The organism is Maricaulis sp. B-26 (assembly GCF_056857855.1).
Window position 1 is genome coordinate 56,857 of sequence record NZ_JBSXNX010000021.1, and the last position, 113,594, is coordinate 170,450.

Below are 113,594 nucleotides of genomic sequence, written 5' to 3' on the forward strand. Positions count from 1 at the left end.
GCGGATCAGTGCGCCCGGCGGCGGCCAGGTTCTCATCGCTGGCGAGGATTCGCAGGCCCGTGACGACGCCAAGCGGGCGTTGAAGCGCCTTTATGCCTCGCTCGAGCATGGCCTGACCTGCGATGAAGCGGCCGTGCGCGCGGCCCTGCGCATGAGCGACGAGCCGGATGATGGCGGCCCCGATGACGGCGTCATTCGTGTGCCGCGGGGCTCCAGTCTCATTGCCCGTACGGACGGGCAACGCCACTACGTGCGCGCGCTCAAGAATGATCGCGATTACGACCTCATCTTCGGCGTCGGCCCGGCCGGGACCGGCAAGACGTTGCTCGCGGTCGCCTATGGCGCCTCGCTGCTGGTCCAGCGCAAGGTCGAGAAGCTGATCATCACCCGCCCCGCGGTCGAGGCGGGCGAAAAGCTCGGCTTTCTGCCGGGCGATCTGACCGAGAAGGTCGATCCCTATCTTCTGCCGGTCTGGGATGCGCTTGCCGATACGCTGGGACGCAGCCAGCTCGAAAAGATGCGCGAGGACGGCCGCATCGAGGTCGCACCGATCGCCTTCATGCGCGGCCGGACGCTGAACCGGGCCTTCATCGTGGTCGACGAGGCCCAGAACACCTCGCGCGCCCAGATGCAGATGGTGCTGACCCGACTCGGTGAGGGTTCGCGCATGGCCGTCACCGGCGATCCCAGCCAGTGCGACCTCAATCCGCGCGACCCGTCGGGCCTGCCGCATGCCCTCGATATTCTCGGCCGCACGAAAGGGGTTGCCATAACCCGCTTTACGCGGACGGATGTCGTACGGCACGATCTGGTGGCCCGGATCGTGGAGGCTTACGAGGAGGATGCCCGCCAGCAGGGCGGGCCCGGTCGCGACTGATGAACGCTGTGGACCTGATCGTCGAGGACGAGGCCTGGAACGGGGTCGAGGGAAAATCCGTTCTGGCCGAAAAGGCCATTGCCGCCGCCTTCGACCTGATCGAGGCGCCGAAGCCGGGCGTGGTCGCCATCCTGCTGACCGGGGACGACGAGATCGCCCGCCTCAACAGGACATTCCGCGACAAGGACGGACCGACCAATGTGCTCTCCTTCCCGTCCGGCGAGACGGCGGACAACCAGCTTGGCGACATGGCGCTGGCCTGGGGCGTGATGACACGTGAAGCGGAAGCCCGCGGCATTACTGTTGCCGATCATTTGCGCCATCTGATTATTCATGGATTCCTGCATCTTCAGGGATATGATCACCAGCATGATGACGAAGCGGAGCGCATGGAAGATCTCGAGCGCCGGGCGCTGGTCCGGCTCGGTGTTGCCGATCCCTATGCCGGCTGACCGTCTGGAGTTGATTCCGACCCACCATGGCTGACCATTCTTCCAACGTGCCGCAGACCGAGTCCCGGTCCTGGTTCTCGCGCCTTATCGGTGCATCCGACGATACCGGGACATCCGGCGATTCACCGGCCGCGACCGCTCACCCCTCGATCGAGGCCAATGCGCTGGACGCCTTGCGCGTTGCCGATGTCATGGTGCCGCGCGCCGACATCGTCGGCGTCGAGATCGCAACGCCGCTGGGCGAACTTGCCAAGGTGTTCGCGGAAGCCTCCCATTCGCGCCTGCCGGTCTATCGGGAAACGCTCGACGACCCGGTGGGCGTGGTCCACATCAAGGACGTTGTCGGTCACCTGGCTCCGGACGAGGACGGCAGCCGCCTCGCCGGCTGGGCCGACAAGCAGATTCTGCCCTCGATCCAGCGACAGCTGCTCTTCGCGCCGCCCTCGATGAAGGCGACGGACCTTCTGCGCCGCATGCAGGCGCGTCGCATGCATCTTGCGCTTGTAGTGGACGAATACGGCGGTACCGACGGACTGGTGACGCTGGAAGACCTGATCGAACCGATCGTCGGCGATATCGAGGACGAACATGACGAGGGCGATGCGCCGGCCATCCGGGCGCGTGGTCCCGGTGTCTGGGACGTCGAGGCCCGTGCGGAGATCGACGATTTCGAGGCCGTAGTCGGCGAAGAGATCGCGGCACCGGACGAGGATGAGGATGTCGACAGTCTGGGCGGTCTCGTCTTTACCCTGATCGGGCGCGTGCCCGAGCGCGGCGAAGTGATCCGTCACCCCACCGGGTATGAATTCGAGGTGCTCGAAGCGGATTCCCGGCGGATCAAGCGCATGCGCGTTCGCGCCCCCGGCCGTCGGCAGAAGCCCGTTTTACCGTCTTCCGACGAGACCGATACCAGCCGATGAACTGGCGGCGTCTGCCTGTCTGGTGGCCGCGCGCCTGGCTGACCCGGCAGCGCGGCTGGCGTCACCGCATCGCGGTGACCCTCGCCGGTGCCGTCTCCGCCCTCTCCATGGCGCCCTTGCATATCTGGCCGGCCCTGATGCTCGGCCTTTGCGTTCTGCTCTGGAGTTTCGACGGGGCACGGCGTACGGCACGCCCGATGCGCTCGGCTTTCCTGCGCGGCTTCCTCTTCGGTATGGGATATTTCCTCGCGGGCACTTATTGGGTCGTGTTCGCCTTCCTGACGCGCGGCAATGGTTTCGAGCTGGTCGCGCCGCTGGCCATGCCGCCCTTTGCGGCGCTGCTCGCCGTTTTCTGGGGCGCGGCCGGCGCGCTCTACGTCGCCGTCGCACAGCGGACGGAGTGGCGCGTTCTGGTCTTCGCCGCGGCGATCGCCCTTCTGGAGTGGGTGCGCGGGCATCTTTTCGGCGGGCTTCCCTGGAATCTGCCCGGATATACCTGGGAGGCGGGCGGAGCAATCAGCCAGACGGCAGCCTGGTTCGGCATATACGGTCTCAGCTTCCTGACCCTGCTCGTTCTCGCCGCTCCGGCGGTCGTTCTCGGCGCACGTTTCCGGGTGACGCGCGCCGTCCCGGTCCTTGCTGCGCTCGGCATCATGCTCGTTCTGGTCTTTACTGGCGCGCTGCGCCTGTTCGGGGGCCAGCTCGACTATCATCCGGACGTTCGTCTGCGCATCGTCCAGTCGGCGATCACCCAGCAGGAAAAGTGGGGTCAGGGCGGCGACAGCCTCGCGCGATCGCGCTATCTCGCCCTGACCGAAGAGCCGGGTCTGGAAGACGTGACTCATGTGCTCTGGCCTGAAGGCGCGTTGCCTATTTTCATGCTGCGGGACGGTGCCACGCTGAGCATGATCGGTGAACGGCTCGATGGCGGGCAGGTCCTCATGGCCGGCATCAACCGGCTTGCCGAGAATGATGACGGTCTCAGCGACGTCTACAACTCCATGGCCGTGCTTCATTTTGCGGACGGGACGCCGCGCCTGGACGGGCTTTACGACAAGGCGCGCCTGACCCCGTTCGGCGAAACCGTACCGCTGAGTTGGCTGGTGTCGGCGATCGGTTTCGACGAATTCGCCCGGCGCCAGTTCACGCCCGGCGCCGGGCCCTTCACCCTCGATGTCCCGAACGCGCCGTCTGTCATGCCGCTGATCTGCTACGAGGCGATCTTTCCGGAATTCGTGCAAGGCGCCCGCCCGCGCCCGCAATGGTTGTTCAATCTGTCAAACGACGCCTGGTTCGGCACCAGTACCGGCCCGTATCAGCACTTCAACCAGGCGCGCTACCGATCGATCGAGACCGGCCTGCCGCTGGTCCGTGCCGCTTCGCGCGGCGTGTCCGGCGTGGTGGACCCCTACGGCCGTGCGGACGTTGCAATAGCGCCGGATGCCGAGGGCGCCTTCGACGTCGCTCTGCCGCGAGCGCTCGGCCCGGCGCCCTATGGCTGGTGGGGCGACTGGCCTGCGCTGCTCCTGATTCTGGCTGTGTTGGCGGGAAGCTGGCTGCAGACGCGTCCCGGTTGGCGGCAGCGTTTCCGTCTGCATCCGTGACATGAAGTTTTTGTGATCGCCAGCCATTGGTTGTATCTGAGAACTATACTACAATGCGCATGCGTTCACTGAAACGAGGTGGCGACATGCCCAAAGTGAATCCGCGTGGCCCCAATCCGATCGATATCCATGTCGGCGCGCGCGTGCGTCTGCGACGGCAACTGCTCAAGATGAGCCAGGAGAAGCTGGGCGACGAGCTGGGAGTGACTTTCCAGCAGGTGCAGAAATACGAGCGCGGCGCCAATCGCGTCGGCGCGAGCCGGCTTTACCGTCTGTCGCGCGTGCTGGACGTTCCCGTGCAGTTCTTCTTCGAGGGGCTGGGCGAAAAATCGGCCGAGACCGGCATGGCGGAAGGCGACCAGACGCCGGTGATCTACGATTTCATCCAGAGTTCCGACGGGGTTTCGCTGGCCGAGGCCTTCTCCCGGATCCAGGACGGCAAGGTCCGCCGGCGCATTCTCGAACTGGTGCGCACACTCGCCGATGAGGACAGTGCGCGTCGATAGGACCTCGCTGATGACGGGCTCGCCTCGCGGGCCCTGACGCGCTAAATGCGCGCCCATGACTGATACCCGACCTGAAAATCCCGGTTTTCGCCTTTTCGGACGCGCCCAGGGCAAGCCGCTCTCCGCGCGCCAGCAGGGGCTTGTCGACAATCTCCTGCCACGGATCGACCTGCCGGAAGACGGTGAGATCGACCCCGCGGCGCTGTTGCCCGGGGCGACGACACGCGTGCTCGAGATCGGTTTCGGCGGGGGCGAGCACCTCGCCGCCCAGGCCGAGCGATCGCCGGAGACGGGCTTTATCGGGATCGAGCCCTTTCTCAACGGCGTGGCCAAGGCCCTGACCTATGTCGAGGAGAAGACGCTGGAGAATGTGCGCGTCCATCGCGGCGATGCGCGCGAAGTGCTGCCGCGTTTCAAGGCGCAAAGCCTCGACCGCATCTACCTCCTCTTTCCCGACCCCTGGCACAAGAAGCGTCATGCCAAGCGCCGTTTCGTTCAGCCGGCGACCCGCGACGAATTCGCGCGCATGCTCAAGCCGGGCGGATTGCTGCGCATCGCGACGGACGTCAAATCCTATGCCGATCACTGCATGGTCGAGCTGACAGGCGACGACCGGTTCGACTGGCAGGCCAACGCCGCCGATGACTGGCGCCTACCCCCGTCCGATCACATCACCACGCGCTACGAAACAAAGAATCTCGGCGATTGCGCGCCGGTCTTCATGGATTTCGTGCGGGTCTAGCTTTTCGTTACACGTGACCCGTCTTGCCTTTCCGCGGCATCGCGCGTATACACCGCCCATCACATGTTCGATCGCATCGGATGATGCTATCGAGCGGTCGCCCACGGCGGCCGCTCTTTTTGTTTTTCAAAAGGGGCTCGAGGCCTTGAAGACCAAGACGCCGCAAGACAATCGCATTCTCGCTCTGGCCGAGCCGGTGGCTGCCGATCTCGGTCTGGAAGTGGTGCGCGTGCGCGTCATGTCCGGCAAGAAACCCCGGCTCCAGATCATGGCAGACCGCACCGACGGCACCTTCATCGAAGTCGAGGACTGCGTCCGCCTGTCGCGCGCCCTGTCCGACGTGTTCGAGGTCGAAGATCCGATCGCGGGAGAGTATGATCTGGAAATCTCCTCGCCCGGGATCGACCGGCCGCTGACGGCGCCGGGCCATTTCGCGCGCTGGGAAGGCTATGAGGCCAAGATCGAGCTCGATCGCCTGGCCGAGGGCCGCAAGCGTTTCCGCGGCGTGCTCGCGGGTATCGAAGACGACAATGTCCTGCTCGACATGGAGGGCGAGGACGAGACGACGCTGATTCCGTTCGACTGGATCGCGGACGCCAAACTGGTTTTGACTGACGCCTTGATCGAGGCGGATTTGAAAGCGCGGGGGGATGCCTCCGCGACGACTGAAGGAGACGAATGATGTCGCAGTCCATCGCTACGGGGATCGCCCGATGAGCATTGGTGTTAGCGCCAACCGCCTGGAGCTGTTGCAGATCGCCCGCGCTGTCGCGGCCGAGAAGTCCATCGATGAATCGATCGTGATCGAGGCTATCGAGGAAGCCATCCAGAAGGCCGCGCGCTCCCGCTACGGGGCCGAAAACGACATCCGCGCCAAGATCGACCCGAAGACGGGCGAGCTGTCGCTTACCCGTTGCATGACGGTCGTGGAAGAGGTCGAGAACGAAAGCCAGGAGCTTTCCCTCGCCGATGCCAAGAAGATCGACAAGGACGCCGAGGTCGGCACGGTCTTCTCAGACGAGCTGCCGCCGATCGAGTTTGGCCGCGTCGCCTCGCAGACGGCCAAGCAGGTCATCACGCAGAAAGTCCGCGAAGCCGAGCGCCAGCGCCAGTTCGAGGAATACAAGGATCGCGTCGGCGAGATCGTCAGCGGTATCGTCAAGCGCGTCGAGTACGGCAATGTGATCATCGACCTGGGCCGCGCCGAAGGCATTATCCGCCGCGCCGACGGCATTCCGCGTGAAAACCTGCAGAACAATGAGCGCGTGCGCGCCTATATCTACGATGTACGCGAAGAAGTGCGCGGCCCGCAGATCTTCCTGTCGCGGGCGCATCCGGACTTCATGGCTGCCCTGTTCGCGCAGGAAGTGCCGGAAGTCTACGAAGGTATCATCGAGATCCCCTCCGTGGCCCGCGACCCGGGTTCGCGTGCGAAGATCGCCGTGATTTCCAATGACGGCTCGATCGACCCGGTGGGCGCTTGCGTCGGCATGCGCGGCAGCCGTGTCCAGGCCGTCGTCTCCGAACTCGCCGGCGAGAAGATCGATATCATTCCGTGGTCCGACGACCCGGCTACCTTCATCGTCAACGCCCTGCAGCCGGCGGAAGTCGCCAAGGTCGTGCTCGACGAGGAAGACCAGCGTATCGAGGTTGTGGTGCCGGACGAGCAGCTCTCGCTCGCCATCGGCCGCCGGGGCCAGAATGTCCGTCTCGCTTCGCAGCTGACGGGCTGGTCGATCGACATCCTGACCGAGGAAGAAGAGTCCGAACGCCGGCAGAAGGAATTCGCCGAGCGGACCCAGCTCTTCATCGGTGCCCTTGATGTCGACGAGGTCATTGCCCAACTCTTGGCTACCGAAGGCTTCACCGACGTCGAGGACATCGCCTATGTCGATCTCGGCGAAATCGCCGTCATCGAAGGCTTCGACGAGGATACGGCCGAGGAAATCCAGGCCCGTGCCCGCGATTATCTCGAGCGGCTTGCCGCCGAGCAGGACGCCAAGCGCAAGGAGCTGGGCGTCGAGGATGCGGTGCTCGAGGTCGAAGGCGTGGAACTCGCCATGGCGGTCAAGCTCGGCGAGAACGACGTCAAGACGGTCGAGGACCTGGCCGGTCTCGTCACTGACGATCTTCGCGGCTGGTTCGAGACCAAGAATGGCGAGCGCGTGCGCGAGCCGGGCATTCTCGAAGACTTCAACCTGTCGGCTGAAGATGCGGAGATGATGATCATGCGGGCGCGTGTCGCTGCCGGCTGGATCTCCGAGGAAGACCTGCCGCAGGTCGAGGTCGAGGAAGAGGAAATCGAGACGAGCGAAGCGGACGCCGCTTTCGACGTCGAGAGCATGGATCTGGCCGAGCTGGAAGCCGAAGCCGAGGCCCTGGGTCTCGACCTCGACGAGGCTGTGGCCGAAGAGGAGAAGGAAGGCTGACCAGCCCGGCTGCGACACGGCACCGGGATCGTCGCTGCGTCGCCACCGGCGAGGTTTGCGACGAGACCCGGCTGATCCGGATCGCCCTGGGACCGGACGATGTTTTGGTCCCGGACCTGGCGGCGAAACTGCCCGGGCGGGGTGCCTGGGTGACGGCCGACCGGGAGCTGGTCGGGAAGGCGCTCAAGAAAGGCGCCTTCAACCGGGCCTTCGGAGGCCGCGTTGTCGTCCCGGACGATTTCGCGGACCTCCTCGAGCGGCTTCTGGCCGAGCGCGCGCTGAACCTGATGGGTCTTGCGCGCCGCTCGGGAGATTTCGCGACGGGCTTCGACGCGGTGCGTCTGGCCCTCAAGGCCGCCCGCCCGGCCTGGCGCGTCGAAGCGTCGGACGGGGCGGCGGACGGCCGGTCGAAGCTCGACCGGCTGGCACAGGCAGCCTGGGGCGACGTCCCGGTGGCGGCCTGTTTCACGGCGGAGGAGATCGGGCAGGCCACGGGCCGCGGTCCGGTCGTCCATGCCGCCATGTCGGAAGGGCCGCAGGCGCGGGCCTTCGCGACGGTGATGGACAAGCTGTCCGGCTTTCGTCCGCTTGATCCCCGGCAGGGGTGATCGCGCGAAGCCGGGCGGGACGACCGCCGGACATGCCGCCCATGCGGCCTTGGCGGTTGATATCGGGTCGGAGCTGGCTAGGTTAGCGAGCCTTCGGACCTGACGAGGTTTGAATAGTGCGTCTCACCGGCATTCGGCTACCGGTGAGTTCCGCGAAACGAAAGCCGATTTGGAAGGCTCGTATGAGCGACGCAGACGACAACAAATCCTCCGGCCGCCGGCCGCTCTCTCTGAAACGCTCCGGTGGCGGTACCGTGCAGCAAAGCTTTGCGCGCGGGCGGTCCAAGGCCGTAGTGGTCGAGAAGAAGCGCAAGCGCGTGGCAACGCCGGGCAAGGATGGCTCCACCGGTGGCGCCAAGCCGTCTGCCGGCGGCAGCGGCAAGTCCGGCGAGTCTGCCCTTGCGGCGAAAGCCCGCCAGCTCGGCCTGTCCGAAGAGGAACTGGTCGCCCGCCAGCGCGCCATCGCTCGCGCCCGGGCCGAAGCGGCCGATCGCGAAGAGCAGAAGAAGCGCGAAGCCGAAGAGCGCGCTGCCCGCGCCAAGCAGGAACAGCAGCATCTCGAGGAGCAGCGCGAACGCGAAGCGCGCGAGGCGCGCGAGGCCGAGGAGGCCGAACGCCGCCGCCTTGAGGAAGAAGCACGCCTGAAGGCCGAGGAAGAAGCGGCCAAGGCCGCCAAGGAAGCTGCGCCGCGCAGCAAGGGTAGCGACGAAACGGCCGCTCCGCGCCGTCGTGCGCCTGCCGACAAGGGTCCCAAGCACGGCGCCGCCGATGCCGGCCCGCCGTCGACGCTCGAAGCCATGGGTGGCCGGGTCAAGCGCAAGGGCGGTGCTGGCGCCGGTCCGGGTGCGGCCAAGCAGCCGGCCAAGGCCAAGGGCGATACGCGCCGTCGCGGCAAGCTGACCATCCAGAATATTCTCGAGGGCGATGAAGAGCGGCAGCGTTCGCTGGCCTCCGTGCGCCGGGCGCGCGAGCGCGAAAAGCAGCGCCGCCAGGACGTTGCGGGCGGTCGCGAGAAGATTGCGCGCGAAGTCGTCGTGCCGGAAGCGATCACCATCGCCGACCTCGCCAATCGTATGGCGGAACGCTCGGTCGACGTCGTGAAATTCATGATGAAGCAGGGCGATATGGTTCGCGTGAACGACGTCATCGACGCCGACACGGCTGAACTCATCGTCGAGGAATTCGGCCACATGGTGAAGCGCGTGTCCGAAGCCGACGTCGAAGAGGGCTTCATCTCCGAGGACGATGCCGAAGAGAACTTGCAGGGCCGTGCGCCGGTCGTCGCGGTCATGGGCCATGTCGACCACGGCAAGACCTCGCTGCTCGACGCGCTCCGCACGACGGACGTTGCGGCCGGCGAGGCGGGTGGCATCACCCAGCATATCGGTGCCTACCAGGTCGAGCTGAAGTCCGGCGACAGGATCACCTTCCTCGATACGCCGGGTCACGCGGCCTTCTCGGCCATGCGTTCGCGCGGTGCCCAGGCGACCGACATCGTCATTCTCGTGGTGGCCGCCGACGACTCGGTGATGCCGCAGACGATCGAGGCGATCAATCACGCCAAGGCGGCCGGTACGCCGATCATCGTGGCGGTGAACAAGTGCGACAAGCCGGATGCAAATCCGAACAAGGTTCTCACCGACCTGCTTCAGCACGAAATCGTCGTCGAGGCCATGTCGGGCGATGTGCAGTCGGTCAATGTCTCCGCCAAGGCCGGTACGGGCCTGGAAGAGCTGACCGAGGCTATCTCGCTGCAGGCCGAACTGCTCGATCTCAAGGCCAATCCGGAGCGCAATGCCGAGGGTGTGGTCATCGAGAGCCAGGTCGACAAGGGCCGTGGTCCCGTTGCGACTGTGCTCGTGCGTCGCGGTACGCTGAACCGGGGCGATATCGTCGTCGCCGGCGCCCAGTGGGGCCGTGTGCGAGCCCTGGTCAATGAGCGTGGCCAGCAGCTTCAGGAAGCCGGACCGTCCGTCCCGACCGAAATTCTCGGCCTCGACGGTGCTCCGGAGCCGGGTGAAGTCTTCGCCGTCGTCGAGAACGAGGCGCGGGCCCGCGAGATCGCCGAATATCGCCAGCGCAAGGAGCGCGATGCGATGGGTGCGGCGACCGCTGGCGGCACCTCGCTCGAGCAGATGATGGCACGCCTCAAGCAGGACGAGGCCCAGGAAATGCCGCTGCTGGTCAAGGCAGACGTGCAGGGTTCGGCCGAGGCCATCAAGCAGTCGCTCGAGAAGATCGGCAATGACGAAGTCCGGGCCCGCGTGATCCATGCGGCACCGGGCGGCGTCAATGAAAGCGACGTGCTGCTGGCCAAATCCTCGGGTGCCCCGATCTTTGCCTTCAACGTCCGCGCCAACAAGCAGGCCCGCGAGCTGGCCGAGCGCGAAGGCGTCGAGATCCGCTACTACTCGGTCATCTACGATGTGATCGACGATGTGCGGAACACGATGGAAGGCATGCTGGCGCCGGAGAAGCGCGAGAACTTCATCGGCTACGCCGAAATTCTCGAGGTCTTCAATATTACGAAGGTCGGCAAGGTTGCCGGTTGCCGTGTGACCGAAGGCGTCGTGAAACGCGGCTGCGGCGTGCGTCTCCTGCGCGACGATACCGTGCTGCACGAAGGCAATCTCAAGACGCTCAAGCGCTTCAAGGACGAAGTTCCCGATGTGCGTGCCGGCACCGAATGCGGCATGGCGTTCGAGAATTATGACGACCTTCAGAAGGGCGACCAGATCGAGTGCTTCGAAGTCGTCGAAGTGGCTCGCAAGCTGGAAGAATAGGCGTTTCTCCAGACGCCGAATGGAAGAGGGCGGCCCGTCGGGACCGCCCTTTTTCATGGCCGTGTGGAACGGTAGGCGTCAGTTCAGTACGAGACTGCGATCCGCATCGTCGTAATCGGCATAGTCTACCTGATGGACGATCTTGCCCTCACGCACGGTCAGGACCGTGACCTGGGGCGAGCGCCAGCGGAAGGTCTGACCGTCCGTATCCGCCGGATAGAGCGCATTGACATGGCCCATGAAAATCACCCGGTCATTGCTCTCGAACACGGTGTGCCAGTCGAAACCCAGTTCGATGGGCCGGTTGGCGTCGATAAAGGCCTGAAGCGTTGCCCGGGCCTCGTCCCGGCCGTGCATCTGATGCCCGTCCTCACCGAGTCCTTCGCCAAGAGCCGTCGGGTCAGAAAACATGATATCGTCGGCCCAGAAAGACGCCATGGCGTCCAGGTCCAGTGCGGAATAATGCGCCATATAGGCGCGCGCCACCGCTTCTGCGTCCTGCATATCGGTTGCGGCGTGTTCGTCGGCCAGAACGCTCGCGGCGGGGTGGCAAGCCAGCAGGGCGACAGCCAGGCCGGCGGATTTGAGTATCTGTTTCATCGGAGAATCCATCTGCGGCCTAGTCGTTTGCGGCCTGATTGTTTGCGGGACGCGCCGGCGTGACTTCGGTCATGCCTGCATAGTCGGTATAGTCGCGGTGTTCGGTCACCTGACCGCCCTCGACAGTGATTATGGTGACGATCGGGTATCGCCAGGCTCTTTCGCCGGTATCGAGTGCATAACGGACAGTCACGGCACCCTCGAACACGTTCCGGTCCGAGGCGGCGAAGCGCCGGTCCAGCTCGTAGGTCATGGATGCGACATTCCAGCCGCGAATGCCCGAAATTATGGTTTCAGGCGTCTGCCATTCGATTGGAGGCGTTTGGTCGACGGCGAAGGAGGTCGGGTCGATGAAGACCGCGTCCGGCGCATAGAGCGTCGAGAGCGTCGCGAAGTCCTGCGCTTCATAGGCTGCCAGATAGGTATTGGCTACGGTGACCTCTTCCTGGGCATGACCCGCCGCGCCAAGCATCATCACGGCGCCCGTCGCGAGCATGAAGTATTTCATTTTGCGTCCCCTTGTTTGCCGCCTGCGCGTTCCCGGCGAAGGCGGTCGAGGCCGACAGCATTTACATCCCCGGCATCGGGCGCCACTCACATGCATGAGAGGAATCTGGATTTTTGTTCAGGTGCCGCACACGAGGGCCGTGTTGCGTCGAGAATAGCGACCTTGCATCCGGCACCCAAGACGCGTACACCCGCGCGCCTCGCATCCGGCGGGATCGGCAAGCGGAAGGAGACAGATGATGGGACGACACAAGCAACATGCACCCAAGGCGCCTTCGCAACGCCAGTTGCGCGCCGGCGAGCTGGTGCGTCATGCCCTGGTCTCGATCCTCACCCGCGAGGAGCTGCGCGATCCCGACCTTGAAGGCATTCTGATCTCGGTCACCGAGGTTCGGGCCAGCCCCGATCTTCGCAATGCCAAGGTCTATGTGGCGCCGCTCGGTCAGGGCGATCCGAAGAAGCTCGCTGCGGGCCTCAATCGCTGCGCCGGCTTCCTGCGCGGGCGTCTGGGCCGCGAGATCGACATGAAGTTCACGCCGGAGCTGCACTTCCATCCGGACAACAGCTTCGATACGGCCAGCCATGTCGACGAATTGCTGTCGCGTCCGGAAGTCCGGCAGGATCTCGATTCCGAGTACGACGAGGACTAGTTCTCGCCTTCCGCGCCCGTCCCGGGCAATGGCGTCAGGTCGGTCCTGACCAGGCGAACCGCGCGACGCGCGCCGTCCGGCCCGGAAATATCCCCGGAAAGCGCAGCTACGCGACCTGCGGCGTCCCGCTCGTAGACCAGACGCGCGTCGAGCCGGCGCGACATGACCCGGTCGATTCCGGCCGGGCCCAGAAAGTCGCCATCCTCGCCGCCGCCGGTCCCGAAAAGGTTCAGCCCGCCCTCGGCCGTCTCGATCCGGACCGGTCCGGTCAGGTCCGAGACGTATCGGCCGGCAGCGTCATGATGGGACGGATCAAAGCTCCCGGTGCGCTCGCGGGGCGGGACGGCCTCTACCGGATTGCCGAGCACGAGATCGCGGATGGTGGCGCCCAGCCCGGGGTCGACGCGCGACTCCACCGTATTGAGCCAGGCGATCGTGAGATCGCGGCCTGGCAGGATGGCGAGGCCGACATGGAAGCCCGGCATGCGGCTCTCGACGGTGTAAGTCAGGTCCACGCCGGGATGAGCCACCTGCCAGCCGGCCGCGAGGCTGCCGTCCGGATTGAAGAGGTCGATGCGGCGCCGGGCGACTGCGTCGCCCCAGTCCATCAGGTCGCCCAGGGAGGTCTCCATCCCGGTGTTGCCAGTGAGGGGCGTCTGCGCCCGGACGGGCCGCAGGTCCAGCGGCAGGGGCCCCGGTTCATAGCCGGTGACGTGCAGCGCGCTCCGCGGAGCGACCGAGGACCGGATCTGTGTCGAAGTCATCTCGAGGGGCGAGAAATATCGCGCGGTGGCAAGCGTCTCGAAGCGGGCGAAGGCGGCCCGTTCGACGACGAGTGCCAGCAGGGCATAGGAGAGCGGCGACTCCACACCGGGCTGCGGCGTGTCGCTGAGCGGTGCATTGAGATCGATCCAGGCGAGGCGGGCTTCATCCGTGCCGCCGAGCGGCAGTCCCGGCGGGATAACCGCCGGCAGGCCGGCCTGGTGCGCCATCAACTGTCCGAGCGTGACGCGATCGGCATGGCGAAGCTCAGGCAGGTACCGGTCGAGCGTGTCCTGCGTCGACAGCCTGTCGGTGGCAATGAGATCGCGCGCGAGCGCGATGGTGACGTTGCGTGTGATGCGTCCCGCGGGAAACCGGGTGCGCGTGGAAAACCGCGTCCCGGCCTCCCAGTCGGTATAGCCGAAGGCCTCCCAGGCGATCAGTTCGCCATCCCTGCGCACCGCAACGACGCCGGAGAAGTCGCGCGTTTCCGCAAGGGGCTCGAACCAGGCACGCAGGCGATCGGGCAGCGGGGCGGTGTCCGCGGCCGGTGCAGCGGTTGTTATGTCGTCTTGCGCCCGGGCGGTGAAACCCAGGGTCATGAAACCGGCAAGGATGATGGCGATGAATTGTTTCACGCGTGGGAAGCCTCGGTCTTTCAGGGCGGGCTTGAGGCCCGGTCTATCATTTATGTGCGCTGACAGGCCTTGTCCTGCAAGGCCGTGTCGGCTAGTGACCCGGCCTCCCGTGCCGGGTCCGATCCCCGGCTGGTGATCAAGGAGACGCAAATGGGGCGCAGACGCAAGGGCGAGGATATCCATGGCTGGGTCATCCTCGACAAGCCGCTCGACATGACTTCCACCCAGGCCGTGTCCGCGGTGCGCCGGATATTCAACGCGCGCAAGGCCGGCCATGCCGGCACGCTGGATCCGCTGGCCTCCGGCATTCTGCCGATCGCACTGGGCGAAGCGACCAAGACGGTGCCCTTCGCCATGGAAGGTGACAAGGTCTATCGCTTCACCGTGAAATGGGGCGCACGCACCGATACGCTCGACACCGAGGGCGAGATCGTCGCCACGAGCGATGTACGGCCCTCGCGAGAGGCGATCGAAAACGTGCTTTCCGATTTCATCGGCGAGATTGAGCAAGTGCCGCCCGCTTTTTCCGCGATCAAGATCGATGGCGAGCGCGCCTACGACCTTGCCCGCGACGGCGAGGAGGTCGAGCTGGAGGCCCGGACGGTGCGCATCGACGCGCTCAACCTGCTGGACTGTCCGGACGCCGATATGGCCGTGTTCGAAATGCAGTGCGGCAAGGGCGCCTATGTGCGTTCCCTGGCTCGCGATATTGCCCACGCCCTGGGCACGGAAGGGCATGTTGCGGCGCTGCGCCGGACACGCGTCGGCGCATTTGCCGAGGCAGAGTCCACAAGGCTGGACGTTTTGAAAGAAATGGCCCATAAGGACGCCGCTTCGGAAGCTCTGCTCCCGGTTCAGACCGCGCTGGACGACATCCCGGCGCTGGCCGTGACCGAGGAGGAAGCCTTCCAACTGAAGCAAGGACGGTCGATCGTCCTGCTCCCGCGTCAAGCGCAAGAGCTGAAAGCGCATCGCCGACCCCGTTCAGTGGCCGGCAAGGACTGCACTTTCACCGCTCTGGCGACATGCCGTGGTCAGGCAGTGGCAATCGGCGACGCGCAGGCCGGATCCTTTCAGCCTTCGCGAGTTTTCAATCTGACCCCGTAAACGGGGCGACATATGAGTTTAGGAGAACACGATGTCGATCACGCAAGAGCGCAAATCCGCGCTGATCAATGAACATGCCCGTGGCAAAGCCGATACGGGTTCGCCGGAAGTGCAAGTGGCCATCCTCACCGAGCGGATCGCCAACCTGACCGAGCACTTCAAGACCCACAAGAAGGACAATCACTCGCGTCGCGGCCTTCTTAAGATGGTTTCCCAGCGCCGCCGGCTTCTCGACTACGTCAAGAACAAGGACGAGGCCCGTTACCAGGCCCTCATCGAGAAACTGGGTCTGCGTCGCTAACCCGCGACCACATCCGTACGAAAGACGATATGTTCGATATCCAGAAAGAAACGATCGAGTGGGCGGGACGTCCGCTCACCATCGAAACCGGGCGTGTGGCCCGGCAGGCAGACGGCGCGGTCATGGTGACCTATGGCGAGACCACGGTTCTCGCCACCGCCGTCGGCGTCAAAACCGCCAAGGAGGGGCAGGACTTCTTCCCCCTCACGGTGAATTACCAGGAAAAATACTTCGCGGCGGGCAAGATCCCCGGCGGCTTCTTCAAACGTGAAGGCCGTCCGACCGAGAAAGAGACGCTGACCTCGCGCCTCATCGACCGCCCGATCCGTCCGCTGTTCGTCAAGGGCTTCAAGAACGAAGTCCAGGTGATGATCACGGTCCTGTCCCACGACATGGAAAACGATCCCGACGTGGTCGGCATGGTCGGCGCCTCTGCGGCGCTGGTTCTGTCCGGTCTACCCTTCATGGGCCCGATCGGTGCCGCGCGCGTGGGTTATATCGACGGCGATTACGTCATCAACCCGGCCTGCGACGAAATGCCGGAAAGCGCCCTCGACCTCGTGGTCGCGGGTACGCAGGACGCCGTGATGATGGTGGAATCGGAAGCCAAGGAGCTCTCCGAAGAGGTGATGCTCGGCGCCGTCATGGCTGGCCATGAGGCCTTCCAGCCGGTGATCGACATGATCATCCGCCTGGCCGAAAAAGCCGCCAAGGAGCCGTGGGATTACGAGCCGGAAGACTATTCCGCCGAGGAAGCCAAGGTTCGCGAACTGGTCGGCGACGACCTCGCCCAAGCCTACACCATCGTCGACAAGACGGAGCGCTATGCGGCCGTCGGCGCGGCGAAGGAGAAGGCGGTCGAGGCTCTGGCCCAGACCGAAGAGCGTCCGGACGGTATCCCGGGCACGGTCCTCAAGGACGTGCTGAAATCGGTCGAGAGCTCCATCGTTCGCGGTGGCATCATCAAGACCGGCAAGCGCATCGACGGCCGTTCCCTCGATCAGGTTCGCCCGATCGTGTCGGAAGCGGGCATCCTGCCGCGTACGCACGGTTCGGCCCTGTTCACCCGCGGCGAAACCCAGGCCATGGTCGTTGCGACCCTCGGCACGGGCGAAGACGAGCAGTTCATTGACGACCTCACGGGGACGTACAAGGAACGCTTCATGCTGCACTATAATTTCCCGCCCTACTCGGTCGGCGAGACGTCTTTCCGTCTGGCTCCGGGGCGCCGGGAAATCGGTCACGGCAAGCTTGCCTGGCGTGCAGTCCGCGCTGTCCTGCCGAACCATGAGGACTTCCCCTACACGATCCGTCTCGTTTCCGAGATCACGGAATCGAACGGTTCCTCCTCCATGGCGACGGTCTGCGGTTCCTCGCTGGCCATGATGGATGCCGGTGTGCCGCTTGCGCGCCCGGTTTCCGGTATCGCGATGGGCCTGATCAAGGATCCGGACGGCGTTGCCGTTCTCTCCGACATCCTTGGCGACGAGGACCATCTCGGCGACATGGACTTCAAGGTGGCCGGTACGGAAGAGGGCGTGACTTCTCTCCAGATGGACATCAAGATCGCCGGCATCACCAAGGACATCATGGAAACGGCCCTGGCCCAGGCAAAGGGCGGTCGCATGCATATCCTCGAGGAGATGGCGAAAGCGCTCGACACCTCGCGTACCGAGCTCGGCGAGTATGCGCCGCGCATCGAGACCATCACCATTCCGACCGACAAGATCCGCGACGTGATCGGTTCGGGCGGCAAGGTGATCCGCGAGATCGTGGAGACCACCGGTGCCAAGGTCGACGTCAATGATGACGGTGTGATCAAGGTCTCGTCCTCGGACGCCGCCTCGATCAAGGCCGCGCTCGACTGGATCCACGGCCTCACGGCCGAGCCTGAAGAAGGCATGATCTACAAGGGCAAGGTCGTGAAGGTCATGGACTTCGGCGCCTTCGTGAACTTCTTCGGCCCGAAGGACGGTCTCGTCCACGTGTCGCAGATGAAGAACGAGCGCGTGAACCATCCCTCCGACGTGGTCAAGGAAGGCGACGAAGTCTTCGTGAAGCTCCTCGGCTTCGACGATCGCGGCAAGGTTCGCCTGTCGATGAAGGTCGTCGACCAGGAGAGCGGAGAAGAGATCAAGAAGGAAGAAGAGCAGGCCGAATAGGTCCCGCCTCTTTCCGATCTTCAGGAACAGGGCCCGCTCGAAAGAGCGGGCCCTTTTTCGTGTCCGATCTGCTGCTCGTCAGGCTGCGTCCAGCCGGTCGCGATAGCGCCGGCTGCCCGGCACGGTATCGCCTGTATTGAGCGTCAGCACGACATCGCCCTCCCCCGTCGGAGCGATCTCGGCAATTTGGGCCCGGTTCACGAGCCAGGAACGGTGTACGCGCACCGCATCGATCCCCGCCTCTGTCAGCAGGCGTTCGAGCTCGGTCAGCGTCATGCGGGCGAGGTGTTCCCGGCCGTCGAAACGGGCTTCCACGTAATTGCCCGCCGCCCGGGCGGTCTGGAAACTTTCGGCCTCGAGCAGGCGAACCGTGCCGCCGCATTTCAGAGTGATGCGCTGCCGGTCCTGCGCTTCGCTGTGGGCGGCGCGGGCTTCGAGGCGGGCCCGTTCCAGCGTCATGTCGGTCGAGAGAACGAACTGGAAACCGGCATAGGCGAGCGCCTGTTTGCGAAACTCGTAGATGAAGGCGTCCAGCGCCGTTCCCGAAATCGAATAGGCCTGATCGAAAATCGCTGGCCAGATGACGTCGCGCAGGCTGAACATGAAGACGATCTGGAAGCCGCTATAGAGGAGCAGTCCGGCGGCATGGACGGCCAGTGAGGCGGTGTAACGCCCTCGCTCGAAGGGAAAGCGCCGGCCCAGCCAGAGAATGACCGGGATGGCCAGCAGCATGGGCAGGATGGCCGTGCCTTCCTGCACCCAGGGCAGATGGGCAGGCCCGCGAGAGCCTTGCCAGCGCATCTCCGTGCCGATCGAGAGCGCATTGATGACGAAGACGGCCAGTACCAGCCCGGCCGAAATCAGGACCGCGCGCCGCCAGGCGCGCCGCTCGGCGTCGTACTCGTCCTTGCGGAGGGTTTCGGTCGGATCGGTGTGCGCGTCGCTCATGACCGGATCATGCCTCCTGCCGGCGGAGCGGGAAAGCGCGATGCGCGTCCGGCATCCTGCCGCCCGTCCCCGCACGCCGCCACTCGCCCCGCGAGCGCAGTCATCCGTCCCGGCAAGCCGTGACCGGTCCCTTCCGGCTCGACACCGAGCCGCGTTTGGATGAGGAGAGTGCCGGTCCAGTCCGGAGGAGTCCCATGCCGCAAACCAGTCCCGAAAGCTTCGAAAGCAATCCCAATGCGGTCTTCACCCGTCGATACGATCTCGATTGGTTGAGGATCATCGCCTTCGGGCTTCTGATTTTCTACCACACGGGCATGTTCTTCGTGACCTGGGACTGGCACGTGAAAAGCGGGTCAGCCAATGAAGGTCCCGAGTTCGCGATGATGCTGCTCAACCCCTGGCGGCTGGCTCTGCTCTTCTTCATTTCCGGTGTTGCGATCCGCTATCTGTCCGACAAGATCGGAGCGGGCGTCTTCGCCGTCGACCGGACGGTGCTCCTGCTCCCTGTGATCGTTTTCGGCATGGCTGTCATCGTCATGCCCCAGACATGGGCCGAGCTGCGCCAGGCCGGTGCGATCGATGAAGGCCTGATCGCTTTCTGGCCGCGCTATCTGTCGGAGGGCATGATCGACGGCATCATCGTGCCCACCTGGAACCATCTCTGGTACGTGGTCTATCTCTTCGTCTACTGCCTGCTTCTGGCGCCCGTCATACCGCTCCTGCGCCGGTTTGCAGACGGTGCGTTCCGGAGCCTGACCGCCTGGTTCGCCAAGCCCTGGATCGGACCCGTACTCCTGATCCTGATTCCAGTCCTGCCCTTCTTCGCCTTCCGGATCTGGCTCGACCCGCATTTTCCCACCACGCACAATCTGGTCTGGGACTGGGCCAACCACGCCCATCGTCTCACCATCCTCCTGCTCGGCTATTGCGTGGCCAAGAGTCCGGATTTCTGGCGCGGCGTCGACCGGGCACTTCCTTTCGTGCTGGCCTTTGCCGTCGGCTATGCGCTGGTCTTCGCCTGGGCTCTCGATCGTCCGGACGGGTATTGGGAGGACAGGGAAGCCCTGCTCTGGACCCTGCGGCTCGCCCGGATCGTCTATGCCTGGTCGGTCATCCTGTCCCTGCTCGGCCTGGCCCGGATCTTCCTGACCGGCGACGGGCCGCTGCGGCGCTATCTCACCGAGGCGATATTCCCCTATTACATCCTGCACCAGACCGTCATCGTGGTCGCCGGCTACTGGATCGCACCGCTTCAGTTGGGCGTCTGGACGGAGTTCGTCATCATCCTGCCTGTAACGATCGTCGCTTGCGCGCTCGGTTATGAAACTGCCCGCCGCGTGAAGATATTGCGGCCTGTCATGGGCCTGAAATGGTCGCGCGGGAACTCGTCTTCGGACGGGGCAGGATCCACGACAACCGCAATATTACAAAAGGTTTAGACGAAACCGGTGCAGCGCCGCCTATCTTCCCCGTTGAAAACGAATTTGGGGAGATCGAGATGCTGAAATCCGTCACTCGTGCCGGGCTGGGCCTGGCCGCGGCCATGTGCGCCGGCCTCGCTGCGCCGGTTCAGGCGCAGGAGGCCTACCGCCTGCCGCCACAGGACATTGTCGACATTGTAGATGCGCCGCCCGCGCCCTGGACCTCGCTATCGCCGGATCGCGACACCCTGCTCCTGCTGCACCGAGAGGCGCTGCCGCCGGTCGCCGAACTGGCGAGGCCGATGGAGCGGCTGGCCGGGATGCGTCTCGATGCGGCGACGAATGGCCGCCATGGGCCCCGATCCATCGTCGGGTTGAGCCTGATCGATCTCGCATCAGGCGAGGAGAGTGATGTTGAGCTGCCGGAGGATGCGGGCATCGGCTCCGTCTCTTGGTCGCATGACGGCGACCGCGTCGCCTTTACCATGACGCGCGAGGACACGATCAGTCTCTGGGTGATCGACGTGGAGCGCGCCCGCGCTCGCCGTGTCGTGGACCGGGGCGTAAATGCGGTCTTCTCGCCCTTCTCCTGGATGCCGGACGGTGAAACCCTTCTGGTGAGCCTCGTCGACCCTCAGCGCGGCCCCCGGCCCGAGCGCCCTCGCGTGCCGGTCGGCCCGGTCACGCAGGAAGCCTCCGGCTACGAGGCGCCAGTGCGGACCTATCAGGATCTGCTGAACGATGCTTCCGATGCCGAGCTCTTCGCTTGGCTGGCAACGAGCCAGCTAGCCATGGTCGGTGCTGACGGCCGCGGTCTGATCGAAATCGGCGAGCCCGGTCTGTATTATATGGCCGACCCGGCGCCGGGTGGCGACTACGTCCTCGTCGGCGAGATGCGCGAACCATTCTCCTACCAAGTCCCCTGGTCGCGCTTTCCCGACCGGACTTTCGTCATCGATCTAGATGGCGCGGAAGTCGCCGAGATCGCGCGCCAGCCGCTGGCGGACAATGTCCCGATCGGAGGCGTGGTCGAGGGGCGCCGCAGCGTGTCCTGGCAGGCTTCGCACCCTGCGCGCCTGACCTGGGCGGAAGCGCTTGACGGCGGCGACCCGCGCGTCGAGACCGATCAGCGCGACAGCGTCTGGGCCTTGGCGGCGCCTTTCGACGGCGAACCGATCGAGATTCTGCGCACCGAGGACCGCTATTACGGTACGCAATTCACCGAGATCGGCCAGACCGGCTTCGCGATGGAGTATGATCGCGATACCCGTGTCATCCGCCGCTGGCTTGTCGATTTCGCCGATCCGTCGGTCGAGCCGCGCCTCGCCGAGGAGCGCAATTACCAGGACAGCTATGCCGATCCGGGAAGCGCCCTCACCGTCCGCAACGAATTCGGCCAGCCGGTCGTGGGCGTTACTGACGGCTACATGTATTTCGCGGGCGACGGTGCGACGCCGGAAGGCGACCGTCCCTTCCTGAACCGCGTCAGCTTCGACACCTTCGAGACGGAAGAGATCTGGCGCAATTCGGGTGAGAATTACGAGGAGGTGATCGGCCTTATCGAGCCGGATGCGTCCTCATTCCTGACCTCCTGGGAAGATCCGGCGACCCCGCCGAATGTGCGCTGGCACCGGACGGGCGAAGAGGCGGTCCAGATCACTGATTTCGCCAATCCGCACCCGCAGCTCGACGCGATCAGCCGCGAGCTGATCACGTTCGAGCGGGCAGACGGCGTGCCGCTGTCCGCGACGCTCTACCTGCCGGCCGATTACGAGCAGGGCGATAATCTGCCCGTCGTCGTCTGGGCCTATCCGCGCGAATACAATGACGCGGCGACGGCAGGCCAGGTTCGGGGCTCGCCCTACGAGTTCAGCCGTGTTGCCGGTACCAGCCCGCGCTTCTTCGTGACCCAGGGCTATGCCCTGCTCGAGAATGCGACCATGCCGATCGTCGGGGACGACCCGGAGACGGTGAATGACAGCTTTATCGAACAGCTCGTCCTCTCGGCCGAAGCTGCGCGCGACGTGTCCGTGGAGATGGGCTTCAGCGACGGGGACCGTCTCGCCATTGCGGGCCATTCCTACGGGGCTTTCATGACGGCAAACCTGTTGGCCCACTCGGATATCTTCCGGGCCGGCATCGCGCGCTCCGGCGCTTACAACCGGACGCTGACCCCCTTCGGTTTCCAGGCCGAGCGGCGCACCTTCTGGGAAGCCTCGAACATCTATTTCGAGCTCTCGCCCTTCATGCAGGCTGATCAGATCGATGAGCCCATGCTCATGATCCACGGCCAGATGGACAATAATTCGGGCACATACCCGATCCAGTCCGAGCGCATGTACGCAGCCGTGAAGGGCAATGCCGGCACCGCCCGCCTCGTCATGCTGCCCTATGAGAGCCACGGCTATCGCGGCCGCGAGAGCGTCCTCCACGTGCTCGCCGAAAGCTTCGACTGGCTTGACCGCTGGGTCATGCCGGAAGAGGACCCGATGGGCGCAGAAGAGGCGGCCGAATAGGTCGCCCGCCCGATCCGGAAAGAACCCCGCCGGAGACGCTCCGGCGGGGTTTTTCATGTCCGCGCGCGGGCTCAGGTCTCCGCCGCGAAGCGTTCGAGTTCGGCAAGGTCGGCGCCCCGGATGGCATTGACGGCCCGGCTGATCGTCTCGACCGGCCAGTCCCACCAGGCAATTTCGAGCAAGCGCTTTACAGTCGCATCGTCGAAGCGCTGTTTCAGCGGGCGGGCCGGGTTGCCGCCGGCGATGGTGTAGGGCGGGATGTCCTTCACGACGACGGATCGCGAGGCGATGATCGAGCCGTGACCGATCCGCACGCCTGGCATGATGGTCGTCTCGCGTCCGATCCAGACATCATGTCCGATCACGGTATCCCCGCGCAGGCCGCACTCGATCGTGGCGAAGTCGAACCCGTCCTCCCAGCCATGGCCGAAGATGTTGAACGGGTAGGTGGAAAAGCCGGTCATGGCGTGATTGGCGCCATTCATGATGAACTGGATGTCGGTTGCAAACGCGCAGAACTTTCCGATCACCAGTTTGTCGCCGAGCGGCTCGAAGTGATACTTGACGCAATGGGTCTGGAAATTCTCCGGCCCTTTTTCGTCGTGATAATAGGAATAGGCGCCCGCCTCGATGTTCGGGGCGGTGATGACGGCCTGCAGAAAGGCCGTGTCTTGCTGCGGACGATGGGCGAGCGGGAGCGGGCCGGTGGCGGCCGCGTCTGTACGGGTCTGGCCTTGCATGAAAAGGCTCCTCGGGAATCTGGAACAAGCTGAACAGGTCCGCGCCGGCGATCGATGCCGGGGACCGGTATGCGGGATGTCAGCTTATTTATTCACCGCCGGAGCCTCCTTTTCGCTCTGAAGCGTTGGCCGGACTGAATAGCGAAGGAGCCGGGTCACAGCAAGAAAAAAGGGGCCGGAAAGCCGGCCCCTTTTCTTGGAACTTATCCAGATGCGATTATTCGTCATCCATCGACGGAACCGCTACCGCGTGGAAGCCGGCATCGACATGGAGGGTTTCGCCCGTGCAGGAATGGCCGAGATCGCTCAAGAGGTAGAGCGCGGCGCCGGCCACGCCTTCCATGCGGGTGTCTTCCTTCATCATCGACCATTCGCGGCCGGTCTTCATGAGGGCCTTGCCGCCGGAAATGCCGGCCATGGCGAGGGTGCGCATCGGGCCTGCCGAGAGCGCGTTGACGCGGATGCCTTCCGGGCCGAGATCGCGGGCCATGTAGCGCGTGGAGGCTTCCAGCGCGGCCTTGGCGACGCCCATCACGTTATAGGACGGGACGACGCGCTCGGAGCCGAGATAGGTCAGCGTGACCATGGCACCGCCATTGGGCATCAGGTGCGAGGCGCGCTTGCCCGCATCGACGAAGGAGAAGGCCGAGATTTCCATCGCGCGGCGCCAGCCTTCGCGGGTCGTGTTCTCGGTGAAGGAGCCGACCAGCTCGTCCTTGCCGGCAAAGGCGATGGCGTGGACCAGGAAGTCGATCGTGCCCCACTTCTCCTCGATGGCCTTGAAACAGGCATCCATGGAGGCGTCGTCGGTGACGTCGGCCTGAACCATGAAGGGGTCGCAGGGCAGGCTTTCCACCAGCGGCCGGACCCGGCGCTCAAGCGCCTCGTCCTGATAGGAGAAGGCCAGCTCGGCGCCCTGGGCGGCCAGCTGCTGGGCGATGCCCCAGGCGATGGAGTTCTTGTTGGCCACGCCCATGACAAGGCCGCGCTTGCCCTTCATCAGCTCGCCGGCCGGGAATTGACTGTCGCTCATCGTGATATCCCCTCTGGATCAGATGCGATCTTAGACTTTTTCGAACACCACGGTGCCGTTCGTACCGCCGAAGCCGAAGGAGTTCGACATGGCGGTCCTGATTTCGGCCTCGCGGGTCTCGGTGACGATGGGCAGGTTCAGCGCCGCAATGTCGGGATCCATCTCGAAGACGTTGATCGACGGGGCGACGAAGCCGTGCTTCATCATGAGCAGGGTGTAGACGGCCTCGTGCACGCCGGCGGCGCCGAGCGAGTGGCCCGTCATCGACTTCGTGCCCGAGATCATCGGGGCGCTGTCGCCGAAGACTTCCTTGACCGCTTCCATCTCCTTGATATCGCCCACTGGCGTCGCCGTGGCGTGCGGGTTGAGATAGTCGATCGGGGTCTTAACCGTTTCCATGGCCAGCTTCATCGAGCGCACCGCACCTTCACCGGACGGCGCGACCATGTCGTAGCCGTCCGAGGTGGCGCCATAGCCGGTGATCTCGGCGATGATCGGCGCGCCGCGCTTCTTGGCGCGCTCGTATTCCTCGAGCACGACCACGCCGGCGCCGGCACCGCCGACGAAGCCGTCGCGGTCCTTGTCGAAGGCGCGCGAGGCGTGTTCCGGGGTGTCGTTGTACTTGGTGGACATGGCGCCCATGGCGTCGAACAGGTTCGACAGGGCCCAGTGGATTTCCTCGCAGCCGCCCGCGAACATCACGTCCTGCTTGCCCCACTGGATCTGCTCGGCGGCGGCGCCGATGCAGTGCAGGGAGGTCGTGCAGGCCGAGGTGATCGAATAGTTCACGCCGAGAATCTTGAACGGCGTGGCCAGGGTGGCCGAGGCGGTCGAGCTCATTGCCTTGGGCACGGCGAACGGACCGATCCGGCGCGGACCCTTGTCGCGCGTGATGTCGGCCGCATCGACGATGGTTCCGGCGGACGGGCCGCCCGAACCCATGATGATGCCGGTGCGCGGATGCGAAATGTCGTCCTCGGGCAGGCCGCTGTCGGCGATCGCCTGTTCCATCGCCATATAGTTCCAGCCTGCGCCTTCCGACATGAAGCGGTAGACGCGCTTGTCGACATGATCGGCCGGATTGACCGACGGCTTGCCGCCGACCTGGCATTTGAAATTGTGTTTGGCGAAGTCTTCCATGCGGCCGATGCCGCTCTTGCCTTCGCGCAGCGAGTTCGTGACTTCCTCGGCATTGTTGCCGATGGGGGAAATCACGCCGAGTCCGGTAATGACAACACGACGCATGACAGTCTCCTGGATCAGGCCATTTCGCCGGGCTTGAACAGGCCCACGCGCAAATCCTTGGCGGTATAGATGGTCTTTCCGTCCACTTCCACGCGTCCGTCGCCGATCGCCATGATCAGGCGGCGCTGGATGACGCGCTTCAGGTCGATGATATAGCGGACTTTCTTGCAGTCCGGCGTGATCTGGCCGGTGAACTTCACCTCGCCGACGCCGAGCGCACGGCCCTTGCCGGGATTGCCCTTCCAGCACAGGAAGAAGCCGACAAGCTGCCACATGGCGTCGAGGCCCAGGCAGCCCGGCATGACCGGATCGCCCTTGAAGTGGCATTCGAAAAACCAGAGGTCGGGATTGATGTCGAGTTCGGCCTCGATATGGCCCTTGCCGTATTCGCCGCCATCGTCATCGATGTGCAGGATACGGTCCATCATGAGCATGGGCGGCGCGGGGAGCTGGGCGTTTTCCGGGCCCCACATCTTGCCTTCGCTGGAATCGATGAGGTCTTGGTAGCTGAAGGAGCTTTGGCGGTCTGTCATGTAGCCGATCAGTTGCGCCGCAGGCGATCGGCTGTGGACCGGTCACCGGGCTGGGGATTGAAGCCCGGCCCTCTGTGGCTGACCGAGCGGATCAGGGCAGAGCGGTATCATGGGCCAGTGCGGTGCTCAAGGCGGCGCTGCCGTCGTCCGAACCCTCTGAACCCGCGTCCAGCTCGTCCGGATAGACGCCCCACAATGTATGGGTTTGCACCCAGCCGCGATAGCCCTGGGCCTGGACACGGCACCAGCCCGTGCGGCAGCGCTCGAGCGAGAGCACCACGCCGGGTTCCGCGACCGCCTCAACCGCAGCGCCTTCGCTGTCACGCGCGTGCAGTGGCGTTTCCTCGAGCGTGTACACGGAACGGCGGCCGGACAGGATGCTCCGGTGCATCCAGGTAACCTCGCCCTGCGGATCGCGGACGCGGCGCCAGTCCGGCGTCTCGGCGATCACTTCCATGGGCAGTCCGGCCCTGACATAGCGCCAGGCGATAGGGTGCGAACTGGACGGTCCGGACCGGCCATTGGCAACATCCACCTTGAGGGAGACGAAACGCGGAACCTCCTGGCCGGATGGCGTGTCGGCTCCGGAGTCCTGCGCGATGGCGCTGCCCGCTGCGAGCGAGGCGGCGGCGAGAGCAAGGCTGAGGATTGCGGCATTTCGCATGGGACACTCCTTCACCCCTTCCCTCTGCCCAATCAGGGTGAATAGGCGGTAAATCCTTACGGAATGAGAGGTGGAAAAATGAAAAAATCGAGTCCGAACTGGGGCGCCGGCGTTGCGATCGGCATGAGTGTCGGCGTTGCCATCGGCGCGTCCCTGCAACAGCCTTTTACCGGGCTTTTCATGGGCATCGGCATGTCGGTCGCTTTCGCCATGGCGTTTCGCCGGCAGGCGAAATCGCGTGAAAGTGACGCCGGGCCTGATGAAAACGCCGGCTGAATGCCTATATGATCTCCAACCGGCCCGCTGCGGCCGTTCTCGAGGAGGGGAAATCATGAGTTTTCGTTTGGCGATTACCAGCATGGCCGCACTTCTGGCGGCCGGTGGCGTGGCAAGCGCGCCGGGTGCTTTCGCGCAGGAAATCGAGCAGCGCGAGGTCGATGCCGAAACCACCGATCTCGGCGACGGGATCTACATGGTCTCGACCGGCATCGCGGGCAATCTCGCCCTTCTGAACGGCGATGACGGCGTGGTCATGATCGACGACCAGCTGCCCAATACAACGGCGGCCATCGAGGGCGTGGTGGTGGAGATCGCCGGCACGTCGGCGCCGCGCTTCATCGTCAATACGCACTGGCACGGCGATCATACGGGCGGCAATGCCCATTTCGCAGAGCAAGGCACGACCGTCGCTGCGCATCATAATATCCGTACGCGTCTCGAGAATGCCGATGACGACTGGATCCGGCCGGCTTCGCTGCCCATCCTCACCTTCGGCGAGGACCTGACCTTCCACATGAACGGCCAGACCGTCGAGGTCACGCATATCCCGTCGGCCCATACGGACGGCGATGCGGTGGTCTATTTCCGCGAGGCGGACGTCCTGCACATGGGCGATATCATGTTCTCCGGCCTCTTCCCCTTCATCGACCTGTCGGCCGGTGGCAGCGTGGACGGCTATATCGCCGGTATGGAGCGCGGTCTCGAACTGGCGGGCGAGGAGACGCGGATCATTCCGGGTCACGGCCCGATTTCGACGCCGGCGGACATTCAGGCCTCGATAGACATGCTGCGCGAGGCAGCTTTCCGCGTGCGAACGCTCGTCGAGGGCGGCGCCGATCTGGACGCCGTACGCGCGGCCGAACCGCTGGCCGATTTCCACGACGACTGGAATTGGGGCTTCATCACCACGGATCGCATGGTGCAGACGCTCTATAATGACGCGGTCGGCAATGACCAGTCGTACGAATAGGTGAAGCAACTGAAACGTCTGTGATAATTCTGACGAAGAATTAAACAGGCGACCAGTTTCCGGGAAGCCGGGGCGTTCTAGGTTCCAACCTATGACGACCCCGCTTCCTCCCGAAAAACCCCCGCGTTTCAATCAACCGCTTGGCTTCGTCGCCGGTGCTGCCGCCGGCGGCGTCCTGTGGCTGATCATCGGCCTCGCGACGAGCAGCCTCCTGCTGGGCCTGTTCTTCGGGCTCCTACCAGGCATCGCCATCGGGCTGGGCCTGCAGCTGACGGCAAGGCGCGACTAGTCCGCACCTTCGGCTTGCGCCTCACCGCAGGCCGGGCATTTCGGGTCCTTGCGGAGGGTGACGGTGCGGGCGTCGGCGCCGAGGCTGTCGAGCAGGAAGACGCGGCCGTCCAGCGTCTTGCCGGCGCCGCATATATGCTTGATCGCCTCCAGCGCCATCATGGAGCCGACGACGCCGGTCAGGGCGCCCACAATGCCGACCTGCGCGCAGGTCTCCGCATCCGGCGGGATTTCCGGCACCCAGCAGCGATAGCAGGGCGAGTCCTCGCCGGTATTGAAGACCGAGACCTGTCCGTCCCAGCGTCCGACGGCGCCCGATACCAGCGGTTTGCCGGTCTTCAGACAGGCCTGGTTGACTGCGAAACGGGTCTGGAAATTGTCGCAACCGTCCAGCACGAGGTCTGCATCGGCGATGAGGTCTTCGGCATTGTCGGCGGCCAGGGCCCGGATTTCCGGATAGAGGCGAACGGCGGGATTTAGCGCGCGGAGCGCCTTGGCGCCGGCCTTGGCCTTGGACTTTCCGATATCGCGGGTCGCGAACAGGATCTGGCGTTGCAGATTGTCGACGCTGACCACGTCCGGGTCGATCAGGGTGATCGCTCCGACACCGGCCGCCGCCAGATAGAGCGCCGCGGGAGCGCCGAGGCCGCCCGCGCCGACGATGGCGATATGGGCCTTGGCGAGGGCCTGCTGGCCGGGGCCTCCGATTTCCTTGAGAACGATGTGGCGGGCGAAACGGTCGATATCGATGGGATCGGTCATGGGTCCAAGAATTGGCGGAGTTGCCCGTCGAGTGCAAGGCGGTATCCGGCCTTTCCTCAGACGCGCCGCTTTCCTCCATCGGCGAAGCGCGCCACATAGGAGGGATGACACCCGCCAGCCAGCTTGCCGCCCTTCGTCCGGCCCTCTCCGATCATCAGGAGCGCCTGCTCGACTGGCTGACCACCTCGCGGCCGAACGTCTTCCTGACGGGGCGCGCCGGGACCGGCAAGACGACGTTGATGCGCGAATTCATGCGCCGGGCGGGAAGCCGGGCCGCGGTGATCGCGCCGACAGGAGTCGCGGCGATGCAGGCGGGCGGTCAGACCATCCATTCCTTCTTCCATTTCCCGCCGCGCATGGTCGGGGCGCGCGATATCCGCAAGGTTCGCCATCGCCGGGTCGTGCAGGCGCTGGAAACCCTCGTCATCGACGAGATTTCCATGGTCCGCGCCGACATGATGTGGGCGATCGACAAGTCCCTGCGCCTCAATCGCGAGCGCGACGAGCCCTTCGGCGGCGTGCAGATCGTGCTGGTCGGCGATCTCGCGCAATTGCCGCCGGTCATTCAGGGGGCCGAGGCGGAGTATCTCGAGTCGACCTATGGCGGGCCTTTCTTCTTCCATCCGCAAAGCTTCCGCGATGCGGGCTTCTCCTATGTCGAGCTGGAGCAGGTCTTCCGCCAGACGGACGAGTATTTCATCAATATCCTCAATGCCGTGCGCGATGGTGATTTGACCTCCGACGAGGCCGCCGACCTCAATGAGCGCGTCACCGGCCGTTCCGGACTGGAAGCCTCGCTGAGCCATGTCGTGCTGACTTCGACCAATGAAGCGGCCTGGCGCATCAACCAGGCGCGCCTGGAAGGGCTCGGCACGCCGGGCCGCAGTTTCGAGGCCAAGGTCGAGGGTCAGTTCGACCAGCGCCTCTTCCCGGCCGAGGAACCGCTGACGCTGAAGATCGGCGCGCGCGTCATGCTCACGCGCAACGATCCGCAGGGCCGCTGGGTCAATGGCACGCTGGGGGAGATCGAGGGTTTCGATGCGAAAGCGGTCCGGGTCCGGATCGGCGACACGACCCATGCGGTCGAGCCGGCCAAGTGGGAGCGCAATGCCTATGCCTTCGATCCGGAAAAACAGGCGCTGACCAAAACGACCGCGGGCGCCTTCACCCAATATCCGCTGCGCCTCGCCTGGGCGATGACCATTCACAAGGCTCAAGGCCTGACGCTGGACAAGGTCTATCTCGACCTCGCCCGCCGCCTCTTCGCCCACGGCCAGGCCTATGTCGCCCTGTCGCGCGCCCGTTCGCTGGAAGGGCTGGAACTTTCACGCCCGCTCACGCCCGGAGACATCATCTCCGATCCGCGCATTTTCGACGTGAAAGCCTTCTGCGACCCGGCGCCGGCGAGCGTGAGCGCTTAGGCGACGGGCTGTACTAATCCCCTGCGGCTTCAGTGGACGTAAGTTCCGACCATTCCGAATAGCCATATTGGACGAGTCGATCGGCTTCGCGGTCGATCGCGATGGCCTGTTCAACGGGGGCATCAGGGGCCAGGTAGACGAAGCGCTCCAGTACAAAATCACACGGTAATGACCAGTACGGGAGGCGAACGGCCGTGACGGTCTCATTCGCCTCTAAGCGCGCATGAACCCAGACTGTCGCATCGAAGCTGAAGGCGGAGTTTGGTGCAACCACCAGCCAAGATGCTGCGACTGGTGGTTCTGTGACGATCGTCGTGGGCACGGAGCCGTCCTGAAGTTCCCGACCTGTACCCGTGCGCATCCACAAGCCCTCATGAAAGGGACCGCCCATTACCCTCGCATTGACGCAGATCGGAACCTCCGCCTCATTGCGGATCGTCGCGCTGACGGGGAAATTGCCCATTTGCGCGGCTTGGAGGGCGATAAGAGCAGTCGCCAGCATCCGCTACTCGTCCTCGAACAGCGCCGTCGAGAGATAGCGTTCTGCGCAGCTGGCCAGGACGACCACGATCGTCTTGCCGGCCATCTCGTCCCGCTTCGCGACCTCAAGGGCGGCTTTCAGGGCGGCGCCGGAGGAGATGCCGCCGGGCACGCCATCCGTGCTCGCGGCTTCACGGGCGGTCGCGAAGGCGGCCGCGTTGGACACCGTGATCACCTCGTCGATCAGGTCGGTCTCCAGGATGTCCGGCACGAAGCCGGCGCCGATGCCCTGGATCTTGTGCGGGCCGGGATCGCCGCCCGAAAGGATCGGACTGTCTTCCGGCTCGACCGCGATGACATGGAAGCCCGGCTTCTTGTCCTTGAGCACCTGCGCACAGCCGGTAATCGTTCCGCCCGTACCGACGCCGGCGATCAGCACATCGGCTTCGCCATTGGTGTCGTTCCAGATTTCCAGCGCGGTCGTCTTGCGGTGGATGTCCGGATTGGCCGGATTGGTGAACTGGCTCGGCATGATGGCGCCCGGCGTCGCGTCGATGATTTCCTGCGCCTTGGCGATACAGCCCTTCATGCCTTTCGCGCCCTCGGTCAAGACGAGCTCGGCGCCGAGATATTTCAGAAGCTTGCGGCGCTCGATCGACATGGTGTCGGGCATGGTCAGGATGAGACGGTGGCCGCGCGCTGCTGCCACGAAGGCCAGACCGATCCCGGTATTGCCCGAGGTCGGCTCCACCATGACGGCGCCTTCGCCCAGCTTTCCGGCGGCTTCCAGCGCGTCGATCATGGCCACGCCGATCCGGTCTTTCACGGAGGCGAGCGGGTTGAAGAATTCCAGCTTGGCCAGAATACGGCCCTTCGCCCCGTGCTTTTCCGCGAGATGCCGCATCTCGACGAGGGGCGTGTTCCCGATCGTGTCGGCGATCGAGTCATAGACGCGACCGCGTCCGATTGAGTCCGTCATATCCTGTCTCCGTTCCGGTTTCCGTACGCGTTACGCTTACACCCCGGTCGAGCCGAAACCGCCCGCACCGCGTTGGGTATCGTCCAGCTCTTCGGCGACTTCCCAGACCGCCTGCGTGACCGGAGCGATGATCATCTGGGCGATGCGCTCGCCGCGATTGACCACGAAATCGGTCTTGCCGTGATTAATGAGGTTAACCCGGATCTCGCCGCGATAATCGGCATCGATCGTACCCGGCGTGTTGACGCAGGAAATGCCGAACTTGGCAGCCAGGCCCGAGCGCGGACGCACCTGCGCCTCGTATCCGGCCGGCAGGGCGATGGCGATGCCGACCGGGATGAGCTGCCAGCCGCCCGGCTCGATCGTGACCGGCTCGTGCTCGGGCACCGCGGCGCGCAGATCCATGCCGGCCGATTGCGCCGTCTCGTAGGCGGGCAGGGCGAGGCCTTCATAGTGCGGCAGAGGTTTGATCTTGACGGGAACGGTCATGGGCGCGGGTCCTGGATAGATAGTCTGACAATCAGCCGACATAGAAGCGGGCGCCGGGTGATTTGGCCAGTCGTCTGTTCCGCCTGGAGTGCCCGGCTAGAGTGCTCGGGCAATTCGTTCGGCCAGTTGCGCTGCGACGGCGTGTTTCGGTGCCCGGTCCCAGTGCTCGGCGCCGTCGCCGGTAACGAGGATGACCGCGTTCTCGGCGCCGCCCATGACGTCTCCGGAGACGTCGTTTGCAACGATCCAGTCGCAACCCTTGCGCTGCCGCTTGGCGATGGCGAGGGCTTCCACGTCGTGGGTTTCCGCGGCGAAGCCGATAACGAGGCCGGGGCGGTCGTTCTCCAGGCCAGAAATCGTTTTCAGGATGTCCGGATTCTCGACCAGTTTCAGCGCCGTGAACTCGGCCTTGTCGAGTTTGAGCTTCTGGTCGGCGGGATCGGCCGGGCGCCAGTCGGCGACGGCGGCCACGGCAATGAAGACGTCGGCGGGCAGCGCGGTCTCGACCGCGGCCAGCATGTCGCGCGCGGTTTCGACGTGAACCGTGTCCAGCCCCATCGGATCGGGAAGAGCGGTCGGTCCGGCGACCAGGGTCACGCGGGCACCCAGATGCGCGCAGGCCTGTGCGATGGCGTAGCCCTGTTGTCCCGAGGAATGATTGGAGATGAAGCGGACCGGATCGATCGGCTCGCGCGTTGGCCCGGCGGTGATCAGGACGTGACGGCCCTTGAGCGTGTCAGGCATTGAGGGCGTCCTGAATGGCATCGGCGATGGCGACGGGCTCCGCCATACGGCCCGGTCCGAATTCGCCGCAGGCCATCTCGCCCTCCTCCGGTCCGACGAAGTGAATGCCGTCATCCATCAACGTCTTGAGATTGCGCCGGGTCGCCGGGTGATCCCACATGCGCACATTCATGGCCGGCGCCATGAGCACGGGCTTGTCCGTTGCCAGTAGAGCGGTGGAGGCGAGATCGTTGGCCATGCCGTTCGCGGCCTTGGCCATGAGGTCCGCCGTGGCGGGCGCCGCGACGACCAGATCGGCCGAGCGCGAGAGCTCGATATGGCCCATTTCCGCCTCGTCGGTGAGGTCGAAGAGGTCCGAATAGACCTTGTCGCCGGACAGGGCGGAGAGGCTCAGCGGCGTGACGAATTCGGCCCCGGCGCGCGTCAGGATGCAGCGCGAGGCGATGTCGCGCCGGCTCAGCTCGCGGATCAGTTCGAGCGATTTATAGGCGGCGATCCCGCCGCCGATGATCAGGAGAATTCGCGATTGCGACACAGGTCCGCTCCGGGCAATGACCGGATTTACCTAAACCTTTTGCCGGCAAACCCCAAGAGGTCTTGCGGGCGGGCCGGGCTCACGACTGGGTGATGAGATGGCGGACCTTCTCGGCATCCGTATCCAGGGCGTCCCGCTTTTCCATGCGATGGCTGAAGAAGGATCCGACCGTGAGTTCCATGTCGTACATCGTGATCCGGGTCAGCGCGACGAGGTCGTCGACCGCGAATTTGCGTTTGTCCGCCATGGCCAGCTCGATGATGCGGGAGAGCATGTTGGTATAGGCGGCGGTGTAGACGTGAGACGGGTATTCCAGCTTCGAGTGCCGCTGGCCCATATGGTCCGTGGCCTCGTAATAGCTGTCGTCATAGCGTGCGGCGAACAGGGCTTCGCAATGGGCCAGCATACCGGCGCGCAGATAGGTCACGTTCTCGGAAATCTCGAAATAATGCGCCACCTCCGGATTGCCCACGAGGTGGTCGAATACGCTTTCCAGCGCCGTTCGCGCATACTCCATCAGACGCGGCTTGAGCCGGTGCATCCGGTCCGCAACTGTGTCGTCGATCTGGAAGAATTCGCGTTGCAGCGCGCGCTGTTCTTCGGTCTGGAGTGGAAGCCTTGCCATAAGGGCAGGAAATCACAGCTTTCTTGCCCGAGAGTGTAGGGCTTTCGTCAAATTTGACCGATCCACGCAACGATTGCAGCACCAAATAATGCAGCTCCTCCGAGCCAGGCGATGCGTACCGCCCAGGGGCGCAGGGGCGAACCGCCGGTCAGTTTCAGCTCGCCCGCCTTGAGCATGGCGCCGACATCGGCCCAGTCGTCGATCGCCTGGGGCAGGCGGCGTGCGGCGTCGTGCAGCCGGACCAGGTCTTCGCCGAGATCGCGGATACGGCCTTCCGGGCCGAGTTCCCGCTTCATCCAGCGTTCCACCACCGGCGCGGCGGCACCCCACATGTCGTGCCTGGGGTCGAGCATGCGGGCGACGCCCTCGCACTGGACCATGGTTTTCTGCAGCATGACGAGTTCGGGCCGCAGGCGCATGTCGAAGAGGTCGGTGATCTCGAAGAGCTGCAGCAGGACGCGCGACATCGGCACTTCGTCGGCGCGTTTGCCGAAAATCGGCTCGCCCACGGCGCGGAGCGCACTGGCGAAATCGTCGACCGAATGCTTCGCGGGGACATAGCCGGCGGCGAAGTGGGCACGTGCGGCGGCCTTGTAGTCTCGCGTCAGGAAGCCATGCAGGATGAGCGCGAGGAAGCGGCGCTCGTCGCGTCCGATCCGGCCCATAATGCCGAAATCGACGGCCCAGAGCGTGCCGTCCTCGCCCGCGAAGAGATTGCCCGCATGCATGTCGGCGTGGAAGACGCCGCGATCGAGCGCCGTCGACAGGAAGGCCCGGGTCATGCGCGTGGCCAGTGCGGCCCGGTCGATACCGCTCGCCGCGATGCGGTCGGTATCGGACAGCGGTATGGCGTCGATCCACTGTGTGGTCAGGACGCGGCGCGAGGAACGCTCCCAGTCGACCTGCGGGATGCGGTAGCCTTCCGCCACGGCGCTCGCCTCGCCCAGCTCGCTCGCCGCGGCCGCTTCAAGACGAAGGTCGGTTTCCAGGGACAGCGAACGGGAGACGGTCTCCACGAATTTGCGCGGTTCGAGCCGGCGGCTGGCCGGCGCGAAGCGTTCCGCGAGCGCGGCACCGAGCGAGAGAGTCCGGATATCGCGCGCAATGCGCATCTCGATATCCGGGCGCAGGATTTTCACCGCGACCGTCTCGCCTTCGGCCGTCACGGCCTTGTGGACCTGTGCGATCGAGGCGGCGGCAATCGGCGGTCCGAGCTCGGTGAAGAGCTGGTCCAGGGGCTGGCCGAACTCCTCGACCAGGATTTCGCGCGCTTCCTCATCGCCGAAGGCCGGCATCTTGTCCTGCAGGCGCGAAAGTCCGCGGGCGAAGCGCTCGCCGATGACATCGCCGCGCGTGGCGAGGATCTGACCGAACTTGACATAGGACGGCCCGAGCTTCTCCAGAGCCCTTGCGAGACGCTCTCCCGGATTGGACGCCTGGTCGCGCCGGGCCATCAGGCGCATCACGCGCCCCAGAAGCCGAGCCGAGGCCGGATAGACGGACTGGTACTCGGCCGGAAGGATGGCGTCGTGACGGGCCAGCGTGAGCAGGGCGCGCATCAGGCGGAAGAAGGAGAGTGTGCTCGCGATCATCACGCGCCGGTTTAGTGAATGATGCCGGGCTTGGCGAGGGCGGCGTGAAGTCGCGGCCGGGCACGCCGGTTACGGACCCTCACGCCCAGCCTGTATGCAGGGCTGCGATGCCGCCGGAGAAATTGGTGTAGGCGACCTGGCGGAAACCGGCTTCCCGCAATTCCGCGGCAAAACTCTCCTGATCCGGGAAGCGACGAATGGATTCCACGAGATACTGATAGCTGTCGCGGTCCTTCGCGACGAGGGCCCCGAGTTCGGGCATCACGTTGAAGGACCAGGCGTCGTACAGCTTTTCCCAGGCGCGGCTGGTCGGTCGCGTGAATTCCAGGCAGAGAAACCGGCCGCCCGGCTTGAGCACGCGGCGCATTTCGCGCAAGGCTGCGGCGCGGTCGGTGACATTGCGAATGCCGGTGGAGATCGTCACGCAATGCGCGCTGCGGCTCTTCAACGGCAGGCATTCCGCATTGCCGACGACCCAGTCGAGCCGCCCTTCATGGCGTGGGGCCGTACCGCGCTCGACGCCCGAGCGGAGCATTTGCTCGTTGATGTCGAGCACGATCGCATTGGCCTTGCGCGTATCGCTGCGACGCTCTCCGGCCGCATCGGCCTTGTCGAGGAAGCTGCGAGCCAGATCTCCGGTGCCGCCGGCGACATCGATCAGCGTCTCGCCCGGCTGCGGATTGGACCGGGTCATGACCATGTCCTTCCAGACGCGGTGAATGCCCAGCGACATAAGATCGTTCATCAGGTCGTAGCGGCGCGCCGACCGGTCGAAGACGCCACGCACGAGCCTGGCCTTCTCATTGCGGTCGACATCGGCAAAGCCGAAGGAAACGGTGTCGGAGGACGTGGTCTGGGTCATGCGGCGGACAATAGGCCAGCCCTGCGCCGCCGCAAAGCGGGATGGGCGGTTCGCATTGTCGCAGCCGCTCCGTCCGCTTCGGCTGTAAATTCCGAGTGGACGGACTGTCCGCGGTGCGGGCAAGCTTCCGTCAGAGCGCGATTGGAAGAAGGCCCGAGCAAGCATGCCCGAACTGCCCGAAGTCGAAACGGTCCGCCGCGGCCTGGCCCCCGCCATGGAAGGGCGCCGGATCGAGCACGTGACGCTCGGCCGGCCCGATCTGCGCTTTCCCTTCCCCGAGCGCTTCGTCGAACGCCTCGCCGGCCGGATGGTCGAGCGGATCGACCGGCGCGCGAAATATCTGTTGGTGCGGCTATCGGGCGGGGAGACGCTGCTCATGCATCTCGGCATGACCGGCCGCTATTCCATCGAGGCCAAGGACCTGGCGCGTCAGCCGGGCGATTTCGTCCATGCCGCGCCCGCCAATCCCAGGCACGACCACGTCGTGTTCGGTATCGAGGGCGGCGTGACGGTGCGCTATAACGACGCCCGGCGTTTCGGCTATATGGATCTCTACGCGACGGCGACCGAGGCGAGCAATCCGCATGTCGGGACGCTGGGGCCCGAGCCCAATGCCAATGCATTCTCCGGCGCCTATCTCTCGGAGGCGCTGGCGGGGCGCCGAACGCCGATCAAGGCGGCCCTGCTCGACCAGCACATCGTGGCCGGTCTGGGAAATATCTATGTCTGCGAGGCGCTGCACCGCTCCCGGATCAGCCCGCGCCGACAGGCATCCTCCATTCCGGGCGTCCGCGCCGAGCGGCTCGCCGTCGCGGTTCGCGCCGTGATCGACGAGGCGATCGAGGCCGGCGGCTCCACCTTGCGCGACTTCGCCTCTGCGGACGGAGCTCTGGGCTATTTCCAGCACCGCTTCCGGGCCTATGGGCGCGAGGGAGAGGTCTGTCCGGAGGCCGGTTGCGGCAACCGGATCGAGCGCATAGTGCAATCGGGACGCTCGACCTTCTTCTGCCCGGCCTGCCAGCGCTGAGTGCTATTAACCTGACGCTGCGGGACGCGCGCCCGCACTTTCCCGGCGACGATTGCCGTCACTTCGCCTAAAAGCGGGTCTATCCGGTAATCCCCACCAAGGAGTTTTGTCTTCATGCCGTTCCCGTCCCGTCTTCGATCCCAGCTCAGCCGCGCCATGGGTGCTGCGGCGCTCGGCGCCAGTCTCGTCTTCTCCGCCTTGCCTGCGGGTGCGGCGCAGGCCCAGGACGCCGCCTATGCCCAGATAGAAGCGGATCCGGCCATCTGGCACATCAGCGATGCGGATTCGGACATCTACCTCTTCGGGACCTTCCATATCCTCCCGGCCAATCTCGACTGGCGCAGCGAAGATCTCGAGCGCATCCTCTCCGGGGCGGAGACGGTCTATCTCGAAGCGGACGTCCACAGCCCCGAAGGTCAGGCAGCCGTTCAGGCGCTGGTGCCGCGATACGGTCTCAATCCGCCCGGCGTGACGCTCAGCTCCCAGCTTGATGCGGACACCAATGCCCTGCTGGCGGAAGTGGCGCCATCACTGGGTGTCGCGCCTGCCCAGCTCGAACCGCTGCGGCCCTGGCTCGCACAGGTCATGCTCTCGGTGACCCAGATCCAGCGTCTCGGCTTCGACCCGAATGCCGGCGTCGAGAACGCCCTGCTCTCTTCCCTCGCCGGTCGCGATATCGAATACGGCTATTTCGAAACGGCCGAGCAGCAGATCCGTTTTTTTGCGGACCTGCCGGAAGACATCCAGGTGAAGGGATTCGAAGAGGGCCTGCACGAGCTCGAGCGGGCGCCTGAAATGATGGACAATCTGGTCCGGGCCTGGGCGACAGGCGATATCGCCGCGCTGGATACGCTCATCAATGAGGAAATGCGTGATGCGGCGCCGGAAGTGTACGAGGCCCTGATCGTTCGCCGCAACCGGAGCTGGGTTCCGCAGATCCAGGCGATCCTTGAAGGCGAGGGGGTCGTGCTCGTGGCCGTCGGCGCGGCTCATCTGCCCGGTGACCAGGGGGTCGTCGAACTGCTGCGCGACCGGGGTATTACGGTCTCCCGCCAATAGCCGCGAAGCATACCGGGTGAGTCTTTCGGCTTGCCCGGTATCGACGCTCGCGCCCGTCTAGGTTATAGCGGCGCGGTTTTTCCAGCGCGGGGGAGCCCGCGCCGTCAGATGGAGTGCCTCAATGGCCTACAAGACGATACAGGTTAAGACCGAAGGACGCGTCGGCGTCGTCACGCTGAACCGCCCCGAAGCGCTGAATGCACTGTGCGACGAGCTCACTCAGGAACTCGCCCAAGCCCTGGCGGCTTTCGAGGCGGACGCGGAGATCGGCTGCGTGCTCCTGACGGGCTCGAAGAAGGCCTTCGCTGCGGGTGCCGACATCAAGGAATTGCAATCGCGCGATTTCGTCGGCCTCTACATGAAGGACCCGTTCGCGGAGAGCTGGGAGGCGGTCGCCCGTTTCCGCAAGCCGATCATCGCGGCCGTGTCCGGCTATGCCCTCGGCGGTGGCTGCGAGATCGCCATGATGTGCGATTTCATCCTCGCCTCCGAGACGGCCAAGTTCGGGCAGCCGGAAATCAATCTCGGCGTCATGCCGGGGGCCGGCGGCACGCAACGCCTGCCGCGTGCGGTTGGCAAGGCCAAGGCCATGGACATGTGCCTCACGGGCCGCATGATGGATGCCGAGGAGGCCGAGCGTGTCGGCCTTGTCTCGCGCGTCGTCCCGGCCGACGATCTCATGGACGTCGCCATGGAGGCGGCCGAGGCCGTTGCCGCGAAGTCCCTGCCGGTCGCCATGATGACCAAGGAAGCGGTAAACCGGTCCTTCGAGATCGGCCTCACCGAGGGCGTTCGCTTCGAGCGTCGCGTCTTCCAGTCCCAGTTCGCATTCGAGGATCAGACCGAGGGCATGGCTGCCTTTGCCGAGAAGCGCGCTGCACATTTCAAGCACCGCTGATCTAGCGGAGTCAGGAGAGCGGTTGACGGCCCGGCTGCAAAGGCCTATACGCCGCCGCTCACGGATTTAGCCGGAACCGCGTGTTCCGGCCGCACGAAGAGGTTATGCCCTATGGCCAACACTCAATCGGCCAAGAAAATGGTTCGCAAGATTGCGCGCCGCACGGCCGTCAACAAGGCACGTCGCTCGCGTATGCGTACGTTTGTCAAAAAGGTCGAGCTGGCGATCGAGTCCGGTGATCAGGCCGCGGCCAAGACCGCTCTGGTGACCGCCGAGTCCGAACTGATGCGCGCAGTGACCCGCGGCGTCGTTCACAAGAATACCGGGTCCCGCAAGGTGTCGCGCCTCGCTGCCCGCGTGAAGGCAATGTCTGCCTGATCGAGCCTTTCCCAGGCTGAAAACATAAACGCCCGGAACACACGTTCCGGGCGTATTTTTTTGTCCGGCCGTCCGGAAATCCGGAGCGTTCTGCCTTCGATCGGCGGCGACTGCAGAAGATGAGTTCATCTGCGTACGGATGGGTTGATATTTTCGATTCCCGTGATCTAGCGCCCGCAATCCAGGGGCGAATCCGGTTCCGAAAATGAACCTCTGGCATTGCCGCAATTTCGTCACAAACAGCAAACTTCGATCCGATCACGGATTTCCCGTGTCAAGCGAAGAATCTCTTTTTTTGAGCGCTGAATCATGTTGACCACTCCGGGCTGAGGCGGCACCTTCTTGAGCACTGAGGGCGGTCAATCCCAAGCGGAAACATTCCGAGGCCGGCGAACCATGTTTGTTCGCTGCCGAGGGGGAATTGCGCCAATTAAAACAAACACCTAACCCGTGCAAAGTCGCGGGGCAAAGAGAAGTGTGGCGAGCAATGTCGTTGAACAAACTGGCTGTGAAAGAAGCGAAAACAACAAGCTTCGACGTCCAGGACAAGGGTGGTATTTCGGCAATCTGGCGGCAGGTGCGCGCTCACCTGAGGGATGAGTGCGGAACGGCGATTTACTCCCAGGAAATAGCCCGGCTGAGGGTCCGTGTTTCGGACACCGGCGCGATCATCATCATCGCACCGAGCAGCTTCAACCGGGACTGGGTCGAAGATCATTGGGGCGCAAGAATTCGGGCCATCTGGGCCGAACTCGACCCGACCCTGCGACAGGTTCACCTGGTCGCGGAAGGCCAGGCCGAGCCGCAACCCGCGGTCGCAAGCCGCGAAACCTCCGCCTCCGCCGCGCCGGCTCGCGCGAAGGCCGGTGAGCGGGACGAAGCGTCCGGCGAGAAAAGCGAAGCGCTCGGCGAAACGCGTTTCACTTTCGACAGTTTCCGGGTCGGCCCGGCCAATGAAGTCGCCGCTGCGGCTGCGCGCACGGTCGTCAGCGCCGCGTCACCGCCCTTCAATCCGGTCTTCTTTTACGGCGATTACGGGGTCGGCAAGACGCACCTCCTGCACGCCGTCGCCAGCGCCATCGAGAACAAGGCGCGTCCGCGCAAGGCGCTCTATCTGACCGCGGAGGAATTCCTGTCCGGCTTCGTCACGGCCATGAAGGCGCGCGACACGATCGCCTTCAAGGAAACCGTTCGCGGCGTCGACATGCTGCTGATCGACGATGTCCATTTCATTGCGGGCAAACCGAAGACCGAGGATGAATTCCTGCACACGATCGCAGCGCTGATCGCTGAGAACAAGCAGGTCGTCCTGGCCTCGCACCGTCCCCCTTCGGAGCTGCCGGTAGCGGATGAGCGCCTGCGCTCGCTGCTGGTCGGCGGTCTGCCCTGCCCGCTGGGCAAACCCGATCTCGACCTGCGCCGCCAGATTCTCGACTGCAAGATCGCGCAGGCGAAGTGCCACTATCCGGTACTCGACGTTCCCGAGGCCGTGCGCGATTTCCTGGCAGCCCGCATCACGTCCAGCCCGCGCGAGCTGGAAGGCGTGCTCAACAATGTGATCTGCCGCACCGCCCTGCTCGGTCTGCCGGTGACCATGGAAGCCGTATCCACTGCACTGCGCGAGCTTTCGCTCAGCTCTGAGCGCCGGCTGACCGTCGATGACATCCAGAAGGCCGTGGCCACGCATTTCGGCGTGACGCCGGCGGATATCTGCTCCAAGCGCCGGACCCAGAATGTCGTGCGTCCGCGCCATGTTGCGATGTATCTCGCGAAGACGCTGACGACGCGCTCCCTGCCGGATATCGGACGCCGTTTCGGCGGTCGCGACCACTCGACTGTCATTCATGCGGTCAACAAGGTGACGGCCATGCTCGATGCCGGTGACACGATCGGCGACGATATCGATCGCATCACCCGCGAGCTCCAGGGCTAGCGCGGCCTGCACGAGATTGCGATTTAGACGCGCATTCGCTGGAGAAATCTCTTGCGAATGCGCGTTTTCATGTATCCTCTTTGACCCACCTGTTCGGCAGCGCCGATTTGCTCCGGCGCGCCAATCATGATGACTTGCAATCGAAGACCATTGAAAGCGGAACGCGAGACATGAAGCTGACGATCGAGCGCGGCACGCTCCTGAAAGCACTCGGCCACGTTCAGGCCGTTGTCGAAAAGCGCAATACGATCCCGATCCTGTCCAATGTGCTGATCTCGGCCGGACCTGACGGAGCCAGCTTCTCCGCCACGGATCTCGATATCGAAATCCTTGAAACCGCCGAGGCCAGCTGCGACGGCGAAGGGCTTGTTACGGCTCCGGCCCACACGCTTTACGACATCACTCGGAAACTGCCGGACGGCGCCGATGTGACGCTGGAAATGGCGGGTGAGGATCCGCGCCTGACGCTGAAGGCCGGGCGCTCCAACTTCTCGCTTCCCTCCCTGCCGCCGGGCGATTTCCCGGTCATGCCGACCGAGGATCTCGAGCACCGCTTCACGCTGGCCGCTTCCGAGCTGATGCGCCTGATCGACAAGACGCGCTTCGCCATTTCGACGGAAGAGACGCGCTATTATCTCAACGGCATCCATCTGCATGCCGCCGACGAAAATGGCCGCAAGACGCTGCGCGCCGTCGCCACGGACGGCGTTCGTCTCGCGCTGGCCGAGACCGATCTCCCGGACGGCGCCGACGGCATGCCGGGCGTGATCGTGCCGCGCAAGACGGTGCAGGAAGTCCGCCGCCTTCTCGAAGACGCTGACGAGGATGTCGAGGTCTCCGTATCCGAAGGCAAAATCCGCTTCCGTCTCGGACGCGCCGTTCTGACCTCCAAGCTCATCGACGGTGCCTTCCCGGACTATGAGCGCGTTATCCCGCGCGGCAATTCGCGCATGATGTCGGTCGAGAACAAGCGTTTCGCCGAAGCGGTCGATCGCGTTGCCACGATCTCCGTGGAGAAGTCGCGTTCGGTCAAGCTGACCGTCGGGCCGGATACGCTGACCCTTGCGGTCAACAATCCGGAAAGCGGCCAGGCCGAGGAAGAACTCGCCGTCTCCTACGAGGATGAAGGCTTCGCCATCGGTTTCAACGCGCGCTACATGCTCGACGTCGCCTCCCAGATCGAGGGTGACGAGGCCAAGTTCCACTTCGCCGACGCCGCCTCCCCGGCGCTGGTGACCGATAGCGGCGATCCGGACGCGCTCTACGTGCTGATGCCGCTCCGGGTGTGACGGACGGCGTTCCGGCAAATCAAGGTTCGACGCCGCCGCCGGTCCCGCCGGCGGCGGTTCGTCGTTTGCGCCTTACCGATTTTCGCTGTTACGCGGCGCTCGACCTCGAGATTGCCGCGCGCTCGGTCGCCCTGTTCGGCGAAAACGGGGCCGGCAAGACCAATCTGCTCGAGGCGTTGTCCTTCCTGGCGCCCGGCCGCGGGCTGCGCTCTGCGGGCGCGGACGGAGTGGCGCGCAAGGGCGCCGATGGCGTCGCGCCCGGCTGGGCCGTGTTTGCCGAAGTGGACACGCGAGATGGCCCGGTGCGGCTCGGCGTAGGCGCGCGCGAGGGCGGGCGACGAGAGACGCGGATCGATGGCGAACCGGCCCCGCAGGCCGAGCTGGCGCGCCTCCTGCCCATGATCTGGCTCACCCCGGCCCAGGACCGTCTGTTTGCCGGGCCGCGTGCCGACCGTCTCCGGTTTTTCGACCGCCTCGTCTATGCCGCCGACCCGGCCCATGCCGAGGCTGCCACAGCCTACGAAAAGACCCGCACGCGCCGGCAGCGCCTGCTCGATGATGGCCGCCCGGATCCGGCCTGGCTGGATGCGCTCGAGACGGAGATGGCGGGGCATGGCGTGGCCATGGCGGCAGCCCGCCTCGATGCGCTGATCCGGCTTCAGGGTGAGATCGATGCACGGCCCGAAGGTGCGTTTCCGCAGGCTGATTTGGCGCTCGACGGCGCCGTGGAGGCCGATCTCGCCGAGGGGGCGAGCGCCGGGGAAGCCGAAGACCGGTTTGCCGCCGCCCTGCGCGACGGGCGCGGACGCGACGGCGCGGCCGGACGGACCCTAACGCGGGGGCCGCACCGAACCGAGCTGGTCGCGCGCCATCGCGAGAAGGACCAGGCGGCCGGCGATTGCTCCACGGGCGAGCAGAAGGCTCTCATTCTCACGCTCGCCCTCGCCCAGGCCCGGGCCCTCGGCAAGCAGGGCGGCGTCGCTCCGCTGCTCCTGTTCGACGAGGCCTGTGCCCATCTCGATGCGAGGCGGCGCGAAGGGCTTGCCATGGAAATCCTCGCCACTGGATCGCAAGCCTGGCTCACCGGCGTCGAGCGGGTGCTGTTCGAGCCCTTCGGGGACGAGGCCCAGTATCTGCGCGTCAGCGATGGATCGGTCGAGCCGGGCTAGTTGGCTTTGACTGCTAGGCTGGTGCTGCGCCCTCCTGCGCCGCGGCGTCCTCGGCCTCGAAGCGGTCCGTGATCGCCACGATACCGCCGCTGATCGCATCAACGAGCGCATGCAGGATCATCACCGGCCAGAGTGATCCGCCGATCACGAATATCACGGCGAGCAGGGCCGAGACGGGCAGGATGCGAAGCATGCCGGCCGGGCCCTGATAAATGTGGACTAGCACGAAGGCGGCGGTAGCGAGGACAGCGGCCAGCCAGACCGGCATGGCCAGGGCGAGCACGCCGATGAGAAAGCCGCGAAAAATGATTTCCTCGGTTATCCCGGCCGTCAGAGAGACCCACCGGAAGCGCGCATGCTCTGCGGGCGTGGACGGCCGGATCAGCTCGAGATCGCCCGCCCTTGCAAATTGCCGCCGTACATCGACGCGGGCCCGGCGCGAAGTCGCCACCTTAAAGACCGACCAGAGCATATAGGCTGCGCCCGCGGACACGGCTCCCCAGCTTGCTATCGTTCGCCAGCCAGGCGCCGTTTGCCGGAATCCCAGCTCCGACAGGGTGAATCCCGCCGCCATCCAGCTGGCGAAACAGATCAAGGCCAGGAGCCAGAGCGCGCCGATAGTCCGGTTATAGATCGGCAGGCGCGGATCGGGCCGGCCGCTCTCCAGCAGGCGCCGCTTGTCGCGCCGATCGCTGAACCAGCCGAGCAGGAACATGACGGCAATACCTGCGAGGCCGGCAATCAGGGCCGGGTTTGTCGTCAGTAAGTCACGCATGGCGTTCTCCAGTTCGGATTTCTTCTGCGGCCTTGACCCCGGACTCGCCCGGTGTTTGATGACAGCAGATAGAATTTGCGAATGTGAATTCGCATTCGCATTTACGTTGGGGGCGGATATGAGTCAAGGGGCCAAGCCGGCGAGCCAGGCACGATCGCGGCAAACGCGCGATAAACTCGTCACAGCGCTTGAGCGTTTGCTCCAGGAACGGGACTTCGACTCCATCTCGATTTCAGATCTGGCGTCGGAAGCGGGTCTCGCAGTGGGTACGGTCTATCGGCGCTTCGAGAACAAGGATGCCTTCATTCCGGTCATTTTCGAGCTTTACCGGACGCGCCTGGACGCGCGCATGGCCTCTCCGGAAGGGCAGGCGGTGCTGGAGCCTGGCGCAGGTCTCAAGGCCGGTCTGCGCCAGATTGTCGGCAATGCATGGGCCTTTATTCAAACCGACGGCCATCTCATCCGCGCTGCGCACCTCTATGCCCGGCTGCGGCCGGACCTGGTCGGGGAAGACTGGTCGGACCTGCTGGACCAGTCGATCGAAGGGGCGAGACGTATGATCGAGAGCTTTCCGGACGAAATACGGGTCTCCGATAAGGACATTGCCGCGCAGATATTCATTTACCTGCTCAACACCCTCCCGGTCGAAAAGGGCCTCTATGGCGATGACGGGGTGGGCGCGGCACTGAACATGGACGATGAAACCTTCCTCGCGGCGCTGGTCGATACCATGTACGGCTATCTTACAACGCCCAGCGAACCGGCTGCCGAATGACGCTCGAAAATCTTGTTCTTTTTGCCGGCGCCCTGCTGGTGCTTTTCATCACGCCAGGGCCCGGAATCGCGGCCATGATCGCGCGGACTCTCGATGCCGGTCCGTGGCATGCAGCGACCTATGGCGTCGGTATCCTGACCGGCGACATGTTCTGGTTCACTCTGGCTGTCACCGGCCTCAGCGCCGTGGCGACGCAGCTCGGCGGTTTCTGGCTTGCCGCCAAGCTCGTCGGGGCGGCCTATCTCGGCTGGATGGCTTTCAAGGCTTTCTGGAGCGCCTGGACCGGGGCGCGGCCGCGGCCGGTTTTTCCGAGCGGCTCGAAGCGCGGCTGGGCCGCGACCTATCTGGCCGGCATCGCCATGCCGCTGTCCAATCCCAAGCCGATCATCTTCTACCTCACCCTGGTGCCGGCCTTCATTCCGCTCGAGGCGATCACGCCGGTGAGCTATGCGGCGATGATCCTGATCATGATCGCCATGGCGGTTCCGACCGCGGGCGCCTATATCGCCGCCGCGCACCGGGCCCGCGACTGGCTGCAGGCTCCTGCCGTGCGGCGCGGAACCGACATCGTGACGGGACTGGTGATGAGCGGGATCGCAATCCTGCTTCTGGTGGCGCGCTGAGACTCACGCGCGTACGCATGCGCGCACGTATGCGCGCGTGTGCGCGCGAGTGGCCATCCCGGGTCGGAAGCTGTACAAGAATCATATGACTGAACAAGCGAATCAGGAATACGGCGCGGAGTCGATCAAGGTCCTCAAGGGCCTCGATGCCGTGCGCAAGCGTCCGGGCATGTATATCGGCGATACCGATGACGGTTCGGGCCTCCATCACATGGTCTACGAGGTCGTCGACAACGCGATCGACGAGGCGCTCGCCGGGCATTGCTCCGAGGTCGTCGTGTCGCTGCACGCGGACGGCTCGGCCAGCGTGCGCGATGACGGGCGCGGTATTCCGACCGACATCCACAAGGAAGAGGGCGTCTCCGCCGCCCAGGTCATCATGACCCAGCTTCATGCCGGCGGTAAGTTCGACCAGAATTCCTACAAGGTGTCTGGCGGCCTGCACGGCGTCGGCGTATCGGTGGTGAACGCGCTGTCGGACTGGATGGACCTGACGATCTGGCGCGGCGGCAAGAAGCATCATATGCGCTTCCGCCGCGGCGATGCCGAGGAAGACCTCAAGATCGTGGGCGATGCGGGCGACCAGACGGGCACGGAAGTGCGCTTCATGCCCTCCGAAGAGACCTTCACAATGACCGAATTCAGCCGGGAGACGTTGCAGCACCGCCTGCGAGAACTCGCCTTCCTGAATTCCGGCGTGAAGATCACCCTGCGCGACGAGCGCGAGGCGGAGCTGTACAGCGACACCATGGTCTATGAGGGCGGCGTGGCGGAATTCGTCGCCCACCTCGACCGGAACAAGACCCCGATCTTCACCCCGCCCGTCCTGATCCAGGGCGAGCGCGACGGCGTGACGGTCGAGGCGGCGCTGGAGTGGAATGACAGCTATCACGAGAATGTCCTCTGCTTCACCAACAACATCCCGCAGCGTGACGGCGGCACCCACCTGGCCGGTTTCCGAGGCGCGCTGACCCGCATCATCAATTCCTATGCGGGCTCGTCCGGCCTGGCCTCCAAGGCCAAGGTGGCGATTTCCGGCGATGATGCGCGCGAGGGTCTCACCTGCGTTCTGTCGGTGAAGGTTCCCGATCCGAAATTCTCGTCCCAGACCAAGGACAAGCTGGTCTCCTCGGAAGTCCGTCCTGCCGTCGAAGGCGCGGTCGGCGAGGCCCTGGCCGAATGGTTCGAGGAGCATCCGACCGAAGCCAAGATGGTGGTCTCCAAGATCATCGAGGCCGCCGCGGCCCGCGAGGCCGCGCGCAAGGCGCGCGAGCTGACCCGGCGCAAGTCGGCGCTGGATATCACCTCGCTGCCCGGCAAGCTGGCGGACTGCCAGGAGAAGGATCCGGCCAAGTCCGAACTCTTCATCGTCGAGGGTGACTCGGCCGGCGGCTCCGCCAAGCAGGGCCGTCACCGCGAGAACCAGGCCGTGCTGCCGCTGCGAGGCAAGATCCTCAATGTGGAGCGGGCGCGCTTCGACAAGATGCTCTCGTCCGACCAGGTCGGCACGCTGATCACCGCGCTCGGCACGGGGATCGGCCGCGACCAGATCGACTACGAGAAGCTGCGCTACCACAAGGTCATCATCATGACCGATGCCGACGTGGACGGTGCGCACATCCGTACGCTTCTCCTGACCTTCTTCTACCGGCAGATGCCGGAGCTGATCGAGCGCGGCTATCTCTATATCGCCCAGCCGCCGCTCTACAAGATCACCAAGGGCCGGTCAGAACGCTATGTGAAGGACCAGGCGGAGATGGATGCCTACCTCATCGACGAGGGTGTGTCCGAGGCACATCTGACGCTCGCCGGCGGCGAGGTCATCACCGGTCAGGACCTCGCCACACGCGTCTCCGCGGCGCGCGGCGTGAAGCTGTCCATCGACCGCATGACCGCCCGCGCGCCGGGCTTTGCGCTTGAGGCGGCGGCGCTCGCCGGCGCGCTCGTGCCGGAGCCGGATGCAACCGCGATCGCGGACGCCGCCAAACGCCTCAACGCCTTTGCGGACGAGGGCGAGGACAATTGGGCCGGTCATCTCAATGACGAGCACGGCCTTGTCTTCCAGCGCGAGGTGCGCGGCGTGACCGAGACGGTCGTGCTCGATGCGCCCCTGCGCGAGAGCCCGGATGCCAAGCGCCTGTCCGAGCGCGCCGTGGCAGTGTCCGGCGATTATGACGGCCCGGCGAGCTTCGTGCCGAAATCCGGGCCGGTGACCATCTATTCGCCCAGCCAGCTGGTCGATGCGGTCACCACCTCGGGTGCCAAGGGCATGAAGATCCAGCGCTATAAGGGTCTCGGCGAGATGAACCCGTCCCAGCTCTGGGAAACCACGCTCGATCCGAATGCGCGCTCCCTGCTGCAGGTCTCGGTCACCCATGCCGACACCGCCGACGAGCTCTTCTCCAAGCTCATGGGCGACGTGGTCGAGCCGCGCCGCGACTTCATCCAGGAACACGCCCTGGAAGCCGAGGTCGACGCGTAGGCGGCGTTGCAGGAGTCGGTGGGAAAATCGCTGTCTGCTACTACAACGACTACCACGCGGATTTGATCCAGACGCCCGTCCCGCAAGGGGCGGGCGTTTGCGTGTGCAGACCGACGATGTGAAAGAGCGGCGGGGAGTTTAGGGGCTGGCGGCGGACCGGGGATAAGCCGGCCGGATGACATTCCCGCTTAGCGCGTATTGATCGACACGCTCGCCCGGCCCGACTAGTATTCCTCCGAAACGGGATGGGGGAATCATGAAAGCCTTGACGAAACTGGCCTGCACGGCCGTGTCGCTCGCCGTGCTCGGCGGCTGCGCGAACATATCCAGCGTCTATCGGCGACCAGACCTGAATGACGGCCGCTCCATGGTGATCGACGCCGAGCAGACCGCCATCATCAGCTCGAACGGCGCGTACACCCTCTGCGCCCGTCCCGCGCCCGACGCCATCGCGGCGGAGAGCGGCGGCTTCACCTTCAACGGCGCCTTCACCAACGACCAGTCCGTCGATATGGGCGGTGCCGGCGGACAGGGCGTGGCCGGGATCGGCCTGCGCACGCAGAGCATCCAGCTCCTGCGGGACTCGATGTACCGCAATTGCGAAGCGCTCCAGAACGGCGCCATCGACTCCTTCGAATTCGGCATCATGCAGCGCCGTTTCCAGACCAATCTGATCGCCATCCTCGCCGTCGAGCAGTTGACAGGAGCCGTCCGCGGGCCGGCTGCAGCCACGGGAGCTCAAACCGAGGTCCAGCAGGGCGACGGCCCGACCGTCACCACGAATGTCGACGCCTCCGCCACGACGCCGGGCATCAGCGCCGGCGACCGCGCCGCTGTCGCCCAGGCCGTGCAACACATCACCGAAACGGCAATGGCCCAGGATTACAGCTGGCAGATGTGCTTCGAGGTTCTGCGTCTGCACAATCATGGCACAGACGACCTTCGTGATTACTGCCGCGCCTACATGAATGCGGATTTCGCCTGGCGCGAGGCCACGCGCGACAATATCAACGCGCTCCTCTCGCTTGCCACCAATCCGGATCTGGATGCCGCCGAACGCGCCTCTATCATGCAGGCGGTCGAAACCCTCCAGCGCCAGATATCCACGACGGAGGCTTTCGAACTCGCACCGTGGGGGTAGGGGGCGAAGTCGGCGGATTATTACCCCTTCTCCCACGGGGAGAAGGTGCCCGGAGGGCGGATGAGGGGAAACACCGGTGGTGGCGATGTCGCAGAGAGCGGTGTCTTCCTCCTCTCAATACGGAAAGGGAGGCCGGGCTTCGCATCCCTTCCCATCGTGCCGGGACGAGGCCGTATCCGGTTCAGGCCGTCAAGGCTGAAACGCGCGGCCTTCGGCCGGCCTTGACGGCCTGAACCGGATACGGCGGGCTGGCTGGCAAGATGTTTAAGGGAGGAACTGCGCTAAGGCACATTGCCTCGAACAACTCGAGGAGGGGTCTTGGTGTCGTCAACACGAAGCGTCTCTACGCCTGACCAGCTTCTCATGTGGCTAGGAACGCGATAGATCGAATTGCCGTCATTTAAACGGATCAGCTTCTCTATATTTGGCCACCAATAAATTACGTGCGCGGCGATATAGTGCAGTTTCTGAGGCGCCTTTCCGTAATCGAGAAAGATGCCCTGCAGTCCGCTGGTATCTAGGGCGCGTATTTCATTTGGACGTTGAAGAATCTTCCTATCACGTCCAATGAACGCGTCGCCGCCCTCACGAGAAAACGTTTCCAACCATTCCTCATCATCTGCATTGCCAACGCTCTCAAAAGACAGCGAGTCAGAGCCGTAAAGGGCATTTAGCGCGATCACGAGGCGGCTAGACAGATTGATGTCGAGCCCGATTTTCAATGCAGATATTGCTGCTTGAATTTTACGGCTTGCAGTACTTCATCAGGTTTAATTCGATGCCAATCTGCGACCAGTCTGACGTCCCCTTCTTCGGCTAACCAAGCATCATAAATGCCCTCTACCGAAAGGCCCGTCCCAGCAAGGGTCGGCCGACCGAAGTTCATCCGAGGGTCTAGGATGATCCCGTGGAAGGAATCTGGTTGAGGTTTCCATGAAGTTGCGATGCAGGTCTTCGGGTCGAAATCCACGCCTTTCGAGAGATTTTGTTCAATCACGTCTAAGACGAACTGCTTGTCCCCGGTCAGTGACAGCAGTTTCTTGTCACCGGTTTCGTTTGCGGCTTCGGCATAAATACGATGCAGGTCAGTGCGGTATGTAGTTCCCTCGCGAGCGAACGGATGCGCGCCGAAGGCTTCCATGGCCTCGGCAGATGCCCGCCTCAGCGCCTGCATGGACACGCCTTGTTTCCGAAAGTGGTCGATAAACCGAAGTTCGATCAAATCAAGGAAGCTAATGTCGGCAACTCTACCGTCGGCCGAAGCTCGCTCAGACATTACAGCTGGTGTGTAATTGGACGTTGGCCGGAACCATGGCCGTAGGCGCGCAGCCGAAGACCCTAGCAGAACCGCTGCCTCCGATAGAGTGTAAAAGCCGGCTGAAAGGTTATCGTTCATGTTCCGTTCCATGAGGTCAATATAACGATTTTCATCCCGGTCGAAAAGAGTCAGGCATCGATTAAGGACGCGTTAGCGCCCCCTAATGCGCCTCGCCCCACGTCCGCCCCTTCTTCGCATCCACATCGAGCGGAACGCTCAGCTCCAGCGCGGGCCGGCAAGCCTCGCTCATCACTTTCGACGCCAGGTCGATCAGGTCGTCGGCCTGGTTCTCCGGGACCTCGAAGACGAGTTCGTCGTGGACCTGTAGCAGCATGCGGGCGTCGAGGTTGGCGGCCTTGAGGGCGTCGTCCATGCGGATCATGGCGCGGCGGATGACGTCGGCGGCGGCACCCTGGATCGGGGCGTTGATGGCCTGACGTTCGGCGAACATGCGCATGTTCGGATTCTTGTCGCGAATTCCGGGGAAGTGGGCGCGGCGTCCGAAGATGGTCTCGACATAGCCGGTCTCTTTCGCCTCGGCTTTCATGCGGTCCATATAGTCCGCAATGCCGGGAAACTTCTCGAAATAGGCGTCGATGAAGGCCTTGGCCTCCTCGCGGCTGACGTCGATCTGGTTGGCGAGGCCGAAGGCAGAGATGCCGTAGATGACGCCGAAATTGATCGCCTTCGCCTTGCGGCGGACCATCGGATCCATGCCCTCGACCGGCACGCCGAAGACTTCCGAGGCTGTCATGGCGTGGATGTCGGCGCCGTCGCGGAAAGCCTGTTTCAGGCTGTCGACATCGGCGATATGGGCCAGCAGGCGCAGCTCGATCTGGGAATAGTCGGCGGCCACGAGGCAATTGCCGGGCTCGGCGATGAAGACCTCGCGGATCTGGCGGCCGGCCTCGGTACGGATCGGGATGTTCTGCAGGTTCGGCTCGTTCGAGGAGAGGCGCCCCGTCGTCGTCGCGGCCAGCGAAAAGGATGTGTGGACGCGCCCCGTCTCCTTGTTGATATGGCCGATCAGGCTTTCCGCATAGGTCGAGCGCAGCTTGGCGTATTGCCGGTATTCCAGCAGCGCCCTGGGCAGGGCGTGGTCCTCGGCGGCGAGCTGTTCCAGCACGGCGGCATCGGTGGACCAGGCACCGGTCTTGGTCTTCTTGCCGCCCGGCAGGCCCATCTCGCCGAACAGGATCTCGCCGATCTGCTTGGGCGAGGCGACGTTGAAGTCGCGGCCGGCGGCCTCGTGGGCCTCGGCTTCGGCGGCTTGCATCTTCTGGGCAAAGTCCGAGGAGAGACGGTGCAGCTGGTCCGGATCGACCTTGATGCCGGCGCGTTCCATGCGCGCCAGCACATTGGCCATGGGGCGTTCCAGCGTCTCGTAGACTGTCGCCTTCTTCTTGCCGACGACGGCCGGCTTCAGGAGTTCCCACAGTCGCAGGGTGACGTCGGCATCCTCGGCCGCGTATTGCGTGGCCTTGTCGAGCGGCACCTTGTCGAAGCTGATCTGGCTCTTGCCGGAGCCGCAGATCTCCTTGAAGGGGATGCATTGATGGCCGAGATGCAGCTCCGCCAGCTCGTCCATGCCGTGCCCGTGCAGGCCCGCTTCCATGACGTAGGAGAGCAGCATGGTGTCGTCATAGGGCGCGACCTCGATGCCGTAGCGCGCCAGCACGGCGAGATCGTATTTGAAATTCTGCCCCACCTTCAGAACGGCCGGGTCTTCCAGCAGCGGCTTGAGCGCGGCAAGGGCGTCGTCCATCGGGATCTGTTCGGGCGCCTCGCCCGTGTCGAACATGTCGCCGGAGCCCTGCGGGTCGACATGGGCGAGCGGGATGTAGCAGGCTTCGCCTGGTGCCGTGGCGAGACAGACCCCGACCAAGCCCGAAGCGGTCGCGGAGAGCGCATCGGTCTCGGTATCGACCGCGATGACGCCGGCCTCGCGGGCCTTCTCTATCCAGCTTTCCAGCTGTTTCATCGTCGTGACGCACTCATAGGCGTCGCGGTCGATCGGGGCGGTGGCGTCGCCGGTCTCGTCGGCCGCCGGTCCGCCGAGCGCTTCCTCGACCTTCCGCGTGAAGGTGCGGAATTCCATCTCCTTGAGGAAGGAAACCAGCACCTCCGGGTCCGGATCGGACATGCCGAAATCCTCGAGCGGATCGGTCACCGGCGTGTCGGTCTTCAGCGTTACCAGATCGCGCGAGATGCGGGCATCCTCGGCATGGGCGAGGAGTTTCTCGCGCCGGCCCTTCTGCTTGATCTCCCCGGCCCGCTCGAGAAGCGTGTCGAGATCGCCGTATTCGTTGATCAGCAGCGCCGCCGTCTTCACGCCGATGCCGGGCACGCCGGGCACATTGTCGACGCTGTCGCCGGCGAGCGACTGGATGTCGATCACCCTGTCCGGCCCGACGCCGAACTTCTCCATCACCTGTTCCGCCTCGATCCGGCGGTTCTTCATGGCGTCGAACATCTCGACCTGGTCGGTGACCAGCTGCATCAGATCCTTGTCCGAGGAGACGATGGTCACCTTCGCCCCCTTCGCCTCGGCCTGGCGGGCATAGGTCGCGATGATGTCGTCGGCCTCGTAATTCTCCAGCTCGATACAGGGCGTGCCGAAGGCGCGCGTGGCGTCGCGGATGATGGAGAATTGCGGCACCAGATCTTCCGGCGCGGGCGGCCGATTGGCCTTGTACTGGTCGTAGAGTTGGTTGCGGAAGGATTTGCCGGAATGATCGAAGATCACCGCCAGGTGCGAGGGCTGGTCCTCGCCCTTGAGGTCCTCCAGCAGCTTCCAGAGCATGTTGCAGAAACCCTGCACCGCGCCCACCGGCGTCCCGTCCGACCGGGTCAGCGGCGGCAGCGCATGATAGGCCCGGAAGATATAGCCCGACCCGTCGATCAGGTAGACGTGGCTGTTCTCGTCGATCGGCTTCTGCGTGGCCATGTCGGGCGTCTCCGGCGTGCGGGAAGGGCGGGCAAATCACTTGCCGCGGAGGTTAGCGCGCGCAGCGGGTGAGGTCATGGGCGGAGTGCTGTGGGGGACGAGGTGTGCCGCTTTGCTTTCGCACGTAGATGTGGAGTTCGTTCCCCACATGTGTGACCTTGCCGTAAAGACTTGCCGCATGTCGCGCTGAGCGGGCGATGTTTGGGCATGGTGTGCTTGGGGGCGTTGATGAAGTTGTTTTCCCGGAGTTTGCTGATCCTGTTTCTGGTCTGGCTTGTCGTGCCCTATGGCCTTCCTGAACGGATGAAGGAAACTGGCCCCGGCGCGGTTGTGTCCGTCGTCCATCCGGTCGGGTTGCCAAATTACTTGCTGACGCGGTGTGCCTGGGAAGCCCGGAGCGTCAGGTATGGGGCCTCGGCGTATGAAAGCGCCGAAGGGCCCGAGCGCCTCTCACGAGCTCGGAGCTGCTCGGGGGTTGGCCGCTGGCTACCAGCTCCCGCGGAAGGGCTCCGTATGAGATGGCTGCTGGAGGCTGCTTGGATCGATTATGCGAGGGGGAATTACGAGCGTTCGTTGCGTCGCTTCCAGGAGGTTGATCGCTATCGTCCTGCCGATCGCAATTATTTCTGGGCCGCTGACTTCCCGTATTGGGAGGGCGCTTATATGGCCGCGACGGAAATGGGCGACCATGCGGCCGCCATCGCGGTCCTGCAAGAAGCACTGGCGTGGAGTATCTCACAGGAAGCGCTGATCGGGACGCCGGAAGCTGTGGACGGCCCGGTCGCTTATTCCGGGGACCATGTGCCCGCGACAGGTGAGGCGGATCAGGACGAACTGTTGGTGTGGCTGCATGATCTCGTCGCGGTGAGCGACGCCTACCGGATCATGCTTGCATCCGAGCAATTGGAGGCGGGACTGGTCGTGGACGCACAGGAAACCCTGCGTCCTGTGCAGGGGCGTCGTGAGGACGGGTGGCGGCAGGAGAGCCACATCATAAACTCCTTTCTTTCGCAGATTGAACTCCAGTTGGCGGACGCGACCGGCGATCCGGACTTGCGCGACCGCAGCCTGCGAAGGCTCGCCGATTTTTGGTTGCTGGACGTCAGCGAGGAGACCGGGTTGTGGCCGCTTCGCATCGTGCCCGACTCTCTCAAACTGGTTGAGCGGCTTGATGAGGAGGGCCGCTGTACGGACGTTCAGGCATGGTATTCGCGGCGCCGTGCCGATCTGGATGCGGCGAGGGAGGCGATACCGGATTTCGACCCGTGGGAGTTAGACGCCTTTGTCAACGCGCGTAGCGCTTGTGCTCTCACTCATGCGGTTTCGGCAAGCGCTGCCGATACTGATGCTTGTCAGGACTATCGCAGCAGGCACTCTGCCTTGCTGGCGAATGCCGACTTCCCGAATCGCGCCTGGATGTCACCGGATCCCGGCACGTGGCCGGGCCCCTATGCCTGTCTGGCCGGCGAGGCTCTTTAGTCCCCGAAGCCCAGCATCCCTGCCGCAATCCCGACCGCCGTGATCGCCACGATGGCGGCGAGGTTGATGCGGAAGCCGGCCTTGATCATCTGGGCCTGGCTGGCGGCGCCGGACGCGTAGACGATGGCGTTGGGTGCTGTCGCGACGGGCAGCATGAAGGCTGTCGAGGCGGCGATGGCGACCGGGACGACGAGCTGTTCCGGCGGCGCGCCCGCTTCCACCGCGATCACGCCGAGCACCGGCAGGAAGGCGGTCGTGGTCGCGACGTTTGAGGTCAGCTCGGTCAGGAAGACCACGGCGGCGACGATGACCAGGATCAGCAGCGGCAGCGGCCAGTCCGTCAGGAAGGCCATCTGCCCGCCCAGCCAGTCGGCCAGGCCCGTCGCCGACAGGGCGGCTGCCAGCGAGAGGCCGCCGCCGAACAGGATGACGACATTCCAGGGCAGGCGGACCAGCGTCTCCCACTCCATCAGCATCTGACCCTTCGGCGAGTCCTTGCAGCCGGCGGGAATGAGGAAGGCGGCGAGCGCGCCCATCATGGCGATCTGCGTATTGCCGAGCGCCAGCGTGACCGGCAGGTCGAGCCGGGCTCCCAGCCAGGCCAGCAGCGGGTTCCAGCCCCAGCTCCAGTCGCCGTCCGGGGTGCCGGGTATCCAGGCCAGCAGGAAGCCGGGCAGTTCGCGTCCCATCCAGAGCAGGGCCACCGTGCCGAACAGGGCGGCGACGCGGATTTCCGGCGTCGTCATCCGGCCCAGTCCGGCCAGCTCGGTCTGCACCATTTCGGCGGCGGCCCGGCTTTCCCCGGCGCCCTTCAGCTTGAAGGCGAGCCGGGTGAGGATGAACCAGGCGGCCGGAATGATCAGCAGGACGGCGGGCAGGCCGAGACCCATCCAGCTGGCGAAATCGATGGTGAGATCGAACTCGTTCTGCAGATAGCCGATGCCGATGAGATTGGTCGGCGTGCCGACCGGTGTGGCCATACCGCCGATGGAGGCGGCATAGGCGACGCCCAGCGCCAGGGCCGGGGCGAAGAATTTGGAGGTCACGCCCTCGCGCTCGACCTCCTGCGCCACGCGCAGGGCGATCGGGATCATCATCAGCGTGGTCGCCGTGTTCGAGATCCACATGGAGAGCAGCGCCGAGGCGATCATGAAGCCGGCGACGAGCCCGGCCGGCTTGCCGCCGAAGGCAGAGACCACATTGAGCGCGATCCGCGTATGCAGATTCCAGCGCTCGATGGAGAGGGCGACGATGAAGCCGCCCAGCAGGAGCATGACGATCGGGCTGGCATAAGGGGCCGTGGCGGCGCCGGTCGAGGTGATGCCCAGCAGCGGGAAGATCGCGATCGGGATCAGCGCCGTGGCGGCGATCGGAATGGCTTCGGTCGCCCACCAGCACGCCATCAGGAGGGCGAGCGAGGCGAGCAGCCAGGCTTCGCGCGTCAGGCCTTCGGGAACGGGCAGGAATTGCAGCAGGGCCGCCAGGACGATGCCGGCGAGCAGGCCGACGCGCTGGCTGGTCGAGCGCATGTCCTTCATGGCGCTTTCGCGCGCCGCACGGCTGTCGGGTGTCTTACTCTGCGGCACGGACGCCTCCCCAGTCGTCTTGCGGCCTCGGAAGCGGTGTGTCGCGGATCAGGCGTTCGGGTCTTCCGGCGAGCCCTTTTTCACGAAACGGCGGTCGCAATAGCCGCACTCGACGAAATCATCATCGCCCATTTCGAGGAAAACGCGCGGATGACCCAGCGCGCCACCCCCGCCATCGCAGGCGATGCGGTGGTCTTCGGTGACGATGATTTCCGGCTCGGGAGCGGAGTTGGCAGCATCGGCCATGGACAAGCCCTCATGGACAGGACGAAAGACGATGCCTAGTTATGGCGGACCACACCCCTGCGTCAATTCCGAGGCGACATGTCCGACAGTTCCCAGCTCCCCGATTATGCCCTTGAAGCCATCGGCCTGAAGAAGACCTATCGCGGGTCCGGTTCGGCCCCAGCCAAGGAAGCGCTGAAAGGCGTCGACCTGAAGGTTCGCCGCGGCTCCATTTTCGGCCTGCTGGGACCCAATGGCGCGGGCAAGTCGACCTTCATCAATATCTTTGCCGGCCTGGTGAAGAAGTCCGGGGGCACGGCACGTACCTGGGGGATCGATATCGACCAGGACAGCCGCGGCGCGCGCGCTGCGATCGGCGTGGTGCCCCAGGAAATCAATATGGACGTCTTCTTCACGCCCTACGAGACGCTGGAGCTGATGGCGGGGTTCTACGGCGTGCCCAAACAGGAGCGCCGAACGGACGAGCTCCTCGAGGCGGTGGGGCTCGCCGACAAGCGCAATGCCTATGTGCGTCAGCTTTCCGGCGGCATGAAGCGGCGCCTGCTCGTCGCCAAGGCCATGGTTCATACGCCGCCGGTTCTTGTGCTCGACGAGCCGACGGCCGGAGTCGATATCGAACTGCGCCGCCAGCTCTGGGAGTATGTGCGCGAACTTCATGCCCGCGGCACGACGATCGTGCTGACCACGCACTATCTGGAAGAGGCGCAGGAACTGTGCGACGAGATCGCCATTATCGATCATGGCCAGGTCATCGCCTGCGAACCCAAGGAAACCCTGCTCAAGCGGATGGATTCCAAGACGCTTGTGATCGAGCCGGCCGAAAAGCTGGACGCGGTGCCGAATACACTGGCCGGTTACGATGCGGAGCTGCGCGAGGACGGGGCGCTGGCCATTACCTACCGCTATGGCGAGCAGTCCGTGGCGCAGATGATCGAGAAATTCCACGCCGCCGGCGGCCGGATCGACGATCTGCGCACCGAGGAAGCCGATCTCGAGGACGTCTTTCTCTCCCTGACCTATCACCGCGAAGACGCGTAGCGGGCTCGACCGGTTGGCGCAGGAGGGGACAGGCGCGTGACGCGTCCCGCCCGGCCTGCCCTGATTCCGGCATGATTGGGCCGCACTATCCGGTTGCGAGGGGAAACATGGAGGTTCCGATGCGCGGCCGGCCCGTTCTCAAGACATTCGCGATCATCGTTTCGGTGACGATTTTTGCCTGTCTGGCCTGGTTCTTCGGCGTCTTCATGCACCCGCAAGGGCAGATGGGCGCCATTCTCGCGCTCGCCCTGATCGGCTTCAGCGCGGTTGCTTCACTCCTCGTCTATGGCTGGATCATGCGCCCCGGCCCGAAGGCACAATTCCGCGACAAGGGCGTGGCCGGTCCCGACCGCGAGTGGGGCATGGGCCTGATGGGCGCTGCCGAGCACCGCCGCCGCCGCGAGGATCCTGACGGCGACGATTTCGGCGGCCGCAACAAGTCGGGCGATGCCGACGACATGGATGCTGACGAGGCCGGGATAACCTGATTTTTCTCGGTTATTTATGTTCCGCTGTTGTCGGGTTTGACAATGATTAGATAATTCTCTAATTGTCTAATCATGAGTGATGTCTTTAAAGCCCTTTCCGATCCGACACGCCGTCAGGTCCTGCAGATGCTCAAGAGCGGCCCGCTTTCGGCCGGCGAGCTGGCGGCGGCCTTTCCGGTATCCAAGCCGACCATGTCGGCGCACTTCGGCGTTTTGCGTGAGGCCGGACTGGTGTCGACCGAGAAGTCGGGCAAGTCCGTCATCTACCATCTCAATGTTTCGGTGCTCGAAGAGGCGCTGCTCGGCTTTGCCGGCGTCTTCGGCCTCGGCACAGCCCCCGCTCAGGAGGAAAAATCATGATCACACGCTCCGTCAGAGGTTCGCTTTTTCTCGCCGGGGGGTTGATCGTCATCGCCCTGGCCATGACAGCGGTCGAGAGTCGCGGCTGGCTCGGCGCCGACATGGACACGCGCATCGTGCAGGCCTTGATCGGCGGTATTCTCGCCCTGTTCGGAAATGCGCTCGGCAAGCGCACGCCCGGGAGCCCCGTAAAAGCGGAACCGCCCGGTATGGGCGCGGCGCGCCGTTTCTTCGGGCTGGCGCTTGTCGTCGGCGGACTGGTTCACGCCTTCGCCTGGCTTCTGGCCCCCCTCGACATCGCCAACTGGCTGTCCATGGCGGCTGTCGTCCTCGCCATGATCGCAGGGCTGGTCCGCGTCGCATTCACGATCGGCAAACCTGCCGGCAATTCCGACTGACCTGCAGCCGAGCAAGCGCGTTGCGAACCATCCCGGCTTCGGGTAAGGGTTCGCCTCTCGCGCACCCATAGCTCAGCTGGATAGAGCGCTGCCCTCCGAAGGCAGAGGTCTCAGGTTCGAATCCTGATGGGTGCGCCATTATTTCCTTGTTCCCGCTCCGCTCGACCCGAGCCTGTCGCCGCGTTCGGCGTTGGGGTCGATGCTCACATGGAACGCGCTCAGGGCTGTGGGGTTCGCACTTGATCCTCCCCGATGCGCCATTTTCCCTTGATCTCATGACAGTTCTTTTCGCGAACGTCTCCGATGGGGCGGGCTGACCGCCCGGCGCGCGGTCGCGCTTGCGAACCCTGCGGGTTCGCAGTGGTGCATGAAGAGACATCGCTTTCCTGATCCCACGGCAAATCGCGTGGCCAAGACATCAGACGGGACGGAGTGCACTTGGCACCGAAACAAAAGGGCGGCCCGAAGGCCGCCCTCTGGAAATGCGTCGGTCGGGCATCCTATGCCGCTGAGGAGAAGTCCGTCAGCTCCATGACCTTGCGGAGCTGGTCCTCCGTGTCGCCGAGCTGGTGGTCGATCATGATCAGGCGCTTGCCGTAGTGCGAGCCGGCATATTCCCAGGTCATGCCGATGCCGCCATGCATCTGGATCGCCTCTTCGGCGACCAGCTTGCCGGCGCGGCCGATCAGGTTCTTCGCCTTGGCGACGGCGAGCGCGCGCTGATCGGTCTCGAAATGGCCGGCGGCGTGGATCACGATCGAACGCGCCTGCTCGATCTCGATGGCCATGTCGACGAGACGGTGCTGCAGGGCCTGGAAGGTCGCGATCGGGCGACCGAATTGCTGGCGCTGCATGAGATAGTCCTTGGTCATCTCCTTGAGCACGTCCATCGCACCGACCGCTTCGGCGCAGAGCGCCAGGCGTCCGGCATCGAGCGCGGCCTCGATGGCCTCGGCGGCATCGTCCGCGATCAGGGTCGCCTTGGTCTTGTCGAGTACGACCTCGCCCGCGCCGCCGCCATCGATCATGGCATAGGAGAGGACTTCGGCGTCGGCAGCTGCGACCTCGTAAAGCGCGATCTTGCCGCCCTTGCCGGCGGCCACGAGGATATGATCGGCAGCCTGGGCACCGTAGACGACCGTCTTGCGGCCGTTCAGCGTATCGCCGTCGGCGGTCGTGGAGAGACCGTCCAGGCTATCGAACACCTCGGATTCGAACACGGCCAGGGCCGCTTTTTCGGCACCGGCGATGATGGCCTCGACCCGCTCGGACTTGCCGAAGGCTGCGTAGAGACGGATCGCCATGAGATTGCCGAGCATGGGTTCCGGGCACAGGGCGCGGCCCATTTCCTCGAATACGGTGGTGATGTCGAAACCGGCACCGCCGAACCCGCCATCCTCTTCGGAGACGAGCGCGCCGAGAATGCCGAGCTCGGCCAGCTCGCCCCATTTCTTCGGGTCGTGGAAGGGGGCGTCATACGCCACCTTGTTGCGGTATTCCCAGTCGTACTGATCGGCCAGATAGCGACGCAGGCTCTCGGCGATCATGCGGCGGTCTTCAGTGGGATTGAAATCCATGATCAGGCTCCGAACGTCTCTTTGGCGATGATATTGCGCTGGATCTCGTTCGATCCGCCAAAGATCGAGAGTTTGCGATTGTTGAAGTAGCTGGCGGCATTATTGGCCGCTTCCGGCGGGGTGACCGCGTAATTGCCGATCACGTCCTCGGACGGGAAGGGCGCCGCCGTCGGGCCGAGCGCCCTGCGGGCGAGATCATTGATGGCCTGGCGGATCACCGTGCCCTTGATCTTCAGCATGGAGGAGACCGAGCCCTGCGCGTCGGAGCGTCCAAACAGCATGCGCAGATTGGTCATGCGCATGGCTTCCAGATCGATTTCGACTTCGGCGACCCTGGCGGCGAAGAGCGGATCGGCCGCGAGCGGCTTGCCGTTGCGCTTCACCTTGCGGCCCAGCGCCTTGAGCTGGTTGAGCGCTTCGGTGGAGGCGCCGACGCCGGCGATATTGGTGCGCTCGTGGCCGAGCAGGTATTTCGCGATCGTCCAGCCTTCATTCTCGACGCCGACGAGATTGCTCACCGGGACGCGGACATCGGTGAAGAAGACCTCGTTCACCTCATAGCCGCCCTCGATCAGCTTGATCGGGCGCATTTCGATGCCCGGCGTATCGAGATCGACGAGGACGAAGGAGATGCCTTGCTGGGGCTTGCCCTCGGTCGAGGTGCGGACGAGGCAGAATATCTTGTCGGCAAACTGGCCGAGCGTGGTCCAGGTCTTCTGGCCGTTGATGATGTAGTCGTCGCCCTCGCGTACGGCCCGCGTCTTCAGGCTGGCGAGGTCGGAACCGGCGCCCGGCTCGGAATAGCCCTGGCACCACCAGTCGGTGCCGTCGAGGATGCGCGGCAGGATGGTCTTCTTCTGCTCTTCCGAGCCGAACTTGATCAGCACCGGGCCAAGCATGTTGAGGCCGAAGGGCACGGTGCGCGGCGCGTTGGCCAGGGCGCATTCTTCCTCGAAAATATGTCGCTGGACGGCGTTCCAGCCCGGGCCGCCGTATTCTTCCGGCCAGGTGGTGGCCAGCCAGTTGCGGCTCTGCAGCGTGGCGTGCCAGCTGACCATGTCGTCGCGTGTCAGGTCACGGCCTTCGCGCACCTTGCGGGCCAGTTCTTCGGAGAGGTTTTCCTTCAGAAAGGCCCGGACTTCCTCACGGAAGGCCTCCTCCTCGGGCGTGAAATTGAGATCCATGTCGTCGTCTCCTCGATATCGACCGTAACCGAAACCGGGCTGCGGCCCGGTTCTGTGCCGGCCTCGCTACGATTTCGATGACTGGGTACGTTTTTACAGCGAAGAGGGATCACGTGAATAGCCCGCGACTGCAAGAATTGGTGCGGCGCAGTATCGCGGCCGCCGAATCCGGCGGCGGGCCATGCGTCTCTGCGGGGTGCAGGCGGGCGGCCGGAGCGCGGCCCGGCAGCGATCAGGCCGGCGTCAGGAGGCCACGCGCATCGAGCGCGGCGTGCAGGCTGGGTTTGCCGGTAAAGTGTACCGCATCGAAGCCGAAGGCCCGGGCGGCGTCGACATTGTCCTTGCGGTCGTCGAAGAAGAGCACGCTGGCCGGATCGTGCGGCAGGCGCCCGGCCGCGATCTCGTAGATGCGGCGGTCCGGCTTGGCGACGCCTTCATGGCCGGAGACGATCACGTCGCGCATGTGGCGCATGGAGGGATAGAGCCGGTTCACCGGATCCGCCCACTCGGCCGGCAGATTGGTCAGCGCGTATTGCGGGACGCCGTGCGCGGCGAGGGCGTCGATCGTTTCGGCTGTGCCTGGAACGGTGCCGCGCACCATATGTTCCAGCCCGGTCTCCCAGGCGCGGATCGCGTCCTCATAGTGCGGATAGCGTTCGATCAGCGGGCGGCGGTTTTCTTCCATCGAGACGCCGCGGTCATGGGCGGCGTGCCAGTCCATGGTGCAGACCTCGCCGAGGAAGTGATCGAGTTCCTCGCGGCTCTGGAAGAGGCGTTCGTAGAGATAGGCAGGGGACCAGTCGAGCAGGACATTGCCCAGATCCCAGAGGACGGCTTGCGTGGTCGTCGTCATTGTCCTGCCTGTCTGACATGCGAAAGCCGTGCACGCGGGTGCACGGCTTGTCGTCTAACCCCTCGCGGGCTGCGTCTGCAAGCGGCGGGACGGGCCTCGCCGCGCGGACGTCTAGCCGGCGCGCGCCTTGAAGCGCGGGTCGGTCTTGTTGATCACGTAAACGCGGCCACGGCGCTTCACGACCTGGCAATCGCGGTGGCGGTTTTTCAGCGATTTGATCGAGCTGCGGACTTTCATCGTTCGGCCTTCACGTAAGTGCGTGTTTCAAAGGAGCGCGGTGGATACTGGCTCCAGCGGTGCGTGTCAACTCGCCAGATGCGCCAGTATGCGGCTTCGCGCAGTGGCTCAGCGGAAGATCGGCCTGGCGGGTGCGCCCTCTGCGGTTTCCTGCTGCTGCGCGTTGAACATGGACACGATGAGCATGGGCTCGTCCTTGGGCGGCGGCTGGCAGATCGCGAAGCCGTCCTCGGGCATTTTCGTCGAAACGCTCAGCCCGAACTCGGCGGCCTCGTGCGGCAGGATCGGATAGTCGTGATTGCGTCCGCCGCCGATCAGGTCGTTGGTCAGCGCGCACGTCCCGTCCGCCTTGTGAGCGTCATTGACGAAATCGCAGGCGAAGCGGCGCGCTTCCTTGACCGCCTGTTCCGCCATTTTCGACAGGATCACCATCTCGTCGTCCATGCGATCCGCCGCTTTCTGCCTGGGCAGGTCGGCGAGGATATGGGCCGGCATCCAGGCGTATTGGGGGTCGATCGGTCCGAGCACGGCGCTGGAGCCCATGACGATCTCGTCGCAGGCCAGGGCGATCATCGTACCCGCCGATTTCGCGCGATACGGCACGAAGGCGGTCTTCCTGCCCTTGTGCTGTTTCAGGGCGTGCAGGATCTGCTGGGTCGCCGAGGCGATGCCGCCGGGCGTGTGCAGGATGATATCGACCGGGCCGTCCCTGGGCGCGTGACGCAGCGCGTCGATGACCTCGATCGCGGTATCGCCGTCGACATATTCGTCCATCTCGTGATGCACGATGCGGATCACGGTCGAGTTGCGGCTCTCGCCGAATTGCCGGGTCCGGGCCTCGATCGCGGCGCGATAGGCTTCGTGCGGCGTCAGATCGCCACCGCCGTCCCCGCCGCCGGTCTGGCCGGTGCCGCGCATCGCCGATTCCTTGCCGCCGGCCGCATCGCTACTGCGCCGGGCACGCCGACCCTGCCAGGCCGCCACGCCACCGAGCAGCGCACCGACCGAGGCCACGCCGCTCCAGCCGGCCACACCCAGTCCCGTCAAAACACTCAGCATCGAAATCCCCTCGACCATACCGCTCCGCCTGCGACCCTGCCGGGTTCTGACGGCGGACAATTCCCCTCGAGCGAAAGCCTATACGAGTGTGCCGCAACCCGCGAGCCTGTTCGCGCGAGAATTGTCTTCAGCCGCAACCGGCCTATTCTCCGGCGTATCTCCGGCGTATCTCAGGCATGGCCGGGCCGATGACGGTCTCGCCGGCGCGCCTTGACCTGAGTCAGGAGCGCACGCTCAATCGGCGCAGAAGAGGAGAGGTCATGTCCGCCAGTATCGTCATGCCGCGCATCATGCAGATCGGTGCCGGTGCGCTCGCCGAATTGCCGTCCGTCCTCGCACGGGCCGGGGTCGCAAGGCCGCTCTTCGTGACCGATGCCACCATGGTGTCGCTGGGCTATCTCGACCGGGCCACGGCGGGTCTGGAGGCCGCAGGTATCGCCTGGGGCCTGTTCGACGGGACCGAGCCGGAACCGGGTGAGGGCTCGGTGCTCGAAGGCGAGGCGGTGCTGCGGGCGGGCCTGAAAGGCGAGGCCTTCGACGGTCTCGTCGCGCTCGGGGGCGGCAGTGCGATCGATACCGCCAAGGCGCTTTCCATTCTCGGACCGCATGGTGGACGCATGCGCGACTATAAATTCCCGCGCATCGTGGACGAGCCGGGTCTGCCGGTCATTGCCATTCCCACCACGGCCGGTACGGGCTCCGAGGCGACCCGCGTCACGGTGATCACCGATACCGATGCCGACGAAAAGATGATGTGCCTGGGGCTCGGCTTCCTGCCCGTGGCAGCCATCATCGATCCGGAGTTGACCTATTCTCTGCCGCAAAGGGTGACGGCGGACACCGGGATCGATGCGCTGACTCACGCGATCGAGGCCTATGTCAGCCGCAAGGCCAATGCCTTCTCCGACCAGCAGGCGCTGGCCGCTCTGCGACTGATGGGGCCCAATCTGCGGACTGCCTATCACGAACCGGACAATGCCGAGGCGCGTGGAGCCATGCTGCTGGGCTCGACGCTCGCCGGGCTCGCTTTCTCGAATGCTTCGGTCGCTCTGGTGCACGGGATGAGCCGGCCGATCGGGGCCTTCTTCCATGTGCCGCACGGGCTTTCCAACGCCATGTTGCTGCCGGAGATCACGGCGTTTTCCCTGTCCGCAGCCGAGGCGCGCTATGCGGCCTGCGCCCGGGCCATCGGGGTCGCCGACGACAGCCATGCCGATGCGGCCGCGAATGCGCGGCTGCTGGATGCTCTGCGCGGTTTCAATGACGAGCTGAAAGTGCCCGCGCCGTCGGAGTTCGGCATCGACCATGACCGCTGGGTCCAGCTTCGCTCCCTGATGGCCCAGCAGGCGATTGCCTCCGGTTCGCCCGGCAATAACCCGCGCGTGCCGAGCGAAGACGAGATCGTGGCGCTCTATGATGCGGTCTGGGCCTGAACCGCGCCACGTTCTTTATGAGCAAGCCTTACGATATCGTCAGTTGCTGCCCTGTTGCGCTCTATCTAGTCTGCGCCGCATGAAGACTTCTGCGTTCAATCTTGCGGCCGCCACGGCGGCCGTTTTTGCGACCGGCCTCGCTGCGCCGGCGCTCGCACTGCAGTATGAGAGAGACGTCGATGTCGAACTCGTCCTGGCCGTCGATATTTCCTATTCCGTCGACGAGGAGGAAGCCCGCCGCCAGCGCGAGGGTTATGTCGCCGCGCTTGCGTCGGAAGATGTCATCCGGTCCATCCAGGGCGGTCCTCTGGGACGGATCGCCGTGACCTATGTGGAATGGGCCGATAGCGGTTTCCAGCGTGCCGCCGCCGACTGGACCGTCGTGGCCAGCGAAGCCGATGCGCGCGCGTTCGCGGCCCGGGTCGCGGCCGCACCGCTCGAGCGTGGTCACTACACGGCGATCGGGGCAGCGATCGTGGACGGTGTGGAGCGGATCGAGGCGAACGGCTATGACGCACCGCGCCGGATAATCGACATCTCCGGCGACGGTCCGCAAAACCAGGGCCTGCCGCTCGAGGAAGCCCGTGCCCGGGCCGACGCTGCGCATGTCGTGATCAATGGCCTGCCGGTCATCTCCGCCGGGGAGGGCCGCTGGGTCCGTCCCGCGGAACTGCATCTCGACCAGTATTTCGACGAGAACGTCATTACGGGTCCGGGCGCCTTCGTTCTGCCCGCCCGCACCGAAGCGGAATTCCGCGATGCCATCCTGCGCAAGCTGGTGATCGAGATCGCCGGCGCGGTCCCGTCTCCGGAGGAATTGGGCCGTCTGCCGGGCTCTGCCTCTGCGCCGGCTGCGATCGAAACGGGGCAGGCGCCGTGATCCGGTTTCTTCCGGCCGGACTGGCGCTCATTGCGTTGATCGGGATAGGCGGGGCGCACCGGATTCCCGAAGGCCTGCCCGGATGGGAGCCGCGCTCCGTCGAATACGCAGAGGACGGGCGCGAATATGTCGATCTGGAGCTGGTGCTCGCCGTCGACGTGTCCTCCTCGATCGACGAGGTCGAGGCGCGACGCCAGCGCGAAGGGCATGTGGCAGCCCTTGCCGATCCGGAAGTGATCTCCGCCATCCAGAGCGGCGGTTATGGCCGCATCGCGGTGATGTATCTGGAATGGGCCGATGCCGATTTCCAGCGCGTCGTCGCGCCCTGGACCGTGATCGAGACCGAGGACGATGCGCGCGCCTTCGCCGCGACGCTGGCGACCGCGCCTTTCGTCTCGGGTCGCCGGACCGCGATCGGTGCCGCGATCGACAATTCCGTCAGCCTGATCGACGGGAACCGGTTCAAGGGCGTCCGCGAAGTCATCGATATCTCCGGCGACGGTCCGCAGAATGCCGGGCCCAGCCTTTCCGCGGCCCGTGAGCGCGCCGAGGCCCGCGTCATCACCGTCAACGGCCTGCCGATCGACAATAACCGGCAGCACCCCTTCCGGCCCTCCGTCTCCATCGATGTCAGTGCCTATTTCGAAAATCAGGTGATCGCCGGGCCGGGTGCCTTCATTTCGCCCAGCAATGAGCATGATGATTTCGTGGACGCATTGCGCCGCAAGCTTATTATCGAGATCGCAGGCCTCGATCCGAGGTCTCTGACGGGGCCGCTCAGCCGAACGGGGAATGGATGATCCGCAGATATCTCGCCGCCTTCTTCGCCTCTTTCCTCTTGTGCGCACCGGTGTTGGCGCAACCGGACGGCGAGGCCTTTTCCGACTGGCTGGTCGATTTCCGCGTTCGGCTCGCCGCCAGCGGTGCGGAAGCGGAGACGGTCTCCGCCATGCTGGACGGGCTGGAGCCTGATCCCCGGATCATCGAGAGCGACCGGAGCCAGCCGGAATTCGTCCGGCCGATCTGGTCCTATCTGGACATCGCAGCCTCCGACCTGCGCATCGAGAACGGCCGCAATGCCTATGCGCAAAGACGCGCGACCGTGGACGCCATCGCCGAACGCTACGGCGTACGGGCGCAGACCCTGATCGCGATCTGGGGGCTGGAAAGCTCCTACGGTGCCATTACCGGCGATCACGACATCGTCCGATCGCTCGCCACGCTGGCCTGGGAGGGACGCCGCCGCAGCTGGGCCGAAGGCGAACTCATCGCGGTCGCGCAGATGATCGATCGCGGCTATGCCACGCGCGAGCAGCTCCTCGGGTCCTGGGCGGGCGCGATGGGACAGACCCAGTTCATCCCGTCCACCTATCTCGCACGCGCGCAGGATTGGGACGGCGACGGGCAGCGCAATATCTGGACCGACGAGGCCGATGCCCTGGCTTCGGCCGCAAACCTGCTCAGCCAGGCCGGCTGGCAGACCGGCGCGCCGACGATCATCGAAGTGCGCCTGCCCGAAAGTTTCGACTACACGGCCTGGAATCCGGGCCTTGAACAGGCGGTCAGCGACTGGGCGGGGCTCGGGATCAACCCGGCCAGCGGTGCGCAATGGAGCGCGGCGACGCTGATGCGCCAGGCTCGGCTGGAACTGCCAGCAGGTGCCAGCGGGCCGGCTTTCCTGACATTTGCCAATTTCCGCGCCATCAAGCGCTATAATAATTCGACGGCCTATGCGCTCGGCGTGGCGCATCTCGCCGACCGTATTACCGGCTATGCCCCCTTCCGTGGCGACTGGCCGGAAAACGATCCGCCCATCACCCGCTCTCAGACGCGCGAGCTGCAGGCCGCCCTGAATGCGCTGGGCCATGACAGCGGAACTCCTGACGGTCTGGCCGGCCCGAATACCCGCCGCGCCCTGCGCGACTTCCAGCGCGCCAATGGGCATCTTCCCGACGGCTATGTCGGCCGGGCGATGTATGAGGCCGTTATCGCCGCGGCAGCCGACGGATAGCCGCCAGGGCAGGCTGGCTGTGGGGCCTCATGAGACTTCTTGCACGGGCTGAAGTCCCGGAGCTGGCCGTTGCAAAGCAGTCAGCGCTCAGGGAGAGCGCGGTCGAACGCTACACGAATTCCGGATTCACGCCGTATTCGCGGGCCCTGATTGAAAAGCGGCATGAGGCTGAGCCGGTTTCGGGCAGCCGGACTCAGCCGAAAGTCTCCATCCAGCGCACGATCGATTCCGATTCCAGGATGAGTTGCTGCAATTCGAGCCGTTTTGCGTGGATCTCGGCGAGATTGACCCGCAAGTCCGCATGGATATCGGTCTCTGCCAGAATGCGCTGGACTGTCGGTCCGGCGCGCTCCGCCGCGAATTCGAGCGGACAGGACTCGGGCAGCGTGAACACGGCAATACCTTCGACGGAGATATAGCGGTCGCCGCATTCGTCGCGAATCCGGTCCTGGATTCCGAACGGGATAATTTCGCGGATGCTTGCCCGATAGGCCGGAAGCGCTGTGAACAACAGACCGTCCAGACCATCGTCGGAGAAATAGTCCATGAGGCGGGTCCGCAGGGTCACATCCTCGATGAGGCCCAGCCCGCCATTGGAAACCATTTCTGTGATCGTGGCCCGTGCCGAGCGGCCATAATCGACCTGGCTTGCCTGATAGGCATCGATGAGAAACTGGTCGGGGTCCTCGACCGTGCCGGTTTCCATGGCCGTGATCGCCCGTTCCGCATGGGTTTCGACCTGACGATAGTATTCGTCCAGTGCCATCAGCATGGCACGCTCTACCCGCAGATCGGTCAGCAGGCGCTCCGTATAGTTGGCGGCCCGTGCGCTCTCGGCATGTGCTTCTCGCCATGCAGTTATCTGAAACGCCAACAGCACTCCGGCCACGACGATGACGAATTCGAGCGCGACGGCGAACCAGTTCTGTTCGCGGACGGCTTTCATGAGGCGGGCGAGGATCATTGCGGCTCCCAGGCCTCCGGTTCGCAAGGGCGGCCTGACAGGCGTGCGGTTTCCGCGCAGAGGGCAAGGGCATCGCGAAGCGTGTCCTCCCACCACTCGGCGATCGCCCGCATGCGGTTATTGCCGCCCAGGACGTGCTGCAGGAAATCGGGATCGGCGGCGGCGGCCTCCCAGTCGATGACGTGACGCCGCTGACGGCTGGAGCCAGGGTCGTATTCGAGCCGGACGAAGTCGAAACTCACCATACCCCGCTCCGAGGCCGACAGGGTCCGGAAATAGTCGATCTGGCCCTGCAGGAAGACGACACTGGACTGGTATTGCCCCAGCGCGTCGCGCAAGGCCTCATCGCCTATCGTGGAGAGCATGCCCGAGCTGACGATTTCGGTATAGACGCCCTGGCGCGGCGAGAAGGCGGGCAGGAGCGCGAGCGAAACCACCGCCTGAGTCATCTCTGCCTCGTGCATGCCGTCGAAATCGTCCGATATAAGACGTTCGATCGCTTCTGTGCGGTGCCCGTTCTGCGTGTCGTAGATGTCGGTCAGCCAGGCCAGAATGCCGACGGCATTCTCGACTTCGTCGTGCAGCCGGTCGATCGCGACTGCACGGCGTTCGGCCTCTGCCCGGTTCTCGGCCCATTGCGTGACCTGGAAACCGATTACGACACCGAGGATAACGATCACGAACTCGATCGCGACGGCGAACCAGTTCTGTTCGCGCACGGCTTTCATGAGGCGGGTGAGGATCATTCGTCGCCGACCTCCGCAGCGGTGCAGTCGGGTTCGGCGCCCACATCGCGGCCGAGTTCCTCGCCGACGGCGACCCGCAGGCCGACGGCGACCCAGTTCTGGTCTTTCATGTGCTGAATGAAACGGCGCAATAGCATGCGCGCCCCCGTGTCTCCCACTTTGGGTGATTAGCATGTTTTGTGAAAACACCTAATGAGGGAATGGGGAACCGCTGGCCCGGCGTCCCACCAATGAAAAAGCCCCGGCAGTTCGGCCGGGGCTTTCACTTCGGTGAACCGGTTCGAGACCCTACAGGCCCGAAGCGGTCAGTCCTGTTCGTGCAGCCAGGCAGCGTGCTTGGGCGCGCGCTTGGTCTGGCTCCATTCCTCGATCATGAGCGGCGCCACTTCGTTGAGCTGTTTCATCTGCTCCGGCGTGCCGGTATTGGCGGCAAGTTCGAGACGGTGACCGTTCGGGTCGAAGAAGTAGATCGACTTGAAGATGCCGTGATTGACCGGGCCGAGAACCTCGAGGCCTTCGCCTTCGATATGGTCCTTGGCCTTGTTCAGGGCGTCCAGGTCCTCGACTTCGAAAGCGATATGCTGGACCCAGGCCGGGGTCTGCGGATCGCGGCCCATCTCCGGCGAGTTCGGCAGTTCGAAGAAGGCCAGCACATTGCCCATCCCCGCATCGAGGAAGATGTGCATGTACGGGTCCGGCTCCTTGGTCGAGGGAACCTCGTCCTCGGCGATGGCCAGGACGAGGTCCATGTTCATCACGCGCTTGTAGAAGTCGACGGTTTCCTTGGCGTCCTTGCAGCGATAGGCCACATGGTGGATACGCTTGAGATTGACGGTCATGGACTGACCTCCCTTCTGCGTCGGGTCGTTACGCGTTTTCGGTCTGCTTGGCGGTGATCACGCCGCGCTTGATCTGGTCGCGCTCGATGCTTTCGAACAGGGCCTTGAAATTGCCCTCGCCGAAGCCCTCGTCTTCCTTGCGCTGGATGAACTCGAAGAAGATCGGGCCGATCGCCTTTTCCGAGAAGATTTGCAGCAGGAGGCGCGGCTGACCGCCTTCGGTCGTGCCGTCGAGCAGGATACCGCGCTTCTTGAACTCCTCGGTCGGCTCGCCGTGACCCGGCAGACGATCTTCGAGCATCTCGTAATAGGTCTCCGGCGGCGCCGTCATGAATTCCACGCCGCAGGCCTTCAGGCGGTCCCAGCAGGCGATGAGGTCGTCGCAGGAGAAGGCGATGTGCTGGATGCCTTCGCCCTTGTACTCGCGCAGATACTCCTCGATCTGGCCGACCGCATCCGACTTCTCTTCGTTGAGCGGGATGCGGATCAGGCCGTCCGGGGCGGTCATGGCGCGCGAGAGCAGGCCGGTATACTCGCCCTTGATGTCGAAATAGCGGATCTCGCGGAAGTTGAAGAGGTCCTCGTAATACTTGGCCCAGTAGTCCATGCGGCCCTTGTAGACATTGTGCGTCAGGTGATCGATCACGTTGAAGCCGCAGCCCTCCGGGTGACGCTCGACGCCGTCGAGATATTCGAAGTCGATGTCGTAGATGGACTCGCCGTCCTTGAACCGGTCCACGAGATAGACGGTCGCGCCGCCGATGCCGCGGATGGCCGGGAGGCGGAGTTCGGAGACGCGCGTCTCGACCTCGACCGGCTGGGCGCCTTTCTCCAGCGCCAGCTTGTAGGCGTCCCGGGCATTTTTCACGCGGAAGCCCATGCCCGAAGCAGACGGGCCGTGTTCCCTGGCGAAGAAGGCGGCCGGCGTGTTCGGCTCGTAATTGATCAGGAAATTGATATCGCCCTGGCGCCAGAGCTCGATGTCCTTGGAGCGGTGATTGGCGATATGGGTGAAGCCCATGGTCTTGAAAACGGGCTCGACAATGCCGCGCTCCGGCGCGGTGAACTCGACGAATTCAAAGCCACAAAGGCCCATCGGGTTTTCGAACAGGTCAGCCATGCCACTCCTCCAGGATTGCAACGGGCCGGGTCCGTTTGATGATTGTTTCGGGTTGCGGAGCGTCCCGGCGGCTCCTCGCCCATTCGAGCGCGGAGGTATCATAGTAGTTGCTATTGCGTCAAGTTGTGATCGCAACTAATATCGCGCCATGACCGACGCGATCTCATCCCTGCCGGCCCGGGCCATGCCGCCGCTCAAGCTGGACGAGTACTGGCCCTACCAGGTCATGGTCCTGGCGGACCGGATCGCCCGCCGTACGGCCGCGGTCGTGCGCGACAAGGCCGGTCTCAACCTGTCGCAATGGCGTGTCCTTGCCGCCCTGGCCGAAAAGCCGGGCCGGACAGCTGTCGATGTGGTGGCGATGACCCCGATGGACAAGGGTATCGTCAGCCGGGCCACGAAGGCCCTGCTCGGGAACGGACTTCTCTTCCGCGAGGCCTCGCAGGCGGACGGCCGCGTCAGTCATCTCTACCTGACCGAGAAGGGCGAGGACCTCTACCAGACGCTGCGTCTGGAAGTGGAAGCCGTGCCGCACGATGCCGACGCCCTGCTCTCTCCGGAGCAGCAGGCCGAGTTCTGCGAACTCGTAAAGCGCCTGGCCGCCGAATTTCCCGAAGACGGACGGATTTGATCCATTCATCAAATATCACCCGGTGAAACAGGCCGAGCGTGTATAGAGGCTTGCTGGAGGTACCGGTTTGAGCATTCGTGCCCTGTCTGTATGGCGCTGCACGTCCTGGTGACGTTTGCCCTGGCGAGCCTGACGGCGTTCGTCGGGTACTCTATCCTGTGCTCGGCGCTGACCACGGCACGGGCGGAAATGCTCCAGTCCTATATCCGGGTCCGGGCCGAGCGGGAGCAGACCCTGTTCGAGCAGGCCGAGGATTATATCACGGCAGCCGAAGCGGCATTTCTGCGCCGGCTCGATCTCATAAGCGACGAGATGGTGGAACGGGAGTTCGACACGGTCTTCCCCGCGCCGGGAGACGGGACACGCCGCAGCGCGCCGGTCCTGTTCGACGGCACCACGGCGCCTGATGGGGATCATGTTTTCGGCATCGGCGCCTTTCTCGGCGACGGGGAAGAGATGACGCTGGAGGAGAAGCGCCGCTATCTCGCCGGTTATCATGTCGTGCGATCGGTCGGCGAAGCCTATCTGGGCACGTTTTCGAGCCTCTATTATTTCACGCCGGACCGCCGCATGGTGATGTTCGCGCCCGAGCGGCCGGATCGGCTCGAATTCTACCGGTTCGACGCGCCGGCCGATTTCCAGCTCGAGGCCGACGAGGATCCGCGCCTGTTCAACCGGGCGACCAATCCGCGCGGCGAAATGCAGTGCACCCCGCTTTCGCGCTTCGTCTACAATGATGGCGGCGAACGCTCGGCGACGGCCTGCCGCAAGCCGGTGCATGAGGGTGAGACCCTGCTCGGTGCCTTCGGCACCTCGGTCGACATGACGGACCATCTGGCCCGGGCCCTCGAATCCCCGCCCACAGGCGGCGTGAACATGGTCTTCGACCGGGACCGTAATGTCATCGCCCGTGGCGAGGCCGCCGGTGCGCGTATCGATCCGGCCGCGACCATTGCCGTGCTTGCGGACGATCCGCGCGCCAGCGGAATCGTTCAGTCTCCGGACGGGCGCAGCCTGATCGCCTTCAGCCGCATCCAGGGGCCGGCCTGGTATTTCGTCTCCGTCGTCCAGCTCGACCCGGTCTACGAGACGGCGTCGCACTGGGCGAAGCTGCTCTTCGCCTTCGTCTTCTCAATGTCCCTGCTCTTCGCAGCCCTGCGCGGCATTCTGCGGCGTCTCTATCCGACCCGGCGGCTGCTCCGGGCCCGGCGTCTGGCCCAGGCGTCGCGCAAGGCTGCCGCGGCACGCCAACAGCCCAATCTGCCGGCGAATGATCCGGTCTCGGACTAGCTTCACGCAGCGACTGAGCCCCGACACGGAATAATCACTGGCCACGCCGCGCCCCACAGCGTATGAGGGCGCGCCTTTTCACGACAGGAAATCAGCCCATGAGCGCGTCCCTCGACAAGCTGCGCAACATCGCCATCGTTGCGCACGTTGACCACGGCAAGACCACGCTGGTCGACCAGCTTCTCCAGCAGTCCGGTACGCTGGGCGAGCGGGCCAATGTGTCCGAGCGGATGATGGATTCCAACGACCTGGAAAAAGAGCGCGGGATCACCATCCTGGCCAAGAACACGGCCGTCACCTGGGGCGAGTGGAACATCAATATCGTCGACACGCCCGGCCACGCCGATTTCGGCGGCGAGGTGGAGCGCGTCCTGTCCATGGTCGACGGCGTCCTCCTCCTGGTCGATGCCGTGGACGGCCCGATGCCGCAGACCTCCTTCGTGACCAAGAAGGCGCTGGCCCGCGGCCTCAAGCCGATCGTGGTCGTCAACAAGGCCGACCGTCCCTCCGCCCGTCCGGACTGGGTCGTCGACCAGACTTTCGACCTCTTCGACCGTCTCGGTGCCAATGAGGAACAGCTCGACTTCCCGGTCGTCTACGCCTCGGCCCTGCAGGGCTGGGCCTCCAACGAGGCCGGCGAGACCGGCACCGACATGACGCCGCTCTTCGAGATGATCACCGCGCACACGCCGAAGCCGGACGTCGATCCGGAGGGCCCGCTCCAGCTGCAGGTCTCGGCGCTGGACTATTCCAGCTTCACCGGCGTCATCGGCATCGGCCGGGTCGCCCGCGGCCGCGTCGCCCGCAACCAGCCGGTCACCGTCGCCAAGGCCGATGGCCGCGAAGTGCGTGGCAAGGTGCAGCAGATCTTCGGCTTCCACGGTCTCGAGCGCGTCGAGCGCGACAGCGCCCAGGCCGGCGACATCATCACCTTTACCGGTATCGACGAGCTGAAAATCTCCGACACGCTGTGCGATCCCGAGCATGTCGAGCCGCTGCCGCTGCTCTCGGTCGACGAGCCGACGCTCTCCATGACCTTCCAGGTCAATGACAGCCCCTTCGCCGGCCGCGAGGGCAAGTTCGTCACTTCGCGCAATCTCAAGGAACGCCTCGAGCGCGAGCTGATCCACAATGTGGCGCTCAAGGTCGAGCAGCAGGACGACCCGGACAAGTTCACAGTCTCCGGACGCGGCGAACTTCATCTCTCCATCCTGATCGAGACCATGCGCCGCGAGGGCTACGAGCTGGCCGTCGGCCGTCCGCGCGTGGTTCTCAAGGAGATCGACGGCGAGACCTGCGAGCCCTATGAGAGCCTCACCGTCGACGTCGAGGAAGAGGACCAGGGCGGCGTCATGGAAAAGCTCGGCCAGCGCAAGGCCGAGATGAAGAACATGGTGCCCGACGGCCATGGCCGGGTGCGGATCGACTACATCATCCCGACCCGCGGCCTGATCGGCTTCCGCTCCGAATTTCTCACCCTGACCTCGGGCTCCGGCTTGATGTTCCACACCTTCGATCACTACGCCCCGAAGACCGGCGGCGAGCTCGGCCAGCGCCATAACGGCGCCATGGTCTCCATGATTGACGGCAAGGTGCTGGGCTTCGCCCTCTTCAACCTGCAGGAGCGCGGCAAGCTCTTCGTCGGTCACGCTGTGGACGTCTATGAAGGCATGATCATAGGCGTGAATGCCCGCGAAGAGGACATGATCGTCAACCCGACCAAGGGCAAGAAGCTCACCAATATGCGCGCCTCGGGCACGGACGAGAACATCGTCCTCACCCCGCCGATCAAGCTGACCCTGGAATACGCCCTGGAATTCATCAATGACGACGAACTCGTCGAGGTGACCCCCCAGTCCATCCGCATCCGCAAGACCTTCCTGAAGGAACACGAGCGCAAGAAGGCCGGCCGCGAGAAGGCGGCGGGCTAGGGCTCTGCCGGTTTCGTCTTCCCCCGCTCGCGGGGGAAGTGGGGCGGCGCAAAGCGCCGGGTCAACGGGGGATTGAAGCGCCGTTTTCGGCGCTGTCCCCCTCGCCCGCCGAGGGCGAAAACCTAGTCGCTCCTCCCCGTCAGCTTGTTGAGCAGGTCGATCGGCATGGGGAAGACGACCGTGTTCGAGCCCTGCTGCAGGCCGAGCTGTTGCAGCGTGCTCATATAACGCAGCTGCAGGGCGCCTTCCTCGGTGGCCAGGATCTTGGCGGCATCGGCGAGTTTCTGCGAGGCCTGAAATTCGCCTTCGGCGGAGATCACCTTGGCCCGCCGCTCGCGTTCGGCCTCGGCCTGGCGGGCGATGGCGCGGACCATGGTGGTGTCCAGGTCGACATGCTTGATCTCGACATTGGTCACCTTGATCCCCCAGGCATCGGTCTGGGCGTCGAGGATCTGCTGGATGTCGCTGTTGAGCTGGTCGCGTTCGGCCAGCATTTCGTCGAGATCGTGTTTGCCCAGCACGGAGCGCAGCGTGGTCTGGGCGAGCTGGCTGGTCGCCACGCGGAAGTCGGCGACCTTGTTGATCGCCTTGTCCGCCTCGACCACGCGGTAATACAGCACCGCATTCACCTTCACCGAGACATTGTCCTGGGAGATCACATCCTGGCTCGGCACGTCCTCCGCGAAAATGCGCATGTCCACCCGAACCATTTGCTGGATATAGGGAATGAGGATGATCAGGCCCGGTCCGACCGTGGCGGTGTAGCGGCCGAGCGTGAAGACCACGCCGCGCTGGTATTCGCGCAGGATCTTGATCGCGGCCGACAGGAAGCCGACCAGCACGATGAAGAGGGCGGCGATAAGGCCGAAATTGACGCCGATTTCCGCAAGCATTGTCTCAACTCCTTGTGTGTCCGGTCGGGATTCGAATTTGGGAGGCGTGCCGGTTTGCATGAGGCTAGGCTCCTCCGGCTCTGGTGACGGCGAGCTCGAGCCCCTTCACGTCCGTCACCCGGACGACATCGCCGGGCACGAGCGTGTCCGCCGACCGTGCCGCCCAGCGTTCGCCGTCGACATGGACGAAACCGGCAGTGTCGTCCCATTCCAGCACGTCGCCGGTCATGCCGATCAGGCTTTCCCGCCCGGTCACCACGCGCCGGGTCTGCGCAGCCAGCCCGTAACTCAGCACGGCGAGGACCGATCCGCCCAGCCCGACCGCGACGACGGCGATCAGCCGCCAGTCGATCCGCAGCGCATCGATATCGCTGTCGACCAGCATGAGCGCGCCGATCGAGAAGACGATCAGGCCGGCAATGGCCAGAAATCCGTAGGAGGTCACGAAAACCTCCGCGACCAGCATGCCCAGTCCGATCGCGATCAGCGCCGCGCCGGCATAATTCACCGGCAGCGTGTTGAGGCCGTACAAACCCAGAATGAGGCACACCAGACCGGCGATCAGCGTGACCGGTTCCAGCCCGTTGTAGAAGGAGGCGAGCAGGCCGATAAATCCCAGATTGATCAGCAGGAAGGCGATATTGGGATTGGTGATGATGGACAGGAATTGCAGGGCAAAGCCCGGCTCGACCCGTTCGAGGTTCGCCCGGCCGGTCTCCAGCGTGACCGTTTCGCCCGATTGCAGCGTCACGGTGAGCCCGTCTATCTGCGCCAGCAGCGAGTCGAGATCGTCCGCCAGATAGTCGACGACGTTTTCCTCCAGTGCCCGCTGCGCGGTCAGGCTCACCCCGTCGCGCACGGCCGTTTCCGCCCAGTCCGCATTGCGCCCGCGTAGCTCTGCCAGGCTGCGGATCATGGCGACGCTGTCGTTCACCGCCTTGTTGCGCAGGGCCTGCTCATTGCCGGCCGCCTCTCCGGAAGGAGCCGTGTCCGCCTCGTCGCCCTCCTCATCGACCGGTTCGCCGGGCGCTGGCGTTGAGGGCATCGGCCCGAGACTGACCGGCGTCGCGGCGCCGACCGTCGTTCCGGGCGACATGGCCGCGACATGGCTGGCATAGAGGATATACGCTCCCGCACTGGTCGCCCGCGCGCCCGGCGGCGAGACATAGACAATGACCGGCACGTCCGCCGACAATATGGCCAGATTGATCTCGCGCATCGCATCGACCAGCCCGCCCGGCGTGTCCATCTCGATCACGACGATATCGGCTTCGCCCTCCGCCGTGTCGATCACGTCGGTAATGAAGGCGGAACTGGCAGGGCCGATGACGCCGACAAGAGGCGCGACATGGATGGTGGCGACAGGCGGTTCGGCGGGATCCTGGACGAACATCCCCAGTGCCGTCCCGCCCAGACCTAGAGCCAGGCAGATCAGCGCGATCAATCGCCAAACCGGAATACGCAGCGCCACTTTAAGCTCCAGCTGCAGGCCTTCCGTCTACGACCTTAGCGCATAACGCAAAAAAACCGAGGGGCGATATGGCCGCAGGCGGTTTGGCCCCTGCGAGGCACCTCCCCCGGCGGGGGAGGAAAGGTTCTGCGCTTCGTCTTCCCACTTGGGGGAAGTGGCCGCGAAGCGGTCGAAGGGGGGCGTTCGGCGTTTCATCCTGCACCATCCCCCCTCCGCCGGCTGCGCCGGCACCTCCCCCCGAAGGGGAGGACGAAGCAGCTTTGGCGCCACGGCGCTTCCGCCTGGCGGTATGGGAGAAGTGCGGGATGCCGACCGAGGCCGGACTACCGGTTTGTGACTACCGGTTACTCTGAATAAGCGTGACATCGACGACATCCCGCACGCGGCGTTTTCCCGGACGCTCTCGCCCCCGTGTCCAATCCAGCCGGTACAGGCCGTCGGTCGTGTAGTGCCGCCCGGACAGGCTCCGCTCGTAACCGGGCACAAGTGAACGTGGCCTGCGCCTCCCGTCCCGGAAACCGCTGGGGATTATGCGGGAGGGGGCGAAGGTGGGGATAAGTTATCGCCATGGCCATGTTTTCCGAGCGGGCGGGCAGCGATGCCACAGCAGGGAAACAGGAACTTTTTGAGACAAAGCGCCGCTAAATGGACGCGCCGTTCGGCGGCGGAATATTGTCCCACCGTTCCGCGATAGAGGCACAGGCCGCTTCCATGTTGTTGAAACGCGAAACTGCGTCGCTCGGAGCGGAGTGAATTTTACCAGAGAAGGCATCGACAACGAGGCAAAGTTTGCCCTCAGCCTCGGCACTTTCCTCCATGTTGCCGCGTGCGAGGTACCCATGAAGAAATGCTGCCTGCCATATGGCTTCGTCTTCTTTGAGCGCTTTGCCCTTTGAGTAGCGTAGAGTGCCAGCACCAATGCGAAATTTGTTGGTCTTCGTGACGCGGCTCACGCGGAACGCAATCTCTGGTGTGACCTTTACCCCTTCCAGCATGATCGAGGGGCATTCTCCAGGCGGAGAAATGGAGCCTCCGTATGGAGCGCTTATTTTGCTGAAATTTTTGCTGAATTTGGCGATGTAGTCGGCGTTGTGATCGAGCAAATCCCTCTCAAATGGATCGCTAGCAAGTGCTGTTCGGAGTTGTTCCTCACGGTCTTTAAGGTCGTTCACGTCAAAGAGTGGGTCATGACAGAAACGGCCGATAGCTGAGCGTGCATGGTCATGTTGAATCACTCGCGCAATGGCTCGGTATTTGCATGAGCGCACGATTGAGCGCCGTCGTTGTTCGGAGGCGTTCATATACTCGGCAAGAAATCGCCCAGCGATTTTTGGTGTTTTAACGAGGCGGTGAGTGCGCTTCTCTTTCATTTTAGGCTCCGACGACATGAGCGAATTTTACTTCAGTAGGTCCTTGGACGATGGTCGTGATCTATGCCTTGCGCCATTGTCAGAGCGCTTAATTGGTCTCTCCGAAGAAATCCCTGCTGATATCCGCGGCTATTTCCTATTCGAACGAGCCCGCGATAGTCAGTCGATCAGATTGCTCGCGCACGCGATATCCGAGGACGCTATTTGGGATATGAAAGAGCTTTTTGGACTCTCCTAGATAACAAATGCCTCTCGCCGAATCGGTGCTTTGTTCTCATTTTATTCCGTTTGCCCCGTGGTGGCGAGTCAACTACTCATCGTGTGGTCTAGGCGCCCTGCTGTGTAGGCACAGCGTTGAAGACGCCAGGACTGGAGTGCCGGGCACAATGCTTACGATATTGTCTCCATCGAAGCGGTGGTGTTGTGCGGATGGAAACCATTCTTCGGGCAGTGGCCGTATTGCCCTCGGGTTGTGAAAGATTTGAATTTCATCAGCCCACCGTTCGTCATGGCCGATTTCAATTTCTTCCATAAAAGCTCGGCCGCTCGCAGCATTGGGGTCGGGATCGTAACGCAGTCCTTGACGAAAATATCTGCAATCCGCGGGCTTGAAGCCAGCCCCCACACCCATTCGGTCGAACTTGGCAATAGTTCCGGCGTTGGAAAATATTACTGCAGCAACATGCTCAGCGTTCGGCAGATTAAAAAAACCGGAGGGGATGCGTTTAGATCCGAACGTGTGACCTTCAATCTCTTCGGTCCAAACGCGTAGCTGGCCATCCACATGCTCGTGCATTGAACGTACGCCATATAGGTACTCATGTAGCGCTGTTTGACTGTAAACCATTGAACCGATTTCGGGAGGAGCGCAGTCATCTTCGGCTATCGCTCCAGGCATATGAAAATCAGCTATGGCGAGTGTGAATGGGATGTCGCGTACTCGCTCACGCTCCCAATAGTGCTCACCTTGAGCATTCCTTTTCATCAACTTTGCGAACAGAGCGGAGCCATATTTGATGGCCATATAGCCACGGTTGAAATCAATAATTTCTTCCGCGGTATTTGTATCGACCCTCGCTGCTAACGGGCCTTCGGTCGATGGTGCCGCGGTCGTCGCTTCGACAGAAAAACTAATGCCCTCCCAAGGGGCGGAGCATAGAAAATCTGGCGCTTCTAGTTGTTCTACAATGAAATTCATTTCTCTAAGTGCTGCCCAAAGAAAGAACTCCCAGAGCCGTTGGTCAAATTGATGTCGTTGAAACTCTCCAATCAGGTGATTGTCCGCCGGTAATAGCCATGGCCCTATTTCACTTAAAACGCGCCGGGCTGGCGCTTTACATGGGTTGGATATAAGCAGATTAAAAAAGGGGTGGAGTTCACTGCCTTCTTCGACAGTTTTCGGGGTAAGTAAGTCTAATGGTTGAGCTGGTTCATCGCCCTGCTGTGCATCAGGAGTGATTGTTCCGAGCAAGGTGCGGAGTCGCGCTTCCGCTTGGCGCTGGGAAGCAATGTTGCTGTCTCCTTCGACCCATCGGAAGCGCCCGGCAGTGTCTCGAGCGAGCACCGCATATCCAAAATCATTGTCTATGAGATCGACAAAGACGGTTCCGATGACAGTTTCGTCTAAGTTCGACCAATGGGATAGTTCCCGAGAAATCAACGCTAATTCTGGTTGACGGGTTCCTAGGGTGTACAGACAGAACCGCTGAAAATTGAGTTCTTTGCTCATTTCTTGCCGATAACCTAATTTTACAGCTTAAAGGGCGTATTTGCCACGAAAGCCTGCTTAGGTCGAGTTTTCAGTGGTGTTGATGTTCAGAGAAGCCAACCCTTTGATCCTAGACATGGATGCAATTTCACCACCCCCAACAAAAAAACGGGCGCCGGTTCCCACCGGCGCCCGTTCCATGTCAGCGCTGATCGCGCGCGCCGGGCTTACTCGCCCAGGCGGCGGATCTCGACTTCGCCCATGTCGAGTTCGCGGATCGAGTCCGCGATGACGGCGGCGTCGCCGACGATGAGCCAGACGAGGTTGTCGGGGTCGACGACCTCTTCGGCGGCGGCGTGGATGGCGTCCAGTTCGAGCGCGTTGTAGCGCTCGGTCAGGGTCGCCGGATAGTTCCAGTCGCGGCCGAGATTATGGCTCGTCACCAGGGAGTTGCGGACCGCGGCAGCGGTCTCGAACTGGCCTGGCAGGGAGCGGGTCGAGTTGTTGATCGAGCGCTCCAGCTCTTCCGGCGTGGCCGGATTGGTGGAGGTGAACTCGTTGAACTCGCGCAGCAGCTCGGAGAGGCTGTCCGCCGTGCGGTCGGTCTGGACCGGCGCATAGACGATCCAGGGCCGCTGTCCGCGGGCACCCCAGAGCAGGGTCTGCGCCCCGTAGGACCAGCCCTTGTCTTCACGCAGATTCATGTTGACCCGGGCCGTGAAGGAACCGCCGATGGCGTCGTTCATGGCCGCGTACACTTCCGGGTTCTCCACATTGCCCTCCGGACCGATCAGGCCGGCCAGGATGAGCGATTGCGGCGAGTTGGGACGGTCCACGATGATGACGCGCGGCTCGCCTGCATTCTCCGCCTCGGCGAGATTCTTCTGCGGCAGCGGCGCCGACGGCGCACGCCAGCCGCGGAAGGCCCGCTCGAGGATCGGCGTGATCTCCTCAAGGGAGGTGTCGCCGACGATGAAGAGCGTGGCATTGTCCGGACGCAGCCAGGCCGCCTGGTGGGCCAGCAGGTCGTCGCGGGTGAAGCCCGTCACGCTTTCCGGCGTGCCCGAACCCGTGAAGGGCACGGAATAGGCATGACCCTCGCCATACATTTCCGGCGGCAGCATGCGCAGGGCGATGGCGATCGGATTGGCCATTTCCTGCTGGATGCCGTTCAGCGTCATCGAGCGGACGCGCTCGATGTCCTCGTCGCGGAAGTCCGGATCGGTGATCACCGTGGCCATCAGCTCGACGGAGTCGCGCAGATTGGAGCGCAGGGCCGAGAGCGAGACGGTGGACATGTCGAGGTCGGCGCCGGTGGACAGGTTCGCCCCGAGGCTCTCCGCTTCCGCGGCGATCTCGAGCGCGTCCATGCCGCCCGCCCCTTCGTCGAGCATGTTCATGGTGAAGTCGGCCAGGCCGAGCTGTCCGCCCGCGGCGCTGTCAGCGGCATAACCCGCATCGAACACCATGCGCATCTCGACGACCGGCACCGCATCGCGGCGCACGAAGACGAGATCGACGCCATTGGACAGCTCGCCCGTCTCGACGGCCGGCCAGACCAGTTCCGGCGTGTTCGCCACGACCGGCAGGGCCGAGCGGTCGGCATCGGTCTCGACGCTCTCGTAATCGCCGAAGGGAAGGACGTGGATCTCGTGCGAGCCCGTGTTCAGCCATTCGCGCGCCGTTTCGGTGATGGCGTCGGCCTCGGCCGTGTTGAGACGCTCCAGATAGGTGCGCCAGAAGCCCGGATCGCCGGCATAGAGCTCGCCCTGGGCCAGCGTGACGGCCTTGCCGCCGAAGCCGCCGATCTGCTCGAGACCGCGGACCACGGACGCATTGATCCGCGTGACGGCGGCTTCGAGTTCTTCCTCGGTCGGGCCTTCCTCGAGCAGTTCCTCGACGATCTCGTCGATGCGGGCCGAGGCGGCTGCGATGTCCTCGCCCGGGTTCAGCGTGACCTGGATCTCGAACATGCTGGCCAGCTGGTGCTCCTGCACATAGGCGCGGGCGCTGGTCGCGACCTGGCGGTCGAAGACGAAGTCGCGATAGAGGCGCGAGGTGCGTCCGCCGCCGAGCACGGTGGCGAAGAGTTCGAGCTGGGCACGCTCTTCCGTGGTGCGGCCCGGCACGACCCAGGTGCGGTAGATGCGCGACTGGGGCACGTCGTCATAGAGCACTTCCGACGTGTCGTAGCGGCGCTCGGGCACCCAGGAATTGATGCGGTTGAGCGGCGGGCCCACCGGGGCGTCGCCGAAATAGCGCTCGACCAGCGGACGGGCCTCCTCGGCATTGATGTCGCCGGCCAGGACCAGCACCGCGTTCGAGGCGCCGTAATACTGGCGGAACCAGTCCTGCACGTCCTCCAGCGAGGCGGCGCTCAGGTCTTCCATCGAGCCGATCGTGGAGTGGGCGTAGGGGTGGCCTTCCGGGAAGAGGGCGCGCAGCTGGGAATAGTTCACCATGCCGTAGGGCTGGTTGTCGCCCTGGCGCTTCTCGTTCTGGACCACGCCGCGCTGCTCGTCGAGGCGCTCCTGGTCGACCGCGCCCAGCAGGTGGGTCATGCGGTCGGATTCCATCCACAGCGCCATGTCCAGCGCCGGCGTCGGCACGGTCTGGAAATAGTTCGTGCGATCGAACCAGGTCGTGCCGTTCATGCCGGTCGCGCCGACCTGCTCGAAGGGCCCGAAATAGTCGTCGTTATAATTCTCCGACCCGTTGAACATCAGGTGTTCGAACAGGTGGGCGAAGCCCGTGCGGCCCTCCGGCTCGTCGGCCGAGCCGACGCCGTACCAGATGCTCACCGCCACGATCGGCGCCTTGCGGTCCTCGTGCACGACGACGGTCAGCCCGTTGTCGAGCTCGAAGCGTTCATAGGGAATCTCGACGTCCGGGACCTGCGCGGCCCCCAGGCCGGTCCAGGACATGGCGGCCACAAGGGCCGCCGCAAACATGCGTCGCATCAATATCTCCCGCTTGTGCTGTCAGTTGCGTGGCAAACTGCAACGTAGGGCGGGAGCGGGGGAAGTGAAATGCTTGTAATGTTTGGGGTGGGGGATCAGACCCCTAGCAGCTGCCTGACCCTTTCGGTCTCCTCCCCGAAGCTGCGCTCAAGAGCCGACAGGCATTCCGGGTCCCGCGGCGGACGTCCCGCCTGACCAGCACCGCGGCGTGGACCATCAGTCCTCTCAGCTCCACCGGAGGCTGCCTTGCGGTCCACCGCTTCAAGGTCAGCCAGTCCGTCCGGCGTCAGCAGGTCGCCCAAATTCAATTGGACATCATCCGGCATGACCAGCTGATACCGGGTAACAAGCACCGGCTCGCCATCCGACCGGCCCATGTAACAACTGGTCTCGATGCGAACCGCGTCTTCATAGCGATAGGCGTTGCGAGCGAGCGAGAAATAGCCGGACTGATAGGCGCGCTCTTCGGTGAAGGCCTGATAGGCGAGCCCATCCAGGGTCGCAAAAGACAGGCAGACTGCCAGCGCGATGCCGCCGCTGGTGCGACTGGCTTTCGATAGGCGGCGAAAGGCAAACAGGATGTAGCTCGCCGGATCAAACGGCTTATTGGTCGAGAGGCGGTCGAGGCGCAGATCGCGTTCCAGCTCTACACGGAAATCGGCCTCGTTCCGTCCTCGTGAATTCATCGTATTCCAGCCATGACGCAGATAGAGATGCTCTGCGAAGCGGGCATGTAGCCCGGGGAGCAATTGCGTTAGCGGCCAGCAAAGCACAATGCCGGAGAAAATCGCGACGAGCATCCCAACGCCGAAACTACTGAGCGGCAGCAAGAGGTCTTCGGTGGCATCGACAGGAACCACGAGCGCATGCAGTCCATTCATAAGGCCGTATGCGGCTGCGAAACAGATTGCGATACCGACCGCGATGCCGCCGAGGCTTAATACGAAGGGCGACAGGTACCAGATCCACGGATATTTTTGAGATTCCGAGTATTGGGAAAGCGCTTCGGTGGCACCGTCCAGAAAAGCGTAGTCAGCGTCCGTCAGGGGGCGATTATAGCGCTCGGGATCACACGTCTGGGTTTTCAGTACGAGGGCCCGGCCGATGGCGATAACGCCAAAGACGAGGCCGATGACGATCGGTGCGACTGCAATCGGAATAAGTGCTTCCACCCAGGCAGCGGTCCGCGTCATGGCAGGCAATACGCCGGTTGTGAAAACCGCATCCTCGAAGAGCACGCGCCGCAGAAGCGCAAAGGCAATCGAGCCCGCGAGAAAACCCGTCAGCAAGATGGCAATCCAGATCATGGAGAGGGCTATTTCCAGGCCCGACCCTCTGAGAATTCGTCCCGGTGTCTCCGGCGCGCCTTGAGGTAACGCCTCCGCAGGGGCGGGCGTATCGTTGTCTGGTTGCTCGGCGTGGGCTGAATTGACGTGGAGCCAGAGCCAGAAACTGCTGGCTGCCGGGATGAGAAGGCCGAGCAGCCAGGCACGATCCGGGCTCCAGTCGAAGATAAGATTGCCTGCGAGAAACAGATCGAGGATCGCGGTGCCGTAAAGCAGAAGCGTCGCAAGCAGGCGCACGACGAACACGAGCAGTCGTCTGACAAGCGTAAGACCGTTCGCCCTCCGCGCACGGTGATTGACGGCCCACCCTGTGAGGATCGCGACGATCTGGAAGCCGAGAAACCATTGGATTAGCCAGATGGACTCGGCCGGGATAGCGATCGCCTCCCGCGCCGGGCCTGGCATGGACAACGCGGCGGCCAATCCCGAAAGCAGGACAAGCGAGAGCATGAGCGCCAAGCGTAGCGGGCGCGGAAGCTTGCGATCTTCGGACACGATTTCCCCCGTTCGACGCGCCAAGGCTAACGTGCACCAAGCGATGTTCAAGACTGATCGCATTCCCATACCGCCCCCTCGACACGGCTCCCGCACCCCGCTAATCCTGCTTTCAACACAAGAACACGCACGGAAGGTCACGCCATGCTCGATAATCTGTTTTCGCTTGAAGGCCGTATTGCTCTCATCACCGGCGGGTCGCGCGGAATCGGGGAGATGATTGCGGAGGGGTATCTGAAGGCCGGGGCGAAGGTCTACATCTCCTCGCGCAAGGCGCAGGACTGTTTCGAGACCGCCGAGCGCCTGTCGGAATTCGGCACCTGTATCGCCCTGCCGGAGGACGTGTCCGGCGCGGACGGGGCGAAGCGGCTGGCCGAGAAATTCCTCGAAAAGGAAGAGCGGCTCGACATTCTCGTCAATAATGCCGGCGCCGCCTGGGGCGCGCCCTTCGACGAATTCCCGGAGAGCGGCTGGGACAAGGTGATGGATCTCAACGTGAAATCCCCCTTCTTCCTGGCCCAGGCGCTGCACGGCGCGCTGAAAAAGGGCGCCAGCGCGGAGCAGCCGGCCAAGATCATCAATATCGCCTCCATCGACGGGCTCTCGGTGAACATGATGGAGACCTATTCCTACGCCGCCTCCAAGTCCGGGCTGATCCATCTGACCAGGCGCATGGGGGTCGAGCTGGCGAAGGAGAATATCGTCGTCTCGGCCATCGCGCCGGGCGCCTTCGCCTCGAAGATGAACAAGGTCGCCCGCGACCATGCCGACGCGATCGCCCCGGGCATCCCGTCCGGCCGCATCGGCTCGCCGGAAGACATGGCCGGCGCCGCGATCTTCCTGGCCTCGCGGGCCGGCGATTACGTCGTCGGCTCCACGCTCATCGTCGATGGCGGCGTGGCGCATACGCGCGGCGGGTTCTAGGGAGAGGGGGCTCAAAACAGAGCCCCTATTATCCCTTGATTGTCATGCCGAGACGGGGCCTCAGGGGTTTTCCGCGGTCAAGGGCGGCGAAGCCGCCGCTGCGCGGTTGTCACCCTTGACCGCGGAAAACCCCTGAGGCGGGCTGGCTGGCAAGACATCAATGACGAGGTTCGCCCGTATCGGGCGGGGCGGTGCAACGGCCGCCCACGCCTCACGCGCTGCGGATCAGCTCCACCACATTCAGGATCACGGCGACGTTGAACATCAGGCCGAGCATGGTCATCAGCGTGCCGAGGCCAGCGACAAGCATGAGCAGGACGGCGCGGACGGGCAGCATGGCCAGGGCGCGGGCGCGCTCGCGGCCGGCCCAGCGCGGGCGGGTGATCTTCTCCACGAGATCGGTGAAACCGCCCCGCCACAGCGAAACCGTGATGAACAGCCAGATCGCGCCGGCGACGACCGGCGCGATGCGCAGCGCCGTCTCCATGCCCGGTGCGGCCAGCAGGGCCTTGAACTCTTCCACGCGTACTGTCTCCTGTCCCCCGCCTATCCATACCGCGCGGGACGGGGCGTGTCAGCTGGCGATGGCGGGGCGGTCGTCGACAGCGCCGGCATCCCGGTCGCCGGCGGGGATGGTGAAGCGGAAACAGGCGCCTTTGCCGGGTTCTGATTCCACCCAGACATGTCCGCCCAGGCGCTCCACGGCCTGCCGCACGATGGCGAGGCCGATGCCGGTGCCGGAATATTCCTCGCGCGTGTGCAGGCGCTGGAAGGGCGCGAAGATCTTGTCCGCGAAACGGGTGTCCAGGCCGATCCCGTCATCGCGTACGGAAAACCGCCAGAGGCTGCCCTTGCGCCGGGCGGAGACGGTGATGTTGGGCGCGGTGTCGGCGCGATACTTCACGGCGTTCGCGACCAGGTTCTGCAGGATCTGGCGCAAAAGGGTCGCATCGACCGGGATCACCGGCAGGCCTCTCGCCTCGATCTTGGCGCCGGACTCGCTGATCGCCGTATCGAGCTGGCCGAGCACGTCGTCCAGGAGGAGCCGGGTGTCCGTCTGCTCGATCTTCAGCGCCTGGCTGGCCAGTCGCGAATAGGTGAGCAGGTCGTCGATCAGCCGCTGCATGCGCCCGGCGGCGTCGACGAGGAATTCCAGGCTGCGCGCACCCTGTTCGTCCAGCCTGTCGCTATAGCGGCGCTGGACGAGGCTCGCGAAGGCGGAAATCTTGCGCAGCGGTTCCTGCAGGTCGTGCGAGGCGACGGTGGCGAAACGATCGAGCTCCTCGTTGGAGCGGGCCAGCTGCACATTGGTCCTGCGCAGCTCCGTCACGTCGGTCATGATGGCATAGGCCCGGTAGGGATTGCCCTCCTCGTCGCGTTCGAGCGTGGAGGACAGCAGCACGTCCATGAGGCTGCCATCCTTGCGCCGGAAGCGGTAGGGCGTGTTCAGCTGCCGGCCGGTCTCGAACAGGGCCGGAAGGCTGGATTCAAGTGCGATCTGCCGCGACTCCTCGTCCAGGAATTCGACGGATTTCCGGCCGATCACTTCCTCTCGCTCATAGCCGAGCTGTTCCAGCCAGTAATCGCTGACCGCGACGATGCGCCTGTCGCTGTCGATCGCGTGCATCATGGCGGGAATGGACGTGTACACGGCATCGAAATGCGCCCGCTCCCGTTCGATCACGGCGTCGAGTTCGCGGGCGGCGTCGATATTCCAGATCACGCCGGTGGCGACGGTCGGCCGGTCGTCGTCGTCGGTCTCCATGACCCGGCCGACGGCCCGGTGCCAGCTCCAGCTCCCGTCGCTCTTGCGAACGCGGTATTCCGCTTCCGAAATTTCTCCCGGATCCTTCCGCAGGGCCCTGGTCGCTCCGGTCAGTGTCGCAATATCGTCCGGGTGGACGTGGTCCAGCCATTCATTGGCGGGCATCTCGATCTCCGACCCCTCGCCGAACAGGTCGAGCACGGCGGGCCCGCGCATCGACATGCGCTGCCTGGCGAGATCGATCCGCCAGGCCGCCATGGAGGCTGCGGAGACGGCCTCCATGAGCTGTTTTTCGCGCTGCTCCAGCCGGATCTGCGTATCGACCCGGTCGGTAATATCGTTGAGGAAGCCGGACGCGTAGAGCGGGCGGCCGTCGGCGTCGCGCTCGGCGATCCGGCCCCGGTTATGGATCCGGATCAGGCCGTGCTTCTCCGAATGATAACCGAACACCATGTCGAGCCGGTCGATCCGGCCGTCGCGCAAATCCCGGAAATGCGCGAAGACGGCTTCCCGGTCGGCCTCGTCGACTCGTGAGGCCCAGTCGTCGAAGGTGACGCGCGCATCTGCCGGCGGCAGGCCCATCATCTCCGCTATGACTGCGGTGACTTCGCTGATCCGGGTGCGGATATTGAGCCGCCAGGCCCCTTCATTGGTCGCAATCAGAGCCTCGCGCAGCCGCCGTTCGCTTTCCTCCAGCTCGTCGCCGAGACGTTTCTCCTCGGTGATATTGGCCATGACGCCGGCCAGGCGGATCGCCTTGCCGTCCGGGCCGGTCTCCACCGCCCGGCCGCGGCTGCGCAGCCAGACCAGCGTACCGTCCCGGTCGATGATCGGAAATTCGACGGAGGTCTGCGCCATGATTTCACGCGCCGATGCGCGGTCGTCGCCGGTCAGGTCATTATAGGCCTTGAAGGCGCGGGCGCGCTCTTCCGGCGGCAGGTGTTCGCCCCATTCGCGCAGCGGAATGTCGACCGTGTCGCGGTCATAGCCGAGCAGGTGCGGCAGGAAGCCGGAAATGCGGATTCGGCTGCGCTCGATATTGATGCTCCAGGCCGTGTCATTGGCCGACTCGATGGCCTCGCGCAGTACGCGCTCATTATCGGCGAGGTCGGCTTCCAGCGCCTTGCGGTCGGAAATATCGGTCAGAATGCCGGCGGCGATACGGCTGCCGTCGGACGCCTCGGTCAGCCCGCCCCGGGAGCGCAGCCAGATCCAGTTCCCGTTGCGGGCGTCGAGCAGGCGGTATTCGCTGTCCACCGTGTCCGTTTCGCCCGAAGCGAGTTCTGCAAGTTGCCGCTCCACATCGCCTCGATCGTCGGGGTGGGTGCGGTCGAGCCAGAGCCGGCCATCGATCGTTTCCGGTTCTTCGGGCAGTCCCAGCATGGCGCGGATCGGTCCGCGCGGCGTGACCTGGAGCGTCGCCGGGTCGACTTCCCAGATGCCGGCTGAGCCCGCCTCGATGGCACTGGCGAGCTGACGTTCCCGGTCCGCCAGTTTGAGCTCGAGCTGCTGGCGTTCGGTGACGTCCGAAATGACGCCGGAAATGCGCAATGCCTGTCCGTCGCGGCCGAACTCGGTGACCCGGCCGCGCATCTGAAGCCAGCGCCACTCGCCGTCCGCGCGCCGCGACTCATACGTGGTGTCGAGCGGGCGCGAGGGCTGGCGTGTCGTCGCGTCGATCTCGGCCCGCAGTGCACCCTGGTGCTCCGGCCGCACGGTCTCCATCCAGCGATCGAGACTGATCGTCGCGTCCGACGCGCCGATCCCGAGGAATTCGGTGATGAAGCCGCGCATCGAGCCGAGGCCGGTCACGACATTGAGCGAGAATGCGCCTTCATTGGCCGAGGCGAGGGCAGCCCGCAATTGCAGATCGCTCGCCTCCAGCTTGGCCTTGAGCGCCTGTTCGCCGCTGACATCCTCGATGATCAGCAGCGTGGACCGGGAGTCCGGCATGTCCGAGGCAAGGGGCGAGGCGGAGAGATTGCCCTTGAATATCCGGCCGGTCTGGGTACGGAAGCGCAGCAGGGCCGCCGTGCCGCGGTCATCGCGAAAGCCGGTCGATTGAAGGCGACGGTAATCCTGCGGGTCGGCGAAGATCGGCTGGATATCGCGCCCCGCGAGGGCGTCCCGTGGTAGGCCGAACAGGCGTTCGGCCGCCGGATTGATATCCGTCGCAAGCCCGTCTGCATTCAGGACGATCAGGGCCGAGGGCGAGCGCTCGAACAGAACGCGCAAGATTTCGGCCGGGTCGGCGGTCATGACGGGGTGCGGCACTCCATGTGTAAGCAATCGCGAGTCGGTCTTTGTTGCATTGTGCACCACGGAGTGCCTGCATGAAAAGTGCGGCCATCGGCTGCACTGTGTGCCTAAAAGGCCTCCTGTTACGCGGTTCGACGCCCCGCGAGCGGCGGCTGGCCTGATTTCGAGACTGGTCTTGGCGAAATCCGGCGATATGCTCCGCGCGATACGCGTTTTTTCAGGAGTTGATCGTGCCCACCAGTCAAGGCGAGGCCGTGGAAGCCACCCCGATCCTTCAGGTCGACGATCTGAATGTGAGTTTCCAGACCCCTGACGGCGTGGTGAACGCCGTGCGCGGCGTCACGCTCGAGATCAATGCCGGCGAGTGTCTGGCCGTGGTCGGCGAATCCGGTTCCGGCAAGAGCCAGACCTTCCTCGCGGCGATGGGCCTGCTGGCGTCGAACGGCAAGGCCGACGGCTCCATCCGCTATCGCGGCAAGGAAATCCTCGGACTGCCCCCGCGCAAGCTGAATGCGGTGCGCGGCCGCTCCATGACCATGATCTTCCAGGACCCGCTGACTTCGCTGACGCCGCATATGCGGATCGGCGATCAGATGCGCGAAGTCCTGGGAATTCACATGAAGCTCAGGGGCAAGGCCGCCGACGACCGGGCTCTGGAATGGCTCGACCGCGTGCGCATCCCGGAAGCGGCGCGCCGTCTGAAGCAGTATCCGCACGAGCTCTCCGGCGGTATGCGCCAGCGCGTCATGATCGCCATGTCCATGCTGTGCGAACCGGACCTGCTGATCTGCGACGAGCCGACGACCGCGCTGGACGTGACGGTGCAGGCCGAAGTGCTCGACATCATGGACGAGCTGAAGCGCGAGACCGGTGCGGCTCTGGCCCTGATCACCCATGATATGGGCGTGGTGGCCCGTATGGCCGACCGGGCCCAGGTGATGAAGGACGGGGTGTACGTCGAATCCGGCAAAATCGAAGACATCTTCGCCTCGCCCCGGAACGATTATACGCGCATGCTGCTCGACGCCATGCCGCGCCTCGACCGTCCGGACCGGCCCGGTCACACGACGCTGAAACCCGTCGCCGGGCTGGAAACCGCCGAGCCGCTCCTCTCCGTGGAGGATGTCCGGGTCCAGTTCCCGATCCGGGTTACCGGCGGGCTGCGTCCGACCTACAAGCCGTTGCGCGCGGTCGACGGGATCAGTTTCGACCTGCGTCCCGGCGAGACGCTCGGCGTGGTCGGCGAGTCCGGTTGCGGCAAGTCCACGCTGGCGCGCGCCGTGCTGCGTCTGGTGCCCTCCAGGGAAGGCACAGTCTCCTGGATCGGCAAGGACCTGCTGGGTCTGAAGCCGAAGGAGCTGCGGGCGGCCCGCGAGGATCTCCAGATCGTCTTCCAGGACCCGCTCGCCTCGCTCGACCCGCGCATGACGATCGGGGCCTCGATCGCGGAGCCGCTCAAGACCTTCCGCAAGAAGATGAATGCCAAGCAGCGCACGGAAACGGTGCGCGAGATGATGAAGACGGTCGGCCTCGACCCGAACATGATCAACCGCTACCCGCACGAGCTGTCCGGCGGTCAGAACCAGCGCGTCGGCATTGCCCGCGCCATGATCCTGCGGCCCAAACTGGTGATCTGCGACGAGGCGGTTTCCGCGCTCGACGTATCGATCCAGGCGCAGATCGTGGAGCTGCTGATCAAGCTGCAGCAGGAGATGGGGCTGTCGATGATCTTCATCTCGCACGATCTGTCCGTCGTGCGGGAAATCTCCCACCGGGTCATGGTGCTTTACCTGGGCCGGGTGGTGGAGCTCGCCGACCGCGAGCAGATCTACGAGGATGCACGCCATCCCTATACCAAGGCGCTGATCTCGGCCGTACCCGTGCCCGACCCGGTGGTCGAGAAATCGCGCGAACGTATCAAGCTGGACGGCGAACTCCCCTCGCCGATGGATACGCGTGCCCAGCTTCGTTTCATGAAGTCGAAGCTGGTCGACGATCCGGATGCCGAGCAATACCGGCCGGAGCTGGAAGAAGTACAGCCGGGACATTGGGTGGCCGAGCACGACCCGGTATGACGCGGCGCGTCCGCCGTCGCGCAGACTGCGGTGACTGCGAGGGATTGCACCTATTTCATTCGACTCGGCGGTGAAGCCCGCTAGGTTCTCCCTGTTGTTTGCAGGAGACCTCCACATGTCGTTCTTCCGGTCCGGCCTCATCGCCCTTGCCGCCACCGCGCTGCTGGCCGCTTGCCAGCCGGCGGTCGAGACACCGCCGGAGCCGCGTGAATACAGCTTCGTCCACGAGGTCTCCGACCTTCCTGCCGACCCCACCATCCGCTATGGCGAGCTGGAGAACGGGCTGCGCTACGCCATCCGCCGCAATGACACGCCGCCGGGCACGGCCGCCGTCCGACTGGTCTTCAATGTCGGGTCTCTGGCCGAGACAGAGGAACAGCGCGGCATCGCCCATTTCATCGAGCACATGGCCTTCAATGGCTCCACCTCCGTTCCGGAGGGCGAAATGGTCCCGCTGCTGGAGCGGCACGGTCTCCAGTTCGGACCGGATACCAATGCCTTCACCGGCTATGAGACGGTCGGATATCAGCTCGACCTGCCGGAAGTGGATGCGGAAACGGTCGATACCGCGCTCTTTCTGATGCGCGAGACCGCGTCCGAACTTCTCATGGACGCGGATGCGATCGACCGCGAGCGGGGCGTGATCCTGTCGGAGGAGCGCTACCGCAATACGCCGATCCGGCGCTGGAACACGGCGCTCTGGCGCTTCCGTCTGCCCGACGCGATCGTCGCGGACCGCGATGCGATCGGTACGGTCGAGGTGCTCGAAACCGCAGAGCGGGACGTGTTCGAGGACTATTACCGCAATTTCTATATCCCCGAGCGCGCCATGCTGGTCGTGACGGGCGATGTGGAACCGGATGTGATCGAGGCGAAGATCGCCGATAGCTTCGGCGACTGGAGCGGCCCCGAGGACGCGCGTCCCGATCCCGAACTGGGCAGCATCTCCGCCAGCCGCCCGCTCTCGGTCGGCTATTTCAACGATCCGGAAATCTACACCATCTTTTCCGTCGACGCGGTCCGCCCTCACGAGGAGAGGCTCGACACGGTCGAAGCGCGTTTCGAGAACAATCTTGCCAATCTGGGCGATGCCATACTGTCCCGCCGTTTCGCGACGCTGACGAGTTCGGGAACTTCGCCGCTGATCCAGGCGTCGGCCACGCATACCAGCGATTTCGGCCTGGCCGATCGCGCCAGCATCCTGTCCATCGCACGGCCGGACCGCTGGGAAGAGGCCGTGGCCACCGTCGAGCAGGAATTGCGCCGGGCGCTGGAGCATGGCTTCACCGGAGCCGAGCTGGCCGAGCAGATCGCCAATCAGCACACCGCCCTGCGCGATGCCGCCGAACAGGCCGGCACGCGCTCGAGCCCGCAACTGGCCGACCGGATCTGGTCGAACTGGCGCGCGGACCAGGTCCTGACCACGCCGCAATCGACCCTGGAGCGGTTCGAGGCAGCCATGGACCGGATTACCGTCGAAGCCGTGAACGCAGCCTTCCGCGAACAGTGGGAGGGTGTGGAACCGCTGCTCTTCCTCGCTTCGCCTCTGGTGATCGAGGATGCCGAGACGGCCATTCGCACTGCCTGGACGGAGAGCGCGCAACAGCCGGTCGAGGCTCCGGTCGATACGGGTGTCCAGACCTTCGCCTATGGCGATTTCGGTCCGGCCGGCGAGATCGTCGAGCGGTCCGAAATCGATGATCTCGGACTGGTTCGCCTGCGGTTCGAGAACGGTGTCCGCGCGACCTTCAAACAGACCGATTTCGAGGACGGTACGGTTCGCGTCCGCCTCGACTTCGGTCGTGGTGAGCTTGAGCCGCGCGGCGTACCGGCCGTCGATATTGTGGCGGGTTCCGTCTTTACAGCAGCGGGCCTTGGCGAACACACCGAGGACGAGCTCAGCCGCGTCCTGGCCGGGCGCAATATCGGAAACGGTTTCGGCGTCAGCGATGACAGTTTCCGCTTTTCCGCCTCGACCACGCCGGGCGATCTGCGCATCCAGCTCGATCTGTTCACGGCCTACCTCACCGACCCGGGCTGGCGCCAGGAAGGGCTCGACCAGTTCCGCGCCGTGATCCCGGAGATCCGACGGAATCTCTTTTCTTCGCCCTCCGGCGTGATGCAGGCCGAAGTCTCCCGGCTCGTGCGCAGCGGCGATCTTCGCTACGGCATCCCCGACGAGGAGCAGGTGGCCGCTATCGACATGGCCGATGTGCAGGGCTTCCTTTCGCCGGCACTGGAGCGGGCGCCGATCGAAGTCACCATTGTCGGGGACGTGTCCGAGGAGGAAGCGGTCTCGGCCCTCGCGGCAACGCTGGGGGCGCTGCCAACGCGTGCGGAGGACTGGCCCGACTATGACGAGGCCCGCGATATCGTCTTCCCCGATCCGGTCGATACGCCGGTGGTACTGCACCATAACGGGCCGGATTATCAGGCCATGGCCAATGTCTACTGGCCGACTTTCGACGACAGCGAACCGCGGCGCACGCGGGCGCTGGCCCTGCTGCGGGCGGTATTCGACCTCAAGCTGACCGACCGCCTGCGCGAGCAGGACGGCTTCACCTATTCGGCCATTTCCGGGGAAACGGCCTCCGACGTATATCCCGATTTCGGCTATCTCTATGTCGGCGCCGATGTTCGCGTGGAGAATGTGGCGGCGACCTATGCCGCGATCGACGAGCTGGCGGCCGATCTGGTCAGCGGCGAGATCTCCGAGGACGAGCTCCTGCGTGCGCGCCGGCCACTCCTCGAACAGATCGAGAATGCCTTCGAGAGCAATAGCGCCTGGATGAGCTGGCTGGCCGGTTCCTGGGCCAGCCCGGAGCGTCTCGACCGGGTCCGGGCCATCCAGTCCGACTATGAAAGTGTGACGCGGCAGGAGCTGGTGGACCTGGCCGCCGAGTATCTGCAGCCGGAGCGCAGCTGGCGGGTGACAATCCTGCCGCAAGAGACAGAATAGTCAGCTGCGGTCGCGCTCGGATGCGGCCCTGCAATCAGCCTGATCCGAACGGAGAGACTAGATGACACGTGTTTCGCTGATGACTGCCGCCTGCGCCCTGGTCCTTGCCGCCTGTTCGGGCGGCTCCGACGCTCCCGAGGAGGAGGCCGCGACCGGAGCCGTTGAAGGCGATACCGATACCGCTGCGGCACCGGCCGAGACGAGCCCGTCGCCGGTCGATGCCATCCTTGCCGAGGCGCGTGCCTGCGAGCTTCCGGAAGAGGCGGAAATTCCGCTGATCGATGAACCGGAAGAGACCCGCAATCCCATGGCCAACGCCGCCCAGGCCGACGCCTATATCGCCTCGGTCCAGGACGAGGCCTGCATGTTCGAACTGCCCAGCGGGCTCGTCCTTCGGATCCGCGATGCGGTGGAGGAAGGTGTCTCGCCGATAACCGGCGACATGGTCACCGTGCACTATCGCGGCATGTTCCCCTGGGGCACGGAATTTGACTCCTCCTATGCCCGTGAGGAGCCGGCCACCTTCCCCTCCGACCGCCTGATCCGCGGCTGGGTCGAGGCGCTGCCTCTGATGCGTACGGGCGAGACCTGGGAGCTCTATATCAAGCCGGAGCTCGGCTATGGCGCCCGCGGGACGCAGGGCGGCCCGATCGGTCCGAACCAGGCGCTGGTCTTCCAGCTGGAACTCCTGGACGTGCCGGGCCGCTAGGCCCACGCGGAAAAGGATGCCGGCGGCGTGCGCGTTTCGACCGCCTAGCGGGACAGGCGCAGATTGGTGAGGTCGCCGGCAATCATCTCGAAAGCATCCTCGAGCGCTTCGGCCGAGGGTGAGTCGAAATACAGGCTCGGATTGCTTGCACAGTCTCGCATCAGGTCGCGCGTATCGCTCGAGGAAACCTGGAAGGTGATGGTGTAGACGCGCAGCCCGAGACTGTTCGCGTACTCGCAGGCCGCGACGGTCCGCTCGTCCAGTGCCCGTGCAAGAACCCGGTGGCTCGAAGAGCGCACGCCCAGACGTCCGTTTTCGATGAAACCATAGGCCTCGTAATCCGACATCTGGTCCGTATTCGTGCCGGACAGGACATTGTCGCCATCGGTCAGGATGACCAAAGCCTTGACCACTTCCCGGTCGTCGAATTCGGCGCCGCCGGTAAAGGGTTCGGCCGGCGAAAGCACGCGTACGCCCCAGCCTATCCCGTTGGGGATGTTGGTGTAGCCGGAGGCGTCCATGTCTCCGATGGCGCGGTTGATCGTGCTCCGGCTGGAGGTGAGCGGCGTGACCGGCGTGGTGGTGCAGCCGCGGTTCGGGCCGCCACGGCGCGCATAGGCACGGTCGTACTTGTCCAGATTCTGAAGCCGCGTGCGGACGCCGCCGCGCGTGCCGTCATTGAGATAGCTATTGGAATAATGGCCTATATCCGGCTCGTCCGGCGCGAAATAGGGGACGAAGAGCGAGTCGGGAGAACCCGGATCCGGGGGCGTGTCGTCGATATCCATCGGCATGGCGCGCGCTTCCACGCAGCCATCCCAGCGTTCGTTGCGGAACTGGTCGAACAGGTCCCAGTGATTGACGCTCTGCGACCCGTGATACCACTCGGCGTGCTGCGCCGACCGGGCGTCCGGGTCGAGCCACCAGGCGCGCTCGTACTGTGTCCCCACATTCACCGTCGCGGCGAAGGGCACGAGGCCGATATTGACGTCGCCGGGCGTGTCCGCGACCTCGAACAGCATGTCGGTGAGAAGCTCGGCGCTGTTGCGCAGGGAGCGAATCTTCGAGCCGCGCATGGAGCCGGTATTGTCCAGCACCATGACGAGTTCGAGCCGCTGGCGGGCGCGCTGGACTTCGCTTTCCCAGTGTACGGTCAGATGTTCCAGCCCGATCAAGCCAAGAATCGTGGTTTTCACGCGCGCTTGACCGCGAACGATCACGCTGTCGTTCGCATCATCGAGCGAGATGCTCACATTGCTGACCGTGCCGAGTTCGCGATCGGGATAGTTCGCGCCGATGAAATCATTGGCGATCTGCAGCGCTGCAGCGTCCGACATGGTGTCGCTGACGCCGACGGCGAGGGCGGCAGCGTCGAGGGCCTGGGCCAGACGCGAGCGCGCATTCATGGCCTGGCTGAGATCGACCGCACCGCCGCCAAGCAGGGCGACGGGAATCAGGGCCAGGGCAAAAATCATCGCGACATTGCCGCGACGATCGCCCGCGAAACCGGCGATACGTGACAGGAAACGAACCATGAAAATCACGAAAACCCCAAGCCAAACAGGCGCCTTTATAGGGGTGACGGTCTTAAGTTGAAGTTAGGACGGGCGGTTAGCGGGACGTAAATGACGAAGCGGTTCCGGTCAGATTTCCAGCCGGGCTTCCCGCCCCTCACCGACTGCCAAGCCGACATAAATACAGCAAAAGTATCAGAGAGATAATCGTGTAAAATTTGATTCAAATCTGGCACAACATTTCGAAAAAAGCGCCGCCCAGCTTTCACGTCCCCAACAGGTTTTCGTGTTGGAATACGGATCAATCGATCTCGAGAAGGCGTGACCCATGCTGACCTCCTGGCTGAAAAACAGACGTGGCAACACGACCGTCGTGTTTGCCCTTTGCCTGCCGGTCATTCTCGGATTCAGCGGACTGGGGATGGAAGTAGGCTTCTGGCAGTACAAGCAACGTCAGATGCAGACCGCCGCCGACCTCGCCGCCTATGCCGGCGCGGTTTCCCTGCGCAATCACGAGCCCGCGGACCAGGCGCGCGAGGAATCTCTGCTGGAAGCCAATCTGCACGGTTTCGATGCGACGGCCGGCGTACTCAACGCGAATACGCCGCCGCAAGCGGGCAGCTATATCAACGAACGCTCGATGGAAGTGCTGATCTCGCAGACCGTTCCGCGCTTCTTCTCCAATCTTTTCGTCGACGGCCCGGTGTCGCTGGATGTACGTGCCGTGGCGAGTTTCGACGAGGAGTCCGATGCCTGCCTGCTGGCGCTGAGCCCGGAAGGCAATGCGGCCATCGACTTCTACGGTACCTCCTCGATCGCGCTGATCGAGTGCGAAATCATGTCCAACTCGCTGGCCCCCGACGCGGTCACCCTGCGCGGCAGCACAGACGTGATCGCACCGTGCATCAATGCGGTCGGCGGCTTCGTCGTGGGTGGCGGCAGCGCCGATTACGAGCTGACCAATTGCCCGGCGCCGCGTACCAATCTTCCGCCGGCGCAGGATCCTTATGCGGACGTCGAGCCGCCCTTCATGCCGTCCGGCTGCAATAATCTGCCCGGCGGCAATCCGAACGCACCCTTGGTGACGGTGAGTGCCGGCGCGGGCGGCGTGCGCCGCTTCTGCAACGGCCTCAATCTGAACGGAGACTACTTCTTTGAGCCGGGCGTCTACATCATCGACGGTGGAGATTTCCGCATCAATGCCGGCGCCAATGTCTATGGCGAGGACGTTACCTTCTATTTCACCGACGGAGCGCGGGCGCGCTTCAACGGCGCGGCCCATATCGAATTCATGGCGCCGAACACAGGCGACTATGCCGGCATCACCTTCTTCGGCGATCGCGATGATTACGGTGTGAACCATGTCTTCAACGGGACGGCGGATTCGACGATCACCGGTGCCATCTACACACCCGCGAGCGATATCTCCTTCCTGGGCGACTTCTCGGGCACGGACGGCTGCATGCAGCTGGTCGGCTATACGGTCGAGGTCGGCGGCGGCGCGAATATCCGAAGCGACTGCTCCGGTTACGGCCTGCAATTCCCCCGCGTTCCGTCCGATGTGAGACTGGTGGAGTAGACCATGATCAAGTCACTGGCTCTTGTTTGCGCCCAGGCGCGCCGTCTCCGCAAGAATCGCGAAGGTGCGGCCGCGGTCGAGTTCGCCTTGATCGTGCCCGTGCTGGCAGCCCTCCTGCTCGGCGTGTTCGATCTCGGCCAGATCGTGTTCGACCGGACCGATCTGCACTCCGCCGTTCGCAGCGGCGCCCAGTATTTCATGGCTGGCGGCGACGATACGCAAACGGCGGTCGACCTGATCAACCAGTCCTGGACCAATCGGCCGGAAGGCTCTGCGGTGACCGTGGAGCGTTGCTGCCTGTGCGCTGAGGCCGATGCGCCTTGCGGCCAGCTCTGCCCCGACGGCAGCGTGCCGGACATAATCCACCGCATCAGGGTAACCAGTCACTTCAGCGGAATCTTTGCCAAGTACGACGTCAATGTCGAGGAGGTGGTCCGTGCGCGCTAGATCTGCAATCGCCGGCCTGTTCCGGCGTTTCCGCCGCGATCGCTCCGGTGCCAATGCTCTGGAATTTGCGCTCGTCGCGCCTCCGCTGCTCTTCCTGATCATCGGCATCCTCCAGGTGTCCATGGCGCTCTACAAGGGCTCCACCGTGCAATGGGTGGCCGAGCGCGAGCTGCGCCAGGCGATGATCTCGAACGAGGTCAGTTCGGCCAGTCTGCAGCAATCCATCCAGGAAGAGCTGCGGGCGCTGGGCGACGACTTTCAGGTCGTCGTCGATTTCCAGGTCGACAATAGCGGTGCCGTGCCGGTCGGGCGGGTTCGTGTCGACTATAATTACCCGGTCGTCCTGCCGCTCATGGATACCTTCCAGGCCCAGTTCTCGGTCGATACCAGCGTACCGATGCCGAGCTGACGCATTCGGCGTTGACGGGACGGGAGCGGCTTGCCAGACCGGAGCCATGAGTCATCTCCAGACCGCCATCGCCGAGCTGCGCGACCTCGTCGCCTTCGACACAACGTCGCGCAATTCCAATCTGCCTCTGATCGACCATGTCGAGGCCAAGCTGACGGCGCTGGGCGCGCGCTGCGAGCGCATTCCCAACCCCGAGGGCACGAAGGCCAATCTCCATGCCGTGATCGGCCCGGAGGTGGATGGCGGCGTCGTCCTGTCCGGGCATACCGATGTCGTGCCCGTGGATGGTCAGCCCTGGTCGAGCGACCCCTGGACGCTGACGGAGAAGGACGGCCTCCTCTACGGTCGCGGCACCTGCGACATGAAGGGCTTTTCCGCCTGCATCCTCGCGCTCGCGCCGGTCTTCGCCATGGCCGAGCTGAAACGCCCGGTTCACATTGCCCTCTCCTTCGACGAGGAGGTCGGCTGTCTCGGAGCCCCGGCCATGATCGACCGCATCATGGAGGGCGACTACAAACCGTCCGTCGTCGTGGTCGGGGAGCCGACCGACATGAAGGTCGTGACCGCGCACAAGGGCCTGTTCTCGATGACGGTGCATGTGCACGGCAAGGAGGCCCATTCCAGCCTGGTGAAGGACGGGGCCTGCGCCGTTACCCACGCGGTGCCGCTGATGCAGTATCTCGTCGACCAGGCAACCGAGCTGGAGGCGGCAGCGCCTGCCTCGAGCCCCTTCAATCCGCCCTACGGAACGTTGACGATCGGGCAGATGGAAGGCGGGACCGCGCTCAATATCCTCGCCCTCGACGCCCAGTTCGGCACGCTGATGCGCCCGGCGCCCTGGGACAGGCCGCAGGAGATCGAGGCCGGCCTGCGCGAGCGAGCCGCGGCGATCGAGGCGAAGATGCGCGAGAGCGCGCCGGATGCGAAGATCGACGTCGTCGTCCGCTCCAACGTGCCCGCTTTCGCTCCGGAAGTGGATGGCGCCGCCGAACGTCTCGCACGCCAGCTCACCGGCGATAATTCCACCCGGGTCGTCAGCTACGGCACCGAGGCCGGCCAGTTCCAGCAGGCCGGCCTCTCCGTCGTCGTCTGCGGCCCCGGCTCCATCGAACAGGCCCACCAGCCCGACGAATTCGTGGCGATCAGCCAGCTGGAAGAGTGCTGTGTGTTTCTGGAGAAGCTGGTGAAGGTTTTGGAGCGCTAGCGCGCGGGCACTATTCGATCACTGCCTCGCATCGCCCGGCCAGCGCCTCCGACTGCAGGGTAGTGTGTACAAAGGCTATGACCTGCGCTCTCGCGTCGGCGTCCGACAGCACGAAGTGATCGAATGCGCCGATCTCGGCCCGCAGGGGCGTGTCCGAGTTCAGGCGCTCCGCGCGTTCCATGATCGCGCGAGCCATGTCGGCTGAGGGCCACATCTCGTCCTGCGTTCCGGCCAGGAGTAGGGTCGGCTGTGCAATCCGCTCTACCGGGATGATCGCATCGGCGACGGCTGCTTCGTTCCGCAAGGCATCCTCATGATACCGGCCGACACGGAGACGGTCGCGGAAGACGTCAGGCAGGCGGGCGGAGAGCCAAGGGTAGGGGACGAAGTCTATAGGTTCCCCGTCCATGGACCAGCTCGACCGGACCTGAATCGTGACATGGGGCGCCTGCCAGACGACATGGCTCGGCGCTGCGGAGACGAAGGCATCGGCGAGGGGCATGCTTTCGGGAGCGAGCCTGTCTCCGTGGGAGGCCAGAAGCAGGGCGAGTTCGCCGCCCTTGGATACGCCTATGACGGCCATGCATCTTCGGGTCGCGCCTCTCGTCTGCCGGGCGAGCGTAAGGCCCGTCGCGATCGGTTCGAGCGGACGCTCGATCAGCCGCAGCGGCTGCCCCTCATGGCCGAAATAGGACAGGCTCAGGGTCGAGAATCCCGAACGGCGCAGGTCCCGGCCCATCGCACCCGACCACAATCCGCCTTCCGAGCCGCCCAGTAAAACGACCAGCGGCGTGATCCGGTCGGCATCGGGGTCGATCTCGGCCAGTTGGAAAATGAGACCGGCTTGCTCGAAGGGCTCGGTGATTGAGATGGATTCCGGCGTGTCGGCCGAATTCGCACTTCCCGCCGCCAGAGGCGAAAGCACAAGCAGGACAAGACTGGCGCGGAGGAATGGAAACATGACCCGTCGCATTGCGTGTATCCGTAAAGATAACACGCAATGCGACGGGTCTGTCAAAACGGTCGCGCCGCCAACAACCACAAACAAAAAGGGCGCCCCGAGAGGCGCCCTTCGTGTATCCGGTAGACGGAAGATCTATTCCGCGGCGGTTTCGGCCGGCTTGGTGGCGGCGTCCTCGCGGGTTTTGCCCCAGTAGGAGATGCAGGGGATCTTGGTCTTGTCGCAGCGGTCCGCATATTTGCGGGCGATGTCGGTGACTTCTTCCATGAGGCCTTCGGCAAGCGTGGTCGGCTTGAGGCCCATCTGCAGGAAGGTGTCGTTCTCGACGTGCAGCTCGTTCTCGTCCGCCTCGTTGCGCGGGTTGGGCACGAGCTGGACTTCGGCGCCGGCCAGGTCGGCGATCATCTTGGCCAGGTCGCGGACGCGGTGCGTCTCGGTCATCTGGTTGAGGATGCGGACCTTCTCGCCGGCCTGCGGCGGGTTCTCGACGGCCAGCTGGATGCAGCGGACCGTGTCCTGGATGTGGATGAAGGCGCGCGTCTGGCCGCCCGTGCCGTGCACGGTGAGCGGATAGTCGACGGCGGCCTGCATCAGGAAGCGGTTCAGCACGGTGCCGTAATCGCCGTCATAGTCGAAACGGTTGATCAGGCGCTCGTCGCGCTTGGTCTCTTCCGTCTGCGTCCCCCAGACGATGCCCTGGTGGAGATCGGTGATCTTCACCTTGTCGTTCTTGTTGTAGAAATGGAAGAAGAGCTGATCCTGGGTCTTCGTCATGTGATAGATCGAGCCCGGATTGGCCGGATACAGGATTTCCTGGTCCTGAAGGCCGTTCTCGGTCTCCACCTTCACCTTGAGATAGCCCTCGGGGATTTTCATTCCGGCCGTGCCGTAGCCGTAGACGCCCATCGTGCCGAGGTGGACGAGATGGATGTCACGGCCGGAGTCGACGATCGCGGCGAGCACGTCGTTCGTGGCGTTGAGATTGTTGTCGACCGTGTAGCGCTTGTGGCGCGCCGATTTCATCGAGTACGGCGCGGCGCGCTGCTCGGCGAAATGGACGATCGTGTCGGGCTGTTCGGCCTCGATGAGGTCGACCAGTTCCTGATAGTCCTTGCCGATATTCATGTCGACGAAACGGATGTCCCGTCCGGACACATCCTTCCAGGCCGCGAGCCGTTCGCTCATCGGACGGATCGGCGTGAGAGACTCGACTTCAAGCTCGATATCAATCTTGCGGCGCGAAAGATTGTCGACGATGACGACATCGTGGCCGAGATTGGAGAGGTGAAGTGCAGTCGGCCATCCGCAGAAGCCGTCTCCGCCGAGAACGATTACTTTCATGTGTTACGCCTGCCCTTGACGTTAATCCCAATTCTGATGCGGTTCTCGCAGCAGGGCAGGCAGTTTTCAAGTCCCGGCCTGCGCCCGGAGGCGGGGCATGGCGTCACAGGTCGGCGTCGCGGACGCGCCGCAGCCTTCGCGAAACACCGTCATCCTGTTGAAGTCCCGACGCTCTTTGCAACGAAATGGATCAATTATGAGCGGCTGCGACGCGATAGCCGCATCGCATCGGTGGACGACAGGCCGAAAGGCCGCTAAATCCGCGCCAACTTCCGCCGGAGGCGTTGTCTCCGGTCTGCTTCAAAGGAGATATGAGCATGGCTCTTCGGGTTGCGATCACCGGTTTTGGCCGTATTGGCCGCCTGACGCTGCGCGCCATTCTGGAAAATCAGCGCTGGGGCGAGGTTGAAGTCGTCGCCATCAATGACAGCTCGACGCCGGAGACCAATGCGCACCTCCTGACCTATGACAGCGTGCACGGCCGCTATCCGGGCGAGATCAAGGTCGGCGACGACTGGATCGATGCCGGCTTCGGCAAGATCCAGAAAGTCTCCAATCGCGATCCGTCCAAACTGCCCTGGAATGACCTTGGCATCGATGTGGTTCTCGAGTGCACCGGCAAGTTCAACTCCAAGGAAGGCTCGATGGCACACATCGAGTCGGGTGCGAAGAAAGTGCTATGCTCCGCACCGGCCAAGAATGCCGACAAGACCATCGTCTACGGCGTGAACCATGACCAGCTGACCGCCGAGGACGTGATCGTCTCCAACGCGTCCTGCACCACGAACGGCCTGGCGCCGGTCGCCAAGGTGCTTAACGACTCGGTCGGCATCGAGCGCGGCCACATGACCACGATCCACGCCTATACGGGCGACCAGCCCACGCTGGACCGCAATCACAAAGACCTGCACCGCGCCCGTGCCGCAGCCATGTCGATGATCCCGACCTCGACCGGCGCGGCGAAGGCCGTCGGCCTGGTCCTGCCGGAGCTCGTCGGCAAGCTGGACGGCGCCGCCGTGCGCGTGCCGACGCCGAACGTCTCGCTGATCGACCTGGTCTTCAATCCGGGCCGCGCCACGAGCGAAGCCGAGATCGCCGAGGCCATCAAGGCTGCCGCGGACGGTCCGATGAAGGGCGTTCTGGGCTATGACAGCATCCCGCTCGTCTCGATCGACTATAATCACGACAGCCGCTCCTCGATCGTCGCCGTCGACAAGATCAAGGTGATCGACGAGCGCCTCGTCCGGGTGATGACCTGGTACGACAATGAATGGGGCTTCGCCTGCCGGATGGTCGATACGACCGTCGAGATGGGCAAGTATCTCTGATCCCGCACCGAGGTAAGACCATGACCACGATCCGCCGTATCCAGGACGCCGAAATCGCGGGCAAGCGCGTCCTCGTTCGTGTCGATTTCAACGTGCCGATGAAGGACGGGGAAGTCAGTGACGCCACCCGTCTGGAAGCCGCTCTACCGACCATCGACCTGCTGCGCGAAAACGGCGCACGGATCGTGCTCCTCGCCCATTTCGGCCGTCCCAAGGGACAGGTCGTTCCGGAGATGTCGCTCGAGCCGGTCTGCCAGCCGCTCGCCGACCTCCTGGGCGAAGCTGTCATGTTCTGCACTGAAACGGTGGGTGACGAAGCCTTGTCCGCCGTCGCGGACATGGAAGACGGCGACGTCATGCTGATGGAAAATACGCGTTTCCACGCCGGCGAGGAGAAGAACGATCCGGACTTCGCACGCGCCCTTGCCGATCTCGGCGACATCTATGTCGACGACGCCTTCTCGGCTGCGCACCGCGCCCATGCCTCGACCGAAGGCGTGGCGCGTCTGCTGCCGGCCTATGCGGGCCTCGCCATGCAGCGCGAGATCGATCATCTGGTCGCGGCGCTGGAAGAGCCCGAGCGTCCGGTGATCGCCCTGGTGGGCGGCGCCAAGGTCTCGACCAAGATCGACCTGCTTCGCAATCTGGTGAAGAAGGTCGACGTGCTCTTCGTCGGCGGCGGCATGGCCAATACGCTGCTCCACGCCCAGGGCGTGAAGGTCGGCGCCAGCCTGTGCGAGACCGATCTGGTCGATACGGCCCGCCTCATCCTGGCCGCAGCCGAGGAAGCCGGCTGCAAGCTGATGCTGCCGAGCGATGTCGTACTGGCCAAGGAATTCAAGGCCAATCCGGAAACGCGTCTGGCGGCCGTCACCGACGTGCAGGACGACGAGATGATCCTCGATTGCGGCCCGGCGACCGTGGTCGCGCTGGGGCTGGAGATCGACAATGCCCGCACGCTCATCTGGAACGGTCCGCTCGGCGCGTTCGAGACACCGCCCTTCGACACGGCGACCGTTGCGGCAGCCCGGCAGGCGGCCGATGCGGTCAAGGAAAACGGTCTCGTTGCCGTGGCGGGCGGCGGCGATACGGTTGCGGCGCTCAACCAGGCGGACGTGGCCGAAGATTTCACCTTCATTTCGACGGCAGGCGGCGCTTTCCTGGAATGGATGGAAGGCAAGGAGCTGCCGGGCGTCAGCGTCTTGCGCGACGAAGCGGAAATGGTCGCCTGAGGCAATTTCCTGCGCAGTAGGAATCAGTAACGAGGCGCGCTAAAACGCCGCGTCGGCAATCAACTGGACGGGCCGGACAGGGTCGTCCGCAACGAGCTATCGAAGCTGGGGATACGTGATGGATCTCGATCAACTCAATGAAACCGCCTGCGCCATGGTCGCGCCGGGCAAGGGCCTTCTGGCGGCGGACGAGTCCACCGGTACGATCGGCAAGCGCTTTGCCCAGATCGGCCTGGAGAACAACGCGGACAATCGCCGCGACTGGCGCGAGATGCTGTTCCGCACCGAGCCGGCCATGAGCGAGCACGTGTCCGGCGTGATCATGTATGACGAGACGCTGCGCCAGAACGCCAAGGACGGCACGCCGCTGGTCAAGCTGATCCGCGATGCGGGCGCCATTCCGGGCATCAAGGTCGACACCGGTGCCAAGGACCTCGCCGGCGCCGACGGCGAGAAGATCACCGAGGGCCTGGACGGTCTGCGCGACCGTCTCGCCGATTACTACGAGATCGGCGCCCGCTTCGCGAAATGGCGCGCCGTGATCAATATCGGCCGCGACGGCGACGAGAGCGTGCCGAGCCAGTACTGCATCAACACCAATATGCACGCGCTCGCCCGCTACGCCATGCTGTGCCAGGAAGCCAGCATCGTTCCGATCGTCGAGCCTGAAGTCATCATGGACGGCGATCACTCCATCGAGCGCTGCTATGAAGTGACCGAATTTGCACTCAAGACGCTCTATCGCGAGCTGTTCGACCAGGGCGTCATGCTGGAAGGCACGATCCTCAAGCCGAACATGGTGATCTCGGGTACGGAAAATTCCGATCGCGCCGGTGTCGAGGAAGTCGCGGACATGACGGTCCAGTGCCTGGCCAATTGCGTGCCGGCCGCGGTGCCGGGCATCGCCTTCCTGTCGGGCGGCCAGTCCGACGAGGAAGCCACCGCGCATCTCGCCGCCATGAATGAAGGCTATGACCTGCCCTGGCCGCTGACCTTCTCCTACGGCCGTGCCCTGCAGCACGCCCCGCTCATGACCTGGGGCGGGAAGCCGGAAAATGTCAGCGCTGCCCAGGCGGCCTTCAACCACCGCGCCCGGATGAACGGTCTGGCTGCGCTCGGCGAGTACGCGCCGGACATGGAAAAAGAGCTGGCCTAGGCACCGCCGTTTTCCACGGACACGAAAAACCCCGGAGCCTCCGGCTCCGGGGTTTCTTTTTGCGTATCCGCGGGGCGTCAGCCGCCGATTTCGGAAATGCGCAGCTGGGCCGGAGCCGTCGACGAGCCGTAGGTGCCGACCCAGATGTCGTACTGGCCGGATTGCGGGTTCGACCACCAGACCATCGGGTCGAAGCCGTTGCTGTCGTCATTGCAGTACCAGGAACCGTCCGGAGCGTTGACGACGATCGTCGTATCCGAGCCGGAGCTGGCGCTGATGTAGAGCGGCATGCTGCCGGCGGAGTAGTTGAGACGATAGTCCGGCGCATTGGCGATCATGCCGACGCAGCTTCCGCCGATGCTGGAACCGGCATTGATGCCGCCGCCTGCGGTCAGGTTCACCGAATACGGATCCGGCATGAAGCCGGCCGACAGCGAGGTGCCGCCATAGGTCGGGTTGAGCGACCAGTCCTGGGCTGCGGCCAGACCGGTGAGCGAAGCAGCGGCGATGCCGGCTGCGAGAATGGTTTTGATCGACATGAAAATCCCCTGAAACACTTGCGGCCTGTTCTTGACCGCAAGACCACAATATCGCCGCGTACATGAAGGCTGTATGAACGGTGTTCATGTTTCCTGTGGGGGCGGGCCGGTGCGCTGGCGCGCTTGTCTATTCCGGTCGGCACTGCCAAATAGCCCCCATGACCTGCCAGCTTTATCTCATCACGCCGCCGCGTATCGACGCGGATTTCGCGGGCACGCTCGCTGCTGCACTTGATGCCGGCCCGGTGGCGGCCCTGCAGATCCGGCTCAAGGATCACACCCGCGACGAAATCCGGACTCTCGCGCCGGCACTTGTCGCAGTGGCGCAGGAGCGCGGCGTGGCGGCCATTCTCAATGACGATGCGGAACTCGCGGCGGAGCTCGGCTGCGACGGGGTTCATATCGGCCAGGAGGACGGCCGGGTGAAGGATGCCCGCGCGGTCATGGGCAAGGACCGCACGATCGGCGTGACCTGCCATGACAGCCGGCATCTCGCCATGATCGCCGGCGAGGCCGGTGCCGACTATGTCGCCTTCGGGGCCTTCTATCCGACACAGACCAAGGACGCGCCGACGCAGGCATCGCCGGATATCCTGCGCTGGTGGGTGGAGCTGTTCGAACTGCCCTGCGTCGCCATAGGCGGGATCACCCCGGAAAACGCAACGCCGCTGGTCGAGGCGGGCGCGGATTTCCTCGCGATATCTTCCGGCGTCTGGCAGCACCCGGACGGCCCGGAAGCCGCCGTCCGCGCTATCGCCGGCATCTGCGCCACCGACTGAACGCGACCCTAACATTTCCCTCACAAACCGGGCCGGCCTCTTGACCGAACGGCTCCGTATGCGCTGATACACGCATGATCCGATCTGTTCTGTCCGTTTTTCTGTCTGCGTCCTGCCTCTGCGTTGCGGGTCTGTCTGGCGCTGCCTTCTCGCAGCAGACAGCACCCGACGAGGCGGCCAGTGCCCCGCTCAGCTTCCCGGAAGAGCTCATCCTTCTGCCCGAAAATGTGCAGGCCGAGGCGCGCAGTGGCGAGGACGCGGCGGAGACCGTCGAAATCCCCGATCATCTCGGGCCGGTCGAAGAGGCCTGGTACCGGGCGCAGGTCGCCTATATCGGCGAGGACTGGTTTGCGGCGCGGCGCTATGCCGAGACGGCGGCCGTGGGCGGTAATGTCGAGGCGGCGCTGCTGTCGGGCATCATGGCGCGCGATGGCCGTGGCGGCGACCGGGACCTGCAGGCGGCCGTGGGCTGGTTCCGACGGGCCGCCGACCAGGGCGAACCGGTCGCGCTCTATCAGCTCGGCCTGCTCGCACGGCTCGACGATGCGTCGCTGGATCTCGGCGAGGCGCGGTCCTGGTTCGAGCGCGCGGCGCGCGGCAATCATATCGCCGGCATGGTCGCCTACGCCGTCGAATTGCGGAACTCTCCCCTTCCGCAGGAACAGGCGTCCGCACGCCAGTGGGCCGAGCGGGCGGCGCAGCAGGATTCCGCGGAAGGCATGTACCAGCTGGCCCGTCTCTATGATGAAGGCATTGGCGGCGCGCGTGACGCCGACGGCGCTCGCGTCTGGTATCTCCGGGCGGCGGAGAAGGGCCATGGCGAGGCGGCCTTCCAGGCCGGTATGATGTGGGCCGACGGCGCGGGCGGCGAGGCGGACGATCGCGAGGCACGCCGCTGGCTCCGTGTCGCGGCCGAGAGCAATTACGCCCCGGCGCAGGGCCAGTACGGCCTCATGCTGTATCAGGGGCGCGGCGGTCCGGCCCTGCCCGACGATGCCGCCTACTGGTTCGAGCGCGGCGCGCAGGGCGGCGATGCGGAGAGCCAGTTCCTCTACGCCTTCGTGCTGGCGCGGGGCGAGGGCGTGGAACAGGATTTCGAGACCGCCTATCGCTGGACGCTGGCCGCGGCGACAGACGCGCTCGGCGCGCCGGTGCACGACCGTGATCGCGACCGGCTCCAGGCCGGGCTCGAAGGGGCGCTGCCGCCGGATGTGAGTGCCCGTATTCGCGCGGAGATGGGCCAGGCGGACTGAGGCGATTGCGCCACGCCGCTTGCCGTTGCCGGTCCTCGCTGATAGGAGATCGCGACTTCGCGGCCCTCCCGGCCGCGCACGGGTATCCGGGATGATCTCCCAACAGGTGATGGCATGAAAATCAACGGTAACGAAATCAAGCCGGGCAATGTCCTGATGCATCAGGACTCGCTCTGGGTGGCGGTCAAGACCGAGCACGTCAAGCCGGGCAAGGGCGGCGCCTTCGCCCAGGTCGAGTTGAAGAATTTGCTCGACGGCCGCAAGCTCAACGAGCGTTTCCGCGCCGCCGACAAGGTCGAGCGCGTGCGCCTGGAGCAGAAGGATCACACCTTCCTCTTCTCCAGCGACGACATGCTCACCTTCATGGACGCCGAGACCTACGAGCAGATCGAGCTGCAGAAGGATTTCGTCGGCGAGGAGCGCGCCGCTTACCTGACCGACGGCATGACTGTCGTCGTCGAATTCCACGAGGACCGTCCGATCGGCATTTCCCTGCCGCAGCACGTGACCCTGGAAATCGCCGAGACCGAGCCGGTCGTGAAGGGCCAGACCGCGGCGAACTCCTACAAGCCGGCGATCCTGTCCAATGGCGTGCGCACATCCGTCCCGCCCTTCGTCGGCGTCGGCGAGAATATCGTCGTGGCGACCGAAGACGGTTCCTACGTCAAGCGCGCGGACTGATCCCGTGGGCACACTTTCTCCCCTCCTCACGGTGATGACTGATGTGGCCGGCCGCGCCGGCCGCTCGCTCAACCGCGATTTCCGCGACATCGAGCACCTGCAGGTCTCGCGCAAGGGCCCGTCCGATTTCGTCTCCAAGGCGGATCACAAGGCCGAGGACATCATCTATGATCGCCTGATGCAGGCCCGCCCGGGCTATGGCTTCCTCATGGAAGAGCGCGGCATTGTGGAAGGCACGGACAAGTCCCACCGCTGGATCGTCGATCCGCTGGACGGGACCACCAACTTCCTGCACGGCATGCCTCACTTCGCCGTCTCCATCGCACTGGAGCGAGAGGGCGAGCTGGTTGCGGGCGTGATCTACAATCCGGCCTCCGACGAGATGTTCCATGCTGAAAAGGGCCGCGGTGCCTGGCTGGCCGACCGGCGCCTCCGCGTGGCCGACCGCAAGCATTTCGACGAGGCGGTGATCGCCACCGGCATGCCCTTCTCGGGCAAGACCGGCCATGCCAGTTTCCTCAAGGAATTGCACCAGGTCATGCCGGCCACGGCAGGTATCCGCCGCATGGGTTCTGCCGCCCTCGACCTCGCCTGGGTCGCGGCCGGTCGCTATGACGGCTTCTGGGAACGCAATCTGAAAAGCTGGGACATCGCCGCCGGCATCGTTCTGGTGAAGGAAGCCGGCGGCTTTGTCGGTGAGATCGACGGCAGGGACGACGTGCTGGGCACGGGCAATATCCTGGCCGGCAACGAGGCCATGATCGGCTTCCTGGGCGAGCGGCTGAACGCCGCCCGCTGACATCAGGCGGTTCAGGCCGCCAGTTCACGAATATCTGACAGAGCGGCGTCGATGGCTTCGGCGCCGTTTGTCATTTGCTGACCGGCATTGATGACGGTTACATCGGTGATGCCGACGAAGCCGAGAATGTGCTTCATATAGGTTGAGGCGAAGTCGATATCGCTGCCCGCCGGCGTTCCGCCTGAAGCGTAGACCAGGATGGCTCGCTTGTTCTCGAGCAGGCCGACCGGACCGTTCTCGGTATAGCGGAAGGTTTCGCGGGCACGGGCGATCAGGTCGACCCAGGCCTTCAGCGCAGCCGGTATCCCGAAATTGTAGACCGGCAGGCCGATCACGATCGTGTCGGCGGCCTTCAGCTCCGCCACGAGCTGGTCGGACAAGGCGAGCGCCGCCTTCTGCTCGTCGTCGCGCTCGGCCGGATCGGTGAAATTGGCCCCAATCCAGCTCTGGTCCACGAAGGGAAGCCGGGTCTCGGCAAGGTCGCGCCTCGCCACGGACGT

The 113,594-nt window shown here is 64.3% G+C and carries 103 protein-coding genes, 1 tRNA gene and 1 pseudogene (2 of these 105 only partly in view); 59 read left to right on the forward strand and 46 right to left on the reverse strand.

What is annotated here, in order from left to right:
• From AC13HB_RS08035 to infB, 10 genes are all read left to right on the forward strand, one after another.
• Window positions 1-877, forward strand: the 3' portion of a protein-coding gene (locus AC13HB_RS08035) for a PhoH family protein (RefSeq protein WP_482949345.1). 53 nt of this gene lie to the left of the window's left edge; only the last 877 of its 930 coding nucleotides appear in the window; the start codon falls outside the window, past its left edge; its stop codon occupies window positions 875-877.
• Window positions 877-1,329, forward strand: coding sequence for an rRNA maturation RNase YbeY (ybeY, locus tag AC13HB_RS08040; protein ID WP_482949231.1), 453 nt, complete (start codon window positions 877-879; stop codon window positions 1,327-1,329). The genes AC13HB_RS08035 and ybeY overlap by 1 nt, the downstream gene beginning before the upstream one ends.
• A 26-nt stretch (window positions 1,330-1,355) precedes the next feature.
• The gene (locus AC13HB_RS08045; protein ID WP_482949232.1) at window positions 1,356-2,249 is read left to right on the forward strand and encodes a hemolysin family protein; all 894 of its coding nucleotides are present in this window, start codon (window positions 1,356-1,358) and stop codon (window positions 2,247-2,249) included.
• Complete coding sequence (gene lnt / locus AC13HB_RS08050) at window positions 2,246-3,853, forward strand: apolipoprotein N-acyltransferase (protein WP_482949233.1); 1,608 nt, start codon at window positions 2,246-2,248, stop codon at window positions 3,851-3,853. The genes AC13HB_RS08045 and lnt overlap by 4 nt, the downstream gene beginning before the upstream one ends.
• An 86-nt stretch (window positions 3,854-3,939) precedes the next feature.
• A complete protein-coding gene (locus AC13HB_RS08055) occupies window positions 3,940-4,359 on the forward strand; it encodes a helix-turn-helix domain-containing protein (RefSeq protein WP_482949234.1) in 420 nt (139 codons plus the stop codon).
• A 55-nt stretch (window positions 4,360-4,414) separates the two neighbouring features.
• Window positions 4,415-5,101, forward strand: coding sequence for a tRNA (guanosine(46)-N7)-methyltransferase TrmB (trmB, locus tag AC13HB_RS08060; RefSeq protein WP_482949235.1), 687 nt, complete (start codon window positions 4,415-4,417; stop codon window positions 5,099-5,101).
• Between the two features lie 145 nt (window positions 5,102-5,246).
• Window positions 5,247-5,783, forward strand: coding sequence for a ribosome maturation factor RimP (gene rimP, locus AC13HB_RS08065; protein WP_482949236.1), 537 nt, complete (start codon window positions 5,247-5,249; stop codon window positions 5,781-5,783).
• A gap of 31 nt (window positions 5,784-5,814) precedes the next feature.
• Complete coding sequence (gene nusA, locus AC13HB_RS08070) at window positions 5,815-7,530, forward strand: transcription termination factor NusA (protein ID WP_482949237.1); 1,716 nt, start codon at window positions 5,815-5,817, stop codon at window positions 7,528-7,530.
• Window positions 7,527-8,138, forward strand: coding sequence for an RNA-binding protein (locus AC13HB_RS08075; protein ID WP_482949346.1), 612 nt, complete (start codon window positions 7,527-7,529; stop codon window positions 8,136-8,138). The genes nusA and AC13HB_RS08075 overlap by 4 nt, the downstream gene beginning before the upstream one ends.
• Window positions 8,139-8,320: 182 nt before the next feature.
• A complete protein-coding gene (gene infB, locus AC13HB_RS08080; RefSeq protein ID WP_482949238.1) occupies window positions 8,321-10,921 on the forward strand; it encodes a translation initiation factor IF-2 in 2,601 nt (866 codons plus the stop codon).
• A gap of 78 nt (window positions 10,922-10,999) precedes the next feature.
• Here the strand turns inward: infB and AC13HB_RS08085 are convergent, their stop codons facing one another.
• Window positions 11,000-11,521, reverse strand: a complete 522-nt coding sequence (locus tag AC13HB_RS08085; protein WP_482949239.1) for a nuclear transport factor 2 family protein — start codon at window positions 11,519-11,521, stop codon at window positions 11,000-11,002.
• A 19-nt stretch (window positions 11,522-11,540) separates the two neighbouring features.
• Window positions 11,541-12,029 carry a nuclear transport factor 2 family protein gene (locus tag AC13HB_RS08090; RefSeq protein ID WP_482949240.1) on the reverse strand — a complete coding sequence of 163 codons (489 nt, stop codon included), beginning with the start codon at window positions 12,027-12,029 and terminating at the stop codon, window positions 11,541-11,543.
• Window positions 12,030-12,267: 238 nt separating this feature from the next.
• On the opposite strand from AC13HB_RS08090, the gene rbfA reads away from it, so the two are divergent.
• The gene (gene rbfA / locus AC13HB_RS08095; RefSeq protein WP_482949241.1) at window positions 12,268-12,678 is read left to right on the forward strand and encodes a 30S ribosome-binding factor RbfA; all 411 of its coding nucleotides are present in this window, start codon (window positions 12,268-12,270) and stop codon (window positions 12,676-12,678) included.
• Here the strand turns inward: rbfA and AC13HB_RS08100 are convergent.
• Window positions 12,675-14,078 (reverse strand): serine hydrolase domain-containing protein, encoded by a 1,404-nt coding sequence (locus AC13HB_RS08100; protein ID WP_482949242.1) that lies wholly within the window; start codon window positions 14,076-14,078, stop codon window positions 12,675-12,677. The two genes, rbfA and AC13HB_RS08100, sit on opposite strands and share 4 nt — an antisense overlap.
• Window positions 14,079-14,228: 150 nt before the next feature.
• Here AC13HB_RS08100 and truB point away from each other — a divergent pair, with 150 nt between their 5' ends.
• The 3 genes from truB to pnp are packed head-to-tail and all read left to right on the forward strand — an operon-like array spanning window position 14,229 to window position 17,648.
• Entirely contained in the window at window positions 14,229-15,185 is a 957-nt protein-coding gene (gene truB, locus AC13HB_RS08105) for a tRNA pseudouridine(55) synthase TruB (RefSeq protein ID WP_482949243.1), read from the forward strand.
• A gap of 31 nt (window positions 15,186-15,216) precedes the next feature.
• A complete protein-coding gene (rpsO, locus tag AC13HB_RS08110) occupies window positions 15,217-15,486 on the forward strand; it encodes a 30S ribosomal protein S15 (RefSeq protein WP_482949244.1) in 270 nt (89 codons plus the stop codon).
• Between the two features lie 29 nt (window positions 15,487-15,515).
• Window positions 15,516-17,648 carry a polyribonucleotide nucleotidyltransferase gene (gene pnp / locus AC13HB_RS08115; protein WP_482949245.1) on the forward strand — a complete coding sequence of 711 codons (2,133 nt, stop codon included), beginning with the start codon at window positions 15,516-15,518 and terminating at the stop codon, window positions 17,646-17,648.
• 78 nt (window positions 17,649-17,726) lie between these two features.
• Here the strand turns inward: pnp and AC13HB_RS08120 are convergent, their stop codons facing one another.
• Entirely contained in the window at window positions 17,727-18,596 is an 870-nt protein-coding gene (locus AC13HB_RS08120; protein ID WP_482949246.1) for a LytTR family DNA-binding domain-containing protein, read from the reverse strand.
• Between the two features lie 194 nt (window positions 18,597-18,790).
• Between AC13HB_RS08120 and AC13HB_RS08125 the strand changes: the two genes are divergently transcribed.
• Window positions 18,791-20,035, forward strand: a complete 1,245-nt coding sequence (locus AC13HB_RS08125) for an acyltransferase family protein (RefSeq protein WP_482949247.1) — start codon at window positions 18,791-18,793, stop codon at window positions 20,033-20,035.
• Between the two features lie 59 nt (window positions 20,036-20,094).
• Window positions 20,095-22,533, forward strand: a complete 2,439-nt coding sequence (locus AC13HB_RS08130) for a S9 family peptidase (protein WP_482949248.1) — start codon at window positions 20,095-20,097, stop codon at window positions 22,531-22,533.
• 71 nt (window positions 22,534-22,604) lie between these two features.
• Here AC13HB_RS08130 and AC13HB_RS08135 read toward each other — a convergent pair whose 3' ends face one another.
• The 5 genes from AC13HB_RS08135 to AC13HB_RS08155 form a co-directional block, all read right to left on the reverse strand.
• Window positions 22,605-23,273 (reverse strand): CatB-related O-acetyltransferase, encoded by a 669-nt coding sequence (locus AC13HB_RS08135; protein WP_482949249.1) that lies wholly within the window; start codon window positions 23,271-23,273, stop codon window positions 22,605-22,607.
• A 217-nt stretch (window positions 23,274-23,490) separates the two neighbouring features.
• Window positions 23,491-24,306: an enoyl-ACP reductase FabI gene (locus AC13HB_RS08140; RefSeq protein ID WP_482949250.1), complete on the reverse strand. Its 816-nt coding sequence runs from the start codon at window positions 24,304-24,306 to the stop codon at window positions 23,491-23,493.
• A 30-nt stretch (window positions 24,307-24,336) separates the two neighbouring features.
• Window positions 24,337-25,551 (reverse strand): beta-ketoacyl-ACP synthase I, encoded by a 1,215-nt coding sequence (fabB, locus tag AC13HB_RS08145; protein WP_482949251.1) that lies wholly within the window; start codon window positions 25,549-25,551, stop codon window positions 24,337-24,339.
• A gap of 14 nt (window positions 25,552-25,565) precedes the next feature.
• Window positions 25,566-26,084 (reverse strand): bifunctional 3-hydroxydecanoyl-ACP dehydratase/trans-2-decenoyl-ACP isomerase, encoded by a 519-nt coding sequence (gene fabA, locus AC13HB_RS08150; protein WP_482949252.1) that lies wholly within the window; start codon window positions 26,082-26,084, stop codon window positions 25,566-25,568.
• Window positions 26,085-26,175: 91 nt separating this feature from the next.
• Window positions 26,176-26,748 carry an SH3 domain-containing protein gene (locus AC13HB_RS08155; protein ID WP_482949253.1) on the reverse strand — a complete coding sequence of 191 codons (573 nt, stop codon included), beginning with the start codon at window positions 26,746-26,748 and terminating at the stop codon, window positions 26,176-26,178.
• A 78-nt stretch (window positions 26,749-26,826) separates the two neighbouring features.
• Here AC13HB_RS08155 and AC13HB_RS08160 point away from each other — a divergent pair, with 78 nt between their 5' ends.
• From AC13HB_RS08160 to AC13HB_RS08170, 3 genes are all read left to right on the forward strand, one after another.
• Window positions 26,827-27,024 carry a hypothetical protein gene (locus AC13HB_RS08160; RefSeq protein WP_482949254.1) on the forward strand — a complete coding sequence of 66 codons (198 nt, stop codon included), beginning with the start codon at window positions 26,827-26,829 and terminating at the stop codon, window positions 27,022-27,024.
• Between the two features lie 55 nt (window positions 27,025-27,079).
• Window positions 27,080-27,997 carry an MBL fold metallo-hydrolase gene (locus tag AC13HB_RS08165; protein WP_482949255.1) on the forward strand — a complete coding sequence of 306 codons (918 nt, stop codon included), beginning with the start codon at window positions 27,080-27,082 and terminating at the stop codon, window positions 27,995-27,997.
• A 91-nt stretch (window positions 27,998-28,088) separates the two neighbouring features.
• Window positions 28,089-28,286, forward strand: a complete 198-nt coding sequence (locus AC13HB_RS08170) for a hypothetical protein (protein WP_482949256.1) — start codon at window positions 28,089-28,091, stop codon at window positions 28,284-28,286.
• Here the strand turns inward: AC13HB_RS08170 and AC13HB_RS08175 are convergent.
• A complete protein-coding gene (locus AC13HB_RS08175) occupies window positions 28,283-29,047 on the reverse strand; it encodes a HesA/MoeB/ThiF family protein (protein ID WP_482949257.1) in 765 nt (254 codons plus the stop codon). The two genes, AC13HB_RS08170 and AC13HB_RS08175, sit on opposite strands and share 4 nt — an antisense overlap.
• Before the next feature lie 104 nt (window positions 29,048-29,151).
• Between AC13HB_RS08175 and AC13HB_RS08180 the strand changes: the two genes are divergently transcribed.
• Window positions 29,152-30,468 (forward strand): ATP-dependent DNA helicase, encoded by a 1,317-nt coding sequence (locus AC13HB_RS08180; protein WP_482949258.1) that lies wholly within the window; start codon window positions 29,152-29,154, stop codon window positions 30,466-30,468.
• 13 nt (window positions 30,469-30,481) lie between these two features.
• Here AC13HB_RS08180 and AC13HB_RS08185 read toward each other — a convergent pair whose 3' ends face one another.
• The 7 genes and pseudogenes from AC13HB_RS08185 to AC13HB_RS08215 form a co-directional block, all read right to left on the reverse strand.
• Window positions 30,482-30,970 carry a hypothetical protein gene (locus AC13HB_RS08185; protein WP_482949259.1) on the reverse strand — a complete coding sequence of 163 codons (489 nt, stop codon included), beginning with the start codon at window positions 30,968-30,970 and terminating at the stop codon, window positions 30,482-30,484.
• 3 nt (window positions 30,971-30,973) lie between these two features.
• Window positions 30,974-31,927 (reverse strand): cysteine synthase A, encoded by a 954-nt coding sequence (cysK, locus tag AC13HB_RS08190; protein WP_482949260.1) that lies wholly within the window; start codon window positions 31,925-31,927, stop codon window positions 30,974-30,976.
• Between the two features lie 36 nt (window positions 31,928-31,963).
• Window positions 31,964-32,416, reverse strand: coding sequence for a dUTP diphosphatase (gene dut / locus AC13HB_RS08195; RefSeq protein ID WP_482949261.1), 453 nt, complete (start codon window positions 32,414-32,416; stop codon window positions 31,964-31,966).
• A gap of 96 nt (window positions 32,417-32,512) precedes the next feature.
• Window positions 32,513-33,695: pseudogene (gene coaBC, locus AC13HB_RS08200) on the reverse strand (bifunctional phosphopantothenoylcysteine decarboxylase/phosphopantothenate--cysteine ligase CoaBC).
• Between the two features lie 79 nt (window positions 33,696-33,774).
• Window positions 33,775-34,320, reverse strand: a complete 546-nt coding sequence (locus AC13HB_RS08205; protein WP_482949262.1) for a protoglobin domain-containing protein — start codon at window positions 34,318-34,320, stop codon at window positions 33,775-33,777.
• A gap of 47 nt (window positions 34,321-34,367) precedes the next feature.
• Window positions 34,368-35,912, reverse strand: a complete 1,545-nt coding sequence (gene ubiB, locus AC13HB_RS08210; protein WP_482949263.1) for a 2-polyprenylphenol 6-hydroxylase — start codon at window positions 35,910-35,912, stop codon at window positions 34,368-34,370.
• Window positions 35,913-35,991: 79 nt separating this feature from the next.
• Entirely contained in the window at window positions 35,992-36,774 is a 783-nt protein-coding gene (locus tag AC13HB_RS08215) for a class I SAM-dependent methyltransferase (protein WP_482949264.1), read from the reverse strand.
• 163 nt (window positions 36,775-36,937) lie between these two features.
• On the opposite strand from AC13HB_RS08215, the gene mutM reads away from it, so the two are divergent.
• From mutM to recF, 7 genes are all read left to right on the forward strand, one after another.
• The gene (mutM, locus tag AC13HB_RS08220; RefSeq protein ID WP_482949265.1) at window positions 36,938-37,801 is read left to right on the forward strand and encodes a bifunctional DNA-formamidopyrimidine glycosylase/DNA-(apurinic or apyrimidinic site) lyase; all 864 of its coding nucleotides are present in this window, start codon (window positions 36,938-36,940) and stop codon (window positions 37,799-37,801) included.
• Between the two features lie 114 nt (window positions 37,802-37,915).
• Window positions 37,916-38,860, forward strand: coding sequence for a TraB/GumN family protein (locus AC13HB_RS08225; protein ID WP_482949266.1), 945 nt, complete (start codon window positions 37,916-37,918; stop codon window positions 38,858-38,860).
• Between the two features lie 121 nt (window positions 38,861-38,981).
• Window positions 38,982-39,758, forward strand: a complete 777-nt coding sequence (locus tag AC13HB_RS08230) for an enoyl-CoA hydratase (protein WP_482949267.1) — start codon at window positions 38,982-38,984, stop codon at window positions 39,756-39,758.
• Window positions 39,759-39,869: 111 nt separating this feature from the next.
• Window positions 39,870-40,136, forward strand: coding sequence for a 30S ribosomal protein S20 (rpsT, locus tag AC13HB_RS08235; protein WP_482949268.1), 267 nt, complete (start codon window positions 39,870-39,872; stop codon window positions 40,134-40,136).
• 487 nt (window positions 40,137-40,623) lie between these two features.
• On the forward strand, window positions 40,624-42,069 hold the full coding sequence (gene dnaA, locus AC13HB_RS08240) for a chromosomal replication initiator protein DnaA (protein ID WP_482949269.1): 1,446 nt from the start codon (window positions 40,624-40,626) through the stop codon (window positions 42,067-42,069).
• A 170-nt stretch (window positions 42,070-42,239) separates the two neighbouring features.
• Window positions 42,240-43,358, forward strand: a complete 1,119-nt coding sequence (dnaN, locus tag AC13HB_RS08245; protein WP_482949270.1) for a DNA polymerase III subunit beta — start codon at window positions 42,240-42,242, stop codon at window positions 43,356-43,358.
• A 65-nt stretch (window positions 43,359-43,423) separates the two neighbouring features.
• Window positions 43,424-44,527, forward strand: a complete 1,104-nt coding sequence (gene recF, locus AC13HB_RS08250; RefSeq protein ID WP_482949271.1) for a DNA replication/repair protein RecF — start codon at window positions 43,424-43,426, stop codon at window positions 44,525-44,527.
• Between the two features lie 13 nt (window positions 44,528-44,540).
• Here recF and AC13HB_RS08255 read toward each other — a convergent pair whose 3' ends face one another.
• Window positions 44,541-45,302: a CPBP family intramembrane glutamic endopeptidase gene (locus AC13HB_RS08255; protein WP_482949272.1), complete on the reverse strand. Its 762-nt coding sequence runs from the start codon at window positions 45,300-45,302 to the stop codon at window positions 44,541-44,543.
• A gap of 118 nt (window positions 45,303-45,420) precedes the next feature.
• On the opposite strand from AC13HB_RS08255, the gene AC13HB_RS08260 reads away from it, so the two are divergent.
• The 4 genes from AC13HB_RS08260 to AC13HB_RS08275 all read left to right on the forward strand — a co-directional run bounded on the left by AC13HB_RS08260 (window position 45,421) and on the right by AC13HB_RS08275 (window position 50,323).
• Window positions 45,421-46,077 (forward strand): TetR/AcrR family transcriptional regulator, encoded by a 657-nt coding sequence (locus AC13HB_RS08260; RefSeq protein ID WP_482949273.1) that lies wholly within the window; start codon window positions 45,421-45,423, stop codon window positions 46,075-46,077.
• Window positions 46,074-46,700, forward strand: coding sequence for a LysE family translocator (locus AC13HB_RS08265; protein ID WP_482949274.1), 627 nt, complete (start codon window positions 46,074-46,076; stop codon window positions 46,698-46,700). The genes AC13HB_RS08260 and AC13HB_RS08265 overlap by 4 nt, the downstream gene beginning before the upstream one ends.
• Window positions 46,701-46,785: 85 nt before the next feature.
• Window positions 46,786-49,182, forward strand: coding sequence for a DNA topoisomerase (ATP-hydrolyzing) subunit B (gyrB, locus tag AC13HB_RS08270; RefSeq protein ID WP_482949275.1), 2,397 nt, complete (start codon window positions 46,786-46,788; stop codon window positions 49,180-49,182).
• A gap of 256 nt (window positions 49,183-49,438) precedes the next feature.
• The gene (locus AC13HB_RS08275) at window positions 49,439-50,323 is read left to right on the forward strand and encodes a hypothetical protein (RefSeq protein ID WP_482949276.1); all 885 of its coding nucleotides are present in this window, start codon (window positions 49,439-49,441) and stop codon (window positions 50,321-50,323) included.
• Between the two features lie 281 nt (window positions 50,324-50,604).
• Here AC13HB_RS08275 and AC13HB_RS08280 read toward each other — a convergent pair whose 3' ends face one another.
• The 3 genes from AC13HB_RS08280 to polA form a co-directional block, all read right to left on the reverse strand.
• Complete coding sequence (locus AC13HB_RS08280; RefSeq protein WP_482949277.1) at window positions 50,605-51,045, reverse strand: PIN-like domain-containing protein; 441 nt, start codon at window positions 51,043-51,045, stop codon at window positions 50,605-50,607.
• The gene (locus AC13HB_RS08285) at window positions 51,042-51,719 is read right to left on the reverse strand and encodes a DUF433 domain-containing protein (RefSeq protein ID WP_482949278.1); all 678 of its coding nucleotides are present in this window, start codon (window positions 51,717-51,719) and stop codon (window positions 51,042-51,044) included. The genes AC13HB_RS08280 and AC13HB_RS08285 overlap by 4 nt, the downstream gene beginning before the upstream one ends.
• A gap of 82 nt (window positions 51,720-51,801) precedes the next feature.
• Window positions 51,802-54,588: a DNA polymerase I gene (gene polA, locus AC13HB_RS08290; RefSeq protein ID WP_482949279.1), complete on the reverse strand. Its 2,787-nt coding sequence runs from the start codon at window positions 54,586-54,588 to the stop codon at window positions 51,802-51,804.
• A 513-nt stretch (window positions 54,589-55,101) separates the two neighbouring features.
• Here polA and AC13HB_RS08295 point away from each other — a divergent pair.
• The gene (locus AC13HB_RS08295; RefSeq protein ID WP_482949280.1) at window positions 55,102-56,067 is read left to right on the forward strand and encodes a hypothetical protein; all 966 of its coding nucleotides are present in this window, start codon (window positions 55,102-55,104) and stop codon (window positions 56,065-56,067) included.
• On the opposite strand, the gene AC13HB_RS08300 is transcribed toward AC13HB_RS08295, so the two are convergent.
• Together AC13HB_RS08300 and AC13HB_RS08305 are read right to left on the reverse strand one after the other, a co-directional pair.
• A complete protein-coding gene (locus AC13HB_RS08300) occupies window positions 56,064-57,653 on the reverse strand; it encodes an SLC13 family permease (RefSeq protein WP_482949281.1) in 1,590 nt (529 codons plus the stop codon). The genes AC13HB_RS08295 and AC13HB_RS08300 overlap by 4 nt on opposite strands.
• Before the next feature lie 48 nt (window positions 57,654-57,701).
• Window positions 57,702-57,899: a zinc-finger domain-containing protein gene (locus tag AC13HB_RS08305; protein ID WP_482949282.1), complete on the reverse strand. Its 198-nt coding sequence runs from the start codon at window positions 57,897-57,899 to the stop codon at window positions 57,702-57,704.
• Between the two features lie 78 nt (window positions 57,900-57,977).
• Between AC13HB_RS08305 and AC13HB_RS08310 the strand changes: the two genes are divergently transcribed.
• From AC13HB_RS08310 to AC13HB_RS08330, 5 genes are all read left to right on the forward strand, one after another.
• Entirely contained in the window at window positions 57,978-58,937 is a 960-nt protein-coding gene (locus tag AC13HB_RS08310) for an ABC transporter ATP-binding protein (RefSeq protein ID WP_482949283.1), read from the forward strand.
• 119 nt (window positions 58,938-59,056) lie between these two features.
• The gene (locus AC13HB_RS08315) at window positions 59,057-59,425 is read left to right on the forward strand and encodes a hypothetical protein (RefSeq protein WP_482949284.1); all 369 of its coding nucleotides are present in this window, start codon (window positions 59,057-59,059) and stop codon (window positions 59,423-59,425) included.
• A 72-nt stretch (window positions 59,426-59,497) separates the two neighbouring features.
• Window positions 59,498-59,785 (forward strand): autorepressor SdpR family transcription factor, encoded by a 288-nt coding sequence (locus AC13HB_RS08320; protein ID WP_482949285.1) that lies wholly within the window; start codon window positions 59,498-59,500, stop codon window positions 59,783-59,785.
• A complete protein-coding gene (locus AC13HB_RS08325; protein ID WP_482949286.1) occupies window positions 59,782-60,183 on the forward strand; it encodes a hypothetical protein in 402 nt (133 codons plus the stop codon). The genes AC13HB_RS08320 and AC13HB_RS08325 overlap by 4 nt, the downstream gene beginning before the upstream one ends.
• Window positions 60,184-60,244: 61 nt before the next feature.
• Window positions 60,245-60,321, forward strand: a tRNA-Arg gene (locus AC13HB_RS08330).
• Between the two features lie 362 nt (window positions 60,322-60,683).
• Here the strand turns inward: AC13HB_RS08330 and AC13HB_RS08335 are convergent.
• The 5 genes from AC13HB_RS08335 to AC13HB_RS08355 all read right to left on the reverse strand — a co-directional run bounded on the left by AC13HB_RS08335 (window position 60,684) and on the right by AC13HB_RS08355 (window position 65,093).
• Entirely contained in the window at window positions 60,684-61,760 is a 1,077-nt protein-coding gene (locus AC13HB_RS08335; protein WP_482949287.1) for an acyl-CoA dehydrogenase family protein, read from the reverse strand.
• A gap of 2 nt (window positions 61,761-61,762) precedes the next feature.
• Window positions 61,763-62,944, reverse strand: coding sequence for an acyl-CoA dehydrogenase family protein (locus AC13HB_RS08340; protein ID WP_482949288.1), 1,182 nt, complete (start codon window positions 62,942-62,944; stop codon window positions 61,763-61,765).
• Window positions 62,945-63,176: 232 nt separating this feature from the next.
• Entirely contained in the window at window positions 63,177-63,797 is a 621-nt protein-coding gene (locus AC13HB_RS08345) for an HAD family hydrolase (RefSeq protein WP_482949289.1), read from the reverse strand.
• A gap of 111 nt (window positions 63,798-63,908) precedes the next feature.
• On the reverse strand, window positions 63,909-64,034 hold the full coding sequence (ykgO, locus tag AC13HB_RS08350) for a type B 50S ribosomal protein L36 (protein ID WP_011644457.1): 126 nt from the start codon (window positions 64,032-64,034) through the stop codon (window positions 63,909-63,911).
• A 108-nt stretch (window positions 64,035-64,142) separates the two neighbouring features.
• Complete coding sequence (locus tag AC13HB_RS08355; protein ID WP_482949290.1) at window positions 64,143-65,093, reverse strand: SDH family Clp fold serine proteinase; 951 nt, start codon at window positions 65,091-65,093, stop codon at window positions 64,143-64,145.
• A gap of 260 nt (window positions 65,094-65,353) precedes the next feature.
• Here AC13HB_RS08355 and AC13HB_RS08360 point away from each other — a divergent pair, with 260 nt between their 5' ends.
• From AC13HB_RS08360 to AC13HB_RS08375, 4 genes are all read left to right on the forward strand, one after another.
• A complete protein-coding gene (locus AC13HB_RS08360) occupies window positions 65,354-66,526 on the forward strand; it encodes an iron-containing alcohol dehydrogenase (RefSeq protein ID WP_482949291.1) in 1,173 nt (390 codons plus the stop codon).
• Between the two features lie 79 nt (window positions 66,527-66,605).
• Entirely contained in the window at window positions 66,606-67,406 is an 801-nt protein-coding gene (locus AC13HB_RS08365; RefSeq protein WP_482949292.1) for a DUF1194 domain-containing protein, read from the forward strand.
• A complete protein-coding gene (locus tag AC13HB_RS08370) occupies window positions 67,403-68,206 on the forward strand; it encodes a DUF1194 domain-containing protein (RefSeq protein WP_482949293.1) in 804 nt (267 codons plus the stop codon). Before AC13HB_RS08365 ends, AC13HB_RS08370 begins: the two co-directional genes overlap by 4 nt.
• On the forward strand, window positions 68,203-69,417 hold the full coding sequence (locus AC13HB_RS08375) for a lytic murein transglycosylase (protein WP_482949294.1): 1,215 nt from the start codon (window positions 68,203-68,205) through the stop codon (window positions 69,415-69,417). Before AC13HB_RS08370 ends, AC13HB_RS08375 begins: the two co-directional genes overlap by 4 nt.
• Before the next feature lie 193 nt (window positions 69,418-69,610).
• Here the strand turns inward: AC13HB_RS08375 and AC13HB_RS08380 are convergent, their stop codons facing one another.
• From AC13HB_RS08380 to hppD, 5 genes are all read right to left on the reverse strand, one after another.
• Window positions 69,611-70,381: a hypothetical protein gene (locus AC13HB_RS08380; protein WP_482949295.1), complete on the reverse strand. Its 771-nt coding sequence runs from the start codon at window positions 70,379-70,381 to the stop codon at window positions 69,611-69,613.
• Window positions 70,378-71,127: a hypothetical protein gene (locus AC13HB_RS08385; protein WP_482949296.1), complete on the reverse strand. Its 750-nt coding sequence runs from the start codon at window positions 71,125-71,127 to the stop codon at window positions 70,378-70,380. The genes AC13HB_RS08380 and AC13HB_RS08385 overlap by 4 nt, the downstream gene beginning before the upstream one ends.
• Complete coding sequence (locus tag AC13HB_RS08390; protein ID WP_482949297.1) at window positions 71,124-71,264, reverse strand: hypothetical protein; 141 nt, start codon at window positions 71,262-71,264, stop codon at window positions 71,124-71,126. The genes AC13HB_RS08385 and AC13HB_RS08390 overlap by 4 nt, the downstream gene beginning before the upstream one ends.
• Before the next feature lie 168 nt (window positions 71,265-71,432).
• Window positions 71,433-71,966 carry a VOC family protein gene (locus AC13HB_RS08395; protein ID WP_482949298.1) on the reverse strand — a complete coding sequence of 178 codons (534 nt, stop codon included), beginning with the start codon at window positions 71,964-71,966 and terminating at the stop codon, window positions 71,433-71,435.
• A 28-nt stretch (window positions 71,967-71,994) separates the two neighbouring features.
• Window positions 71,995-73,086, reverse strand: a complete 1,092-nt coding sequence (gene hppD, locus AC13HB_RS08400) for a 4-hydroxyphenylpyruvate dioxygenase (protein WP_482949299.1) — start codon at window positions 73,084-73,086, stop codon at window positions 71,995-71,997.
• 148 nt (window positions 73,087-73,234) lie between these two features.
• Between hppD and AC13HB_RS08405 the strand changes: the two genes are divergently transcribed.
• The 3 genes from AC13HB_RS08405 to typA all read left to right on the forward strand — a co-directional run bounded on the left by AC13HB_RS08405 (window position 73,235) and on the right by typA (window position 76,938).
• Window positions 73,235-73,717, forward strand: a complete 483-nt coding sequence (locus AC13HB_RS08405; RefSeq protein ID WP_482949300.1) for a MarR family winged helix-turn-helix transcriptional regulator — start codon at window positions 73,235-73,237, stop codon at window positions 73,715-73,717.
• Between the two features lie 90 nt (window positions 73,718-73,807).
• The gene (locus tag AC13HB_RS08410; protein ID WP_482949301.1) at window positions 73,808-75,007 is read left to right on the forward strand and encodes a hypothetical protein; all 1,200 of its coding nucleotides are present in this window, start codon (window positions 73,808-73,810) and stop codon (window positions 75,005-75,007) included.
• Window positions 75,008-75,105: 98 nt separating this feature from the next.
• Window positions 75,106-76,938 (forward strand): translational GTPase TypA, encoded by a 1,833-nt coding sequence (gene typA, locus AC13HB_RS08415; RefSeq protein WP_482949302.1) that lies wholly within the window; start codon window positions 75,106-75,108, stop codon window positions 76,936-76,938.
• A 122-nt stretch (window positions 76,939-77,060) separates the two neighbouring features.
• On the opposite strand, the gene AC13HB_RS08420 is transcribed toward typA, so the two are convergent.
• The 6 genes from AC13HB_RS08420 to AC13HB_RS08445 form a co-directional block, all read right to left on the reverse strand.
• Window positions 77,061-77,831, reverse strand: coding sequence for a slipin family protein (locus AC13HB_RS08420; RefSeq protein ID WP_482949303.1), 771 nt, complete (start codon window positions 77,829-77,831; stop codon window positions 77,061-77,063).
• 64 nt (window positions 77,832-77,895) lie between these two features.
• Window positions 77,896-79,302: an NfeD family protein gene (locus AC13HB_RS08425; protein ID WP_482949304.1), complete on the reverse strand. Its 1,407-nt coding sequence runs from the start codon at window positions 79,300-79,302 to the stop codon at window positions 77,896-77,898.
• A 641-nt stretch (window positions 79,303-79,943) separates the two neighbouring features.
• Window positions 79,944-80,672: a hypothetical protein gene (locus tag AC13HB_RS08430; RefSeq protein WP_482949305.1), complete on the reverse strand. Its 729-nt coding sequence runs from the start codon at window positions 80,670-80,672 to the stop codon at window positions 79,944-79,946.
• A 310-nt stretch (window positions 80,673-80,982) separates the two neighbouring features.
• Complete coding sequence (locus AC13HB_RS08435) at window positions 80,983-82,401, reverse strand: hypothetical protein (RefSeq protein WP_482949306.1); 1,419 nt, start codon at window positions 82,399-82,401, stop codon at window positions 80,983-80,985.
• Between the two features lie 206 nt (window positions 82,402-82,607).
• On the reverse strand, window positions 82,608-85,340 hold the full coding sequence (locus AC13HB_RS08440; protein WP_482949307.1) for a M16 family metallopeptidase: 2,733 nt from the start codon (window positions 85,338-85,340) through the stop codon (window positions 82,608-82,610).
• 95 nt (window positions 85,341-85,435) lie between these two features.
• Window positions 85,436-87,181: a hypothetical protein gene (locus AC13HB_RS08445; RefSeq protein ID WP_482949308.1), complete on the reverse strand. Its 1,746-nt coding sequence runs from the start codon at window positions 87,179-87,181 to the stop codon at window positions 85,436-85,438.
• A 144-nt stretch (window positions 87,182-87,325) separates the two neighbouring features.
• On the opposite strand from AC13HB_RS08445, the gene AC13HB_RS08450 reads away from it, so the two are divergent.
• Entirely contained in the window at window positions 87,326-88,105 is a 780-nt protein-coding gene (locus AC13HB_RS08450; protein WP_482949309.1) for an SDR family oxidoreductase, read from the forward strand.
• Between the two features lie 211 nt (window positions 88,106-88,316).
• On the opposite strand, the gene AC13HB_RS08455 is transcribed toward AC13HB_RS08450, so the two are convergent.
• Both AC13HB_RS08455 and AC13HB_RS08460 read right to left on the reverse strand, forming a co-directional pair.
• Complete coding sequence (locus AC13HB_RS08455) at window positions 88,317-88,628, reverse strand: hypothetical protein (protein WP_482949310.1); 312 nt, start codon at window positions 88,626-88,628, stop codon at window positions 88,317-88,319.
• Window positions 88,629-88,679: 51 nt separating this feature from the next.
• Window positions 88,680-92,129 carry a PAS domain-containing protein gene (locus tag AC13HB_RS08460; protein ID WP_482949311.1) on the reverse strand — a complete coding sequence of 1,150 codons (3,450 nt, stop codon included), beginning with the start codon at window positions 92,127-92,129 and terminating at the stop codon, window positions 88,680-88,682.
• A gap of 230 nt (window positions 92,130-92,359) precedes the next feature.
• Between AC13HB_RS08460 and AC13HB_RS08465 the strand changes: the two genes are divergently transcribed.
• The 3 genes from AC13HB_RS08465 (at window position 92,360) to AC13HB_RS08475 (ending at window position 97,872) form a co-directional block, all read left to right on the forward strand.
• Window positions 92,360-94,204 (forward strand): ABC transporter ATP-binding protein, encoded by a 1,845-nt coding sequence (locus tag AC13HB_RS08465; protein WP_482949312.1) that lies wholly within the window; start codon window positions 92,360-92,362, stop codon window positions 94,202-94,204.
• A gap of 115 nt (window positions 94,205-94,319) precedes the next feature.
• Window positions 94,320-97,163, forward strand: a complete 2,844-nt coding sequence (locus AC13HB_RS08470) for a M16 family metallopeptidase (protein WP_482949313.1) — start codon at window positions 94,320-94,322, stop codon at window positions 97,161-97,163.
• Window positions 97,164-97,224: 61 nt separating this feature from the next.
• Window positions 97,225-97,872, forward strand: a complete 648-nt coding sequence (locus AC13HB_RS08475) for an FKBP-type peptidyl-prolyl cis-trans isomerase (protein ID WP_482949314.1) — start codon at window positions 97,225-97,227, stop codon at window positions 97,870-97,872.
• A gap of 44 nt (window positions 97,873-97,916) precedes the next feature.
• Here the strand turns inward: AC13HB_RS08475 and AC13HB_RS08480 are convergent, their stop codons facing one another.
• A complete protein-coding gene (locus AC13HB_RS08480; protein ID WP_482949315.1) occupies window positions 97,917-99,407 on the reverse strand; it encodes a TadE/TadG family type IV pilus assembly protein in 1,491 nt (496 codons plus the stop codon).
• 307 nt (window positions 99,408-99,714) lie between these two features.
• Here AC13HB_RS08480 and AC13HB_RS08485 point away from each other — a divergent pair, with 307 nt between their 5' ends.
• Genes AC13HB_RS08485 through argE form a run of 4 tightly spaced genes read left to right on the forward strand, consistent with a single transcriptional unit; the run spans window position 99,715 to window position 103,025 of the window.
• Complete coding sequence (locus AC13HB_RS08485; protein ID WP_482949316.1) at window positions 99,715-100,965, forward strand: pilus assembly protein TadG-related protein; 1,251 nt, start codon at window positions 99,715-99,717, stop codon at window positions 100,963-100,965.
• A gap of 3 nt (window positions 100,966-100,968) precedes the next feature.
• Complete coding sequence (locus AC13HB_RS08490) at window positions 100,969-101,412, forward strand: TadE/TadG family type IV pilus assembly protein (RefSeq protein WP_482949317.1); 444 nt, start codon at window positions 100,969-100,971, stop codon at window positions 101,410-101,412.
• Entirely contained in the window at window positions 101,402-101,821 is a 420-nt protein-coding gene (locus tag AC13HB_RS08495) for a TadE/TadG family type IV pilus assembly protein (RefSeq protein WP_482949318.1), read from the forward strand. The genes AC13HB_RS08490 and AC13HB_RS08495 overlap by 11 nt, the downstream gene beginning before the upstream one ends.
• 46 nt (window positions 101,822-101,867) lie before the next feature.
• Window positions 101,868-103,025, forward strand: coding sequence for an acetylornithine deacetylase (gene argE, locus AC13HB_RS08500; RefSeq protein WP_482949319.1), 1,158 nt, complete (start codon window positions 101,868-101,870; stop codon window positions 103,023-103,025).
• 10 nt (window positions 103,026-103,035) lie between these two features.
• Here argE and AC13HB_RS08505 read toward each other — a convergent pair whose 3' ends face one another.
• Window positions 103,036-103,986 carry an acyl-CoA thioester hydrolase/BAAT C-terminal domain-containing protein gene (locus tag AC13HB_RS08505; RefSeq protein WP_482949320.1) on the reverse strand — a complete coding sequence of 317 codons (951 nt, stop codon included), beginning with the start codon at window positions 103,984-103,986 and terminating at the stop codon, window positions 103,036-103,038.
• Window positions 103,987-104,121: 135 nt separating this feature from the next.
• Window positions 104,122-105,327 (reverse strand): NAD-dependent epimerase/dehydratase family protein, encoded by a 1,206-nt coding sequence (locus AC13HB_RS08510; protein ID WP_482949321.1) that lies wholly within the window; start codon window positions 105,325-105,327, stop codon window positions 104,122-104,124.
• Window positions 105,328-105,644: 317 nt separating this feature from the next.
• Here AC13HB_RS08510 and gap point away from each other — a divergent pair, with 317 nt between their 5' ends.
• The 3 genes from gap (at window position 105,645) to AC13HB_RS08525 (ending at window position 109,043) form a co-directional block, all read left to right on the forward strand.
• On the forward strand, window positions 105,645-106,655 hold the full coding sequence (gene gap / locus AC13HB_RS08515) for a type I glyceraldehyde-3-phosphate dehydrogenase (RefSeq protein WP_482949322.1): 1,011 nt from the start codon (window positions 105,645-105,647) through the stop codon (window positions 106,653-106,655).
• Window positions 106,656-106,675: 20 nt separating this feature from the next.
• On the forward strand, window positions 106,676-107,887 hold the full coding sequence (locus AC13HB_RS08520; protein WP_482949323.1) for a phosphoglycerate kinase: 1,212 nt from the start codon (window positions 106,676-106,678) through the stop codon (window positions 107,885-107,887).
• Between the two features lie 118 nt (window positions 107,888-108,005).
• The gene (locus tag AC13HB_RS08525; RefSeq protein WP_482949324.1) at window positions 108,006-109,043 is read left to right on the forward strand and encodes a class I fructose-bisphosphate aldolase; all 1,038 of its coding nucleotides are present in this window, start codon (window positions 108,006-108,008) and stop codon (window positions 109,041-109,043) included.
• Window positions 109,044-109,120: 77 nt separating this feature from the next.
• Here AC13HB_RS08525 and AC13HB_RS08530 read toward each other — a convergent pair whose 3' ends face one another.
• Entirely contained in the window at window positions 109,121-109,582 is a 462-nt protein-coding gene (locus AC13HB_RS08530; protein ID WP_482949325.1) for a peptidase S1, read from the reverse strand.
• Between the two features lie 158 nt (window positions 109,583-109,740).
• Between AC13HB_RS08530 and thiE the strand changes: the two genes are divergently transcribed.
• The 4 genes from thiE (at window position 109,741) to AC13HB_RS08550 (ending at window position 113,094) form a co-directional block, all read left to right on the forward strand.
• Window positions 109,741-110,361 (forward strand): thiamine phosphate synthase, encoded by a 621-nt coding sequence (gene thiE / locus AC13HB_RS08535; RefSeq protein WP_482949326.1) that lies wholly within the window; start codon window positions 109,741-109,743, stop codon window positions 110,359-110,361.
• A 74-nt stretch (window positions 110,362-110,435) separates the two neighbouring features.
• Window positions 110,436-111,614: a tetratricopeptide repeat protein gene (locus AC13HB_RS08540; RefSeq protein ID WP_482949327.1), complete on the forward strand. Its 1,179-nt coding sequence runs from the start codon at window positions 110,436-110,438 to the stop codon at window positions 111,612-111,614.
• 114 nt (window positions 111,615-111,728) lie between these two features.
• Window positions 111,729-112,295, forward strand: a complete 567-nt coding sequence (efp, locus tag AC13HB_RS08545; protein ID WP_482949328.1) for an elongation factor P — start codon at window positions 111,729-111,731, stop codon at window positions 112,293-112,295.
• A 4-nt stretch (window positions 112,296-112,299) separates the two neighbouring features.
• On the forward strand, window positions 112,300-113,094 hold the full coding sequence (locus AC13HB_RS08550; RefSeq protein WP_482949329.1) for an inositol monophosphatase family protein: 795 nt from the start codon (window positions 112,300-112,302) through the stop codon (window positions 113,092-113,094).
• Window positions 113,095-113,105: 11 nt separating this feature from the next.
• Here the strand turns inward: AC13HB_RS08550 and AC13HB_RS08555 are convergent, their stop codons facing one another.
• Window positions 113,106-113,594: the 3' portion of an FMN-dependent NADH-azoreductase gene (locus tag AC13HB_RS08555; protein WP_482949330.1), read on the reverse strand. 123 nt of this gene lie beyond the right edge of the window; the window shows 489 of its 612 coding nt (coding positions 124-612); its start codon lies off the right edge, out of view — the gene reads right to left on this strand; the stop codon is at window positions 113,106-113,108.

Excerpts from the sequence above, each read along its gene's own strand:
- ybeY (WP_482949231.1), top strand. The coding sequence starts at position 877 with ATGAACGCTGTGGACCTGATCGTCGAGGACGAGGCCTGGAACGGGGTC.
- AC13HB_RS08045 (WP_482949232.1), top strand. The coding sequence starts at position 1,356 with ATGGCTGACCATTCTTCCAACGTGCCGCAGACCGAGTCCCGGTCCTGG.
- lnt (WP_482949233.1), top strand. The coding sequence starts at position 2,246 with ATGAACTGGCGGCGTCTGCCTGTCTGGTGGCCGCGCGCCTGGCTGACC.
- AC13HB_RS08055 (WP_482949234.1), top strand. The coding sequence starts at position 3,940 with ATGCCCAAAGTGAATCCGCGTGGCCCCAATCCGATCGATATCCATGTC.
- trmB (WP_482949235.1), top strand. The coding sequence starts at position 4,415 with ATGACTGATACCCGACCTGAAAATCCCGGTTTTCGCCTTTTCGGACGC.
- nusA (WP_482949237.1), top strand. The coding sequence starts at position 5,815 with ATGAGCATTGGTGTTAGCGCCAACCGCCTGGAGCTGTTGCAGATCGCC.
- infB (WP_482949238.1), top strand. The coding sequence starts at position 8,321 with ATGAGCGACGCAGACGACAACAAATCCTCCGGCCGCCGGCCGCTCTCT.
- AC13HB_RS08085 (WP_482949239.1), bottom strand. The coding sequence starts at position 11,521 with ATGAAACAGATACTCAAATCCGCCGGCCTGGCTGTCGCCCTGCTGGCT.
- AC13HB_RS08090 (WP_482949240.1), bottom strand. The coding sequence starts at position 12,029 with ATGAAATACTTCATGCTCGCGACGGGCGCCGTGATGATGCTTGGCGCG.
- rbfA (WP_482949241.1), top strand. The coding sequence starts at position 12,268 with ATGGGACGACACAAGCAACATGCACCCAAGGCGCCTTCGCAACGCCAG.
- truB (WP_482949243.1), top strand. The coding sequence starts at position 14,229 with ATGGGGCGCAGACGCAAGGGCGAGGATATCCATGGCTGGGTCATCCTC.
- rpsO (WP_482949244.1), top strand. The coding sequence starts at position 15,217 with ATGTCGATCACGCAAGAGCGCAAATCCGCGCTGATCAATGAACATGCC.
- pnp (WP_482949245.1), top strand. The coding sequence starts at position 15,516 with ATGTTCGATATCCAGAAAGAAACGATCGAGTGGGCGGGACGTCCGCTC.
- AC13HB_RS08120 (WP_482949246.1), bottom strand. The coding sequence starts at position 18,596 with ATGAGCGACGCGCACACCGATCCGACCGAAACCCTCCGCAAGGACGAG.
- AC13HB_RS08125 (WP_482949247.1), top strand. The coding sequence starts at position 18,791 with ATGCCGCAAACCAGTCCCGAAAGCTTCGAAAGCAATCCCAATGCGGTC.
- AC13HB_RS08130 (WP_482949248.1), top strand. The coding sequence starts at position 20,095 with ATGCTGAAATCCGTCACTCGTGCCGGGCTGGGCCTGGCCGCGGCCATG.
- AC13HB_RS08135 (WP_482949249.1), bottom strand. The coding sequence starts at position 23,273 with ATGCAAGGCCAGACCCGTACAGACGCGGCCGCCACCGGCCCGCTCCCG.
- AC13HB_RS08140 (WP_482949250.1), bottom strand. The coding sequence starts at position 24,306 with ATGAGCGACAGTCAATTCCCGGCCGGCGAGCTGATGAAGGGCAAGCGC.
- fabB (WP_482949251.1), bottom strand. The coding sequence starts at position 25,551 with ATGCGTCGTGTTGTCATTACCGGACTCGGCGTGATTTCCCCCATCGGC.
- fabA (WP_482949252.1), bottom strand. The coding sequence starts at position 26,084 with ATGACAGACCGCCAAAGCTCCTTCAGCTACCAAGACCTCATCGATTCC.
- AC13HB_RS08155 (WP_482949253.1), bottom strand. The coding sequence starts at position 26,748 with ATGCGAAATGCCGCAATCCTCAGCCTTGCTCTCGCCGCCGCCTCGCTC.
- AC13HB_RS08160 (WP_482949254.1), top strand. The coding sequence starts at position 26,827 with ATGAAAAAATCGAGTCCGAACTGGGGCGCCGGCGTTGCGATCGGCATG.
- AC13HB_RS08165 (WP_482949255.1), top strand. The coding sequence starts at position 27,080 with ATGAGTTTTCGTTTGGCGATTACCAGCATGGCCGCACTTCTGGCGGCC.
- AC13HB_RS08170 (WP_482949256.1), top strand. The coding sequence starts at position 28,089 with ATGACGACCCCGCTTCCTCCCGAAAAACCCCCGCGTTTCAATCAACCG.
- AC13HB_RS08175 (WP_482949257.1), bottom strand. The coding sequence starts at position 29,047 with ATGACCGATCCCATCGATATCGACCGTTTCGCCCGCCACATCGTTCTC.
- AC13HB_RS08180 (WP_482949258.1), top strand. The coding sequence starts at position 29,152 with ATGACACCCGCCAGCCAGCTTGCCGCCCTTCGTCCGGCCCTCTCCGAT.
- AC13HB_RS08185 (WP_482949259.1), bottom strand. The coding sequence starts at position 30,970 with ATGCTGGCGACTGCTCTTATCGCCCTCCAAGCCGCGCAAATGGGCAAT.
- cysK (WP_482949260.1), bottom strand. The coding sequence starts at position 31,927 with ATGACGGACTCAATCGGACGCGGTCGCGTCTATGACTCGATCGCCGAC.
- dut (WP_482949261.1), bottom strand. The coding sequence starts at position 32,416 with ATGACCGTTCCCGTCAAGATCAAACCTCTGCCGCACTATGAAGGCCTC.
- AC13HB_RS08205 (WP_482949262.1), bottom strand. The coding sequence starts at position 34,320 with ATGGCAAGGCTTCCACTCCAGACCGAAGAACAGCGCGCGCTGCAACGC.
- ubiB (WP_482949263.1), bottom strand. The coding sequence starts at position 35,912 with ATGATCGCGAGCACACTCTCCTTCTTCCGCCTGATGCGCGCCCTGCTC.
- AC13HB_RS08215 (WP_482949264.1), bottom strand. The coding sequence starts at position 36,774 with ATGACCCAGACCACGTCCTCCGACACCGTTTCCTTCGGCTTTGCCGAT.
- mutM (WP_482949265.1), top strand. The coding sequence starts at position 36,938 with ATGCCCGAACTGCCCGAAGTCGAAACGGTCCGCCGCGGCCTGGCCCCC.
- AC13HB_RS08225 (WP_482949266.1), top strand. The coding sequence starts at position 37,916 with ATGCCGTTCCCGTCCCGTCTTCGATCCCAGCTCAGCCGCGCCATGGGT.
- AC13HB_RS08230 (WP_482949267.1), top strand. The coding sequence starts at position 38,982 with ATGGCCTACAAGACGATACAGGTTAAGACCGAAGGACGCGTCGGCGTC.
- rpsT (WP_482949268.1), top strand. The coding sequence starts at position 39,870 with ATGGCCAACACTCAATCGGCCAAGAAAATGGTTCGCAAGATTGCGCGC.
- dnaA (WP_482949269.1), top strand. The coding sequence starts at position 40,624 with ATGTCGTTGAACAAACTGGCTGTGAAAGAAGCGAAAACAACAAGCTTC.
- dnaN (WP_482949270.1), top strand. The coding sequence starts at position 42,240 with ATGAAGCTGACGATCGAGCGCGGCACGCTCCTGAAAGCACTCGGCCAC.
- AC13HB_RS08255 (WP_482949272.1), bottom strand. The coding sequence starts at position 45,302 with ATGCGTGACTTACTGACGACAAACCCGGCCCTGATTGCCGGCCTCGCA.
- AC13HB_RS08260 (WP_482949273.1), top strand. The coding sequence starts at position 45,421 with ATGAGTCAAGGGGCCAAGCCGGCGAGCCAGGCACGATCGCGGCAAACG.
- AC13HB_RS08265 (WP_482949274.1), top strand. The coding sequence starts at position 46,074 with ATGACGCTCGAAAATCTTGTTCTTTTTGCCGGCGCCCTGCTGGTGCTT.
- gyrB (WP_482949275.1), top strand. The coding sequence starts at position 46,786 with ATGACTGAACAAGCGAATCAGGAATACGGCGCGGAGTCGATCAAGGTC.
- AC13HB_RS08275 (WP_482949276.1), top strand. The coding sequence starts at position 49,439 with ATGAAAGCCTTGACGAAACTGGCCTGCACGGCCGTGTCGCTCGCCGTG.
- AC13HB_RS08285 (WP_482949278.1), bottom strand. The coding sequence starts at position 51,719 with ATGAACGATAACCTTTCAGCCGGCTTTTACACTCTATCGGAGGCAGCG.
- polA (WP_482949279.1), bottom strand. The coding sequence starts at position 54,588 with ATGGCCACGCAGAAGCCGATCGACGAGAACAGCCACGTCTACCTGATC.
- AC13HB_RS08295 (WP_482949280.1), top strand. The coding sequence starts at position 55,102 with ATGAGATGGCTGCTGGAGGCTGCTTGGATCGATTATGCGAGGGGGAAT.
- AC13HB_RS08305 (WP_482949282.1), bottom strand. The coding sequence starts at position 57,899 with ATGGCCGATGCTGCCAACTCCGCTCCCGAGCCGGAAATCATCGTCACC.
- AC13HB_RS08310 (WP_482949283.1), top strand. The coding sequence starts at position 57,978 with ATGTCCGACAGTTCCCAGCTCCCCGATTATGCCCTTGAAGCCATCGGC.
- AC13HB_RS08315 (WP_482949284.1), top strand. The coding sequence starts at position 59,057 with ATGCGCGGCCGGCCCGTTCTCAAGACATTCGCGATCATCGTTTCGGTG.
- AC13HB_RS08320 (WP_482949285.1), top strand. The coding sequence starts at position 59,498 with ATGAGTGATGTCTTTAAAGCCCTTTCCGATCCGACACGCCGTCAGGTC.
- AC13HB_RS08325 (WP_482949286.1), top strand. The coding sequence starts at position 59,782 with ATGATCACACGCTCCGTCAGAGGTTCGCTTTTTCTCGCCGGGGGGTTG.
- AC13HB_RS08335 (WP_482949287.1), bottom strand. The coding sequence starts at position 61,760 with ATGGATTTCAATCCCACTGAAGACCGCCGCATGATCGCCGAGAGCCTG.
- AC13HB_RS08340 (WP_482949288.1), bottom strand. The coding sequence starts at position 62,944 with ATGGATCTCAATTTCACGCCCGAGGAGGAGGCCTTCCGTGAGGAAGTC.
- AC13HB_RS08345 (WP_482949289.1), bottom strand. The coding sequence starts at position 63,797 with ATGACGACGACCACGCAAGCCGTCCTCTGGGATCTGGGCAATGTCCTG.
- ykgO (WP_011644457.1), bottom strand. The coding sequence starts at position 64,034 with ATGAAAGTCCGCAGCTCGATCAAATCGCTGAAAAACCGCCACCGCGAT.
- AC13HB_RS08355 (WP_482949290.1), bottom strand. The coding sequence starts at position 65,093 with ATGCTGAGTGTTTTGACGGGACTGGGTGTGGCCGGCTGGAGCGGCGTG.
- AC13HB_RS08360 (WP_482949291.1), top strand. The coding sequence starts at position 65,354 with ATGTCCGCCAGTATCGTCATGCCGCGCATCATGCAGATCGGTGCCGGT.
- AC13HB_RS08365 (WP_482949292.1), top strand. The coding sequence starts at position 66,606 with ATGAAGACTTCTGCGTTCAATCTTGCGGCCGCCACGGCGGCCGTTTTT.
- AC13HB_RS08375 (WP_482949294.1), top strand. The coding sequence starts at position 68,203 with ATGATCCGCAGATATCTCGCCGCCTTCTTCGCCTCTTTCCTCTTGTGC.
- AC13HB_RS08380 (WP_482949295.1), bottom strand. The coding sequence starts at position 70,381 with ATGATCCTCGCCCGCCTCATGAAAGCCGTCCGCGAACAGAACTGGTTC.
- AC13HB_RS08385 (WP_482949296.1), bottom strand. The coding sequence starts at position 71,127 with ATGATCCTCACCCGCCTCATGAAAGCCGTGCGCGAACAGAACTGGTTC.
- AC13HB_RS08390 (WP_482949297.1), bottom strand. The coding sequence starts at position 71,264 with ATGCTATTGCGCCGTTTCATTCAGCACATGAAAGACCAGAACTGGGTC.
- AC13HB_RS08395 (WP_482949298.1), bottom strand. The coding sequence starts at position 71,966 with ATGACCGTCAATCTCAAGCGTATCCACCATGTGGCCTATCGCTGCAAG.
- hppD (WP_482949299.1), bottom strand. The coding sequence starts at position 73,086 with ATGGCTGACCTGTTCGAAAACCCGATGGGCCTTTGTGGCTTTGAATTC.
- AC13HB_RS08405 (WP_482949300.1), top strand. The coding sequence starts at position 73,235 with ATGACCGACGCGATCTCATCCCTGCCGGCCCGGGCCATGCCGCCGCTC.
- AC13HB_RS08410 (WP_482949301.1), top strand. The coding sequence starts at position 73,808 with ATGGCGCTGCACGTCCTGGTGACGTTTGCCCTGGCGAGCCTGACGGCG.
- typA (WP_482949302.1), top strand. The coding sequence starts at position 75,106 with ATGAGCGCGTCCCTCGACAAGCTGCGCAACATCGCCATCGTTGCGCAC.
- AC13HB_RS08420 (WP_482949303.1), bottom strand. The coding sequence starts at position 77,831 with ATGCTTGCGGAAATCGGCGTCAATTTCGGCCTTATCGCCGCCCTCTTC.
- AC13HB_RS08430 (WP_482949305.1), bottom strand. The coding sequence starts at position 80,672 with ATGAAAGAGAAGCGCACTCACCGCCTCGTTAAAACACCAAAAATCGCT.
- AC13HB_RS08435 (WP_482949306.1), bottom strand. The coding sequence starts at position 82,401 with ATGAGCAAAGAACTCAATTTTCAGCGGTTCTGTCTGTACACCCTAGGA.
- AC13HB_RS08440 (WP_482949307.1), bottom strand. The coding sequence starts at position 85,340 with ATGCGACGCATGTTTGCGGCGGCCCTTGTGGCCGCCATGTCCTGGACC.
- AC13HB_RS08450 (WP_482949309.1), top strand. The coding sequence starts at position 87,326 with ATGCTCGATAATCTGTTTTCGCTTGAAGGCCGTATTGCTCTCATCACC.
- AC13HB_RS08460 (WP_482949311.1), bottom strand. The coding sequence starts at position 92,129 with ATGACCGCCGACCCGGCCGAAATCTTGCGCGTTCTGTTCGAGCGCTCG.
- AC13HB_RS08470 (WP_482949313.1), top strand. The coding sequence starts at position 94,320 with ATGTCGTTCTTCCGGTCCGGCCTCATCGCCCTTGCCGCCACCGCGCTG.
- AC13HB_RS08475 (WP_482949314.1), top strand. The coding sequence starts at position 97,225 with ATGACACGTGTTTCGCTGATGACTGCCGCCTGCGCCCTGGTCCTTGCC.
- AC13HB_RS08480 (WP_482949315.1), bottom strand. The coding sequence starts at position 99,407 with ATGGTTCGTTTCCTGTCACGTATCGCCGGTTTCGCGGGCGATCGTCGC.
- AC13HB_RS08485 (WP_482949316.1), top strand. The coding sequence starts at position 99,715 with ATGCTGACCTCCTGGCTGAAAAACAGACGTGGCAACACGACCGTCGTG.
- AC13HB_RS08490 (WP_482949317.1), top strand. The coding sequence starts at position 100,969 with ATGATCAAGTCACTGGCTCTTGTTTGCGCCCAGGCGCGCCGTCTCCGC.
- argE (WP_482949319.1), top strand. The coding sequence starts at position 101,868 with ATGAGTCATCTCCAGACCGCCATCGCCGAGCTGCGCGACCTCGTCGCC.
- AC13HB_RS08505 (WP_482949320.1), bottom strand. The coding sequence starts at position 103,986 with ATGTTTCCATTCCTCCGCGCCAGTCTTGTCCTGCTTGTGCTTTCGCCT.
- AC13HB_RS08510 (WP_482949321.1), bottom strand. The coding sequence starts at position 105,327 with ATGAAAGTAATCGTTCTCGGCGGAGACGGCTTCTGCGGATGGCCGACT.
- gap (WP_482949322.1), top strand. The coding sequence starts at position 105,645 with ATGGCTCTTCGGGTTGCGATCACCGGTTTTGGCCGTATTGGCCGCCTG.
- AC13HB_RS08520 (WP_482949323.1), top strand. The coding sequence starts at position 106,676 with ATGACCACGATCCGCCGTATCCAGGACGCCGAAATCGCGGGCAAGCGC.
- AC13HB_RS08525 (WP_482949324.1), top strand. The coding sequence starts at position 108,006 with ATGGATCTCGATCAACTCAATGAAACCGCCTGCGCCATGGTCGCGCCG.
- AC13HB_RS08530 (WP_482949325.1), bottom strand. The coding sequence starts at position 109,582 with ATGTCGATCAAAACCATTCTCGCAGCCGGCATCGCCGCTGCTTCGCTC.
- thiE (WP_482949326.1), top strand. The coding sequence starts at position 109,741 with ATGACCTGCCAGCTTTATCTCATCACGCCGCCGCGTATCGACGCGGAT.
- AC13HB_RS08540 (WP_482949327.1), top strand. The coding sequence starts at position 110,436 with ATGATCCGATCTGTTCTGTCCGTTTTTCTGTCTGCGTCCTGCCTCTGC.
- efp (WP_482949328.1), top strand. The coding sequence starts at position 111,729 with ATGAAAATCAACGGTAACGAAATCAAGCCGGGCAATGTCCTGATGCAT.